The following is an 85,267-nucleotide window of genomic DNA, read 5'->3' as shown; positions in this document are numbered from 1 at the left end:
GAAACCAATCGCCAATCTCATCCGGCGAGGTCAGCAGAATATCGTCCGGATCGCCGCCAAGTTTCATGTAAACCTTGCCATCCGGATAGCGGATCGGCGGCAACAAATAGTGACGCTCGGGCGTTCCGATTACCAGCGATGGCAAATAAGCCAACCGCGTGGCTTCCAGCTCGGACACCTCAAACAGCGCCACGGTCCTTCCACACACGCGATACGATAGCGGACGCCCAAGCACGTGATCCGTCATGCCACCGGCCGCCACAAGAACCTGGTCGAACACCTGCACACCTGCGCCGGTATGGACTTGAACCCCAGTGGATGTTTCGTCCAAGCCAGTGACCGCGACATCCAGAAGAGTAGCCCCCGCAGCTTCGGCCAGTTTCGACTGTGCAGCGACCAAGCGCCGGGGCGAGATATGCCCACTTTCGCCCGGCTCCCACAAAGCACTCCAGCCATCAGGAAGCGTCAGGTCCGGGAAGGTGTGCGTAAGGGTCTTTCCCTTAAGATCTTGATGTGAAACAGAAAGCACTTTCGCAACCGCGCGCGTCTCACCAAGAAAATCGCCGTCCTCTGCCCCGGCTGTCAAAGCGCCAACGGGTGAGAAAAACGTGATGCCGGACGCAACTTCGATCTCGGCGTATCGCTTGATTGACGCAATCGAAGCCTCGGCCCAATAGCGGTCGGTTGCGTTTTTGCGCGTTATGCGACCCTCGTCATAGTGACTGGCAAAGACCCCGCGATGACTGAGTTTATCCACCGGCTCGGTCGGTCCGATCAAAGCCGGTGCGAGGCCCTCATTGGCCAAATGGCGCGCCGCAGCGCTGCCAATCAGACCGCGACCGATGACAGCGATGGATGGAAGCTCAGACACCCAGGCCCCTCAATCCGGGCGAAGCGCATCGATAAGCGGCAACATCGCGTCCTTGTTTGGCTGAATGCCGCTATAAGCCTCGAAAGACCCAAGGATCATATGTCGAAACAGATCGAACCCCGAGATTGTCGTCAGCCCGCGCGATCCAGCCGCCCGCAAAAACGTCGTGTTCGTCGGCGTGTAAACGGCATCAAACGCCCAGGTTTGCGACCCGATCGCTTCAATGGAAAAGGCGGATCGTCGATCATCCCCCATGCCAAGCGCCGAAGCGTTCACCAATCCGTCGGCGTCTTCAATGACAGAGCGACTATCCCCGGTTGAAACGGCCCGTACAGGACCGCCCACCAACTTGGCAAGCCTGGCCGCAACACCCGGTGCGGGGTCCCAAACAGCGACATCGCTCGCCCCAAGCACCACCAGTGCGGGGACAATCGCCCCTGCCACACCGCCCGCGCCCGCCACGGCCACGCGGCCAGGGTTCGTGTTGCCCATTATCCCATCCCACGCGCCGACGAAGCCCGTATAGTCTGTGTTAAAGCCCTTCATCTTGGGGCGAAACGTCAACAAGTTGGATGCCGGAAGATGCGCGGCCTGCGCAATCATCCCATCCCCCGCCCGCGTTCGTGCGGCGGTCTTGTGGGGATGCGTAATCGTTACGCCAGTCCAATCGTCCGCAATCAACTGTTCGATCTTGGCATCGAAATTAAAATCTGGAAACTCGCCGGTATCAATCGGCGTGAAATCAAGCGTCAGCCCATGTGCGCGGCACAGCAAGTCCATCGCGGCCGAAAACCGTGACCGACCAATGTGGTCTCCGATCAGACCAAGGCGAAGGACGTTTGCATCACTCACATCACGGCGCCGATCTGCCAGGGTACAAACTCATAATCGCCAAGGCCCTGCGCTTCGGACTTGGTCACCTCGCCAGACGCGACCCGCAGAAAAGCCTCATAAATCTCCCGACCCTTCGCCTCAATAGATACCCCGCCATCCAGGATATCCCCGGCATTGATGTCCATATCGTCGGTCATCTTCTCATACATCCGGGTGTTCGTCGCGACCTTGATCGTTGGCGATGGCTTCGAGCCAAACGCCGATCCACGCCCCGTGGTAAAGCACACAAGATTGCAGCCGCCCGCGATCTGGCCCGTCACACTTGCCGGGTCATAGCCGGGACTATCCATAAAGGTGAACCCGCGCGCGCGCACCGTGTCTGCGTATTTGTAAACGCCCATCAAAGGTGACGTTCCGCCCTTGGCGGCGGCCCCCAAAGACTTCTCCAAAATCGTTGTCAGACCACCCTTTTTGTTGCCGGGTGATGGGTTGTTGTCCATCACGCCCTTGTTGCGCGCAGTATAATCTTCCCACCAGCGGATGCGCTCGATCAATTGCTCGCCGATGGCTTTTGTAGCAGAGCGCGCTGTCAGCAAGTGTTCGGCGCCGTAAATCTCCGGAGTTTCCGCCAAAACACCTGTGCCGCCTTGCGCGACCAGCAAGTCACAGGCATGACCAAGCGCCGGGTTTGCGGTAATCCCGGACCACGCGTCCGAGCCACCACACTGCAATGCAACCATCAATTCCGACGCCGGACAGGCCTCACGCCGCACGTTATTCGCCAAAGGCAGCATCGCCTCGATCTTGGCGATGCCGGCGGAAACCGTCCGCCCAAGCCCGCCCACGTCCTGAATATTCATCGCCTGAAACAGCGGCCCCGGCGTCAGCCCAAAGGCCTCCATCAACCAGTCGATCTGCATCGTCTCACAGCCCAAACCCGCCATCAGAACACCGGCCACATTGGGATTGCGCGCATATCCCCACATCACACGCTGCAAGGCTTCAAAACCATCGCCCGCGTCCGCCATTCCACAGCCCGTGCCATGCACAAAAGCCGTCACGTCATCCACGTTGGGGTAGGGGGCAAGGCGCTCCGGCGTGAAATGCTCAGCAATACGGCGCGCCGCCGTCGCCGAACAGTTCACCGAAGTCAGAACCGCGATGTAATTTCGCGTCCCAACCTTACCGTTCTCACGGCGATACCCCATGAACGTATCAACGCTTTCTGGGCGTGGCATCTGGCGCAAATTCGTCGCAAACTCGTAGGCTCGATTGACGTTTCGGTACTCTAGATTGTGTGTGTGAACCAACGCCCCCGCCGCAATGTCCTCGGCAGCATAGCCGATCAACGTCGCGTATTTTCGGACCTCCACGCCCTTCGCGATCGCTTCAAGAGCCATCTTCTGCCCACGCGGTATCAACTCGCGCGCGCCCTCGGCACCGATTTCCAAAGGACGGATCGCCGTGGCAACATTGTCCGTGGGATCAAGGCGAATTAAAGCACTCATGCGCAGGCCGGGCTGTCAGATTGCCACCGATGGATGGCGATATGCGGCATGGCCGCCAATCGTGCGCGCGCGTCTTCCCACATGTTTTTCCACTCCTGCCAATCGCTCAATTCAGTGTCGGGGTTTTGTCGACTGCGCGCGACGAACTCGGGGAAATGACTGCGCCCCGACGGCTGCCCAGTCACATGGAAGCGAAGGTCAAATGACCAGCGAAACCCGTCCGTCTTGTTCACCAATGATGCATGCGGTGTCAGGGGGTGAAACAGCACAACGCCCCCCGCCCGAACAGGCAACGGCACCGCTTTATCTTCGGCCACGTACCCCGGCGCAATCGCGGTCTGACGCTGAGGGCAATGCGGTAGTATTGCTTGCGTGTCCTCCTTCGGCAAAACCTGCAAGCAGCCGTTTTCCACCGTCGCATCCGTAATCGCCAGCCAACACGTCACCATATCCGTCTGATCCGCCTCGCCCAAGGCAACCGCGCGATCCTGATGCCAATCCGTCGACGTGATATGCGCGCGAATTTCATCACTGGCCAACGCGGTGGCTGGTGGCTTAATTCGCACATGCTGGATCGGGTTCGAGGTGATTTCACCCCCGATCAACTGCTCGACAATATCTAAAAGCCCCGGGGCACGCACCATATCAAAGACCGCAGGACCGAAGTGCATCGGCGTATCAGTCGCAATCTTGTCGCCCGGAAGCGAGATGTCCATCGGCTGAAACCAATCACAGTCCGCCTCGTATGCGGTCACAAGCTTGCCCCAGAAGTCGTCACGAGCGGGCGCGCCAACCCGCCCTTCACTCTGCCATCCAGCATAAAGCAGATCCAGCAGGCCCGCATATTCTTGCCGCACCGCATCCAGAATCCTCACGTCGATGACGTCTTCAACCACCAGAAACCCATGGGTTTCGTAAGCTTCTCTCTGCGACGCGCTTAGCATTCACTAATCCAGACCTATTTCAGTAGGATTTCAACGATCGGCGGCCAGGCCAGCAGCACTGACAAGGCACAGAGCTGGATAGCGATAAAGGGCAGGAAGCCTTTGAAGATGTCGGTCAGCGAGATATGCGGTGGAGCCACGGATTTCAGGTAGAACGCAGCCGGGCCAAAGGGCGGTGACAGGAAACTGACCTGCATGTTCATACAGAATAGCACACCAAACCAAACCGCGAGGTTCTTGGGCTCTAGCTCCCCGAAGAGACCTATTTCCTCGATCGGAAGGCGCTGCACGATGGGCAGGAACACCGGAATGATCAACAGAACGATCCCAACCCAGTCCATGAACGCCCCCATGAACAGCAAAATCACCATCATTGCTAAGATAATGCCCATCGTTGGCAGATCACTTCCAACGATGAACTCGGCCACATAAGTCGGGCCGCCTGCAATCGTGTAAGCCCCAGCAAGCGCTGCAGCCCCGATGGTCACCCAGATGATGGTACCGGTCGATTTCAGCGTCCGCATCAAACTGTCCCAAAGCCCATCAAGAACGGCAGGGATGCGCAGCGTCAGCAGCAGTAAGATCAGCAGGGTGACCATCGTTTGCGTGATGCCAAGGCTTTCACTCTCGATTAAGAATTGCGGTGCGATCAGAACAATCGCGATATATAGGGCTATCCAAACCGCGTTTTTCACCACAAGACTTACCCAGCCAGAGAAGTCTTTTTGGTACAAAGTCATCAGCAAATAAACAGCCAATGCGCCCATACCAGCCGCCTCGGTGATGCCCGTTATCCCGCCGTAGATGGACCCCATGACAACGCCGATTACGACAATCGGGGCGACAAGACCTTTACCCAATAGCCAGCCGCGTGTCGTCCGTTTCAGGCCGAAGGCGAAGTAGATTAACCCGAGGCAGATCGAGACGATGCCACCAAACCACGGCACATAATCGGCAGTCCCCCAAAAGATCTGTTCGACCCCATCTCCAAGATCGATGTTCTGGCCTGTGATCGTGAAGAACAGAGCGCGCAGGAACAAGACCGTGCAGATGCCCGATATCAGAACCGCAAGGAATGCCGTGAACAAGCCCAACTTCTCTAGACCAAGCGGCTCGCCGGGTAGCGGATCTGGTAAAGGTGCATCTTGAGGGCGCAATTGCGTCCTAACAATAATGTATAGGATGAAGAACGAGGCCAGCATGAAGCCCGGCAAGAAGGCCGCCGTGAAGAGCGCCTTGATCGACGTTTCGGTGATTAGACCGTAGATGATCAACACGATCGACGGTGGGATCATCGTCCCCAACGAGCCCGACGCGCAGATCGTCCCGATGGCGAGGTTCTGATTATAGCCGAGCCGCAACATCTGCGGCAAAGCGATCAGGCCTAGCAAAACCACTTCGCCCCCGATAATGCCCGACATCGCGGCCATGATTACAGCCATGATCGACGTGACGATCGCGATGCCGCCCCGCGTCCGGTTGAGCCAGACACTGAGCGAGGAATACATGTCCTTTGCAATTCCGGAACGTTCCAGCAGCGACGCCATGAAAATGAACAGAGGAATAGATATGAGCACATAGTCCGTTAAGAGACCGTATATTTTCTGGGCGAGAATATTCAAAGGCCCACTCCCCGGCCTCCCCGTCAAAATACCGTCTCCAAACAAAAGCGGATTAAACAGCGTGTCTGGCTCGAACTTCATGAACAGCACAAGAACGGCCAAAATGGCCGAGGCAAGACCAAGCGGCATGCCTATGGCGAGCAGCACCAAAAGGCCCAGCATAAGGACCAGTGAAATGGTTCCGATATCCATTATTTGTTTGCCTTCGTCTGATAAGATTGGTGGGTGACGTCCAGTGTATCTGGCTCATCTGCACCGACCGCGGCGCGCAACCGCTCCAGCTCGTCTTCGTCAATGTCGTCGGCTGCCGTGTGGATCACCGGCTCTGCATTCCAGTCCGAGATCAGATTGATAAGGGCCTGGATCGCCACCATCGCCACAATGAACAGCACCGAGACTTTCAGCGTCGCCGGAATAGGTGGATCAAAGGCAGTACCAAACGTCTCCCAACGCCCAAATTTCTGGAAGGCCTCGCCATAGCCACCATAAATAAGTGCAGCGGCGAAGACGACAATCAGCAGCGTCGAGATGCAGTCAAACAGCCGCTGCAACCAGCGCGGCGCCATGTCGTAAAGTAAAAAAATCCGGATATGGCTACGCTGCTGCATCGCGTAAAGCCCAGCGGTCAAAAATACGAAGCCAGCAAGCCATAGCGAAAGTTCGTTCGCCCACAATGTCGGCGCCTCGAATACGTAGCGCAGAGCAACCTCATAGAGCATCACCATGGTCAGCAAGGTTATTAGCATCATGGTCACACGCCCGATGAATACGGACAAACGATCCAGTGGCCCCCAAGACTCAAACTCCATCGGCGCGCGGCGTACAGTCAAAACGCCCAGAACAACAAAGATCGGCATGCAAATCAGTGCGAAAAGATCAATAATATCAATATGGGTGCCCATTACGATGGGGACGTTCGGGGTTACATCGATGCGGCCATAAAGGGCTGCCAGCTGATCAGCGTGCCCGCCCCAATCTAGGATAAAGGCCGGCATATGCCAGATCAGCCACCCAGCACAAAAGATAAACCCAAGTGGCACCAGCCATTCGACCGCGGTGCCGTGCTTTTCGTGCTGCATGGAAACCTCCCCGTCAGGGCGCCACAAATGGGTGCCCTTTGTCCCTTTTTACCCCAGCAACCGCCAAAATCTGCCGCGGTTGGATCAACCTGGCGTGTCGCCCTGCAAGATCTCATTGAGAGGGGCGGTGCAAACGGCCCCGCCCCTCCTGTCAGACCTTACTCAGAAACAAGGCCCAGTTGGGCTAGGTAAGCCATGTGCGAATCAACCAGCGCCTTTGCTTCGGGCGTGGTCGCAAATTCAGGCCATGTGGCCTGAGCTGCAGCACGGAATTTCGCCAGCTCTTCAGGTGCCCACTGCGACAGTGTCACACCTTCGGAACGCAGCTTCGCGGCTGCCTCGGCATTGGCCTTTTCGAAGGTTAATGCTGTGCGCAGCGCCAGCGCCTCCATTCCGACCTTCATGATCCTCTGTTGATACGCAGGCATCGCATCGAAGACTTCCTTGTTACATGCCAGGTGATCGGAAGGCATCGAATGGAAACCAGGGAAGTTAGCGTATTTGACGATGTCATACAGACCTAGACCAACATTGTTGGCCAGACCAGATGCGTCGGCTCCGTCAATGATGCCTGTTTCCAGCGCGGTAAAAATCTCAGTGAAGTCCATCACGATCGGCGAAGCGCCGAGCTTTTCAAAGATCTTTGTTTCCATGCCTGGAGGAGAGCGGAATTTCCAATTTTGGAAGTCTGCAACTTTCTCGATTGGCTTGGACGAGGCAAAGCTTTCCTGCCCATAAATCCACCAGCCGATGAGCTCCATGCCGTATTTGTTGTAAAGCGGTTTGGCAGCTTCAAGCCCGCCACCGTAATACAACCACGAAAGCTGCTGGTAAGGGGTGTCATAGCCGCCCATGATGTCTCCAACAAACTGGAACGCTGGGTTTTTACCAGTCTGGTAGCCACCACCAGTAAAGTCGCAGTCCAGAATGCCGGATGCGGCTGCGTCGAATGTTTCCACCGACTTCACAACCGAAGAGCTCCAGAATACTTCGACCTGGATTGCGCCGTTCGACATATCGGTGATGTCTTGGATGTATTGAGCTGCAAGCTTTCCCGACACTGTTTCAGGCGCGTAGTGGCTCTGTATGCGCAGGTTCGTCGTTTGCGCAAAGGCGGTGGATGCACCGACGATCGCAAGTGTACTGACCGCAGCGGCGGCTAGTTTGATAAGTTTCATTTAGGGTCCTCCCAATTTTCAGTTACAGCCAACACGATCTCCGTCGTGTTCGATAGTGGCCCGGACGACCCTAGCTGTGCATTTCCCGGCTGCCAACAAAATTCTGGAAAATTTCAAAATTTCAAAATTTTTCCCTATTTTCAGAAAGCTTCTGCTAGACATGAGTCGCGAAAGGCGGCCCATGAAGACGGACTCACCGGCGATTTACGCCGACCTCAAAAATAAACTGATGAACGCCCGCTTCGGCCCCGGCGAGAAGCTTAAGCCTGCGTCGCTTCAGGGTGAATACGGCTGCTCGGCGAATACCGTGCGGGACGTTCTTTTGCGTCTGACCAAAGTCGGGCTTGTAGAATTTGAAATGCAACGCGGCTTTCGCGCGCAATACACATCGCCCGAAAAACGCAACGATGTCACGCGCTTCCGCTCAATGTTAGAACAGGAAGGCGTAACCCTTTCGATGAAATTGGGCGGCATAAGCTGGGAAGCGGAGTTGACTGCCGCGCACCATAGGCTCAGCCATCTCGAAAGCGAATTCGAGCGCTCTGGAGACCTTGCTGATAATCCAGACAACATGAAACTTTGGACAAACGCTGAATGGAGCTTCCACGACACGCTCATCTCGCGCTGCGGATCGCCCATGCTGCGCGATACCTACGAGAATGTTTACGGCCAGTTCCGCCAACAAATGGTCGCACAGGAAAGCGGCTTCGGCCGCAGTTACTTTAGCGCGATTATCCACGAGCATCAGGCAATCCTCGACGCAGCCCTTTCGCGCGATGTCACTGCATGCCGCGCGGCAATCAACGACCATCTCAAGCGCAATTACACCCAAGCAGTTGCGCTTGAAGCCGCGGTCTGACCCCGTGCCTTACGTGTCCAACCCGTTCCGCGCTTTAAGCTCAAGGTAAAGCCCTGAATGGTCCAGATCCGCACCCTCCATTTCCGAAACGAAATACGCAAACCTATCCCGCACCGACTGTGTCGACGGCAAGCTCAGCCCAAGTGCGCCCGCCTCGGCCAAAGTATTGTCGAGGTCCTTCAACTGAAACTTGGACAAGCCGCCGGGAACAAAATCACCGTTGGTCATGCGGGCCCCGTGCTGCTGCAAAATCGTGGAATCGGCGAAACCACCTCGCAAAGCCTGACGCACCGCCGCAGGATCTGCGCCGCCCTTTTCCAAAAGCAACATCGCTTCCGCAACCGCACCAATCGTCACCGCAACGATCGTCTGGTTGGCCAATTTCGCCAATTGCCCAGCCCCGCTTGCGCCCACATGCACCGGACGACCAAGATCATTCAAAACCGGCAAAGACCGTTCGAAAACATCAGCGCGCCCACCGACCATAATTGCAAGATTGGCGCCCTCGGCTCCCTTGGTGCCGCCCGAAACAGGCGCATCCAGATGGACGCATCCCAAGCCCTCCAGCAACGTTGCCTGCGCCCGGGCGTGCTCTGGCTTGGCGCTCGACATATCGAGCCACAATGTGCCGGGCCGCAGTGCCGCGCGAAGACTGGCGTCATCCAGCAGCGCGCCCGTCGCAACGCCATCCGACAGCATCGTCAGCACGACATCGGCGCTTCCAACGGCCTCTGCTGCGGTTTCAGCGATTATCGCGCCATCGGCTTCCAAACCTTCGGCCCGCGCGCGCGTCCGGTTCCAGACAACCACCTCATGCCCGGCACGCGCCAAATTCCGCGCCATAGGAAATCCCATCAATCCGGTGCCGATCACCGCAATTTTCTGCCTGTCACTCATTGTCACACCTCAGTCTTGACCGTGGCGGACCCTAAGCCTATCCGCGAATAGATGACCACCGAAAGCGGCGCTCTCACAACCTGAATGCTTGCAAGACCAGATAAAACGCCAAAACGGCATACACAATTCGAGCCTCATTTAGGCTTGAGCGAACGGGAGGAAAAACATGAGCCACCAAAGGCTTGAGGGCAAACGCGCCCTGATCACAGCAGCCGGCCAGGGCATCGGCCGCGCCAGCGCTATCGCCATGGCCAACGACGGCGCGCATGTCGTTGCCACCGACATCAGCCAAGAGGCTCTTGACGATCTGACGGCCGCGAATCACGCTAACATCGAAACGCGACTGGTCGATGCGCGCGACGCCGACAGCATCAACAGCGCTGTAGAGCACGCCAGACCTGACGTCCTTTTCAACTGCGCAGGCTTCGTCCACCACGGCACCATCCTGGACGCCACAGACGACGAATGGGACTTTGCGTTCGACCTAAACGTCCAATCCATGTTCCGCACAATACGTGCAGCCCTTCCCGGCATGCTGGAGCGCGGCAACGGCTCGATCATCAATATGGCATCGGCCTGTTCGTCAATCATCGGCGCACCCAACCGCTTCATCTATGGCACAACCAAAGCCGCCGTCATTGGCCTAACGAAATCCGTCGCTATCGACTTCATCACCAAAGGCATTCGCTGCAACTGCATCTGCCCCGGCACTGTGCAAAGCCCCTCGCTTGAACAGCGTCTCCATACCCTCGGCGAACAGGTCGGCGGCTACGACGAAGCCCGCAAACAATTCATCGCCCGCCAACCTATGGGTCGCATCGCCTCGGCCGAGGAAATCGCCGCCCTGACGGTCTATCTCGCAAGCGACGAGAGCGCCTTTATCACCGGACAACCCCACATCATCGACGGCGGCTGGTCGGGTTAACCCCAGCCCAACGCAAAACAAGGAAAAGCATATGAAACTCGTTCGTTACGGCAAAACCGGAGCCGAAAAACCCGGACTTATGGATGGCGAAACCCTGCGTGATCTCAGCGGTCACGTCGATGACATCACCGGTGCCACGCTTGACGACGCGACCCTCGCACGCCTTGCCGCCATCGACCCCGCATCCCTTCCAAAAGTGGCAGGCTCCCCCCGCATTGGACCTTGCGTCGGCAATATCGGAAAATTCCTGTGTATCGGCCTGAATTACTCAGATCACGCGGCAGAAACCGGCGCGGCAATCCCTGAACACCCGATCCTGTTTTTCAAAGCGAACTCCGCGATCGTTGGCCCCAACGACAACGTCATGATGCCACGTGGCTCCACCCACACCGACTGGGAAGTTGAGTTGGGCGTCGTCATCGGCAAGGCGGCAAAATACGTCTCAAAAGAAGACGCTCTGGATTACGTGGCGGGCTATTGCATCGTGAACGACGTCTCCGAACGCCACTTCCAGACGCAACTCACCGGCCAATGGACCAAGGGCAAAAGCCCTGACACGTTCGGCCCAACCGGCCCCTGGCTGGTCACCAAAGACGAAGTCCCCGACCCACAAGCGCTTGCCATGTCCTGCGACGTGAACGGAAAACGCATGCAGACCGGCACAACCAACACGATGATTTTCACTGTCGCCGAAATCATCGAACACCTCAGCCACCTGTTCACGCTGCATCCGGGCGACGTGATCTCGACGGGAACACCTCCGGGCGTTGGAATGGGGATGAAGCCGCCAACCTACCTCAAAGTGGGCGACGTCATGGAGCTAGACATCGAAGGCCTCGGCCACCAGCGGCAGGAGGTCGGCGAGGATGCCTGATCTCCTTCAAATCGGCGGCGCGACCGAGGAAATGTCGGCGCGCGTCTCGGCCGCATTCACCATCCACAAAGCAAGCGATCAAGCGGACCTGACTGGGTGGCTGGCCGAACATGGGGACAAAATCACCCACGTTCAGACCAACGGCCACGACGGCGTAAAGCCCGACGTCATGGCAGCGTTAACGAACCTTAAGATGATTTCCTGCTACGGTGTCGGATATGACAATATTGATGCCAACGAGGCCGTGCGACGCGGCATCATGGTCACGCACACCCCCAACGTCCTGAACGAGGAAGTTGCGACCACGGCCGTGCTTCTCATGCTTGCCTGTTACCGCGAACTTCTGCGCGATGACGCATGGGTGCGCGCAGGCGATTGGGAGGCCAAGGGCAACAGCCCGCTCACACGTTCTGCAGACAATCAAACCATCGGCATTCTGGGTATGGGTCGCATCGGTCAGGCGATTGCCGCAAAACTGGCCCCGTGGAATCCGACGATTCTCTATCACACACGCAGCGAAAAAGACGTTCCTTACCAGTACGTTGGCGATCTTGCGAAGATGGCCGAGGCGTGCGACGTCCTAATCATCATCACGCCGGGGGGCGCTGCCACTCACCATCTGGTGAACGGCGAAGTGATGAACGCTCTTGGCCCGAACGGCACGTTGATCAACGTCGCGCGTGGCACTGTGATTGACGAACAAGCCATGATCGTAGCCCTTTCCGAAGGCCGTCTCGGCTGGGCCGGGCTCGACGTGTTCGAACACGAACCCGAAGTCCCGCAAGCCTTGCGCGATCTGCCCAACGCCACGCTTCTGCCCCACGTGGGCAGTGCAACGCATGAAACCCGTGCGGCCATGGGCAAACTCACCGTCGACAACTTGTTAAGTCATCTTAACGACGGCACGGTCATCAGCCCGGTGCCCGAATGCCAATGACCAAAATCACCTCGATCGAGCCACGGCTTTTTGCCGTGCCGCTCGACGAGGTGCTCGTCGACGCCAAACATGGCGCGCACAGCCACTTCCACCTGATCACTGCGACAGTTACCCTCGAAGATGGTCGCACCGGCACCGGCTATACCTACAACGGCGGGCGCGGCGGTCACGCCACCCACGCCATGATCGCCCACGATCTCGCGCCATTCCTCGTCGGCGAAGATGGCACCAACGTTGAAGCCCTCACCGACGCGATGGACGCCTACATGCACTACGTCGGGCGCGGCGGCATCCTCAGCTTCGCCATTTCCGCCATCGACATCGCCCTCTGGGACATCCGCGCCAAGGCCGCCGAAAAACCGCTCTGGCAATTGGCCGGAGGTGCGGGGCAAACCTGCAAAGCCTACGGCGGCGGCATCGACCTTGCTTTCCCGTTGGAAAAACTGAAAGCCCACGTCCAAGGCTACCTCGATGCCGGACTAGACGCCGTCAAAATCAAGATCGGCCAACCAACGGCCGCCGAAGACATCGCCCGCATCCGCGCCATCCGTGACCTTCTCGGTCCCGACCGCGCTTTCATGATCGACGCAAACTACTCAATGTCGCGCAACGAAGCGGTTTCGCTGGCCCGCGCGGTCCAGGACCAAAACATCCTCTGGTTTGAAGAACCGATTATCCCCGACGACTACCCCGGCTACGCCCATGTGGCGCGGGAAGGCGGCATTGAGGTCGCCCAAGGTGAAAACCTCCACACGATCTTTGAATTCGAAATGGCGCTGGCCCAAGGCGGCCTCGGCTTCATCCAACCCGATGCCTCCAACTGCCTTGGCATCACCGGATGGCTTAGGGTCGCGGCGCTCGCAAAAGAACACAACGTCCCCGTCTGCTCGCACGGCATGCAGGAATTGCACGTCAGCCTCGTATCATCGCAGCCCCACGGCGGCTGGCTCGAAGTTCACAGCTTCCCGATTGACCGCTACACAAAACGCCCGCTGGTGATTGAACAGGGCAGGGCGGTCGCGCCCCAAAGCCCCGGTATCGGCGTCGATTTCGATTGGGACAAACTCAGCCCCTTCGAGGTCCGCTAAAGTGATGCGGTAATCCCGCCATCCACAAAAAGCGTATGCCCATTCACGAAACTTGATGCAGCCGACGACAAAAATATCGCCGCACCCTGAAGCTCGTCCACGCTCCCCCAACGGCCCGCAGGTGTGCGCTTTTCAAGCCATGCACTGAACTCCGGATCCGCCACCAAAGCCGCATTCAACGGCGTGTCAAAATACCCCGGCGCAATCGCATTGCACTGCAATCCGTACTTCGCCCAATCCGTCGCCATGCCCTTCGTCAGGTTCGTCACCGCGCCTTTTGTGGCGGTATAAGGCGCGATCCCGGGACGGGCCAAGGCCGACTGCACGCTTGCAATATTGATAATCTTACCCGCTTTGCGCCCAATCATGTGCCGCGCAACCGCCTGGCCCACATGAAACACGCTCGCGATATTCGTCTGCAAAAGCTTCTCGAAGGCATCCGCCGGAAAGTCCTGCAATTCGGTCCGGTATTGCATGCCCGCATTGTTGATTAGAATATCAAACGCCATGCCGCCGGCTTCCGCCGCATCCACTGCCGCGCGCACCCCTTCATGGTCCGTCACATCAAACGCTAGGGTATCGACACCTCCCAAAGCCGCCGACGCCTCCGCCAACTTACCCTTGTCGCGTCCGTTCAACACAACTTTCGCGCCCGCTTCGATCAATCCTTGCGCCAAGGCAAAACCAATCCCCTGACTAGATCCGGTAATCAGCGCGCGACGGCCAGAAAGATCAAAAAGTTTCGACGACATGGCATTTCCTCCGATGAATTCTGCGGCTACCTTCCGGGGCAACGCGGGGAACCGCAAGGGGGGAATATGAAAGCCATCGTCATTCACGCAGCCCACGACCTTCGCCTTGAAGACCGCGACCCACGCGCGCCGATGCCCGGCGAAGTCCGCGTCGCCATCAAAGCCGGTGGCATCTGCGGCTCAGACCTTCATTACTACCACCAAGGTGGCTTCGGACCGATCCGCATTAAGGAACCAATGATCCTTGGCCACGAAGTTTCCGGCCTCGTCACCGACCTCGGAAGCGGTGTTGCAGGTCTCAGCATCGGGCAGCTTGTCGCCGTATCGCCCTCGCGTCCGTGCCAAGCCTGCCAATATTGCCTAAAGGGAATGCAAAACCACTGCGAAAACATGGCCTTCTACGGAAGCGCCATGCCATTCCCCCACATTCAGGGCGCCTTCCGCCAAGACTTGATCGCCCTTCCACATCAATGCGTCCCCGCCGACGGTCTCACATCGGGCGAAGCCGCAATGGCCGAACCGCTCGCGGTCTGCCTCCATGCGGTCCACCACGCCGGTGACCTCGTCGGCAAATCCGTCCTTGTCTCAGGCTGCGGCCCTATCGGCTTGCTGTCGGTCCTCGCAGCACGCCGCGCCGGAGCTTCGGAAATCATCGCGACAGATCTCACCGATTTCACGCTCGCAAAAGCGCTTGAAATCGGCGCGGATCACGCCCTGAATCTTGCCACTGACCCCGACGCCCTGACGCCCTGGCAAAGCGGTAAAGGCCAGATCGACGTGCAATTTGAATGCTCCGGAGCTGCCCAGGCCGTCGCCGCCGGTGTCAAAGCCCTACGCCCGCAAGGCATCCTTGTGCAGCTTGGATTGGGCGGTGACATGACCCTGCCGATGCAAGCCATGACCGCCAAAGAGATCGTCCTGAAAGGCTCGTTCCGCTTCCACGACGAATTCACCACCGCCGTGCAGCTCATGCAAAAAGGTCTGATCGACGTGGCCCCTCTTATCACGCAAACCTTCTGTCTGGCCGACGCCGTCAAAGCTTTCGACACCGCCGGAGACCGCACCCAGGCCGTCAAAGCTCAGATCGACTTCACCTAGCCCAGCTTCACTGCAATGTTCTTGGTCTGCACGTAATTCCAAAGCGCCTCGCGGCCCTTTTCGCGCCCGTATCCAGACTTGCCGAACCCGCCAAACGGCGTTTCGATACCGCCCGCGTACCATTCGTTCACGAATACCTGACCGGCCCGCATACGCTGTGCGACCCGCGTCGCACGGTTCAGATCGCGGGTGAAGACACCGCCAACAAGCCCGTACTCCGTCGAATTGGCGATCTCAATTGCCTCCGCATCGTCGCGAAACGACATTACGGATAGAACTGGCCCGAAGACCTCTTCTTGCGCAATCGTCATGTCAGACGTCACACCATCCAACACGGTTGGCTCCAAGAACGCGCCGGGACGGTTCAACTTGCGCCCTCCCGAAACAACTCGCGCGCCTTGCGCTTCGGCTTCTTGAACCATGCCAGCCGCGCGATCCCGCTGCGCTTCAGACACCATCGCGCCCATATTGGCCCCTGCTTCCGTCCGCTCAATCCCCGGACCCACAGACAAAGACTGCGCAACATTTTTGGCCCGCTCGACCAATTCATCCCGACGGCTTTCGTGCACGATGACACGGCTCATCGCCGAACAAACCTGCCCTGCGTTGAAGTATATTCCCCAACGGATGTCGTTCTCAAACGCCTCCAGATCGGCATCGTCATGCACAATCGCCGCCGATTTCCCGCCAAGCTCCAAAACGCAAGGCACCACATTCTGCGCCGCCGCCGTTGCAATTGCGATGCCTGTGCGAACCGATCCGGTAAACACAATCTGACGAACGCCCGGATGCGAGACCATTGCCGCACCCGCATCTTGCCCCAACCCACACAACACGTTCACAGTGCCCGCCGGAAACCCTGCGGCCTCGGCGGCTTTCGCAATATAGCCGTTGGTCAAAGGCGCAAGTTCGGGCGACTTGATCGCGCAGGCATTGCCCGTCGCCAAAGCCGCCGCGACGCCGCGCGCCGTCATCTCAAGCGGGTAATTCCACGGGATAATTTGTGCCGAAACACCAAACGGCTCGTTCACTGTCCAATCGAAATACCCGGCTCCAAGCGGGATCGATTTTCCCTCAACGGTCGAGGCCTGATTGCCGTAATACTCAAAATAAAGCGCGGCCCCTTTAACCTCGATCTCCGCCTCCCAAAGCGGCTTGCCTTGCTCGCGGGTTAAAACTTCGGCGATCTCATCAAGATGCGCCAAAAGCCAACGCCCCATCTCCTGCACCATCCGCCCGCGTTCCATCGGACGCATGTCGACCAACACCCGCGATGCATGCACCCGTTCGGCCGCCCGAACCGCACGATCTACGTCCGCCGTATCGGCCAAAGCATGCACAGCCAAGACCGTACCATTGCCGGGATCGATCACGTCAATCCGACCGGCTCCACCGTCACACCAAGCCCCGTCGATGTAATTTTGCCAAAACTCTCGCATGTCCGTCCTCCACCCCAAGTCGTTTCCACACCAATCGACCGGTTCAAAGCGCCAGCTTGCAGCCCTCGGCGGCCGACCGATATACCGCCTCTTCAATCGCGATGACCGTCAGGTAATCGGCCGCGAGATTCTCAAACGGCGCGCCATCCAGAACTCCGGCCACCACGTGTTCCTGCAACGCATAAACGCAATCACCTGCGAACCCTTGAGGGGTCGGCGTGAACACACAAGTACGCTCCAAAGACCCAAAGTCCCGCTTCCAAACCGTGCCGTCCCCTCGCAATTCCAGCACGCCCTTGGTGCCTTCAACCAAAGCTTCGCCCATTGTCCAGCGGGTGTTTGTCGCCACATGGTCAATGTGGCGATTGCCATCAAACAGCGACCGAACTCCGTTTGGATGATCCATGATGAAGAACCCAGCGTCCTCGCCCACAATCACCGGGTTAAGCCGCCGCAAATCGGCGTAAACCGCCTCTGGATCACCCAAAAGGTACCGATAAGTGTCGATGAAATGCACGGCTGTCTCGTGGATCAACAACCGTTCCATTTTCTGAAAATACGGCTGGCGATCCAGATAGGCGCGCGGCCCCTGTCCATCGCCGGGGCGCAGACGAAACGATACTTGCTGCAACTCGCCAAGCGCTCCAGCATCAATCACGCCCTTGATAAACCGGAACCACGGCTGAAACCGGAAATTCTCATGCACGACCAAGGTCACACCTGCCGCCTCGGCCTCGGCGACAATCTTGCGCGCTTCTTCCAACGTCTGGCAAAACGGCTTCTGGCAAATGATGTGCGACACCCCGGCTTGAAACGCGATCCGCAACGTCTCGGCATGGGCGACAGGCGGCACCACAACATCAAGAATATCGGGCTTCACCGCCGCAAGCATTGCTTCCAGATCGTCATATGCCGTAGCACCCGTCGCTTTTGCCGTCTCAAGATTGCGATCACAGACACCCGCCAATTGCGCACGCGGCATCCGCCCCCAGGCATCCATATGGAACTGACTGAAGTACCCCGCGCCGACCATGGCCACACGCACTGTTGTCTCGTCGGTATGCGCCATGTCGAGATCCCCCTCAAAATGATCCGCTAAAAGTCCCGCTCGCCCGGCGGACTGTCAACACAACAGCCCTCAATTCCCAATGTTTTTCTTGCTGCGCCGAACAGGGCTGACATGATCCTTCCGAAAGCAGCCGGGCAAAGGAGACAACGCAATGGCGGAATGGGAGGTCTTTTCGATCAAATACGCGGATCGCGGTAAACGCACCCGTGGTGACAGTTTCATCTTCGACGACAATCATGACGCCCCCCATGACATGGACTACTTCATGTGGCTCCTGCGATCCGGTGACCACGTGATCCTTGTCGACAGTGGCTACGACGACGCCGAAGCCAAAGCGCGCGACCGCCCGATCCGCCGGGACCCCGGCGTGGCCCTGGCCCCGTTTGGCTTAAAACCCGAAGACATCACCGAACTGGTTGTCACTCACCTGCACTACGATCACGCCGGGGGCCTGCATCTGTTTCCCAACGCGCGCCTTCACCTGCAAGCGGCAGAAATGGCCTATGCGACAGGCCCCTGCATGTGCCACGACACGCTGAAACTCCCCTTTACGGCGGGCCACGTCTGCGAGGCGATCATGCGGCTCTATGCCGGCAAGGTCATATTCCACGACGGCGACGGGATGATCGCAGACGGCGTCACTGTCCACAAAATCGGAGGCCATAGCCGGGGCCTGCAATGCGTACGGGTCAAAACGCGGGCAGGGTGGATGGTCCTTGCGTCAGATGCCTCGCATTTTTACGAAAACCTCTGGGCGCGCAAACCTTTCCCGATTGTTGTCGATATCGAAGACATGCTGATCGGCTTTGACACGCTTCAGTCCCTGGCCTCGGCACCCGAGTTGATCATACCGGGCCACGACCCGCTGGTGCGCGACTATTTCCCAAGCGAGTTGGACGACTTCATCCACCGACTTGATGCTGGCCCCATCCAAGACGTGATCCGCTAACGAAAAAGGGCGGCGCAAAATGCACCGCCCTCAAATCATCAAAGCAACAGGGAAGATTACTCTTCGCCGCCCTCTGCTGCTTCGTCCGTTGTCGGAACGTCATCGGCATCAACGCCGTCTTCGTCCTCATCATCGGCTTGCGAAGCAAGACCCGAAGGTGCCTGAATGTTGGCAATCACGAAGTCGCGGTCAATCGTTGATTTCGAGCCTTTTGGCAGGTCTACCATTGAAATCGTTGCGGTATCGCCGATCTCCATTTCAGCCACCGATATGGTGATCTTCTCAGGAATATCGCCAGCCGTCACGATAAGCTCGACCTCGGGGCGTACCATCGTCAGAACGCCACCCTTCTTGATGCCGGGCGCTTCATCTTCGCCCACGATCTCGACAGGGATATAAAGCGCGATCTTTGAAGTCCGCTTCAAACGCATCAGGTCAAGGTGTGTGGGGAGATCCTTCACAACATCGCGCTGAACGTTCCGGCAGATAACGCGCACGTCGTCGTGGCCTTCCACTACCAGATTATAAAGCGTCGCAAGGAAACGGCCCTGCTTCAGATTCTTGTACAGAACGTTGTAAGGGATATTGATCGCTACGGGGTCTATGCCGCCGCCGTATACGATGCCTGGTACGAGCCCGTCTCTTCGAGCTTGACGAGCGGCCCCCTTGCCTGTCCCCGTCCGTACCGCGGCGTTAAGATTAGGAATCTCACCAGCCATGGTTTTCTCCAAATTTTTCAAGTTGAAAGCGGCCTCCAAGGGTGTCCGCTCATGAACGGCGGCGTATAGCGGGCGATTCCTTATTTGGAAAGCACAAAAGATGACTCCAACCGGGCAGCGCGCGGCCTAACTGACGGGATCAAATGCCGTAAAGTTCGAATCGATCTCACCATAAGCGCAGTTCGCATCCAAAAGTGCTGCATGCGTGGCACCGGGATGAGTTTTCGACAGTAGCTTCAGGTCAACATAGTTCACCACCAGCTGGTCGATCTGAGGCTCATCAGGATCGGTCAAATCCCAGGCGACATAGCCGCAGACAAGACCACGATTGCGGTCATAAGTTCCCATGAAATCCACAGCCCCCAAAAGGCGATCCATCGGATACCAATTGATCCGATAGCCAGTCAAATGGTGCACAGGCCCACGTTCGACTGGAAAAGCCTGCATAATTCCCGGGCCAGGCGCAGCGCTTGCCGGGATGGCCAGGCCATCAATCCTGATCTGAAGTCCATCGTTCGAAGGTGTGCCTTCAACAGTCTGGAAAAGCGCAGTCGTTGCGGCAACAAGCGCTTCGGTCTGTTCTGGGAATTCAACGTCGCCCTGCCCGGCGAACGCGCCAAAAGTTGCGACGACCAAAGCCATCAGAGGCAAGACAACAGCCTTCTTCAAAAACACAGGGAACGCAAAACTCGTCATGACGCCAAATTACAGCGCAGAACGAATTGCGGCAAGAACATGTCAAAAAATCGACCTATTTTTGGGTCAGGCACGCGGCATCCATGCTTCAATACTGTGGTTTAGCTAGCTTTGTATCCAAAGTCGAAACGTCAAAGCACTACGACCAATCCCCCGCGAAATTCTTCGGCACCAGCAGAATATCGCGATCCACGTCGTGAATATCGCGCTTTCCACACAGCGCCATTGAAGTATCCAGCTCCTTGTGAATGACCTCCAAAGCGGTGGTCACACCCTTCTCGCCCATCGCGCCAAGACCATAGACCCAAGCCCGCCCGATCATCACACCCTTCGCACCCAAAGCGATCGCTTTCAGCACGTCCTGACCGCTGCGAATACCGCTATCAAGCCAGACCTCGGTCTTGTCGCCGACCTCTTTCACGATCTCTTCCAACATCCGGATCGAACTTAGTGCGCCGTCCAACTGCCGGCCGCCGTGGTTGGACACAACAATCGCATCCGCCCCGACCTCGACCGCCTTTTTGGCGTCTTCAACATCCAGAATACCCTTCAGGATCACCTTGCCGCCCCACATATCCATTAGCGTCTTGATCCGATCCCAATCAAGCGAGGGATCAAACGCCTCGGCCGTCCATGACGACAGCGATGACGGATCCGAAACCCCCTCGGCGTGTCCCACGATATTGCCAAAGAAGCGCCGCTTCGTCCGCAACATTTCCAAGCCCCACGTGACCTTCGTCATCATGTTGGCAATCGACGCAGGCGTCAGTTTCGGCGGGGCCGATAGCCCGTTCTTAATGTCCTTGTGCCGCTGACCCATAACCTGAAGATCAACCGTAATGACAATTGCTGAACACTTCGCAGCTTGCGCACGCTCAAACAAACGCCGCATGAAATCGTCGTCCTTCAGCGTATAGACCTGAAACCAGAATGGCTTGGTCGTATGCTCGGCCACGTCCTCGATCGAACAGATCGACATCGTCGAAAGACAAAAAGGTACGCCAAACTTTTCGGCAGCCTTCGCGGCTTTGATCTCGCCATCCGCGCTTTGCATTCCCGTCAAGCCAACTGGTGCCAAAGCCACTGGCATCGAAACGTCTTCGCCCACCAACTGGCTTTTGGTCGACCGGTCATTCATATCCATCGCAATCCGCTGACGCAGGCGAATTTTGTCAAAATCGCTGGTGTTCTCGCGGAATGTTTGCTCGGACCAACTGCCACTTTCGGCGTAGTCATAAAACATCTTCGGCACGCGACGCTTATAAATGCGTTTCAAGTCAGCAATTTCTGTGATGATGGGCATGAATTCAGTCCAATACGTTTTGGTAATTTTCAATTACCAATAAATCAAAGCCCTGTCCCGCGCCAAGTCGCAAACCCCCGCTGATCGAGGGGGCAAAGCCCCTAAATCTCACGCGTGAATGGCCCCGTCACCACAGGCGAGTGCCGCTTCGCGCACCGCTTCCGAATAGGTCGGATGTGCATGACACGTCCGCGCCAAATCCTCGGCCGCCGCCCCAAATTCCATAGCGACACAAATCTCGTGGATAAGATCCCCGGCCATTGGCCCGATGATATGCGCGCCCAAAATCCGGTCAGTGTCCTTGTCGGCCAGAATTTTCACAAAGCCATCGGCCGCAAAATTCGCCTTCGCGCGCCCATTCCCCATGAAGGAAAACTTACCAACCTTGTAAGCGTGACCCGCCTCCTTCAGCTGTTCTTCGGTCTGGCCGACATTCGCGACCTCAGGGTGCGTATAGATCACGCCCGGAATGACCCCGTAATTCACATGGCCCGCTTGCCCCGCGATGGTCTCGGCCACGCCCATGCCTTCGTCCTCAGCCTTATGCGCCAGCATCGGCCCCGCAATCGCATCCCCGATGGCATAGATGCCCTTCACATTCGTCGCCCAATGTACGTCCGTTTTGATCTGCCCGCGCTCGGACATCTCGACGCCAAGCTCGCCCAGACCAAGCCCGTCGGTAAACGGCTTGCGACCAGTCGCAACCAGCACGGTATCGGCTTCAATCGTCACCTCGGTGTCGTTTTTCTTGAGCTTATAAGTGACCTTTGCTTTGGTCTTGGTGGCCGCGACACGTTGTACAGCCGCTCCCATCACAAACTTCAGACCCTGCTTCTTCAGCGTTCGCTGGAAGGTCTTCTGGATTTCTGCGTCCATCCCCGGGGTAATGACCTCCAGATACTCGACCACCGTCACATCCGTGCCAAGCCGTGCGTAAACCGACCCCAATTCAAGCCCGATCACGCCTGCGCCAATCACCACCATCGTCTTTGGGATCTTGCTCAACTCCAAAGCGCCGGTGGACGACACAACAACTTTCTCATCCACCTCAACACCCGGCAACGTCGCCACATCAGACCCTGTCGCGATCACAATGTGCTTGGCGTCGTGAACCTCGTCGCCAATTTTCACCTTGCCTGCTTGCGGGATCGATCCCCAGCCCTTCAGCCAATCGATCTTGTTCTTCTTGAACAGGAATTCGATGCCCTTGGTGTTGGTATCAATCGTGTCCTGCTTATAGGCCAGCATGGCTTTCCAATCGACCTTCGGCTTTGGTACACCCAGACCCATCTTCGAAAAATTGTGCTCGGCCTCGTGCAGCATTTCCGTGGCATGCAGCATCGCTTTCGACGGGATGCACCCGACGTTCAGGCAGGTTCCGCCCAGCGTTTCGCGCCCCTCTACACAGGCCGTCTTCAACCCAAGCTGCGCGCAGCGAATTGCGCAAACATAGCCACCGGGGCCGCTGCCGATTACGATCACATCATAACTTGCCATAGGTCTGGTCCTTTTCCTGTCGGGGACGTCCGTGGGGCGTTGCCCCTTTTTGGTTTCTACCATGAGTAAACATCATGTGCGCGAGCATCTAAGCGGGGCCACAAGCATCGTCTCGGTGAAGCGGTCGCCTTGTGTCGCGGTTGCCTCGACCAGAACTGCGTCAGGGGCATCTACCCAGGCGCAGCTTGGCTCAAGCGCAATTGTGCGTCTTGCAATTGCTTTGCGGTCAAAAAGACTGCGCGGCTCGTTCGGATCAAAGATGAACAAATGCATCCGCGCGCCGTCGTCGCCGTAAACCACGTTGGAAGGCACATGGCGCGCCGACGCGGTGATATCGGCCAAAGGCGCCGCGCAACCGGCCAATGTCAGGGCGCCCAACAGTGTGGCCGTGGCTACGCGCTGTCCTACCATCACCAACCCGCCGCCCATGCGCTGGGCAGGGTGGTGACGACGATCAGCGTCAGAACGGTTACGACGATGAAGGCGATCGGCACATGAAACAGCATGTGCCCATGCACCGCGTAAAACCCTAGCATGCCAAGCACCGCTGCAATCGCCGCTTTCCGTGATTGCCGGTTCCAAGCGCCCCAGACCACATAGGCAAAGATGATCGTCACCGGCCATTCCAGCAACCCGATGCCCAGTGGCAGATCGAACAGATCAAACGTGGAATACGCAAACATCGTCGCATAAACCGCCAATAGCCCGGCCAGTAAAGCCGCACAGGCATATCTGGTGCCGGGCCAGGCCATTTTGTCAGAGATCCATCAACAAGCGTCGTGGATCCTCAAGCGCTTCCTTCACGCGCACAAGGAAGGTGACCGCGCCTTTGCCGTCAACAACCCGGTGATCATATGACAGGGCCAGATACATCATCGGACGGATCACGATCTCGCCGTTGACGACCATTGGGCGCTCCTGAATTTTGTGCATGCCCAAGATGCCCGACTGTGGTGGGTTCAAAATCGGCGACGACATCAGCGAGCCATAGACACCGCCGTTCGAGATCGTAAACGTGCCGCCCTGCATCTCGGCCATCGTCAGTTTCCCGTCGCGCCCGCGTGCTCCCAACTCGTTGATTCTCTTCTCAATCTCAGCGAACGACATCTTATCGGCGTCGCGTACCACCGGCACCACAAGGCCGCTAGGCGTGCCAACAGCTATGCCCATATGGACGAAGTTCTTGTAGACAATGTCCGTTCCGTCGATCTCGGCGTTGACCTCGGGCACTTCCTGCAAAGCATGCGCGCAAGCCTTGGTGAAGAATGACATAAACCCAAGCTTCACACCGTGCTTCTTCTCAAACAGCTCCTTGTACTCTTTGCGAAGCGCCATCGTCGCCGACATGTCGACTTCGTTGTAGGTGGTCAGCATAGCCGCCGTGTTTTGTGCATCCTTCAGACGCCGTGCAATGGTCTGGCGCAGACGCGTCATCTTCACGCGCTCTTCGCGACCCGCATCTTGCGCCGCAACCGGACCGCGTGGCGCGGCCGGGCCAGCAAGGGGCGCTGCTTTTGGCGCCGGGTTTGCCAGCGCCTTTTGCACGTCTTCTTTCATGATCCGATCATCGCGACCCGAACCGGTCACAGCGTCGGACGACAGGTTGTTCTCTGCCATCAGCTTCTTCGCCGACGGTGCATCTTCGACATCACGACCCGTGCTGGCCGCCGCTGGAGCAGCGTCCGCCGGAGCCGCCGCCGGAGCCGCAACAGCCCCTTCGCCCGCCGACATCACAGCCAACTTGCCACCGGCCTCAACCGTTGCACCTTCCGCAGCCAATATTTCGGACAGAACCCCGGACGCAGGCGCTGGCACTTCAACCGACACTTTGTCGGTCTCCAACTCACACAGCATCTCGTCCTGGGTGACGCTGTCCCCGACCTTCTTGAACCAACTCGACACGGTCGCCTCGGTCACACTTTCGCCAAGGGTTGGGACCATTACATCCACCGATTGCGCGCCGCCGCCAGACGCTGCTGCGGGGGCCGAAGCTGCCGCCTTTGCCGGTGCAGGCGCTGCCCCGGCACCTTCAGTCAGGGTCGCCAGCAAAGCATCCACACCAACGGTCGTGCCCTCAGCAGCGACAATCTCGCCCAAGGTCCCCGCCGAAGGCGATGGCACTTCAACCGTCACTTTGTCGGTCTCAAGCTCGCACAACATTTCGTCCACCGCGACTGTATCGCCCGGTTTCTTGAACCACGTGGCGACGGTGGCCTCGGTGACGCTTTCTCCAAGCGTCGGCACACGAATTTCAGTTGCCATGTCGGATTACCCTTCCAGTGTCAGCGCGTCGTTCACGAGCGCTTGTTGTTGTGACTTATGCGCCGATGCAAGACCCGTCGCAGGCGAGGCCGCCGCTGCACGCCCCGCATATTTAGGCCGTGTGATCTTCGCTTTGATACGCGTGAGAACCCACTCGATATTGGGCTCCATAAAGGTCCAGCCGCCCTGATTCTTCGGCTCTTCCTGACACCAGACATAATCGGCATTCGGGAACCGCTTCAGTTCGTTCACAAACGACTGCGCCGGGAACGGATAGAACTGCTCCACCCGCATCAGATAAACATCATCAGCGCCCCGCGCGTCGCGTTCTTCCAGCAAGTCAAAGTAGACCTTGCCCGAACACATCACGACCCGTCTGATCTTCTCATCGGCCTTCAGCGCGGTGTCTGAATTGCCAAGCTGCGCGTCATCCCACAGCACCCGGTGGAAGCTGGAGCCGGTGACGAACTCTTCGGTTTTCGAGATCGCCATCTTGTGGCGTAAAAGCGACTTCGGCGTCATGATCACCAGGGGCTTACGATAGCTGCGGTGAATCTGGCGTCGTAGCAGGTGGAAATAATTCGCAGGTGTCGTGCAGTTCGCCACGATCCAGTTGTCCTCCGCGCACATCTGCAAGAACCGCTCCAGACGCGCGGACGAATGCTCCGGCCCCTGACCTTCGTACCCATGCGGCAGGAGCATCACCAGACCAGACATCCGCAGCCACTTGCGTTCGCCCGACGAGATAAACTGATCGAACATGATCTGCGCACCATTGGCGAAGTCGCCAAATTGCGCTTCCCAAAGAACCAGCGAGTTCGGCTCGGCCAGCGTGTAGCCGTATTCGAACCCAAGCACTGCGTATTCCGACAACATCGAGTCGATGACTTCGTAGTGCGCCTGACCCTGGCGGATATGGTTGAGGGGAAAATACCGCTCTTCCGTCTCCTGGTTCACGATGCCCGAATGACGCTGCGAGAACGTCCCCCGCGTGGAATCCTGACCGGAAAGCCGTACCGGATAGCCCTCAGTCAACAGTGACCCAAATGCCAAAGCCTCGGCGGTGGCCCAGTCAAAACCCTCGCCACTGTCGAACATCTTGGCTTTGTTTTCGAACAGACGCTCGACCGTCTTGTGGATTGGCAAGCCATCCGGCACCGTGCTCAAAACCTTGCCGATCTGCTCAAACGTCGCCTTTGGAATCGCAGTCTTGCCGCGCTGATACTTCGCGCCCTGGCGATCCATATGCGACCAACGCCCGTCTAGCCAGTCCGCCTTGTTCGGCTTGTACTCTTTACCGGCCTCAAATTCTTCGCTCAGATAGGCCTGAAACCTGGCCTTCATATCTTCGATTTCGCCTTCAGGGATCAGACCATCTCGCACAAGTCGCTCAGTATACAGGCTAAGCGTCGTCTTTTGCTTTTTGATCTTCTTGTACATGATCGGATTTGTGAACATGGGCTCGTCGCCCTCGTTGTGACCAAATCGGCGGTAGCAGAAAATATCAAGCACGACGTCCTTGCCGAACTTCTGGCGGAACTCGGTGGCAACTTTGGCTGCATGGACCACAGCCTCGGGATCATCGCCGTTCACGTGGAAAATCGGAGCTTCCACCATCAGCGCAATATCGGTCGGGTAGGGGCTTGATCGCGACAGGTGCGGCGCCGTCGTAAAGCCGATCTGATTGTTCACAATGATATGGATCGTACCGCCGGTCTTATGACCTTTCAAACCAGACAGACCAAAACACTCAGCCACGACACCTTGGCCCGCAAAGGCCGCATCACCGTGCAGCAAAAGCGGCAACACGCTGGTGCGCTCGGCGTCATTGCGTTGATCCTGCTTGGCGCGGGCCTTTCCAATCACGACCGGGTTCACCGCCTCGAGGTGCGACGGGTTCGCCGTCAGACTTAGGTGCACGGAGTTACCATCAAATTCACGGTCCGAAGACGCGCCAAGGTGATACTTCACATCGCCCGAGCCATCGACGTCCTCGGGCTTGAAAGACCCCCCCTGAAATTCGTTAAAAATCGCCTTGTATGGCTTGGCCATCACGTTCGCCAAAACGCTCAGGCGACCTCGATGCGGCATGCCGACAATGATGTCTTTCACGCCCAAAGCACCACCGCGCTTGATAATCTGTTCCATCGCCGGGATCAGACTTTCGCCGCCATCCAGACCAAATCGCTTTGTGCCCATGTATTTGACGTGAAGGAACTTCTCAAAGCCCTCGGCCTCGACCAGCTTTTTCAGGATCGCCTTGCGTCCGTTCCGCGTGAAGGAAATCTCCTTGCCAAACCCTTCGATCCGTTCCTTTAGCCAACCGGCCTGCTCAGGGTTCGAAATATGCATGTACTGAAGCGCAAAAGTCCCACAATACGTCCGCTTTACGATCGCGATAATCTCGCGCATCGACGCCATCTGAAGGCCCAGAACATTATCGATAAAAATAGGGCGATCCATGTCGCTTTCCGCAAAGCCATAAGACGTCGGGTTAAGCTCGGGATGCGGAGTTTTGTCCTGCATACCCAGAGGATCAAGGTCCGCCACCAGATGCCCCCGGATACGATAGGCGCGAATAATCATCAGCGCACGGATCGAATCCAGAACCGCCCGCTTGATCGCGTCCTCGCTCACTGCAACGCCCGTCTCAGCCGCTTTGGCCCCAATCTTCGCCGCAGCGCCCGACGCCGCTTTTGGCCCCAGATCGCCCCATTGCCCATCAAGTGCTGCCGTAAGCTCGTCGTTTGGCTGCGGAGGCCAGTCGGCCCGCGCCCAGCTTGGCCCCGCGGCCTCGGCCTGCGCGTCCGCACCGTCATCGCCAAGCTCGGCAAAAAACGCAGCCCACGCCTCGTCGACCGCATTCGGGTCTTCGGCATAGCGTGCATAAAGCTGCTCAATGTACTCGGCGTTGTGCCCTTGCAAAAAGGACGATGCCTTGAAGAGATCGTTTGGGGATTGTTCGGTCATCTGACTACCTCGTCGCTTCCGCGATCATCGTTTTGACAACTGCGCTTTGCAGTGTGCCGTTCCAGTGATTTGCGCCGCTGGTCTTTACAAACCGGGCAGGGGTGCCTGCAGATTTTACGTTGGCGACATAAGCTTCGGCCAGCCCGGGCCACATATTGTCATCCTCCGCGCCGGTTAAGGCGATCACCCGCATGCCTTGCCCGATGGTGCCGGCAAATTTGATCGGCGATTGTTTCTCGCGACCTGAAAAGAGGCTGTATTTGGCGCGCCAAATTTTAATATCGCAGGGACAAGACTGAAGCATGGCACTGTTCACCAGCCCAGGATATCTCTCGATGATTGCCCCAAGTTGCGCCGCGCCGTCCGTATGGCCCGCCAGCCCCAAACGCTCGCCCGGATTGGCGTCTTTGACGGCGCTCCATGACTTTGCCACAAGATCGTTGTTCGCTTTGGTGTCTTGATCACGGCGCTCGTGGGGGGCACCTGCGCTGGTTTGGATCGCGTCGTCGTCCCCTGGGCGCAACAAAACAATAGCTGTCACGCCCTCTTGCGCCCTCTGTCTCATCAAGGCGCAGTGATAGGTTGCTGGCCCACCGCGTGAGGCGTCGCCCGGCAGAAACACGACGACTGATTTCCCACCCGAACCACACTTCGCGCCTTTCAGAGGCCCAAAGTCATCAGCAAATGCGCCAGCACCAAGCGTGCAGGCAACCAGTACCGCTGCAATGAGCTTGAGTGAACCAATCATGACATGATCTCTTTGACACTACCTCGTTTGACTAAGTTTTACCCAATCGCTTCCAGAACAGCTTCGCCCAGACCCGCCGGGCTTTCCGCCACAACGATCCCGGCAATCTTCATCGCTTCGATCTTGTCGTCCGCGCCACCTTTGCCGCCGGCAACAATCGCGCCCGCGTGGCCCATCCGACGCCCCGGTGGCGCTGTGCGACCGGCAATAAAACCAGCCGTCGGCTTCCAACGGCCCTTCTTTTTCTCATCGGCCAGGAACTGCGCGGCCTCTTCTTCTGCCGAGCCGCCGATTTCGCCAATCATGATGATCGATTGCGTCTCATCATCAGCGAGGAACCACTCCAGCACGTCGATATGCTCGGTTCCTTTAATCGGATCACCACCAATACCAACGCAGGTCGACTGGCCAAGGCCCACATCAGACGTCTGCTTCACGGCCTCGTAAGTCAAAGTGCCGGACCTCGACACAACTCCGACCGAACCCCGGCGATGGATGTGACCGGGCATAATGCCGATCTTGCAGGCATCTGGCGTGATAACACCGGGGCAGTTCGGCCCGATCAATGTCGAGGACGACGTCTCAAGCGCACGTTTCACCCGCATCATGTCTAGAACCGGGATGCCTTCCGTAATCGCAATGATCAGCGGAATTTCCGCATCAATCGCTTCCAGAATCGAATCTGCTGCAAACGGTGGCGGCACATAGATCACCGACGCGTTCGCCCCCGTCATCGCCACCGCTTCGTGGCACGAGTTGTACACCGGCAGATCGAGGTGCGTCTGACCACCTTTGCCCGGTGTGACGCCTCCGACCATTTTGGTGCCGTAAGCAATCGCCTGCTCGGAGTGAAATGTACCCTGCGAGCCGGTGAAGCCCTGACAGATGACCTTGGTGTTTTCGTTGACGAGGACAGCCATGTGCAGTTCCCTATTTTTGCGGCCGAAGCCGTTCTACATTCATAAAAGTTTCGATACCGTTTGGTCCGGGGCGTGTGCCCACATGAACCACGGCAATACGTCTTGGATTTAGCTGGCGTGCAGCCAGCAATGCGGTGCCCGACGTGCGGGCACCGCGATGTGTACTTTGAAGAGCGGCATCGGTCAGGATGCCTTCACGGGTCAGTGCCGCTACAGCCACATCTGCGGCCACACCAGCATGATCTCCGTCAAAAGCAACCTCGCACCGACGATCGGTTCCGGGGGTAACCCGCCCTGTCGCTTTGGACACGTCAGCCTTGGAAAACGGGTCGAGATCATAGAAATCAACCCGCACGTCGTTCGATGCAAACCGCTCCGACACCCGCGCAGCCGTCATAAACGGAGAAAAGCAGTTGTCGGAAAACGCGCCCATGGCGCGCTCCGCCGTGGTGTCATCCGCCGCCGCAGCACCGGCCATAAAGGCCAGTGTCGCCACAGTCGTCCCGCGCGTCATATGTGCCGAAGCGGTCAAAGGATTACCCCTTAACCGCCTTCACAATCTTCTCGGCCCCGTCTTTCAGATTGTCCGCCGCGATGACGTTCAGCCCGGAATTGCGGATGATCTCTTTGCCCTTCTCGACGTTCGTGCCTTCAAGGCGCACGACCAATGGCACCTCAAGGCCAACCTCTTTCACCGCCGATACAACGCCTTCCGCGATCACATCGCAGCGCATGATCCCGCCGAAAATGTTCACAAGGATGCCCTTCACCTGCGGGTCCGAGGTAATGATCTTGAACGCCTCGGTGACCTTCTCTTTCGTGGCGCTGCCTCCGACATCAAGGAAGTTCGCCGGCTCGGCGCCATAAAGCTTGATGATGTCCATCGTCGCCATGGCAAGGCCTGCTCCGTTCACCATGCAGCCGATCTCGCCATCCAAAGCGATGTAGTTCAGATCGAACTTCGAGGCGGCCAATTCTTTAGGATCTTCCTCGGTCTCGTCGCGCAAAGCGGCGATATCGGGATGACGGTAAATCGCGTTGCTATCAAAACCCATTTTCGCATCAAGGCATTTCAGATCGCCCTTGTCGGTCACGATCAGCGGGTTGATCTCAAGCATCTCCATGTCTTTTTCGACGAACATTTTATAAAGCTGGCCCATCAAAATGACGCATTGTTTGATCTGTGGCCCTTTAAGGCCAAGCTCGAACGCGATGCGGCGGCCGTGGAACGCCTGATACCCGGTCGCGGGATCAACGCTGAACGACAGAATTTTGTCGGGTGTGTTGTGGGCCACCTCTTCGATGTCCATGCCGCCTTCGGTCGATGCCACAAAGCTGACCCGGCTTGTCTGACGATCAACCAGCAACGCAAGATACATCTCGGTCTCAATGCCGGCCCCGTCTTCGATATAAATGCGGTTCACCTGCTTGCCCGCAGGACCGGTTTGCTTAGTGACCAACGTACGTCCCAGCATCCGCTTGGCTTCCGATGCGGCTTCCTCAACGGACCGCGCAAGACGCACACCGCCCATGTCGCCAGCGTCGGCCTCTTTAAAGCTGCCTTTGCCGCGTCCACCTGCGTGGATCTGCGCCTTCACAACCCAAAGCGGGCCGTCCAATTCGCCAGCGGCAGTCTTTGCATCTTCCGATCGCATGACGGGTCGACCGTCCGAAACCGGAGCGCCGTAGCTCTGCAAAAGTGCTTTCGCCTGATATTCGTGGATGTTCACCGGAGGCCTCCTTCGTTCCCTTTTCCCCTGCATGACACAGAAAAATTAGCAAAAGAAACGGGAAACGGGCAATTCGGGGCAATTGGGGGCAATTATTGCGTCATTCCTGCTTTTTGTGATCACACGTTTTTGCGTGTGATCACAAAATTACGAAAAATCGCCGAATTGCCGCGACTCACAAGACCACAATCACGTTCGCAGGGGTCTGAAGGGTGAATTCTTCGTACTATTCTTCCAATTCGCCGGGCAAATCCTCAAAGCGGATAGCCTGATATTTGGTCCCCCAAAAGTCGCAACCATCCTAAAACACCATCGAGGAAGGACCGCGCCCGCGGGTAACCACCAACCCGGATCGATGGCCCGACTACATCCTATTTGAACACCCACCACTGACCTCTGGCCAATGCCTGCCGAACAGGTTTTTTTCGGTCGATGTCTATCAGGTGGCCGAAGTCTTCCCGGCGAACGCGCTTTTTAAACCAAAAAGCCGCGCCGCCCCCTAGGACCGCGCGGCTTCCTTGAATAGTTTGGGCGCGCGCCTCAGCTCAACCCGTCGTCAATCGCCTTGCAGGCATCGACCAGACCCTTAACGGCCTCCACCGACTTGTCGAACATCGCTTGCTCTTCGCTTGACAGCTGAATGTCGACCACACGCTCGACGCCACCCTTACCGATGACTGTCGGCACACCGACATACATGCCCTTAAGACCAAGCGCACCGTCCACATAAGCCGCACAGGGCAACAGACGCTTCTGGTCCTTTAAAAAGGCTTCCGCCATTTCAATGGCGCTTGTCGCAGGCGCGTAATAAGCCGAGCCATTGCCCAGAAGGCCCACGATCTCAGCACCGCCATCACGGGTCCGCTGAACAATCGCGTCCAGCTTCTCTTGCGTGGTCCAGCCCATCTTCACCAGATCAGGCAAAGGAATGCCGCCAACGGCCGAATACCGCACCGATGGCACCATCGTGTCACCGTGACCGCCAAGAACAAACGCGGTGACGTCCTTCATCGACACGTCGAACTCAAGACTAAGGAAGTGACGGAAGCGCGCAGAATCAAGCACACCTGCCATGCCACAAACTTTATTGTGCGGCAGGCCGGAATATTCGCGCAGCGCCCAAACCATCGCATCAAGCGGGTTGGTGATACAGATCACAAACGCATCCGGCGCATTCGCCTTGATGCCTTCGCCAACCGATTTCATCACTTTAAGGTTAATACCAAGAAGGTCATCGCGGCTCATGCCGGGCTTGCGCGCAACACCGGCCGTAACGATGCAAACGTCTGCACCCGCAATGTCAGCGTAATCCGTGGTGCCCTTCAAAGTGGCGTCAAAGCCCTCTGATGGACCGGCTTCCGAGATATCAAGGGCTTTGCCCTGCGGCGTACCGTCAGCAATATCGAACAAGACGACGTCGCCAAGTTCTTTCATGGCAGCAAGGTGAGCAAGTGTGCCACCGATCTGGCCTGCGCCGATAAGCGCGATCTTTGGTCTGGACATGAGGATGAGTCTCCGATCCGCAGGAATTGATTGCTATTCAGTCGGGGTAGCCACAGTCGCGCCAAGGTGCAAGGCCGAAGCGGGCAGATGTGATCCTTCCCATGCCCCACCCAGCGCGCTATGAGCCGCGCATCCCGTCTGCACGAAAGCCTTTCATGACGCTTGACCTTACCTTCTTCCTGGTTGCGATTCCGGCGGTGATTTTCGCTGGAATTTCAAAAGGAGGCTTCGGCTCGGGTGCGGCATTCGTCGCGGCCCCCTGTTGGCGCTTATCGTTGATCCGGCACTGGCCGTCGGCCTTATGTTGCCGCTTTTGATGCTGATCGATGCTGCGACACTTAAACCCTATTGGAAGCGGTGGAGCTGGCCGGATGCGCGACTTCTGATCTTAGGAGCCGCCCCGGGTGTTGCCATCGGCGCATTGTTCTGGAGCGCTGCAGACGCAGACGTATTGCGCGTCTTTCTTGGGGTGATCTCGCTGGCGTTCGTCGCGTTCCAACTGGCCCGTGCGCAAAACTGGATCCGTATACCCGACCGTTCCTTCCCCCCCGGCGCGGGGATTTTTGCAGGCGCCGTTGGTGGCTTCACAAGCTTTGTCAGCCATGCAGGCGGCCCGCCTGTTGCTGTCTATCTTCTGGCGCGCGGCATGACGAAAACCACCTATCAGGCGACCACAGTGATCACCTTCTGGGCCGTGAACATCTTCAAGGCCATTCCTTACGCAATATTAGGTATTTTTACGTCGCAAACATTGATCGCCGGGCTTTATCTTGCCCCCGCCGCACTGTTTGGAGCCTGGCTGGGCGTGTGGGCGCACAGTGTAATCCCGGAGCGCCTGTTCTTCATCGTGACCTATGTCCTTTTGACCGCCACCGGCGCAAAGCTGATCTTCGACGCGCTGACCTGACTTGTCGGGCCGCCGGGGCCGGGCGTTTTGGCCAGGACCGCAAGAGCCTCGCCCGAAGCGACACGGCAGGTCGTCCCGTTAGGCAACGCAACAGCGATCGTCCCTGTCCCGGTCTCAACCGACGCGAACACCTCAACCACGCAGCCGCTCTTGTCGCTGCAATGCGGCGAAAGCGCTTGCGGAATGCTGCGCAAAACTGCAGTTTCCGCGCAACTTTATTGCTTGCAGGGTCGAATCATGAGCGCAGCGGCGGCACTTTACCGGTCAGTACTTTACATTCCCGCCTCAAAAGAGCGCGCCCTCGACAAAGCACGTGGCTTGAATTGCGATGCAATCATCTTCGATCTCGAAGACGCCGTAACACCCGAAGAAAAAACCTCCGCCCGTGAAATACTGGCCCGCGAGTTGAAAAACGGCGGCTACGGCCACCGCCAGCGCATCGTCCGCATCAACGCGCTGGACACGGAATGGGGCAGGGACGACGCCCGCGCCGTCGCGAATATGGAATGCGACGCCGTCCTTTTGCCCAAAGTCGACGGCCCCGACGACACCGAAGCCCTCGCCGCGATCACCGGCGGGCTTGCCATCTGGTGCATGCTTGAAACCCCACGTGGCGTCCTGAACGCGCTTTCCATCGCGGACTATGTCACCGTCAAAGGCTTCATCCTCGGCACCAACGACCTCGCCAAAGACATTGGGTGCGCCACGGGCAGCGACCGATTGCCGTTGATGACGGCCCTTCAAATCTGCCTGATGGCCGCGCGCGCCGCCGGGATCGTATGCGTCGATGGCGTCTACAACGCTTTCAAAGACGATGCAGGCCTGGAAGCCGAATGCGAACACGGCCGCGCGCTAGGCATGGACGGCAAAACGCTTATCCACCCGGCACAACTGGCCATCGCAAACCGCGTCTTCGCCCCGACGCCTCAACAGATCGACCTCGCCCGCCGTCAGATCGAAGCGTTTGACGCCGCCCGCGTACAAGGCGAAGGTGTCGCCGTGGTGGACGGCAAAATCGTCGAAAACCTGCATATCGAAACCGCGCGCACGGCTCTTGCCCGTGCCGACGCCATCGCCGCACGGACCCTAAAAACATGACCCTTCTTATTACCGGCCTTTTCATCTGGACTGCCGCCCACTTCTTCAAACGCTTCGCTCCCGCACAGCGCGGCGCACTGCAGGAAAAAATGGGAGACGCCTCGAAAGGCATCATCGCCATCCTTCTCGTCGTCTCGATCGTGTTGATGGTCATCGGTTATCGCGGCGCCGAGATGAACTTTCTCTGGGGCCGCTCTGCCGCCACAACCGGGATCAACAACCTCCTGATGCTGGCCGCCGTCGCGCTATTGGGTCTCGGCTCCTCCAAAAGCCGCCTGCGCAAAAAGATGCGCCACCCCATGCTGACCGGCGTTGTGGTCTGGGCCGCCTCGCACCTTCTGGTCAATGGCGACACGGCCTCGATCGTGCTATTCGGTGGCCTCGCAATCTGGGCGCTGGCGCAAATGGTAATCATCAACCGCGCCGTCCCGGATTATACCCCTTACGAGGGCGGATCAGCCGCCGGAGATGTGAAGCTCTTGGTCATCTCGCTGGTGATTTACGGCATTATCGCAGGCATTCACACTTGGCTCGGCTATTTCCCATTCGGCGGCTAATCCCATGAAAACAAACCTCGGGCGCTTCTTCGAGGACTACCGCGTCGGCGAGACCATCGCCCACGCCGTTCCAAGAACGATCACGATGGGTGAGCGCGCCCTGTACCACATGCTGTATCCCGCCCGACACGCGCTTTATTCCTCGGATCAATTCGCACAAAGCTGCGGCCTGCCGTTCAGTCCGTTCGACGATATGGTGGTCTTCCATGTGGTGTTTGGAAAAACCGTTCCTGATATTTCCCTGAACGCCGTGGCCAATCTTGGCTACGCCGAAGGGCGCTGGCTGGCGCCGGTCTGGCCGGGCGACACGATCCGATCGCAGTCCGAAGTGATCGGCCTGAAACAAAACTCCAACGGCAAAACAGGTGTCGTCTGGGTCCGCACGACCGGCTTCAACCAACGTGACGAAGCGGTCATGAGCTATGTGCGCTGGGTGATGGTCAAAAAGCGCGATGGGGACGCGGATGCGCCCGAAACGGTGCTTCCTGAACTTGCGGCGACGGTTGCGCCCGACACGTTGGTTCTGCCCAAGGGCCTTGATTTCACAGCCTATGACTTTGCGCTGGCCGGCGAACCGCACCGCTGGGGCGACTACGCAATCGGTGAGAAAATCGACCATGTCGACCGCGTGACCATCGAAGAAGCCGAACACATGCTGGCCACGCGGCTTTGGCAAAACACCGCCAAAGTCCACTTCGACGCGACCAACCGCGAAGACGGTAAACGGCTGATCTACGGCGGCCATGTGATTTCCATGGCGCGCGCGCTTAGCTTCAATGGCCTTGCCAACGCACAGATGGTTGTCGCCCTGAATGGCGGCAGTCACGTCGCGCCTTGCTTTGCAGGCGATACAATCGCGGCATGGTCAGAAGTGCTCGACAGAGCCGAAACCCCAGCCCCCGGCGTCGGGGCTATTCGTTTGCGGCTTGTGGCCCACCGCGCTGAAACAGCGCCCTTCATTTTGAAGGGCGCCGATGGCAAATACGCGCCCGGCGTTCTTCTTGACTTGGATATCTGGGCGCTTATCGCGATCTGATCCAAGCCGCCGCCCCAACAGGACAAAACGACATTTGTGCTCGGCGCGCGCCCCGTCGCAGTGCCTCCGGCGGAGGAATTTAGCAAAGGGTGAAATATGTGATCACACCAGATTTTTCTGTGATCACTAATTTGAGAAACTTGCAGGATTTCTGCGCAAATTGCCGCGCTGCGGCTTTGGCACACGTGACATTGGCGATTAATCTGATAACCATCGGCAAAATATGAAACGTGGGAGCCGAAAATGGCTGATGTGAACCGGGGGAAACGTCCCCTGTCTCCGCACTTGACGATCTACCGTCCGCAAATGACGTCCATAACCTCGATCTTTACACGGATCACCGGCAACGCCTTGCTTGTCGCCGCGCTTTTGATTGTCTGGTGGTTTCTTGCCGCAGCGACATCGCCGAACTATTTCGCGCTCGCCGATGGCGTTATCACATCGTGGTTCGGCGATCTGGTGATGACATTGTCCGTCTGGGCGCTTTGGTATCACACGCTTGCCGGGGTCCGGCACCTTATCTGGGATGCAGGGTATGGCCTTGAGATCGAAACCGCGGAAAAGATGGGCCTTGCCGTGATCGCTGGGTCGCTGATCCTCACCATCATCACACTTTTGGCTGTCTGAGGGGGAACACGCACATGGATTACATGACCGATCTCAAACGCGCCGTTGGAATGGGGTCTGCCCGCGAGGGCACCAAGCGCCACTGGTCGATGACCAAATCCTCAGTCGCGCTGTTGATCCTGACACCATTCTTCGTCTTCACTTTTGGTCCGATGACGGGCGAGCCACACGACGCGGTTCTGGCCTATTTCCAGCGTCCATTCCCTGCGATCATTGCGGCTCTCATGGTTGTGACGACGTTCATGCACTTCAAGACCGGCGTGCAAATGCTGATCGAGGATTACATGCATGGCCTCGCCCGCGAGATCACCATCATTCTTCTGACCTGCCTCAGCTACGGCGCGGCGGCGACCGGCGTTTTCGCCATCGCTAAAATCGCGCTCTAAGGAATTCACATGGCTGCTTACGAATACGAAACACACGACTACGACTGCATCGTGATCGGCGCTGGTGGCGCCGGGCTGCGCGCGACCCTCGGTATGGCTGAACAGGGCCTGCGCACTGCCTGCATCACCAAAGTATTCCCGACACGCTCGCACACCGTTGCCGCGCAGGGTGGCATTGCCGCCAGCTTGGGCAACATGGGGCCCGACAGCTGGCAGTGGCATATGTACGACACCGTCAAAGGCTCGGACTGGCTGGGCGACACGGATGCGATGGAATACCTCGCCCGTGAAGCGCCAAAAGCTGTCTATGAACTTGACCACTATGGCGTGCCCTTCTCGCGCACCGAAGAAGGCAAGATTTACCAGCGCCCCTTCGGTGGCCACACAACCGAATACGGTGAAGGCCCGCCCGTGCAACGCACCTGCGCTGCCGCCGACCGCACGGGTCACGCCATCCTGCACACGCTTTATGGCCAAAGCCTTAAGAACAATGCAGAATTTTATATCGAATACTTCGCAACTGATCTGATCATGGCCGAAGACGGCACCTGTCAGGGCGTCGTCGCTTGGAATCTCGAAGACGGCACGATCCACGTCTTCAACGCCAAGATGACCGTGCTTGCCACGGGCGGCTATGGCCGCGCCTACTTCTCGGCCACATCCGCGCACACCTGCACCGGTGACGGCGGCGGCATGGTCGCGCGTCAAGGTCTGCCGCTTCAGGACATGGAATTCGTCCAGTTCCACCCAACCGGCATCTACGGCGCAGGCTGCCTCATCACCGAAGGCGCGCGCGGCGAAGGCGGCTACCTTACGAACTCCGAAGGCGAACGCTTCATGGAGCGCTACGCTCCGACCTACAAAGACCTCGCCTCGCGCGACGTGGTCAGCCGTTGCATGACAATGGAAATCCGCGAAGGTCGCGGCGTAGGCGCCGATGGCGATCACATCCACCTGAACCTAAGCCACCTGCCGCCCGAGACGCTGGCCCTGCGCCTGCCGGGCATTTCCGAAAGCGCGCGCATCTTTGCCGGGGTGGATCTGAACAAGGAGCCGATCCCGGTTCTGCCGACGGTTCACTACAACATGGGCGGCATTCCGACGAACTACTGGGGCGAAGTGCTAAACCCGACGGCCGACAATCCCGACCGCATCACGCCGGGCCTCATGGCTGTTGGCGAAGCCGGCTGCGCATCAGTGCACGGCGCAAACCGCTTGGGCTCGAACAGCCTCATCGACCTGGTGGTCTTCGGCCGTGCCGCTGCCATAAAGGCCGGCCAGGTTGTCGATCCGGACACCAGCAACCCAACGCTCAACCAGGCAAGCGTCGACGCCGCCCTTGAACGCTTCGATGGTCTACGACACGCGGACGGCGCCACGCCGACGGCAGAGCTGCGCCTTGAGATGCAAAAGACCATGCAAGCCGACGCCGCCGTCTTCCGCACCGATAAAACCCTCGCCGAAGGTGTTGAGAAAATGTACGATGTCGCAGGCAAATTAGCCGACATCAAAGTGACCGACCGCTCGCTGATCTGGAACTCCGACCTGATGGAAACTCTGGAGTTGTCGAACCTCCTGCCGAACGCTTTGGCCACCGTCGTCAGCGCTGAAGCCCGCAAAGAAAGCCGTGGCGCTCATGCTCACGAAGACTATCCAGATCGCGACGACAAAGTATGGCGCAAGCACACGCTCGCGCGGGTGAACGGCAAGGTCGAGCTCGATTACCGCCCTGTGCATCTCGACCCGCTCACCACCGAAGCGGAAGGCGGCATCGACCTCAAAAAGATCGCCCCTAAGGCGCGCTTATATTGATCCGCACGCTCCTCATATCGCTCATTCTGGCTGGCACCCTTGCCGCCTGTGGCCCCATTTCCCCGGAACTGGCGGCCAAGCAATGCGAGGAACAGGCACGCAGTGCCGCTGGCCCCACCGGTCAGATCGGCATCGGCGTCAATAGTGATGGCCGCGTGACAAACAGCATTGAAATTGGCATCTCGTCTGACTTCCTTATCGGCAAAGACCCGCAGCAAGTCTACGAAAGCTGCGTGCGCCGTAAAACTGGCGAAGCCCCCATTCGCCCGCTGGAGCTTTGATGAAACGCCTCGTCCTTTTCGCCACGCTCGCCCTCGCTGCTTGCTCGTCCGCGCAGCAGGACTTTCTTGCACGCGACGCCGCCAAACAGGCTGTGCGTCCCGTGCTGGCCGACCGCTTCCCCGGTATCCCGTTGGAACCGGCCTCGGATTGCATCATCGACAATGCAACGGCACAGGAAATCTTCGCCCTTGCCGCCGACAGCGTCACCGGCCCGACTGCCTCAACCGCCGAGATCGTCACCCGTATCGTCTCGCGCCCCGAAACCATTCAATGCCTAGCGACCGAAGGACTACCCGTCCTTCTGGATCGTCTTTAAAGGAGAGACACAATGGTCCAACTGACCCTCCCCAAGAACTCGACCATCCGCACAGGCAAGACCTGGCCCAAGCCCGAAGGTGCCACCAACTTGCGCAAAGTGCAGGTCTATCGCTGGAACCCTGATGACGGTCAAAACCCAAGCGTCGACACCTACCACGTCGACATGGATACCTGCGGCCCGATGGTTCTGGATGCGCTCATCAAGATCAAGAACGAGATCGACCCGACCCTGACCTTCCGCCGCTCGTGCCGCGAGGGCATCTGCGGGTCCTGCGCGATGAACATCGACGGCATCAACACGCTTGCCTGCATCTACGGCATGGACGAAGTGAAGGCCGACATCAAAATCTACCCGCTGCCGCACATGCCGGTGATCAAGGACCTGATCCCTGACCTCACACACTTCTACGCACAGCACGCCTCGATCATGCCGTGGCTCGAAACCAAAACGAACCGCCCGCAAAAAGAGTGGCGCCAGTCGATTGATGACCGCGAAAAACTCGATGGTCTGTATGAATGCGTCATGTGCGCCTGCTGTTCGACGTCCTGCCCAAGCTACTGGTGGAACGGCGACCGCTACCTCGGCCCAGCCGCCTTGTTGCACGCCTACCGCTGGATCATCGACAGCCGCGACGAGGCCACAGGCGAGCGTCTCGACGAGTTGGAAGACCCGTTCAAGCTGTATCGCTGCCACACAATCATGAACTGCGCCAAAGCCTGCCCCAAGGGTCTGAACCCGGCCAAAGCCATCGCGGAGATCAAGAAAATGATGGTCGAACGGGTCGTCTGAACGCCAAGTCGCGTGAGGCAAACGAGCTTTTCAATTGCCCATCCTCCTCCTCACCCTCCTTTTCGGCACGCTCGCCTACCTCTTGTGGAAGCGCATGGCCACCACGCTGACCCGAAACTGCCGTTGGCGAGAAGACCGCGCGGCGGGCGAATGGGCATGCAGTTACTGCAACGCCCGCCTTAAAGCCGAGCGATCCCCAACCACCTGCGAAAACCCAGATCGTTAAGCCTGCGCATCAACGCCAGGCCTGAACTCTTTGTTTATCGGACCACAGGCCTGCACTGATGCCATGCCGAGTTTACACGGCCGTGATAGAAAAAAACCGTACTTCCACACAAATCCATCGACGTACTGGCGAACTGGGGCGCTTTTACACCGACGCCCCACAACGTGCCGCAAAGTCGTGCACTCCCCTCCGCACTCCCTGCACAAGCGGTCCTGAACCACGCCAGACAACCTGCAATCGACTTTGCCAAGACTGTCCCCATCACCTAAAAACAAGGGACAAACCATGTTTCGATCTGCAGGCTTCCGCTTCATCGCCGTTGGGCTTCTCGCACTGTTAATGTTCATACCTCTTAACCTCGTCTCCTCGATCATCGACGACCGCGCCACCTACGCTCGCCAAACCGTCACAGATATCAGTCTCGAATGGGGGGGCGCCCAACAAATTAGCGGCCCCGTTCTGATCATCCCCGTCACTGAAGACGTCACCTACGACCGCCGCCGCGAAGCCGTTGACGGCTCCACCGGCCTCACCCTGCAGGACGAGAACGGCAAACCGATTTTCGAGCGTTTCGAGGAAACCGTGACCGAAACGCGGCCCCCCGTTCACCTCTTCGCAGACACCCTCGACATCACCGTTGACACCACGTCGGAAAGGCGAAACCGCGGCATTTTCGACGTGCCAGTCTACACCGCACAGGTCGAGATCGCCTTCGATTTTAACGCTCTATCTGCAACCGACGCACTTGGTGGGAAAGAAACCCTTCACTGGAAAGACGCGCGCATTGACGTCTACCTCACATCCAACCGGGCGCTGCGCGGCGAAGCGCAACTCACTTCCGACGGCGCCGCCATGACGCTAGAACCCATCGCCGCCGTCAACCGAAAATCTGGTGGCGGACTTACCGCAACTCCGGGTGATCCGCGCGGGTCCGGACCCTACCGGCTGACCCTGAAACTGAATGGAGCGCAACACATCGCTGCCACTGCCACAGGCCGCACCAGCCACCTCGCGATTACCAGCGATTGGCCCGACCCAAGCTTCTTCGGAAGTTTCCTCCCTGACGCGCGAAGCGTTAACGAAGATGGCTTCACAGCCACGTGGAGCGTCCCGCATCTGGCCCGCCCCCTTCCGCAGCTAAGCCGCGAACCGCTCGACCCGACTGCGCGGTCCATCGCATCAATGGGCGTGCGGTTTATCACCCCGAACGACTTCTACCAAAAGGCCTACCGCTCCGCCCGTTATGGCATCCTTTTCATCGGCTTAACCTTCCTCACGGTCTTGCTTCTCGACCGTGTCGGCGCGAAGCCCGCGCATCCCGTTCAGTACTTGATGATTGGCCTGGCGCAGTCCGTTTTCGTCCTGCTCATGGCATCTTTCGCCGAGCAAATCGGCTTCGCAGCCGCCTACCTTCTCGCGGCATCAGCCACGATCGGTCTGCTAACCCTATTTGGAGCCACAGCGCTTAAACTCGCCAAACGCACCACAACGCTCGCCGCGATGTTAATCATCGTTTACGCCGTCCTCTATCTGATCCTGCAAAGCGCAGATTATGCCCTCCTTGCAGGTTCCACATTGGCCTTTCTCGCTCTTGCCGGAACGATGTGGCTGACCCGCGATGAAGACTGGCACGGCCCCGACCGTGAACCCCGTAAATGGTTCCTCAAAAAGGCGGAAAAAGACGCGCCCTCCGCCTCTTAATCGTCTTTGTGAAATCTAAAACTCGTTGCCCGGTCATATCTCGGGTGACGAGTTTCTGTGGATATAGAATATTTCAAGCCACTGATTAAAAATGCTTTTCACTAAGCCGGCCTGCGATATCTCATAGACAAACTCGTCAGGCATAGCCCAGGGGCTCGATATCACGCAAAGGCAGCTTCCAAAGCAATTTCAACCATGTCCCCAAAGCTTTTCTCACGCTGGTCGCTTGGCAAGGCTTCCCCGGTAATCAGGTGGTCCGACACGGTCAGGACAGCCAAGGCCCGGCGTCCATAGCGTGCCGCCAGAGTGTAAAGTTCAGCGGCCTCCATTTCGACGCCAAGAATGCCGTGCCGCATCATTTGCTCATTCAGATCTGGCCGCTCGTCATAGAAAGTATCCGACGAATAAATCCCTCCGACATGCGTGGAAACGCCTTTGGTTTTGGCAGCATCAGCGGCTGCGCGCAGAAGGCCGTAGTCGGCACAAGGCGCGAACTGAAACTCTTTGAAGATACCCCGCGACGGTGTTGAAAGCGACGATGCTGTCATCGCCAATATAACATCGCGTACCTTAACCCCGTCCTGCATTCCGCCGCACGACCCGATCCGGATCAGCGTTTGCACGCCGTAATCCCTGATCAATTCGGTCGCGTAAATTGACAGACTTGGCATTCCCATTCCGGAACCGTGAATGGTCACCGGATTACCGCGCCACGTGCCCGTGAACCCAAGCATGCCACGGACTTCGTTGACCAGCCGTGCGTTGTCCAGAAATGCGTCGGCGGCCCATTTCGCACGATACGGGTCTCCAGGCAGCAACACGGTTTCAGCAATATCGCCTTCTTTGGCACCAATGTGAATCGTCATGTCAGGACCCCTCTCGTGAATGATATCATGGCTTTTAAAGTGCTACTTCGGAAACGGAAGGTTGCCAATGGTCCGCTGCTTTGTCGTAAGCCTTGTGTTTATACTCGGCACCAGTTCTGCATGCGCTGACCCAGAGGCCGATCTTGCCCGATCCGTCTTGGGCAACCTCCAGGCCCAGTCATTTCGCGACAATGTCGAATAGTGCGGCGACCTCGGGTTTGACGGAGGCGGCAGTTTGGTTGCGACCCCGGCCGCAAAAGGCGGTCCCGACTGGTGCGAGATCGACACGCCAGAAGGCATTGAAATCGACGCACCCTACCACTCGCACCCGGAATATGACGCAAACGCGTGGTCGGAGGTTCCGAGCCGGGAAGATATGGAGACGCACGAAGATCAGGGGATTGATGGCTGTGTCAGCACGGCGGGCGGGCGGTTGTGGTATATCGACACCGAAGACATGATTGCGACCCAGATTTGAGGCATTTGTTGCCTGCCGCTCGATCCGAGATTTCAACCGCCCCCCCGAAGGCAATATCCGACAAAGCAACAGCCGCGACGAGCCTGTTCAGAAGATCAACCGTTAACCTTTATCAACGGGTCGCTTCCTCAGTGGCAACACCTGCCGGGTCAGCAAGCGCCACGATGTCAAACATAATCCGGTTAAGGTCGAAATCCTTCGGCGTATAAACCCGGGCTACTCCCATCGTGCGCAGCCGTTCCGCGTCAACGTCGGGAATAATCCCGCCGACGACGACCGGCGTTTGACCCAGTCCGGCGCCCCGCAGTTCACTCAACAGCTCCTCGATCAACGGCATATGACTGCCGGAAAGAATAGACAATCCAATGACATGCGCACCTTGCTTTTGGGCAGCAGCGACAATTTCAGACGGCGTCAGGCGAATACCTTCATATGTGATGTCCATGCCTGCATCGCGCGCGCGCGTCGCAATTTGCTCGGCCCCATTCGAGTGTCCGTCAAGACCCGGCTTGCCCACAAGAAACTTCAGCCGCTCTCCAAGCTTGGCTGAAACCGCGTCCACTTCAGCGCGCAACTCATCAAGACCTTCCGTCTTGTTCGACGGCGCCTGCGACACCCCGGTCGGCGCACGGTACTGTCCGAAAACACCGCGAACGATATCGCCCCATTCGCCCGTTGTAACACCCGCTTTCGCCGCAGCGACCGATGCTGGCATGATGTTGGTCCCATCCCGAGCGGCTGCTTCTAAATCCGCGAGGGCTGCGCGAACCGCGTCTTGGTCACGCGCTGCGCGCCAGGCTTCAAGCCGCGCAATCTGATCCGCCTCGGCCTTTGGGTCAGCGAGCATGATGGCCTCGGGGCCGCTGGTTAACGGCGAAGGCTCCCCGGATTCATACTTGTTAACGCCGACAACAATGGTCTCACCACGCTCAATACGCTGAATACGGTCTGCGTTTGCTTCGACCAGACGCATCTTCATATGTTCGATCGCTTCGACCGCGCCGCCCATCGCATCAATATGTGCAAGCTCGGCGCGCGCTCCTGCTTTCAGGGCCTCAACCTTCGATGCAATCACCCGATTGCCGTCGAACAGATCGCCGTATTCAAGAAGGTCGGTTTCAAATGCCAGAATTTGCTGCATCCGCAAGGACCACTGCTGATCCCAGGGCCGTGGCAGGCCAAGCGCCTCGTTCCAGGCGGGAAGCTGAACTGCCCGCGCGCGCGCATTCTTTGACAAGGTCACAGCCAACATTTCCAATAGGATACGGTAAACGTTGTTTTCGGGCTGCTGTTCGGTAAGCCCCAGAGAATTCACCTGTACTCCGTACCGAAAACGTCGAAACTTCTCCTCTTCGACCCCATAGCGTTCCCGACAAATCTCGTCCCAAAGCTCGGCGAACGCGCGCATTTTGCATAGTTCCGTGACAAACCGGATACCGGCATTCACGAAGAAACTGATACGGCCAACCATTGCGGGAAAATGCTCAGGCGGAACCTTTTTCTTCAGGTCGTCAAGAACGGCCTGCGCCGTCGCCAACGCATAGGCGAGCTCTTGTTGCGGCGTCGCTCCGGCTTCTTGCAAATGGTAGGAACACACGTTCATCGGGTTCCATTTTGGAAGATGTTCTCGCGTCCAGGCGGCAACGTCGGTAATCATTCTTAACGATGGGTGCGGTGGGCAAACATAGGTCCCGCGTGAAAGGTATTCCTTAATAATGTCGTTTTGCACGGTCCCTTGAAGCTTCGAGACATCGGCGCCCTGTTCTTCTGCCGCGGCCACATAGAGCGCCAAAAGCCAAGGTGCAGTGGCATTGATGGTCATCGACGTATTCATCTGATCCAATGGGATTGCGTCAAAAAGTGCGCGCATATCGCCTAGATGCGCAACCGGCACGCCAACTTTTCCGACCTCGCCCTGCGCCAAGCGGTGATCGCTGTCATAGCCCGTTTGCGTGGGCAGATCGAACGCGACAGACAGGCCGGTCTGACCCTTCGCAAGGTTACCGCGATACAGCGCGTTAGACGCCTTTGCGGTCGAATGTCCGGCATATGTGCGAAACAACCAGGGATCATCGGCACTCTTTCGAGCGGTTTCATTCTGCACTTGCGACATGCGCGCATCCTTCCAAGATCGGCTGAAATAATCTTTCGCCAAAGGGTGATTTAAAGTCATTTTGTATCTCTGTCAATTCGCTGCGGCGCGGCATGACGGGATTGTCCTTCCTAGCGCACGCTGTCACTGTCTGGGCATGACACAATCGGTCACCTTGCCGCTTTGGCTTCTCGTCCTTGTTCTGGTGTTCGCGGCTGTGACTGCGTCCACTCATCTGCTGTTTCCATCGGTGCGTTGGTATTTCCGTCGCCGCGCCGAGCGGTTCGTTAGCGAACTGAACAAGCGCCTTGAACGCCCGATACAACCCTTCAAACTCCTGCGTCGCCAAGACATGATCCAGCGAGTCATCTATGACCCCGAAGTCGTGCGCGCTGTCACCGAATACGCCAAAAGCGAAGGTGTCCGCGAGGACGTCGCCTTTGAGAAAGCGCACCGATACGCCCGCGAGATCGTCCCGTCGTTTAGCGCCACGGCCTATTTCCGTATTGCAATTCGCGGGACCCGTTGGCTGTCGCACAAGCTATTCGATGTGCGACTGCACCGTGTCGACGACGAGGCTCTTTCAGCAGTCGATCATAACGCCACACTGGTTTTCGTGATCAACCATCGCTCAAACTTTGACTACGTGCTGGTGACCTATCTTGCGGGCGACAAGTCGGCTCTTAGCTACGCGGCGGGGGACTGGGCGCATGTCTGGCCATTAAGCCGGATCGTGCGGGCCATGGGGGCTTATTTTATCCGGCGTCGATCCCACACGGAATTGTACCGCAAGGTTCTGGCATCTTACGTGAAAAAGGCGACCGAAGCTGGCGTCACTCAAGCGGTGTTCCCCGAAGGCGGGCTAAGCCGGAATGGGCTGGTTGGCCCCCCCAAATTAGGCATCCTCAGCTACATCGTGCAGGGCTGGCGTTCCGATGGTCCTGACGTTGTGTTTGTCCCTGTTTCGCTGAACTATGATCGCGTTGTCGAGGACCGTATTCTTGTGGCTGCCGGCCGGTCCGGAACGCGCCGCTTTAGGGCTTCGGCGCCTGAAGGCGTGCAATTTACGCTGCGATATATCTGGCGTCGACTCCGAGGGCTTGAATCCCGGTTCGGCGTTGCTGGCGTAACTTTCGGCAGGCCAATATCGCTTAGTGAACTCGCGGCTGGAGCGCCGCAAACCGCAGACCTCGTCCATCTTCTTGGCGAGCGATTGAAAGAGGATATTCGCACGTCCGTGCCAGTCGTGACGGTGCCACTGATTATGACAGCTTTGTTCAAGCGCGACGGTCACGCAACGATGCAAGACATCAGCGCAGAGATCGAGAAATTGCGTGCGGCCTTTGTTGGAACGCCTCCAGATTTCGCAGCGCCCGAGGGCGACAACGAGGCTCTTGCAGGTGTTCTTGAGGGCTTGGTCGTACGTCATATCCTGTCTCGCGAAGACGAGATTTACAGGATTATCGCCACCGACTTGGCGATCTTTTATGCCAATTCCATTCGACAATACCTTGCTGCAGATGCAGCCATTGCGATCCCGGCTTTTTCAACCGAGAGCAATTCCCTTAAGACATAAAATTACAAAAACCATAAAAAATCGTTTGCATAATTACTTTATGAGCGCTAATTCCACCAGAGGCGCAACGCGATTCTGCGGTGCAGCGTGATAGTGTTAAGGAGCCGACAGATGGCGTTGGACGCGAAGGCAGCAACAGTCACCCAGACATCCCCGATCAAGGATCTCTATGCCGTGGGCGAAATGCCACCGATGGGCCATGTTCCGGCACAGATGCATGCTTGGGCGATCCGCCGCGAACGTCACGGCGATCCTGACACCGCCATGCAGGTCGAAGTCGTAGACACGCCAGAAATTGACAGCAATGAAGTGCTCGTTTTGGTGATGGCCGCTGGCGTTAACTACAATGGTGTTTGGGCGGCCCTCGGACAGCCGATCAGCCCGTTTGACGGCCATAATCAGTCCTATCATATCGCAGGCTCGGATGCCTCGGGCATCGTCTGGGCGGTTGGTGATAAGGTAAAGCGTTGGAAGGTCGGCGACGAAGTCGTGATCCACTGCAACCAGGATGATGGCGACGACGAAGAATGCAACGGCGGCGATCCGATGTTCTCAAACTCGCAACGCATTTGGGGTTACGAGACGCCGGACGGGTCATTCTCTCAGTTTACACGGGTGCAAGCCCAGCAATTGATGGAGCGCCACAAGCACCTCACTTGGGAAGAAAGCGCCTGCTACACGTTAACCTTGGCAACGGCTTACCGGATGCTGTTTGGACACGAGCCTCACGACCTGAAACCGGGCCAGAATGTTCTGGTTTGGGGGGCTTCTGGCGGTCTTGGGTCTTACGCGATCCAGCTGATCAATACGGCGGGCGCGAACGCAATCGGCGTGATCTCGGATGAAGACAAACGCGATTTTGTCATGAGCCTTGGGGCCAAGGGCGTTTTGAACCGTCGTGACTTCAAATGTTGGGGGCAATTGCCCACCGTTAACACGCCGGAATATGCGGAGTGGTTCCAGGAAGCGCGCAAGTTCGGTAAGGCAATCTGGGAAATCACCGGCAAAGGCAACAACGTCGATATGGTGTTCGAACATCCCGGCGAAGCTACGTTCCCGGTATCCACATTCGTGGTTAAGAAGGGCGGAATGGTTGTGATCTGCGCCGGGACATCCGGGTTCAATTGCACCTTTGACGTTCGCTATATGTGGATGCATCAAAAGCGTCTTCAGGGCAGCCACTTTGCCCACCTGAAGCAGGCAAGTGCTGCCAACAAGCTGATGGTCGAGCGGCGCCTGGATCCTTGCATGTCGGAGGTCTTTACTTGGGCGGATTTGCCCGCAGCGCACATGAAGATGCTGCGCAACGAACACAAGCCCGGCAACATGGCCGTTCTCGTCCAATCCCCGCGTACGGGATTGCGAACATTGGAAGACACTTTGGACACCGACGTTTCCATATAAGAAGCAGGCTGTATTAGTGCTGCATGACTCTTTGAAAAAGAGAGTCGAAGATGGCGAACGAATGGAGAATAGATGTCTTAGCGGATCTGGTGACCTTTGCGGAAAAGAACAATCTGCCGGCCCTTGATCCTGGCGAAATAGGGGGCACAGATAGATCCAGGCGCGAACCACGGCATGTCGATTCACTCGGCGGGACAGGGTATTGGACATGTTGGACTCCTATATCGAGCAACTGCAGAAGGTCGAAACGCTTGAGGAGTTGAACGATGAGGGTGTCGCTCTGCGCGACACAGTCGACTTGGAACATGTTGTCTAGCATTCGGTTAAGTCCACCGGCGAACAATGCGCCGCTTTGACCAATTCGACCGAGGGGGTTCAGCACGATCTCGACAGGGTCTGCGCACGCTCCGAACCGCTCGTGCAGGCTTGCTTTCAGCGCTTTCCCCCAATTGCTTGGAAACCGAGACCAGGCCGCCCCACCTTCGTCACCGAAGAAATGTGCGGCCATTGGCACGACCGCAACTTTGGCGCTCCAACTTCGATGTCAAAGGCGGCGATTTCGGCCCGATCACGCTGGTGCAGACATGGGCGGGACGCTAGGGTCCGCCCATGTCCGTGCCGCTCATTCAATTCTCCGAAGATCAGGCCGAAGCGTTCGATCGCGTCGCTGAAGTTTTGCGCTCGGCGGGTGTCGATATCGAAGAAAGCACGACGACGCCGCGTGCCGATGGCGGCGACAACGCCCTTGCGATTATCGGCAAGGCGGGATCGGGCAAAACCATGCTGCTTGCGCGTCTTGCCGAAGCGATTTCGGAAGCGGGCGTCCACACAGTGTCGGGCGATTACGAAAGCCGACGTCGCAAAGACCGGCGCACAATCGCCATCCTTGCCCCGACCAACAAAGCCGCCAGCGTTCTTCGCAATCGCGGCGTCGCGGCGACAACGATCCACCGTATTCTCTACACACCGCTTTACGATCCTGAGTACGAAAAAATCGCTGAATGGTTGGTGGGCAACGCCGATCGCCCCGACGTCGAAGGCCTGACCGATCTGGCTCTTGATCGCGCGATGGCGTTCTACCAGCAAGTCCGTTCGGTGCCCGGCGCACTTGCGACGGCTGGTCTTAAAGGGTCCGACTTCATCTTGGGATGGACGCGCCGCGAAGACCCACTCGACATTGGATTTGTCGACGAGTCTTCAATGCTCGACAAACGCCAATTCGAGGATCTAAAGGAAATTTTCCCCACCTTGGTGCTGTTTGGGGACCCCGCGCAGCTTGCGCCGGTGAACCAGTCCGGCTCGATGGTTTTTCAAGACTTGCCCGAACCTCGTAAAATGACGCTTAGCCGCATTCACCGTCAGGACAAAGATAACCCAATCCTTGATCTCGCCCATGCGCTAGCTGACGAGACCCTCACCTTCGAGGCCTTCGAGCGCCAAATCGAAGAGGCTGCCGCGTCGGATGACCGCGTGGTTGTGGCCGAGCGCGTTGATGCCGATATGATGGCGCGATCGCCGGTTCTGGTCTGGCGAAACGCAACCCGCATCCGCCTGATCCACGCTTTCCGAGCAGCCTTCGAGGCGCCGGCCGAAGGCCTCCTTCCCGGCGAACCCCTTGTCTGTGATGGCATTGAACTTCCCCTGAAACACCGAAAAAAACGCCTCGATCTTGAGGCGCGCGGTCTGATTAAAGGCGCGCAGGTCATCTACCTCGGCCCCGGCAAACGCGCAGGGTTTTCGCGCCTGCACGTGATTGGTGCGCCTGAACCGCAGGTCTCTGCCGCGTCGATCGTCAAGATCGAAATACCGGGCGAGGAAGAACCCTCAATCCCGTTTGCTGCGAACATGGGGGCGGCGTTCCTGCACGGCGCGGCCGTCACCATCCACAAAGCGCAGGGCTCGCAATGGCCCGACGTGCAGGTCTTTGCGCCCGACCTCTACGCCGCCAGCCGCGCCGGTCGCATTGAAGCCGGTATTCCCCTTTGGAAACGTCTCGCTTACGTTGCGATCACCCGTGCTGAAACGCGTCTGCTTTGGATCACGCGCTACCGGCTTGGGCGTCCGACGCATCCGCTGACCACCGCCGACCTCAGCCAACCCGCCGCCCCATTTGAACTTTCATCCGAGGAGATAGCATGACAAAATCCATCCTGATCACCGGAGCATCCTCCGGCATTGGCTACGCAACTGCGCTTGAATTTCTGAACGCAGGCTGGACCGTGGGCCTTCTAGCCCGCCGTGGCGATGTCCTCGAGGACATGGCAAATACCTTCGACACGGCCGTGCCCCTGCCCGCCGACGTGACGAACGAAGCAGACGTGGACGCCGCCGTTGCAGCCTTCGTCGAGAAAACTGGACGACTGGATGCGATGTTCAACAACGCCGGCATCTCGGGGCCCCAGGCGACCATAGACGAAGTCTCGTTGGAACAGTTCCAAAACGTTGTCGACGTCAACCTGACAGGTATGTTTCTGGCCGCGCGCGCCGCGTTTCGCCAGATGCGCGCGCAATCTCCACAAGGCGGGCGGATCATCAACAACGGCTCAATCTCGGCCCATACGCCCAGGCCGCAAATGGTTTGCTACACGACAACGAAGCACGCAATCACCGGGATGACACGACAGATCAGCCTTGATGGCCGCCCCTTCGATATCGCCTGTGGTCAGATCGACATCGGCAATGCTGGCACGGCAATGGTTACGGAAATGAACGATATCCTGGTCGCCCGTGGGGATGAGCCAAACCCTGTCATGGATGTGAAAGATGCCGCGCGCGCGGTCCTCCACATGGCCGAGCTGCCGCTTGAAACCAACGTGCAGTTTATGACGATCATCGCAACGAAAATGCCCTATATAGGGCGGGGCTAGGCCGCACGTTCCAGCGCGCTCGTCGCTCGGTCCTAGAGGCGAATGTAACGGAAAACGGCCGACGCGGCCCATCCTGCGAAAATGGCAATCGCCAATGACATCAGACCGTAAATCAGCGGCTGCTGGCGCGACAGGTTGAACAAAAACTGCTCCATGCCGACCTTGCTCACATCAATACTGGTCTCGTGCACGTCCAGAACCTCGCCACCCCGCGTCAGGTAAAACCGCGCGGTGTAATCCCCTTCGGTCAGGTTCGCGGGCAGCTTGATCGATGTCTTGAAAAGCGTCTCTTCGCTTATCTCTACTGAGCCAAAGGCGTTCAAATAGGCGTTCTGCGATTCCTTTATACGGATCAGCGCCTCGATGAAGTCCGCGCCATCTTCGCGCTCTAGCCCGACGGCACGAATGGCGCGGTCAATCGAAACCCGATGACGCAAATCTTCGATATCAAGGATAACGTCGTCCCAAGGGGCCGACGTGGCAACAGCGTAATAGGATGGCGCTTCATCGACTTCGACAGCCGCGTTGTTCACCCAGATGCCAAACCGCTTATCCTTGCGCCGTATGGTGATCGGCGCGGTCGGACCCTCAACCGTAACAATGACCTGAAGCGGCGGACCATCTGGAAGCGGGGCTGCCCGTTTAACTGCCCCAAAGATCAAAATCTCCGAACCGTCAAAATTCGTGGTGATCTGCACAGAATCCTGGCTTAGACCCGCAACCACTTCTTCGCCCTGAGCCGGCAAAGCCAGCAGCAAAAGAAGGCATAAAAGGCGGAACATCAGTGCCCCCCCGCCTTGCCAAGCGAGTAAAGCTCGGACGGCATGACCAGCAAATCAAAGGCCAGCTTACCGCAGACCAAAAGCACCATACCCGCCAGCAGGATGCGCAATTGCTCCGCCGGAAGCTTCGCGCCGATCCGTGTGCCAATTTGCGCGCCAATCACACCGCCAACCAAAAGCAGCACCGCAAGAACCACATCCACGGTGAAGTTCGTCGTCGCGTGCAAAAGCGTGGTGAAACCGGTCACAAAGATAATCTGGAAAAGCGAGGTTCCTATAACAACCTTTGTTGGCATACCAAGCAGGTAAATCATCGCCGGAACCATGATGAAGCCACCGCCGACGCCCATGATTGCCGCGAGAATACCGACAAATAGGCCGACAATAACCGGTGGGATGACCGAGATATAAAGACCCGACGTGCGGAACTTTATCTTAAAGGGCAGGTTGTGGATCCAGTTGTGCCGCTTGCGGGCAGGGGGCTTGCCACTGCGCGTCTTGATGATCGCGTTCAGGCTTTCGAGAAACATCAATCCACCGATGATGCCCAGGAAAACAACGTAACAAAGCTTAACAAGAAGATCGACCTGGCCCATGGCCTTCAGCGTATTGAACAGCTGAACACCAAGTGCCGCGCCCACAAGACCGCCAATCAGCAGCACTGTCCCCATCCGGAGGTCGACGGATTTTCGCCTCAGATGAGCAAGCACGCCCGAAAACGACGACGCGACGATCTGGTTGGCTTCGGTTGCTACGGCGACAGCGGGCGGAATGCCGATGAAGAACAACAGCGGGGTCATCAAAAAACCGCCGCCGACACCGAACATACCCGAAAGTACGCCCACCATTCCGCCAAGTCCTAAAAGGAGAAAGGCGTTGACCGAGACCTCGGCAATGGGAAGGTAGATTTGCATAACTTTCTTTACGCCTGCCTTGGACCACTTTTCAACGCCCAAATCGGAGAACCTGATAAGGCCAGCTCCGATAATTTGGAACGATTGGCCGTCAGGCCGTCTTAACGTTCCTTAACGTAGGGCTCGCCACCGGCACGCGGGGGAATTGCTTTGCCCACAAATCCGGCCAGAATGACCACGGTCAGGATGTAAGGAAGCGCATCCAGAAGTTGTCCGGGGATGTCTATCTGCACCAACCGCTCAACCGCATCCGGGCGCAGAGCAAGGGCTTGCAGGAAACCAAACAGAAGACAGGCCCAAAGCGCATACCAAGGCCGCCACTTCGCAAAAATCAACGCCGCCAACGCGATAAAGCCGCGTCCCGAGGACATGTCTTTTACGAAACCCGCCTGGAGAGCAGTTGCCAGATAGGCGCCCGCCATCCCGCAAAGGATGCCACAGATCGCAACAGCTGCATATCTCAGACCCACAACAGAAACACCTGCCGTGTCAACGGCCGCCGGGTTTTCACCCACAGCGCGAAGACGCAGACCGAAACGGGTGCGAAACAAAATGTACCATGTCAGCGGAACCATCAGGAAACCGACATAGACTAGGATGGAATGCCCCGAAATCAGCTCGGAATAGACCAAGCCAAGGGCGCCTGCGTCCTCCATCTGATCCGCATAGGGCAGGGTGATCGAGGTAAACCGTGCGTTGGGTCCAAAGTCGGAAAGCGAGGGTGTGCGGCCTCCCTGCTTGAACCAGGCCTGCGCGATGAGAACGGTCAAACCCGCCGCCAAAAAGTTAATCGCCACGCCCGAAATAAGCTGATTGCCCCGAAACGTGATCGAGGCAAGCCCGTGGATAATCGACAACGCCAAAGACGCCCCGATCCCCGCCAATAGCCCGATCCAGACGTTGCCGGTCAAAGCCGCGATAGCCGCCGAGAAAAACGCAGCCGCCAGCATCTTGCCTTCAAGACCAATGTCGAAAATGCCAGCACGTTCGGAAAAGAGACCTGCAAGACAGGCAAACAACAGCGGGATCGCAAAGCGTACTGCTGTGTCAGAAATTTGGAGGAAAGTCAGGAAATCCATATCCGCTTACTCCGCCGGCTTTGGCGAAGTGGTCGCCGGTTCAGGTTGCTTGCGTCTAAACAACAAGAACAACTTCTCAAGCGGCATCCGCACCATGTTGTCTAGCGCGCCTGTGAACAGGATTACCAAGGCCTGAATAACCACGATCAATTCTCGCGGCACGTTGGTCCAAAGACTCAACTCCGCGCCACCCTGATAGAGAAACCCAAACAAAAGAGCAGCCAAAAGCACGCCAAGCGGATGCGATCGACCCATCAAGGCCACCGCAATCCCGATAAACCCGGCCCCTTCGACCGAGTTTAAAACCAGTCGCTCGGCCTCGCCCATCACCGTGTTGATCGCCATCATGCCGGACAATCCGCCCGAAATTAACATCGCAATCATGATGATCCGCGTCGGCGAAATACCGGCATACAATGCGGCAGGTTCGCTGTGTCCGTAAGCTCGGATTGCGTACCCTAAGCGCGTGCGCCAGATCAAAAGCCAGACGGCGAAACACGAAACCAAAGCGAAGAAGAATGTCACATTGGCAGGGGCGCCGCGGAACGCGGGTTTCTCGCCAAAGCTGAACATGTCCTGAAACGTCGGCAGGTGCGTACTCGCCGCAAACTTAGCTGTCGCCGGGTCCATAGCGCCGGGAGGCTTCAGAACCTCAACCAGCAGATAGACAAGCAAAGATCCCGCAATAAAGTTGAACATGATCGTCGTGATTACGATGTGGCTGCCGCGCTTGGCCTGCAGATACGCCGGGATTGCAGCCCATGCCGCACCGAACAATGCCCCGCCAATCAAGGCAACCGGAAGGGCCACACTCCAGTGAGGGAACGGGATAAATAGACAAACAAGTGCCACCCCGACACCACCAAGCATCGCCTGGCCCTCGCCGCCAATATTGAACATTCGCGCGTGAAAGGCGACCGACACCGCAAGACCGGTGAAGATGAAGTTCGTGGTATAATAAAGGGTATAGCCCCAGCCATACGACGAGCCCAACGCGCCCGTGACCATCGTATTCAGTGCGGCCATCGGGTCTTCCCCAATGGCAACGATCACGCCGGCCGAGATCAGAAACGCAATCGCAATAGAGATCAGCGGAATCAGGAGGGCATCCGCCCACTTTGGCATCACGTCCATCGATCTACCTTCCCTGTCCGGGGTTGCCGACGCGCATCGCGCCGGCAGGAGACTGCGCCAAAGGCGACGTCCCGGTATCCGTCACGCCTGCCATCAAAAGTCCAAGCTCGCGCTCGTCGGTCTGGCCCGCAATCCGTTCACCCATGATCTGACCGTCGAACATCACGATGATCCGGTCGGCCAGCGACATGATCTCATCAAGCTCAACCGACACCAGCAAAATTGCTTTGCCGCGATCGCGCAAAGCGACAAGCTGCTGGTGAATGAATTCGATCGCACCAATATCGACACCGCGCGTTGGCTGCCCGACAAGCAGCAACTCAGGGTTGCGTTCAATTTCGCGCGCCAGCACAATCTTCTGCTGGTTCCCGCCCGAGAAATTCTTCGCCGTCAGAGAAGGTATAGGCGGGCGCACGTCAAAACGCTCCATCTTGCCCACCGTGTCCTTACGGATCGCGCGGTTATCCATAAGCCAGCGGTTTTTCTGATATTCAGGCGCGTTGTGATAGCCAAATGCGACGTTTTCCCAAGCATGGAAATCAAGGATCAATCCCTCGCGCTGGCGATCCTCCGGCACATGAGCAATTCCCTTTTCGCGCCGCGATTGTCCATCCGACTTGCGCCCCGTCAGGTCAATCGGCTCACCGTTGAGATGCACCTTGCCCTTGGCACGCCGATAGCCGCCAAGGACTTCCAAAAGCTCGGACTGTCCATTGCCTGCGACGCCTGCAATACCGACAATCTCGCCGCCGCAGACGCTAAGCGAAACGCCCTTTAGCCGCTCAACGCCGCTGTCGTCCTTCACGCGCAGGTTCTCGACTTCCAAGACCTTTGCATAGGGCGTCGCTGGCAATTTTACAACGTTTAACAATACCTTACGACCGACCATCAGTTCGGCCAGTTCCTCGGGCGATGTATTTCTCGTCTTAACCGTCGCCGTCATTTCACCGCGTCGCATCACGCTGACCGTATCGGTCACATTCATGATCTCGCGCAGCTTGTGTGTGATCAGGATGATCGTCTTACCTTCGTCCTTCAGACCCTTCAGGATCCGGAACAAATGGTCGGCCTCAGACGGTGTCAAAACCCCGGTGGGCTCGTCCAAAATCAAAATCTCAGCCTTGCGGTAAAGCGCCTTCAGGATCTCAACACGCTGCTGCATGCCAACCCCAATATCCTCGATCTTCTTATCGGGATCGACGTTCAATTCGTATTCGGCGGCCAGTTCCGTCAAAAGCTTCCGCGCCTTCGACAAGGACGGCATCAATCGCGCGCCTTCTTCCGCGCCAAGAACCACGTTCTCCAGCACGGTAAAATTCTCAACCAGCTTGAAATGCTGGAACACCATCCCGATGCCAGCACCAATCGCGGCCTGACTGTCAGGGATTGTCGTTTCTTTTCCGTTTATGAAAATCTGACCCGAGTCAGCTTTGTAAAACCCATAAAGGATCGACATCAATGTGGACTTGCCCGCACCGTTTTCGCCAATGATCCCGTGGATTGTTCCGGGCATCACCCGGATCGCAATATCTTTATTGGCCTGCACAGGCCCAAAGGCTTTCGAGATACCTTTGAGTTCAATGGCAGGGGCGGCCACGCTGGCCGCCCCCCCGTTTGATGTCGTTTCCGACATCAGAATTCAAGCGCCGGGCAGCTGTCGTCCGACATGTAGTCGTGAACCATCATTTCGCCCGAAACGATCTTATCGGCAGCGGCGTAAACTTGAGCCAGCATGTCGTAAGACACGATTGCTTCGTTGTTCTCGTCCAAAGCGACGCCCACGCCGTAATTCGCAAGACCCATCACGTTGAAGCCGGTCTCAAGGTCAGTCCCTTGGGTCAGTGCATCGTAAACCGCAACGTCCACGCGCTTCAGCATCGATGTCAGAACCGATCCCGGGTGCAGATAGTTCTGGTTGCTGTCGACACCGATTGAGAAGATGCCCTCATCGGCTGCGACCTGAAGAACACCAACGCCGGTACCACCAGCGGCTGCGTACACGATGTCAGCGCCCTGGCTGATCTGTGCTTTCGTCAGTTCGCCGCCCTTAACCGGGTCGTTCCAAGCCGCAGGCGTGGTGCCCGTCATGTTCGCCACGACGTTCGCATCGGGGTTCGCCGCCAAAACGCCCTGGGCATAGCCGCAGGCGAATTTGCGGATCAGCGGAATATCCATGCCGCCGATGAAGCCGACAGTGTTCGTCTCGGTTTTCAGACCAGCCATCATGCCAACAAGAAACGAGCCTTCATGCTCGTTAAAGACCACCGAACGTACGTTTGGTTGATCAACGACCATATCGATGATCGCAAACTTCGTGTCCGGATAGTCAGGTGCGACTTCGCCCAGAACCGAACCAAAGGCAAAGCCAGTCATGATGACAGGGTTCGCACCAGCTTCTGCGAAACGACGAAGCGCCTGCTCGCGCTGTGCTTCCGACGTCAGTTCGATCTCGCGGAACGAGTCGCCTGTTTCTGCAGCCCAGCGCTGCGCGCCTGCGAAAGCTGCTTCGTTAAAGGATTTGTCGAACTTGCCGCCAAGGTCGAAAATAAGTGCAGGCTCGGCTGCTGCAGTGCCGGCGGACAACGCTAAGACGGCGCTTGCGCCAAGAAGTCTCTGCATAACGGTCATAAGGTATCTCCCAAGTTAGTCGTTTTATAAACGCCAAAGGCGGGCAAACCGCCCTTCACGTCCGAATTCGTCTGATCATTGTCAGATCATTTCCGATTAAGGCCGCAGACGCTTGGGAGGGTCAATAGGAGTCTTGGGGGTTCCTATGCGACCAGCCCCCCGAAATGACGCAAAGTCATGCGGGTAGAAGCGTTTTGCTCATCACAGCGGCATCAATCGCATCACCGTCAGGAATGACATAGTAGCCACGTCGCACGCGGTCCTCGGCGTATCCTGCCGATGCATACAAGGCGCGCGCGGCCGCATTGGTTGCGGCCACTTCCAGAAAGGCGCGCGCCGCACCTTTTTGGACCGCTTGAGCTTCAAACGCTGCAAGGCAGGCGCGCGCGTGCCCACGGCGCCGTGCCTCCGGGTCCACGGCAAGCGTCAAAAGTTCTGCCTCATCAACGATGACCCGTCCCAGGGCGAAACCCGCCCCACTTAGCGCAAGCACAGATCCAGGATCCGACAGGAAGCCTTTGAAGGTCTCTGCAGACCAGGGGCGCGGCACGAGCATCGCACGGGCGTGGATGCGGGCAAGGCCGTCGGGCGTCATGGCAAAATGACAGGCTGCGGATCCGAGGCTGGTGCTGCATCCGCTGCGCGGACGTAGAGCGGGGCAGGAGCAGCGATATCGCCTCCACGGCTCAGTTTTTCCAGAGCAATGCGGGCGATGATTTCGGGCGCGCGCGGCCAGTCGATTTCTGATGTGTTGAACGGGTAGGGACCGGGGACGCCATCACCGAAGCCCAGCGACAGGTGCTCGGCGTAAGGGCCCAGGAATTCAGATCCAGGCGGCGGCGCGGGAAAGTCCAGGTCACTCCAAAGATGATCGCCGCCAAGGACACGCGGGTTTCCCACCGGATGCCCGCCCGAAAAAGATTGAACGTAAAATGTGTCACGTGGACCGCCCAATGTGACAATTTGCTGACGAGGGCCGGGACGAGACGCCGGGCCGCGCATGATTTCAAAGGCAGAAACACCAATTGTCGGTACGCCCAAAGATAAGGCCAATCCGCGCGCCGCACTCACACCGATGCGGATGCCGGTAAAGTTTCCGGGACCGACGCCGACGCCGATCACGTCAAGTTCTTCCCAAACCGCCCCCTCATCCGACAACACTTCCTCCAGCATTGGTATCAGCCGTTCAGCTTGCCCTCTCGCCATTTCTTCATACCGCGATGCAACGACACGCTCGCCAAACAGCAAAGCGGCCGCGCAATGCGCGGCCGATGTATCAAATGCCAGTGTGGTTTTGTCAGGCGGCAACCGGACGAACCTCGACCACCTCTGGGATATAGTGCCGCAGCAAGTTCTCAATGCCCATCTTCAGCGTCAAAGTGGAAGATGGGCAACCCGCACAGGCCCCTTGCATGTGAAGGTAAACAATACCGCGATCAAAGCCATGGAACACGATATCGCCCCCATCCTGAGCCACCGCAGGGCGCACGCGTGTATCCAGCAACTCTTTGATTTGATCAACGATATCGCCATCTTCACCGGTATGTTCTGCATGGCCCGATGCCGGGCCGGCGTCGCCTGAAATGACGGGATGGCCCGACTGGAAATGCTCCATAATCGCGCCAAGGATCGCAGGCTTAACGTGATCCCATTCGGTCGCGTCTGTCTTGGTCACGGTGATAAAATCAAGGCCGAAAAAGACACCTGAGACACCGTCGATCCCAAACAAACGGGTCGCAAGTGGAGACGATCCAGCTGCCTCAGAGTTCGGAAAATCGGCCGTTCCGACCTCAAGCACACTCTGCCCCGGCAGAAACTTCAGCGTGGCAGGGTTTGGCGTCGATTCCGTTTGAATAAACATGGTGTGCGTCCTCTCGAATAGAGTTTAGATATGCGACCGCTTTGACGAACTGTCAAGAGTTTGGAATCATTCTAAATCCAAGCCTGCGTTCCCAGGTCACCCTTTCTGAAATCCCTCGGGGGTAAGCCCATCAGGGCGACGGGCAGCGCCCCTGCATCAGGTGATCGCTTCCAGCTTCTCTTTTGACAAATCCCCCGGCACAATCGTCACCGGAATAGGCAAATCGCCGAAATTCCGCGCCAACTCGGCAATGATCGGACCCGGTCCGCGGTTTTCACTCGATGCCCCAAGAACCAAAACGCCCACCTCACGGTCCTCGGCAACCTGAGCCATGATCTCCTGAACCGGCTCGCCTTCGCGGATCACCAGTTCGGGATCAACGTTCTGCTTGTCCCGCATCCACTTGGCGAACACCTCGAAATGCGCGTGAATACGCTCGCGCGCTTCCTCCCGCATAATATTCCCGACACCGATCCAGTGATTGAACTCATCGGGCGGGATAACCGACAGAATCTGAACGCCCCCACCGGTATGGGCCGCTCGCATGGCGGCAAACCGCATTGCGTTCAGACATTCCCGACTGTCATCCAGTACGACCAGAAACTTGCGCATAGCTTCGTCCTCTTTTAGCACCAATCATGAGACTATCGCGCGGCCTTTGTCTATGGTCCCGGAACAATCCGTTGCCCGGCCCCTGATGCCTCGGCACGCCGCATCGCAAGTGTCGCCGCGGCATAATCGCCAAGCGCCAGCCCCCGAAACACAAAGGCCGAAGCCGCATCGCCGCTGCGCACGAAAGGCGCCCCCGTTGCGAGACCCAGCAGGTCACCGGTGATCATTGATGCGGGAACCATCGGTTTTTCACTGGCGCGCTCCTGCTCAAGATCATCCACGAAAATCGAGGCAAATGCCCCAGCCGTCTCGTCTTTCCACGGGATGAAAAGGTCCGTGATCGCCGCAAAGGCTCCGGGCTTCATCCATCCCGCATCCAAAAATGGCACCACGTCGTAGTTCAGTGTGATTGAGCTTACCACGATATCCGCCGCGCGTATCGCGGCCTCTGCCTCGCTGGCTTCAGCCTCTAATCCAAGCCCGCGCGCTTCGTTGACAAACCGATCCACATTCGCGCGCCCACGTCCGACCGCAAACACCTTTTTTAAAGGGAACAACGCGCGAAACGCCTCCAGATGGCTCGACGCCTGCACCCCGCAGCCAATAAACGCGATGCTTTGCGATCCGGGGTCTGCCATCTTCCGGGCCGCCACGGCAGACAACGCCGCCGTGCGAACCGCAGTGACCCATGCTGCGCCCAAAAGCGCGCGCAATACGCCGGTTTCTGCATCCAGGATCAAGATCGCACCGGTTGTCGTGGGCAATCCACGGCCTGCGTTGTCTGGATAGACGCCAACCGTTTTCAGAACCGTCAAACCATCATCGCCCACCGCCAGTGTGGACATCATGTATCTGCCGTCCCCCGGCAAAATAACCGATTTTGGCGTCGTTTGAAGCCGCCCTTGCGCCTTTGCAACCAAGGCTACCTCAATCGCGTCGGCAATATCGCCGGGCGCAATCCCAAGCGCTTCCAGCTCTGTATCCGGCAAATAAAGATGATCCGGTCCCAAATGCATCACACCGCCTCCGACAAAGCCCAATCCCAATACATCTCGCGCACGCGGCGCGTGATTGGGCCGACCTGATACTGTGTTCCGTCAAACTCACTGACCGGGGTTACTTTCGACATATTACCCGACATGAACACCTCGTCGGCATCGGCGAAATCCGCAAAGCACAAAACCGCCTCCCGCACGGCAACACCATCCGCCGCCAAATTCGTCATATGCCGCGCCCGGGTAATTCCGGCCAAAAATGTACCGTTGGGGATGGGGGTAAAAACCTCACCGTCCTTCACCATAAAGATATTCGCAGTGGCCGTTTCGGCGACATTGCCCATCGCGTCAGCCACCAATGCATTGTCAAAACCACGACTGCGCGCCTCGACCAGCATCCGCGCATTGTTCGGATAAAGGCAGCCGGCCTTGGCGTTCACCACGGCGTCTTCCAACACCGGACGCCGGAATTTCGTGCGGGTCAGACGCACGGTTTTCGCAGCCGGAGCCATGCCGATTTCTTCCAGACAGATCGCAAACCCTGTCGCCTCAAGGCTGGGGACGATGGCCGTCGGATCGCCGTCAATGCCCCAATACATCGGTCTAATATACACCGCGCTGGTGGCCTCAAATGCGGCCAAACCTTCGCGCACAATCGCAACCATATCTTGCGTTGAAACGGTGGGGGTGATCATCAAAGCCTCAGCCGACCGGTTCACCCGCGCGCAATGCGCCTCCAAATCAGGCATCACGCCGTCAAAAAACCGTGCGCCATCGAACACCGTGGACCCAAGCCAAGACCCATGATCCGCCGCCCGCATGACCGCCACATTGCCGTCGTGCCAGGCCCCGTTGAAATACGTCCGAATATTGCTGCCAACCGCCATGAACGATCCTCCCAACGGCAAACCCTAGGGGTTCGATCCACGCGCGTCCAGTGATCGCAGCGCGACGGATGGCCCTTAAGCCGTGCGCCCGTCTGAAATCAACGCATCAATATCAAGCGGCGAATTCACCATCTCGATGACACCATCGCTGTCGACGTTCCAAAGTGTTGGATCACGGTCCCAGTAAAGCTCAATCCCATTGCCGTCAGGATCGTCAAAATACACCGCCTGGCTCACCCCGTGATCCGCCGCCCCGTAAATGTTGACGCCAGACGCGCGCACCTGTCCGACCGCCGCGCCAAGCGCTGCGCGGTCCGGGTAAACAAAAGCCGCGTGATAAAGACCTGCGTTTTTCTTCGGCGAGGGCGCACCGCCAAGGCTCTCCCATGTGTTCAGGCCAAGATGATGGTGATAGCTGCCCGCCGCCATGAACGCCGCGTTCTCGCCGTAGCGAAGCGTCACATGAAACCCAAGCACATCCCTGTAGAATGCAATGGACCGCTCAAGATCGGACACTTTCAGATGGACGTGACCGACACGGGTTTCGGCAGGTGCGGTATAGCTCATGGACGTCTCCTCAATCTGACTCAGTCTAGACCAGCGATCTGTGGCGCAAAACCCCTGAAACCCCGCGAAAAGAAACAGCCCCCCGCGCTGGGCCTCAGGTGAAAACCCGAAGCAGTCCGCACCTCGCAACCCCGATCTAGCACGTCAGTTTACCCCGCAAGCGACAGCGACCGCGCGTTCCTCAATAATGCGGAGGACGCTCGTTTCCGATCACCACGCCGCCCGAACCATCCGCCTCGCGCATCGCCTCCCGCTCCATCAGCATCGCCACGCGCCGCGTCATCACGGCGATCTCCTCGGCCTGCCGAGCCACCACATCGTTCAGCTCATCAACAACGCGCTCCAGATGCGCCAGTTGTTCCTCGATTTCCACACTCATCGCTGTCCTCCTTGCCCCCTCGCGGGCCACGGGCTAAACCCCGCGCGACATTGCATAAGGCCCAGGCCGGTAAACACCATGGCAAAGACCAAAAAACCCCAACGCCCAAAGGCCGAAACGCCCAAAGGCTTCAGCGACTACTTCGGTGCTGACGTGACCGAACGCAAGGCGATGCTGGATGCCATCGCAAAGGTCTACCACGCCCATGGCTTTGACCCGCTCGAAAGCGCGGCCGTCGAAACGGTTGAGGCGCTGGGCAAGTTCCTCCCCGACGTTGACCGCCCCAACGAAGGCGTCTTCGCCTGGCAGGAAGACGACGGCACCGACAAGCCGGGTGATTGGCTTGCGCTCCGCTACGACCTGACAGCACCGCTCGCCCGCGTCTTCGCCCAACACCGCAACGACCTGCCGACGCCTTACCGCCGCTACGCGATGGGGCCGGTCTGGCGCAATGAAAAGCCGGGACCGGGCCGATTTCGTCAGTTCTATCAATGCGATGCGGACACCGTTGGCACGGCCTCCGTCGCTGCCGACGCCGAAGTCTGCATGATGCTGGCAGACGCCCTTGAAGCCGTCGGGATCGAGCGCGGCGACTACGTCATCCGCATCAACAACCGTAAAGTTCTGGATGGGATTTTGGCAAAGGCCGCCTGGGATGGCGACAGCGATCGCGCCTTTGTAATGCGAACCCTCGACAAATTCGACCGCCTCGGCGAGAGCGGTGTCCGGGACTTGCTGACCGGTGGCCGCGAGGATGACAGCGGTGCGTATGTTCTGGGGATTGATTCTGATCAATGGCAAGTGGACCTCGCGATTGACTTCCTAAAAGCCCGTCGTGATGACGCGGAAGGAACCTGCGCGCGTTTGGACGAAATCGTTGGTGATACCTCTGCGGGGGCCGAAGGTGTCACCGAGCTTGCCCAAATCGCCAACCTCTGCGCTGCCGCAGGCTACGGCCCCGACCGCATCGTTATCGACCCATCCGTCGTGCGCGGCCTCGGCTACTATACCGGCCCCGTCTTCGAGGCCGAACTCACCTTCGAGATCAAAGACGAAAAAGGCCGCCCGCGCCAGTTCGGGTCCGTCGCAGGCGGAGGCCGATACGACGACCTTGTCAAACGCTTTACCGGCCAAGCCGTCCCCGCAACGGGTATCTCCATCGGCGTCGACCGCCTTCTTGCGGCTCTTCGCATGAAAGGCCAGTCCGAAGCCGACGCCGCCGGACCTGTCGTCGTCACCGTCATGGACCGCGACCGCATGGCGGACTACCAGAAAATGGCGTCCGACCTGCGCGCCAGTGGCATTCGCGCTGAAGTCTACCTAGGAAACCCGAAAAACTTTGGGAACCAGTTGAAATACGCTGATAAACGCGACTCACCCGTCGCAATCATCCAAGGCTCGGACGAAGCAGATCGCGGCGTTGTCCAGGTCAAAGACCTCGTCCTAGGGGCGAAAATCGCCGAAACGGCGACGCTTGAAGAATGGAAAGACCAACCGGCCCAATTTGAATGTGACCGCGCCGACATGGTGGCCCGCGTCCGCGCAATTCTCGACCGGTAATGAGCGTCAAATCCGATATCCGCGTTGAAGCCAACCGCCTGCGGACCTCGTTCGAGGGCAAAGGCGCCGAAAGTTTTGAGCCTGCAATTCTGCAACCCGCTGGCACGCTTCTGAACCTTTACGGCGAAGACATCCGCGCCCGTGCCTTTGTCACCCAAGACCCCCTTCGCGGCGAAATGATGCTGCGCCCGGACTTCACCGTGCCGCTGGTGCAAACGCACATCGCAACTGCGCGCGGCGAAACGCGTTACACCTACGCCGGTGAAATCTTCCGCCGTCAGGAAGACGACGACACGCGGCCCACCGAATACATGCAGGTCGGCTTTGAAATCATCGGCCATCCCCCCGGTATCGCGGACGAAACCAACGCCGACGCAGAGGTCTTCGCCACGGTCTCCGATGCCCTCGACGACTTGCCCGTATCCGGGACGATCGGCAACTTCGGCGTACTGACGGCCGCAATCCTTGGCCTTGATACGCCCCAACGGCGCAAAGACGCGCTGATGCGCCACATCTGGCGCCCCGTGCGCTTCGAAGCCCTGCTCGACAGGTTCTCTAAAAAGGCCCCGCCGGTGCCCGCGCCCGCCGATCTGACCGTCCCGCATGTAGGCCTCAGAAGCCCGGAAGAAATCGAAGCGCGCCTTGCCCTGCTTGCGGAAGAGGCGAAAACGCCCGCGTTGAAACTCTCGGAAGTCGACCGCCTGATGGCCTTGATGGCGATCCGCACCACCGCACCCGCTGCCGTCGACAACATCAAACGTATCGCCGATGGCGATAAAGATATCGTCAACGCGGCAAAGGTGGTCGAAGGTCTTCTCGACGCGCTTTCAGATCAGAATATCGACCCGACCAAACTTCAGTTCGAGGCAAGCTACGGCCTCACCTCGCTGGAATACTACACCGGTTTTGTTTTCGGGTTTTCAGCCTCCGGCGTCCCCGTCGTCGCCACTGGAGGCCGCTATGATCTTCTCACCGCAAACCTGTCCGGCGGACGACGCATCCCGGCGGTTGGCGGTGTGATCCGCCCCGATGCTGTCCTCGCCCTTAGGCAAGCCCGCGCATGACTCTTAAGCTTGGCATCCCCTCAAAAGGCCGCTTGATGGCCGATACCTTTGACTGGTTCGCAGCCCGCGGTGTCACCATCACCCGCACCGGCACAGACCGCGAATATGCAGGTCGGGTCGATGGCGTGGACGGTGTTGAACTGGTTCTTCTCGCTGCCGGAGAAATCCCGCGAGAACTTGCGTCGGGACGCATCCACCTTGGCGTCACCGGCTCTGACGTTGTGCAGGAAAAGATCGCACGCTGGGACAGCAAAATTGTCCCCCTGGCCAAACTTGGCTTCGGCCACGCCCGATTGATCATCGCCGTTCCCAAGACCTGGACCGACGTGCGTGACCTCAACGATCTCGACGCCGCCGCCGATGCCTTTCGTCGCACGCACGGCTTCCGCCTTCGTATCGCCACGAAATACCACCGCCTTGTGCGTGCTCACCTGAAAGCCGCCGGCGTAGCCAGTTATCAGCTAGTCGACAGTCAGGGCGCGACGGAGGGCACAGTTGTAAACCTTACCGCCGAGGCTATCGCCGATATCACCTCCACCGGAGCCACGCTTGACGCCAATCACCTCAAAGAGATCGGCGATGTCATTCACGTCAGTCAGGCGACGCTTTTTCGGTCGCTGACAGCGGAATTGTCGAGCGATGACGAGGCATCACTGAGTGATCTTCGCGCAAAAATTGGAATTTTGTCCACAGGCACGCCAAAAGTGACCAAGACGTAAACTCGGCGAACGCCTGCACTGACACAATTCCGACGCTACGCAGGCGTTGTGGCGACGTCCCGAAAATGGCTCTAGCGGACCCCGATATCGGCCAAAGCAGCCATCAACGTGGGCGGCAAATCCTCGTTTGCACGGTCCAAAGAAAGGTCGCGCGGCGCATCAGTCCCGGGAAGATACCGCCAGCCCTGAAAGGGACGTTTCGGCACACTCTCTGTCCGGTAAACAATTGGATCCATTACGATACCGCACCGCTTTTTCCCGTCGCCCCGATCGACCTCGTCAAGACGAACAATCCGCTGACGCGCCAAAACCAGCCCCTTAATCACCCAGTAAAGCGAGCCCCCGTCCAACAGGTCGTCTGCTCGCTTCGGCCACATCCTTGTCACATGACGCGGCAACCCGTCTGGCCCCTTGGCCCGAGCACTCGCCTGCCACTCAATCAGGTCCTCGACCTTCTCGGCGCCGACGCAAAGCTTGATGAGATGTAGCGACTTATCCACAGAATCTTCCCCAGTTGCACTTTATATGGTATATCACTGTTCTCCACCTTCAACCCGTTGTGGAATTCGTGCGAATCTGTATGCTGGGGAACCTGCACGCTACCGCCAGAGGATTGTTTCATGACCCGTTTTGCCGCCCCTATTTCAGAACAGATCTGGGATATGAAGTACCGCCTGAAAGAAGCGGACGGCGTTGCACTCGACACGACGGTTGAAGACACATGGCGCCGCATCGCGCGGGCTTTGGCATCCGTAGAAAAAGACTCCGATCACTGGGAAGGCGTTTTTTATGACGCTTTGGAGGACTTCAAATACCTCCCTGCTGGCCGCATCACTGCCGGCGCGGGAACCGCGCGCTCGGTGACTTTATTCAACTGCTTCGTCATGGGCACTATCCCCGACAGCATGGGTGGCATTTTTGACATGTTGAAAGAAGCCGCCCTCACCATGCAGCAGGGCGGCGGTATTGGGTACGATTTTTCAACGATCCGCCCCAAAGGCGCAGGCGTCAAAGGTGTGGCAGCTGACGCATCCGGCCCGTTAAGCTTTATGGACGTCTGGGACGCAATGTGCCGCACGATTATGTCCGCAGGCTCACGGCGTGGCGCGATGATGGCAACGATGCGCTGCGACCATCCTGATATCGAAGACTTCATCACGGCGAAATCCGACCCTACGCGGCTTAGAAACTTCAACGTTTCAGTCCTCATTACAGATGCCTTCATGGCCGCTGTGAAGGCCGATGCGTCATGGGACTTGTCCTTTGAAGGAACGGTTTGCAAGACAGTAGACGCGCGGGAGCTGTGGAACCGCATCATGCGCTCGACTTACGATTACGCCGAACCTGGCGTGATCTTTATCGACCGTATCAACGCGATGAATAACCTTGCCTACTGCGAAACTATCAGTGCGACCAATCCGTGCGGGGAACAGCCGCTGCCCCCCTATGGGGCCTGTCTGCTTGGATCAGTGAACCTCGCGCGGCTTGTGAACGAACCTTTCAGCGAAACCGCCCATCTTGACGAAGACGCACTGGACCATTTGGTCGCGATCGCAGTGCGCATGATGGACAATGTTGTCGACACCTCGCGCTTTCCGCTTGAGGCACAGCGACAAGAAGCGCTGAGCAAGCGTCGGATTGGTTTGGGTGTCACGGGTCTGGCCGATGCGCTTTTGATGGTGGGGCAACGCTATGGGTCTGACGCGGCGGCGCGCCTGACCGGGCAATGGCTTAAGCAGATTGCCCGCGCCGCATATCTGGCCTCGGCCCAACTCGCTAAGGAAAAGGGCGCCTTTCCGCTCTTTGACGCGGATAAATTCCTTTCGAGCGGCGCCATGCAAGCGATGGACGACGATGTGTGTGCCGAAATTCGAAAAAACGGCATTCGTAACGCTTTGTTAACCTCGATCGCTCCGACCGGGACAATCAGTCTTTATGCAGGCAATGTTTCCAGCGGGATTGAGCCCGTCTTTGCCTATGCCTACACGCGCAAAGTTCTGCAAAAAGACGGCACGCGTACCGAAGAAGAGGTTGTTGATTACGCCGTGCAGATGTGGCGCGACCGCTTTGGCGATGCCGACTTGCCAGACTATTTCGTGAACGCTCAAACGCTGCCTCCGGGCGATCACGTAAAGATGCAGGCTGCTGCACAAGAATGGATCGACAGCTCGATCTCAAAGACGATTAATGTGCCCGAGGATATTGATTTCGAGGCGTTTAAGAACGTCTATCTGCAGGCCTACGAGACCGGCTGCAAAGGCTGCACAACCTATCGTCCGAATGCGGTCACGGGATCGGTGTTGAGCGTTTCCGAAGAAAAACCCGCCGCGCCAGACGTCATTTCGAAAGGTGACGGCACGCCCGCAATGCCGCACGGCGACGTCGTCTATATTGCAGAACCACTTGACCGGCCGCAGTCGCTTGAAGGGGCAACTTACAAGCTGAAATGGCCCGATAGCGAGCACGCAATTTACATCACCATCAACGACATCATTCACGGCGGCCGACGCCAACCCTTTGAAGTCTTTATTAATTCCAAGAATATGGAGCACTTCGCCTGGACCGTCGCCCTGACGCGAATGATCTCGGCTGTATTCCGTCGTGGTGGGGACGTGTCTTTTGTTGTCGAGGAATTGAAGGCCGTCTTTGATCCGCGCGGCGGGGCTTGGATGCAGGGCAAATACGTCCCATCAATCCTCGCTGCCATCGGCAGCGTGATCGAGCGCCATCTGGTTTCGATCGGTTTTATCGCAGGCGAGGGCATGGGGCTTAAAGAAGACCCAAGGGCACAGGTTGTGAACCTGAACGAGAACCGCGGGCCGGCCTGCCCAAGCTGTGGGCAGTTTGGCATGCGTATGATCGAGGGCTGCATGACTTGCCCAAGCTGCGGCCACTCGAAATGCGGCTAGACTGAGCGGTTGGATTGTTAAAATGTGAAACGCCAACCATAAATTCACCATTTTAGTCGGGAAGAAAACTGACCGTAATTCACGTCATATGCGCTTCGACTGATATCTCCGATAGCCTTTCGCTCTCGGAGTTTTGAGCAACAGCAGTTTTCAACTCCGCAATGGTCAATTATTGGTTGCAGCAACAAATGGGGCCCAGGTAGCAGCGTGCAAATCCGGTCTGGGACGCCATTCACACGCAGTGTTTCCGAAAAAAAATAGGCGCAACGCGCGCGAAATTATGCTATAACTCAGCCAGTTAGTCCTTTTGGGGAAGGAAAAACGCGATGGGACGCATATTCATTTTAGCAGTCGCCTTGGCCGCAGCGGGCTTCGCATTCAATCAGTATACTGGCCGAAATCCGGTTCAAAGCTTGCAGGGTTTTGTCTCCGGTGGCGGGGGCGGCGGCTTTGCGGGAGGCTATGGATTGGCCGTCGATAGCAGCCGGTCAATTGGCGGTTCGGCGAAAGGCCTGGCCAGCGGTGCCACTGCAGCCTTCGGCGCGTTTGGGAAGTAGTCTGCGCGCCGTGTTCAGGGGCCAGACCTGAGAATTTTCATGACTTTTCATGCAAAATTTGGCGCCACTTAAAGCTGCTGCTCGAAATTTTACCCACAACGTGCTAGAATCACAGGGTTATTAAGACGGCTTGGCGGGCTATTGTGAGCCTTCGTTTGATAACCGTCGCCGTCGTTTTATTAGCTATTTACATAGGGTTTGGTGACTTTTTGACCGCCAGCGCTTTATCAACTCCCCAGTTGTTTGTTTCTGAAGTTGGGCGTGGGATTGGCGGAGCGATCACTGGGGTTACCACAAGCATCGGGAATTTCTTCACTAGGCGACGCTTTGAGAATCCGAGGAGAGAGGTCGATTTGGAACTGTTGTTTCGCGGGTTGCGGGAGGCCAATGATCGTTCTGTCTTAAGATCAGGCGTTCAGAAATGCAGACACAGCGGCTTCGAACTCGCGCGGTTTCTCGGCATGCAACCAATGACCGGCGCCAGGGATTTTCGCAAATCTCGCCATTGGGAATAACTGCCGGATAGTCGCGCGGTGGGCCGGTTGAACGTAGTCACTGTTTGCCCCGGACAAAAAAAGAGTGGGGCCATCGAACGTCCCGCTGACGTGGGGAAAGCCAATGATACTGTCCATCTCGTCGGCCAAGACATCTAAGTTCAGCCGCCAACGACGGGCCTTCACATCAAGTGATTGCAGCAAAAAGGCGCGCACACCGGCATCGTCAATATGTGCCTGCAATTGGCGATCCGCATCACCGCGTGTTTCGACCTGATCCAGATCGAGGTCACGCATAGCGTCGATCAGCGGCGTCTGGGTGTGGGAGTACGCCACCGGCGCGATGTCGGCCACAATCAATTTACGGACCTTCTCCTGATGGGCCAGCGCCAGCACCATGGCTGCCTTACCCCCCATCGAATGCCCCAGAACGTCAGCTTGCTCAGGGATCACCTTTGCAAGATCATCAGCCATCTGGGGGTAGCGGTGGGCGTCGAACCAGGGGCTTTCGCCGTGGTTTCGCATATCCACCGCGCGGACCGTGCGGTCTTCCGACAATCGCTTAGCCACGACGCCCCAGTTGCGCGCAGAGCCAAAAAGACCGTGTGCAATCAATAGGGGCGTCGTCTCAGAAGGGCCGTCGTAGGTATTGGCTTCCAGCATGCCTGACGATCAAAGCCCGGGATAAATCGGGAAACGATTGCAAAGGGCTTTGACGTCGGCCTTCACGCGCGCTTCGATCTCACCATTGCCGTCCTCGCCATTTGCCGCAAGACCTTCGACCACTTCGGTGATCCAACGCCCGATTTGGCGGAACTCGCCTTCGGCGAAGCCTCGCGTGGTGGCCGCCGGCGAGCCCAATCGCACGCCCGAAGTAATCATTGGTTTTTCAGTGTCAAATGGGATGCCATTCTTATTGCAGGTAATATGCGCACGCCCCAAAGCCGCTTCTGTCGCTTTCCCGGTGACGCCTTTTGGTCGCAGATCGACAAGCAGAACGTGCGTGTCTGTCCCGCCTGTTACGATATCAATACCGCTTGTCATCAATTCCTCTGCCAAGGCCTGCGCGTTCTTGATGACTTGTTGTTGGTAGACTTTGAATTCAGGCCGTAGGGCTTCGCCGAATGCAACGGCTTTGGCTGCGATGACGTGCATCAGGGGGCCGCCCTGAATGCCAGGGAAAATCGCCGAGTTGAACTTCTTGGCCAAAGCCTCGTCGTTGGTCAGGATCATCCCGCCGCGAGGGCCCCGAAGGGTCTTATGCGTTGTGGTCGTCGCGACATGTGCGTGGGGGAAGGGCGAAGGATGCTCGCCAGCGGCCACCAGACCCGCGAAATGTGCCATATCCACGTGGAGAAATGCCCCAACGCTGTCGGCGATCTCGCGCATTTTGGCAAAGTCGATTTGGCGTGGGATGGCTGAGCCACCAGCAATAATTAGTTTCGGCTGATGTTCTGCGGCAAGTTTAGCGACCTGATCGTAGTCAAGCCGAAGGTCTTCCTTTCGCACACCGTACTGGATGGCATTGAACCATTTTCCAGATTGGTTTGGCTTGGCGCCGTGCGTAAGGTGTCCGCCGGCATCAAGGCTCATTCCGAGGATCGTATCGCCGGGCTGGAGAAGTGCTGTAAACACTCCCTGGTTCGCCTGACTGCCCGAGTTTGGCTGAACGTTGGCAAATTCACATCCGAACAATTCTTTCGCGCGATCGATGGCCAGAGTTTCTGCGATATCAACGAATTGGCATCCGCCATAGTACCGACGGCCCGGGTAGCCTTCGGCGTATTTGTTCGTCATGACAGAGCCTTGCGCCTCCATCACGGCAGCAGAAACGATGTTTTCTGACGCAATAAGCTCGATCTCGTCTTGCTGGCGGCCAAGTTCGGAGCGAATGGCGCTGTACAGTTCGGGATCACGGTCAGAAAGGCTTTCGGTGAAGAATCCTGAATCGCGGTGGATGACGTTCATGGGCTTTCCCCCTTCGGGTCGCTACTATGTCTGGGATGCTTCATACGCGCAAAGTCTGTGCCGGAAAAGCAAGGAAACCGGCGGTTCGATGCGCGAAGTCGTCACGTCCTGCAGCTATCCGCACTTGTGTTTCGGATGCCCCCGGGTAATCGTCACGCCACCAGGGGGCAGCCGGGACGCGATGAGCATCAAAATATCCTTTCGCGCCAGTGATATGGCAGTTGCGCAGGCAGCGCTGACGGCGCTGACCGACCGCTATGGTCAGGTTGCTGTTGAAGAGGCGGATGTTGTTGTTGCTCTTGGAGGCGACGGCTTCATGCTGGAAACCCTGAGCGAGATGCGTCGCTTCGACAAACCGGTCTATGGAATGAACCGTGGCACTGTCGGCTTTTTGATGAATACGTTCAGCGAAGACAATCTGCCGGCGCGCGTGGAAGAGGCCGAGGAAGCCACATTGAACCCTCTGGCCATGCGGGCAGAAGGCGTTGACGGCATGGTCACTGAAGCGCTCGCAATCAACGAGGTGTCGCTTTTGCGTGCCGGGCCGCAGGCCGCGCGCCTTCGGATTTCCGTGGACGGAAAGACCCGTATGGAAGAATTGGTCTGTGACGGTGCGCTGGTCGCGACACCAGCCGGATCAACCGCTTACAACTATTCAGCGCATGGGCCGATTTTACCTATCGGGGCCGATGTCCTTGCCTTAACCGCAGTGGCAGCCTTTCGACCAAGACGGTGGCGCGGTGCGCTTTTGCCGAAATCGGTCACGGTCCGGTTTGATGTGCTGAACCCAGAAAAACGCCCTGTGCGGGCAGACGCCGACAGTCGCACTGTTCCTGATGTGCGCTGGGTGGAAGTGCGCAGCGAAACCAGCATCACTCACAGGTTGATGTTCGATCCCGGTCACGGATTGGAAGAACGCCTGATCCGCGAGCAGTTCTCCTAAATCGCGCGACGCCTCGGAGACCGCTAAATCCAAATCGCTGAGGCCCGAGAAGAGGCAGTCGATGAAATCAGTATTCAGGTCGCGCCCCGGCACAGCCCTGGCGGAGCCGTCACCCTATTTCAGCGACCGTCACTGATCGTTCGTTTCACCACGATTGCTTCCAGCCGGATTGAAACAGCCGAAGAGATCACGCATCGGATGAAACAGGTTCTCCAGCTTGCTTGGCAAGACAGGCTCGTTGCCACCCCGGATTGCGATCTTGGGTTTCTTGGGCCCGAACAGCAACGGCAAAGCTTCGTGCCCTTTGAAAGGCCGTCAGGAAAGCCTGCCCGCACGGCGCAAGCGTGGCTTCCCTGCCGCGCATCGGATCCGGTCGCTTTCGGGCTCTTGAGCGAGACCTTTCCAACTGGCAATGTACATGAAACATAAACTGAGGCACCGGGATAACCCGGGCCCGAGGCAACGAGTGAGGCATCAGCCATGAGCGACCCGGCACCCCTGGCCGAGGATTTACGTGCGCGTATCCTGAACGAACCCGATATGATCCTAAGCGATCCTGCCGTTATGCGTGCTTTGATCACAGCGAACGAGCAGGCGATGGGCGCGAATATCGTGGACCTGCGCGGGGTCGCGATGGAGCGGCTTGAAGATCGGCTGACCCGTCTCGAGGACACGCATAATTCCGTGATTGCAGCGGCTTACGAGAATCTCGCGGGGACCAATCAAATCCATCGCGCTATTCTTGCTTTTCTTGAGCCGCTTGAATTTGAGGCGTTTATCCGCTGCTTGGGCGAAGATGTCACCGACATCTTGCGCGTCGGTAAAGTGAGGCTCTTGCTGGAAAGTCACGAAAGCGCAATGGACCCGACACTGGTCGAGATCAGTGACGTCCTTTCGATCGCTGAACCTGGCTTTTGCGAAGATTATGCAGGGCACGGGAAAGCCCCGCGTCAGGTGACCTTGCGGGGTGTGACGCCGGGCGAGGGGACAATTTATGGCGCCTCTAACGCCTGGGTGAAATCCGAGGCCTGTATCCTTCTCGACTTTGGCGAGCAGCGACTGCCAGGCATGCTGGCCTTTGCGTCAGACGATCCACATCAGTTCTCGGCCAATCACGGCACCGATCTTTTGAGTTTTATGGGCAGTGTTTTTGAACGCGCGATGCGGCGCTGGCTGGGGTGATTTCTTCAGGGCTCAGGGAGGCGCTTCAACGCTGGCTCGCGGAGCTTTCCGCCGTCGGCGGCCGAGCGCCAAAGACGGTTGACGCCTACAGGACCGACGTCTCGGGTTTCCTAGCGTTTCTTCAGGCGCACCTCGGCGACGCCGCTGGAATAGTGGTTTTGGGGAAGCTGGCGACACGGGCTATGAGAGCCTGGATGGCGCACGAACGTGGACGTGGGGTCAGTGCACGGTCTCTGGCCCGGTCTCTGTCAGCAGTGAAAAACTTCGTCGGTTGGGTGGCCGAGCGGGAGGGTTTCGATCCGAGCACGGTTCTAATGACACGCTCGCCTCGGTTTCAGAACAAGCTCCCGCGCCCGTTGGATGTCTCTGCTGCACGCGCAATGATTGATACTGTCGAATTGCAGGCGACCACCGATTGGGTTGCGCGGCGCGACGCGGCCGTCGTGACGCTGCTTTATGGGTGCGGATTGCGGATTTCGGAAGCTTTGGCGCTGACCGGAGATGCTCTGCCGCTGGGCGATGTAATGAGGATTGTCGGCAAGGGTGGCAAGGAGCGTATCGTGCCCGTGATCCCCGCGGCGCGTCGGACCATCGATATCTATGCTGAATCTTGTCCGTTTGATCTCGACGGGGCTGCCCCGCTGTTTCGAGGCGTTCGAGGTGGCACTCTCAACCCGCGTTTGGTCCAGAAAGTGATGGAAAAAGCGCGCGCGCAACTTGGTTTGCCAGCAACGGCAACACCCCATGCAATGCGCCACAGCTTCGCGACACATTTGCTGAACGCCGGTGGTGATTTGCGCTCGATCCAAGAGCTTTTGGGTCACGCGTCGCTGTCGACGACTCAAGCCTACACAGCGGTTGATGCGGCGCGCCTTATGGAAGTCTACAAAGCCGCCCACCCAAGAGCACAATGAGCGAAATGCGAAATACTGAGATTTGCTGGTGTTCCAAAGGCATTTCCGGCATGAGAGCCGAATGAATATCCAGACCAAAGCCTATCTTGTTCACCTTCTGACGGCCACCGGCGCAGTGCTGGCGATGTTGGCGATGCTCGAAGCAGTTCAAGAGGACTGGGCGATGATGTTCTTTTGGCTAGTGGTTGCCTTCGGCGTTGACGGGATCGACGGGCCTTTGGCGCGGGCGACCAATATCAAGGTCAACGCTCCCCGGATCGATGGCGTCTTGTTGGACCTGATCATCGACTATCTGACCTATGTCTTTATTCCGGCGTTTGCGCTCTTTACGTCGGGGTTGCTGCCGGGGTGGACCGGGTGGTTTGCGATCATAGTGATCACCTTCACATCGGCGCTTTATTTCTCAGACACACGCATGAAAACAGCGGATTACTCGTTTGCTGGCTTCCCGGGCTGTTGGAACATGGTGGTTTTGGTGTTGTTTGCCGTGCAACCAAACTTCTGGGTAAGTCTTGGGATCGTTGTACTTTTGGCAGTTGCGATGTTTGTCCCTCTCAAATTCGTCCACCCGGTTCGCACCGAGCGCTGGAGGATGATCACCTTGCCGATGGCGCTTGGATGGACCTTTTTCGCGGGTTGGGCCGCGTGGGTTTCTTTCCACTCTGACAGTTGGGCGCTTTGGGGGCTGGTGGTGACGTCGCTTTGGCTGACGTTTGCGGGTGTGGCGCAGCAAGCGATCTACCGTGAACAAATCTAAAGCCTTGTGGCTGCAACCCCGGTGACAATGGCCGCAGCTGCCGCGGCCTTGAGACGGTCCACACGCTCTCCAAACAAAAGCCAGCCGATCAAAATTGCAAACAAGATCGAGGTTTCCCGAAGGGCCGCGACAAGGGCAATTGGGGCGATGGTCATCGCCCAAACTGCAATCGCATAGGCCCCGTACGATCCGGCAGCCGCAATGCCGCCGATGATCCAAGCTCGGATAGGCGCGCGGATTATGCCTGTGCCGCGCAAAACCATAAGCACTGGGGAAAACAGCAAAGCATCCAGAAGAAAAAGCCACGCCACATATTGCACCGCATCCCCCGAAGCGCGTGCGCCTATGCCGTCGACAATCGAGTAACCTGCCGTTGCAACAGCCGAACCAAGTGCGAAAGGCACCAACTTGCGGGACTCGCCTGATAGGAAAGCCCCGCGGCTCATCATGGATATGCCAAGCCCAAGCACGAGGATTCCCGCGACTTCGGTGGTGGTAAGTTGATCCGCCAGGAACAAAGCGCTGATCGCTAGGACGATCATCGGGGCGGTGCCGCGTGCAATAGGGTAGACGCGGCTTAAGTCGCCTTGCTCATAGGCATAGGCGAGGAAGATTTTGTAGGCTGCGTGGAGCACGCCGGAGGCCGCCAACCAGGGCCAAACGCTTGCGTCCGGCCATTCCCGCGTAAGCGCTATGACCAGACCCGCACCGCCTTGTAGCAAAGTCATAATCAGCATGGCGGTCACTTTGGACTCGCCAAACTTGATGAGGCCATTCCAAGACGCGTGAAGCAGTGCAGCACCCAGTACCGCAAGAAAAACCGTCAGCGACATGACTTATCGCGCTCCCTATGACCGGCATAGGTCTACGCCCTAGCCGCCGCAAGCAATCATAACGTGACGCATGGCTACCTGTGGCGCGACGCGGGATGGAGCGAGGCGGCAAGGATATGATCGGCTGCGTGGACGACATGGCTGGCCTCGCCGACAATCTTCGCATCGGGAAGCTTCGCGACACTAAGATTTTTATCCGGATAGTCGAACTGCGACAGGAAGTGACGCATGCAATTCAGGCGCGCGCGTTTCTTGTCATCGGATTTAAGGACTGTCCAAGGTGCGTCGGCGGTGTCGGTGTAAAAGAACATGGCTTCTTTAGCCTCGGTGTAATCCTCCCACTTGTCGAGACTGGCGCGATCAACAGGTGAAAGCTTCCATCGCTTAAGGGGATCGGTTTCACGGGCCTTGAAGCGGCGATGCTGCTCGCCCTGTGTGACCGAAAACCAGTATTTTATCAGCTTGACCCCACTGCGCGTGAGCATCCGTTCCAATTCGGGCGTTTCGCGCATGAACTCAAGGTACTCGCCGGGTTCACAAAACCCCATCACGCGCTCAACCCCGGCGCGATTGTACCATGATCGGTCATAAAAAACGATCTCGCCAGCGGTCGGCAGATGCTTGATATAGCGCTGGTAGAACCATTGCCCGCGTTCTTCGTCGGTGGGTTTATTCAGGGCTACCACGCGGGCTGTGCGCGGGTTGAGATGCTCGGTGAACCGCTTGATTGTGCCACCCTTTCCGGCAGCGTCCCGGCCTTCAAAAAGCACCACCACCTTTTGCCCGGTGTCCTGTATCCAAAGCTGGACTTTCAGGAGTTCGGACTGAAGCGCTGCCTTTTCATCTTCGTAGTTCGAGCGGCTCATTTTTTCCGAGTAAGGATAGGTCCCGGTCTCGAATGCCAAAATGGCGCTGCTGTCGTGTTCCGGTTCTTCTTTGGTTTCATCAGTTCGCATCATACACTGTCTCCCTCATCGCGTTGACGCCAGTTTGGCAGAGTTCTGGGATCACTGCGCTGATACAGGTCAAAAAAAGGGGCGTCCGCGAACGGACGCCCAGAATGACCAAGACCGAGGGGACGAGTCTTAGCCGTCGTCCAGTGTCAAAGCGACAAATCGAGGATCCCCATCACGGCGCACCAAAAGGACAAGCGATTTGCGACCAGCCTCGCGGGCGGCCTCAACCCGGCCGTTCAGGTCCGCTATACTGGCAACGCTTTCTTGAGCCGCTTCAGTGATGATGTCGCCAACACGCAACCCCTTTTCAAAAGCCTCGCTGTCTTCAGCAACGGAGGTCACGACAAGACCTTCGGCGTCTTTTGCCAGACCAAGTTGGTCACGAAGCTCATCCGTCATGCCCGAAATGGTCAGGCCAAGAAGGTCTGCGGTTGCCGGCGCTTCCTCGCGGTTCACCGATGCTGGCACGGCACTTTCGCCTTCTTCGCGACGCCCCAGCGTAACCCGCAATGTCTCTGTTTCACCGTCGCGGAAAACCAGAACCCGGACTTCGGCGCCAACCGCCGTATTGGCCACTTGCTGCACAAGGCCGCGCGTATCATCGACCTCGACCCCGTCAAAGCTGAGGATGACATCACCGGATTCCATGCCCGCTTCACGCGCCGGACCTTCTGGAACGTCGGTCACCAAAGCGCCGCGTGCCTCTTCCAGTCCAAGGCCGTCGGCCAGATCATCGGTGACGTCCTGAATTCGCACGCCCAACCAGCCGCGCCGCGTTTCGCCAAATTCCTGCAATTGCTCGATCACGTTCTCCGCCACCCGGCTCGACATTGCAAATCCGATGCCGATGGACCCACCATTGGGACTAAGAATCGCTGTGTTTACTCCGACGACTTCGCCTTCCATGTTGAAAAGCGGACCGCCCGAGTTTCCCCGGTTAATTGCCGCGTCGGTTTGGATGTAATCGTCATAGGTTCCAGAGAGAGAGCGGCCACGAGCCGACACGATACCGGCCGACACCGAAAAGCCCTGACCAAGTGGGTTGCCCATCGCCATGACCCAATCACCGACGCGGGAGAGTTCACTGTCTCCCCACGGCACGAAGGACAACGGCTTGTCGCTTATGACTTTCAGCAATGCGAGGTCGGTGTTTGGGTCTGTGCCAATAAGTTCGGCTTCCAGCTCGAAACCCTCAAAGAATTCGATCAGGATTTCATCAGCCCCTTGAATCACATGATTGTTGGTAACGATGAAGCCATCCTCAGAGATCACGAATCCTGATCCAAGCGCCTGACTGCGGCGCGGCGACTGGCCATTCGGGCCGTTGCGATCACGAAAGTCGTCAAAGAACTCCTCGAACGGCGATCCCTCTGGGACGATCGGACCCGGTTCGGTGCTGGTCGCGACTGTTGTTGTTGTTGTGATGTTCACAACCGCGGGGCTTACTTGCTCGGCGAGATCGGCAAAGGTCGCTGGGCGAGATTGCGCCGCTGCTGCGATTGTTTGTGTGATCAGCAATGCTGCTGTCAGCATCGTCAACCAAAACGCGCGAAGCATCATGGTCGACTGTGATGCTGTTCGTGCTGCAGATGTCTGCATGGGGAGTTCCTCCAAAGGTCTGCTCGGGGTGCCGAATGACTGACACCGTATCATTCATAGGTTCAAGATAGGCTCGCAGATACGCAAGCCAACCTTTGCTCGCGAGTCTTCACTTGGATGTGACAATGGCGTTGGGCAGTTTACCGTCAGGAAATTGTGTGTTGCGCAGATGGACACAGGAGCCCCGAGCTGCGCAACATATCAGCCTTGGTGGCTTAGAGGATCGACTGACCCGTCGCTGCCCAGTCCTTCAGAAAGGTCTCAAGCCCCTTATCTGTAAGGGGATGTAGTGCCATTTTCTTGATGACGTCCGGCGGCGCGGTTGCCACGTCAGCACCAATTTTGGCGGCGTCGCTCATGTGATTTGCGGACCGGATTGACGCGGCAAGAATTTGCGTCTCGAAACCGTAGTTGTCATAAATTTCTCGAATATCTGCAATCAAATCCATGCCATCAAGGTTTAGATCGTCAAGGCGACCGATGAACGGTGAGATGAATGTCGCCCCGGCTTTTGCCGCAAGAAGCGCCTGATTGGCCGAAAAGCAGAGCGTAACATTTACCATATGGCCCTCTTCCGAAAGCGTCTTACACGCCCGCAAGCCGTTCCACGTCAACGGCACTTTGATGGCAATATTGTCACCAAGCTTTGCGACTTCATGACCCTCTGTGATCATGCCTTCATAGTCCGTGGCAACGGTTTCTGCGCTTACCGGACCGTCCGTCATCTTTGAGATCTGGGCAATGACTTCCTTAATATCACGGCCGCTTTTGTGGATCAGGGATGGGTTGGTGGTCACGCCATCAACCATCCCAAGCTCGATCAACTCGGCGATTGCTTCAGTGTCTGCGGTGTCGACGAAAAATTTCATAGGCTCGCCCCTCTGGTGCATAGGTTCCGTTTCGTGGCACTGATAGCGGATCAGACGCGGGGGCTGAACCCCCAAACCCTTTCCCTTCCGACAAACCGGGGCACGCGTGATCGAGCATTTCCATGAAGGCGACCTGATTTCGGTGCTGACAGCGCAGCCGATTGACCGTGCTTTGGACTACAAAGCACCCGAAGGCGGCTGCCTGACAGGCGCGTTCGTTGAGGTGCCGTTGGGGCCGCGCAAAGTCTTGGGCATTGTTTGGGGCCGCGGTGAAGGCGGGTATGATATTGCCAAGGTGCGTTCTGTCATCCGCGTTCTGGATGCTGTGCCCATGCGAAGTGAAATGCGGGAATTTTTGGTGCGCGCCGGAGCTTACACGCTTACGCCGATGTCTGCCATGGTGCGACTTGCGACGCGCTCTCCCGGGCTTGGGGACCCGCCGTCAATGCGGACGATTTATCGGCGCGGAACGGGGGAACCCGATCGCTGGACAGATGCGCGCCGCCGTGTCGTTGAGACGCTGGATAGTTATGGAAACCTTGCCTTTACCTTGAGAGAGCTGGCAGAGATGGCCGGCGTTTCTGCAAGCGTTGTCAAAGGCTTGGTGAAGCAAGGTGTGGTTGCTGAGGAAGCAAGCCCGCGCGATGTTGCCTACCCCCGGCTTGATCCCGGCGAGAGCCCTTATGAACTGACAACTGAGCAGTCGGTTGCTGCCGAAACGCTGAAATCTGGCGTCGCGGCGCGAAATTACGGCACGACCTTGCTGAAGGGCGTGACCGGCTCGGGCAAGACGGAAGTCTATCTTGAGGCGGTCGGCGCTTGTCTTGCCGCGGGACGGCAAGCCCTTGTTCTTTTACCTGAGATTGCGTTGACAGCGGAGTTTCTGACGCGGGTCGATGCACGATTTGGCGCGAAACCAGCCGAATGGCATTCAGGCGTCACGATGACCGAGCGGCGACGCGCGTGGCGCATGGTTGGGGAAGGGGGCGCGCAGCTTGTCGTTGGCGCGCGCTCGGCGTTGTTTCTGCCATTTCGCGATCTTGGTCTGATCGTGGTCGATGAAGAACATGACACGTCCTACAAGCAAGAAGATGGTGTGCTTTATAACGCGCGGGACATGGCGGTGTTGCGGGCTTCGATCAACGGCGCGCAAGTCGTTTTGGCGTCCGCGACTCCATCGCTTGAAAGCTGGGCAAACGCGGAAGCTGGCAAGTATAAGCGTGTGACCTTGACCGCGCGCTTCGGGGCTGCATCTATGCCGCAAATGCATGCGATAGATATGCGAGATGAGGGTTTGCCTGCAGATCGCTGGATTTCACAAACCCTTGTGAATGAGGTAAAAAAGCGCACAGAAGTCGGCGAGCAATCGTTGTTGTTCCTGAATCGACGCGGCTATGCGCCTGTTACGATTTGTCGTGCTTGCGGGCACCAGATCGGGTGCGATCACTGCGATGCGCGGATGGTCGAGCACCGGTTCCTCAAGCGCCTTGTGTGCCACCAATGCGGCGAGTCAAAGCCGATGCCGGACGCGTGCCCCTCCTGCAAGGTCGAGGGGCGGATGGCGCCGGTCGGACCGGGCGTCGAACGATTGGCAGAGGAAGTCGAGGCCCTTTTTCCCGAGGCACAGACATCGGTGCTGTCGTCTGACGTGTTCGGGTCGGCGCGCGCCTTGAAAGCCGAGATCGTGCGGATTGCCGAGGGCGACGCCGACATCATCATCGGCACACAGATTGTCGCCAAAGGACATAATTTTCCGAATCTGACGCTGGTCGGCGTGATTGATGCGGACCTTGGCCTTCAAGGCTCTGACCTGCGCGCAGCTGAGCGGACGTTTCAACTGATGCGACAAGTTGCGGGCCGGGCCGGTCGCGCCGAGAAGCCGGGCGTGGCCCTTATGCAGACCTACCAACCGGCCCATCCGGTAATCGGCGCGATCTTGAGCGGCGATGAGGAGGAGTTCTGGAAAGCAGAGGCGGCAGAACGAAGGGCTGCGGGTGTCCCGCCCTACGGCCGTATGGCAGGCATTGTTCTGTCCTCGCCCAATGTGCAGGAAGCCTTTGATATTGGGCGACTTCTGGCATCTAGGCGCGAACCATTGTTGCGCATCGGTGCGCAAGTCTTCGGACCTGCAGCCGCACCAATTGCACGTATCAGAGGGCGCCACCGCGTGCGTCTTTTGGTGAAGGCTGACAAGGCGGCCCCGTTGCAAGAAGCATTGGCAGCTTGGGTTGAGCAGATCAAAATGCCGAACAGCCTGAGGTTATCGATCGATATAGATCCACAGACGTTTTACTAGGCGCTAGGTCGCGGTTGAGGGTCGATGCAGCCACGCTCTAGGTTCACGAAACGCCCGCCACGCGGAAACATGCATTGAGTGTCAAAACCAGCAGACCCATGTCGTGTAAGGGGCCGGTCTCAGTCGTCTCCGCGAACGGAGATCACAAGCCCGGATAAAACAAAAAAAGACAATGACGCCGTCAGTCCCGAAGTCGTGCCTGTCGAGCCATAGCCAACGCTCGTCGGTAAATGCTCAAAGGCAAAATAATGGAAAAAGACTGCCATCGCCGCGCGTAGGCGAAAAAAATCGAGACAGAGAAAAAGCTCGGTTCATCTGGCGATCCGAATGGCCGTCATGAGCCTGTACATAAAATCGTCAACAAAACGTTAAATTTCCAAAAACATCACCGCAATTCATGACGAATCGCACAATGCTGGCACAAATTAGGTCGCCATACCGGTTTAGAGCAAATCAACGATCCTGAGAGTGTGTCACCTGGCGGGACATCGGGTCGTGACCGACAGACTTACCGGAGCCATTTGATCGGCGTCGTGCATCTAAATGCGGATTGTTCAGCTTGCTGAAGCGCGAGAGTTTCCCTTTTGGCGTAGACCGACGACGTTTTTTTGATGGCCGTGGCGATGCCTTTGGCTACGTGGTCAGCGCTTTTAAACAACTTTGTGATTGAGCGTGCAGGTGTCACCGGCGTCGACATAGGCTGGCTGCACACTGTGCGCGAGATCCCGGGATTTCTGGCCGTCGGTGTCATAGCGATCATCATATTGATGCGCGAGCAAGTGCTTGGCCTGAGTTCACTTGCTTTGCTGGGCGTGGCAACGGCGGTGACGGCGTGGTTTCCGAGTTTTGACGGGATACTGTTTGTCACGCTGTTGTCGTCAATCGCATTCCACTACTACGAAACTGTCAATCAATCGCTCCAATTACAGTGGCTCCCGAAAGAATGCGCACCGCAGATCTTGGGATGGATCGTCGCTGTTGGATCAGGTGCCTCCTTGTTGAGCTATGGGCTTTTGGTGATCACCTGGGACTACTTCGATCTGAGCTACAACACGGTCTATTTGCTGTCCGGCGGTGCCTGTGCGGCGATTGCGATTTATTGCATGGTCGCTTTCCCTCAATTTGAGGCGCCCGAACCGCAGGTGAAAAAGATGATCCTGCGCAAGCGCTATTGGCTCTACTACGCGCTGCAATTCATGTCGGGCGCGCGCTTTGGATTTCAGGTCCATGAAGTCACTGCTTTGTTCCTGTACAGCTTTCTGGCAAATATGCTTATCGCGCCGGTTTTGGGGCAGGCGGTGGCCTATTTCGGCGAAAAACGGGCGTTGGCGTTCGAATATGTCGGGCTGATTTTCGTATTTTTGGCTTATGCCTGCGTCTATTATTTTGATTGGCGGAAAGCCGTGACGAGGACGCTGATTGTCGTGCACCACGTGTTTTTTTCTCTGGCGTTCGCGTTGAAGACGTACTTCCAGACGGTCGTCGATCCGGGCGACATTGCACCCACGGCAGCGG

The 85,267-nt window shown here is 57.7% G+C and carries 79 protein-coding genes and 3 pseudogenes; 35 read left to right on the top strand and 47 right to left on the bottom strand.

From position 1 onward, the window contains the following. The 7 genes from AC221Y_RS01405 to AC221Y_RS01375 all read right to left on the bottom strand — a co-directional run. The coding region (locus AC221Y_RS01405; protein WP_486706672.1) for an FAD-dependent oxidoreductase at positions 1–871 on the bottom strand (871 nt) is incomplete at its 3' end. Positions 872–880: 9 nt separating this feature from the next. Then, complete coding sequence (locus AC221Y_RS01400; RefSeq protein WP_299749211.1) at positions 881–1,723, bottom strand: shikimate dehydrogenase family protein; 843 nt, start codon at positions 1,721–1,723, stop codon at positions 881–883. After that, on the bottom strand, positions 1,720–3,213 hold the full coding sequence (locus AC221Y_RS01395) for a UxaA family hydrolase (RefSeq protein ID WP_486706671.1): 1,494 nt from the start codon (positions 3,211–3,213) through the stop codon (positions 1,720–1,722). Before AC221Y_RS01395 ends, AC221Y_RS01400 begins: the two co-directional genes overlap by 4 nt. After that, positions 3,210–4,157: a phytanoyl-CoA dioxygenase family protein gene (locus tag AC221Y_RS01390; protein ID WP_299749205.1), complete on the bottom strand. Its 948-nt coding sequence runs from the start codon at positions 4,155–4,157 to the stop codon at positions 3,210–3,212. The genes AC221Y_RS01395 and AC221Y_RS01390 overlap by 4 nt, the downstream gene beginning before the upstream one ends. A 14-nt stretch (positions 4,158–4,171) precedes the next feature. Further along, the gene (locus tag AC221Y_RS01385; protein WP_299749201.1) at positions 4,172–5,971 is read right to left on the bottom strand and encodes a TRAP transporter large permease; all 1,800 of its coding nucleotides are present in this window, start codon (positions 5,969–5,971) and stop codon (positions 4,172–4,174) included. Next, positions 5,971–6,858 (bottom strand): TRAP transporter small permease subunit, encoded by an 888-nt coding sequence (locus AC221Y_RS01380; protein ID WP_486706670.1) that lies wholly within the window; start codon positions 6,856–6,858, stop codon positions 5,971–5,973. Before AC221Y_RS01380 ends, AC221Y_RS01385 begins: the two co-directional genes overlap by 1 nt. A 158-nt stretch (positions 6,859–7,016) precedes the next feature. After that, the gene (locus tag AC221Y_RS01375; RefSeq protein WP_299749195.1) at positions 7,017–8,036 is read right to left on the bottom strand and encodes a TRAP transporter substrate-binding protein; all 1,020 of its coding nucleotides are present in this window, start codon (positions 8,034–8,036) and stop codon (positions 7,017–7,019) included. A 181-nt stretch (positions 8,037–8,217) separates the two neighbouring features. Here AC221Y_RS01375 and AC221Y_RS01370 point away from each other — a divergent pair, with 181 nt between their 5' ends. Then, a complete protein-coding gene (locus tag AC221Y_RS01370; RefSeq protein ID WP_299749192.1) occupies positions 8,218–8,895 on the top strand; it encodes a GntR family transcriptional regulator in 678 nt (225 codons plus the stop codon). 9 nt (positions 8,896–8,904) lie between these two features. Here AC221Y_RS01370 and AC221Y_RS01365 read toward each other — a convergent pair whose 3' ends face one another. Then, a complete protein-coding gene (locus AC221Y_RS01365; protein WP_486706669.1) occupies positions 8,905–9,792 on the bottom strand; it encodes an NAD(P)-dependent oxidoreductase in 888 nt (295 codons plus the stop codon). Between the two features lie 166 nt (positions 9,793–9,958). Between AC221Y_RS01365 and AC221Y_RS01360 the strand changes: the two genes are divergently transcribed. From AC221Y_RS01360 to AC221Y_RS01345, 4 genes are read left to right on the top strand one after another with little or no spacing between them, the layout of a single operon-like run. After that, a complete protein-coding gene (locus tag AC221Y_RS01360; RefSeq protein WP_299749186.1) occupies positions 9,959–10,717 on the top strand; it encodes an SDR family oxidoreductase in 759 nt (252 codons plus the stop codon). Positions 10,718–10,748: 31 nt separating this feature from the next. Next, positions 10,749–11,591: a fumarylacetoacetate hydrolase family protein gene (locus tag AC221Y_RS01355; protein WP_299749183.1), complete on the top strand. Its 843-nt coding sequence runs from the start codon at positions 10,749–10,751 to the stop codon at positions 11,589–11,591. Beyond that, a complete protein-coding gene (locus AC221Y_RS01350; protein WP_486706668.1) occupies positions 11,584–12,528 on the top strand; it encodes a 2-hydroxyacid dehydrogenase in 945 nt (314 codons plus the stop codon). Before AC221Y_RS01355 ends, AC221Y_RS01350 begins: the two co-directional genes overlap by 8 nt. Further along, positions 12,525–13,616, top strand: a complete 1,092-nt coding sequence (locus AC221Y_RS01345) for a mandelate racemase/muconate lactonizing enzyme family protein (protein ID WP_486706667.1) — start codon at positions 12,525–12,527, stop codon at positions 13,614–13,616. The genes AC221Y_RS01350 and AC221Y_RS01345 overlap by 4 nt, the downstream gene beginning before the upstream one ends. On the opposite strand, the gene AC221Y_RS01340 is transcribed toward AC221Y_RS01345, so the two are convergent. Further along, entirely contained in the window at positions 13,613–14,368 is a 756-nt protein-coding gene (locus AC221Y_RS01340) for an SDR family oxidoreductase (protein WP_486706666.1), read from the bottom strand. The two genes, AC221Y_RS01345 and AC221Y_RS01340, sit on opposite strands and share 4 nt — an antisense overlap. A gap of 66 nt (positions 14,369–14,434) precedes the next feature. Here AC221Y_RS01340 and AC221Y_RS01335 point away from each other — a divergent pair, with 66 nt between their 5' ends. Continuing rightward, positions 14,435–15,466, top strand: coding sequence for an L-idonate 5-dehydrogenase (locus AC221Y_RS01335; protein ID WP_299749171.1), 1,032 nt, complete (start codon positions 14,435–14,437; stop codon positions 15,464–15,466). Here AC221Y_RS01335 and AC221Y_RS01330 read toward each other — a convergent pair. After that, entirely contained in the window at positions 15,463–16,905 is a 1,443-nt protein-coding gene (locus AC221Y_RS01330) for an aldehyde dehydrogenase family protein (RefSeq protein ID WP_486706665.1), read from the bottom strand. The two genes, AC221Y_RS01335 and AC221Y_RS01330, sit on opposite strands and share 4 nt — an antisense overlap. Positions 16,906–16,948: 43 nt before the next feature. After that, a complete protein-coding gene (locus AC221Y_RS01325) occupies positions 16,949–17,974 on the bottom strand; it encodes a Gfo/Idh/MocA family protein (RefSeq protein ID WP_486706664.1) in 1,026 nt (341 codons plus the stop codon). A gap of 151 nt (positions 17,975–18,125) precedes the next feature. On the opposite strand from AC221Y_RS01325, the gene AC221Y_RS01320 reads away from it, so the two are divergent. Beyond that, positions 18,126–18,923, top strand: coding sequence for an N-acyl homoserine lactonase family protein (locus AC221Y_RS01320; RefSeq protein WP_299749161.1), 798 nt, complete (start codon positions 18,126–18,128; stop codon positions 18,921–18,923). A 56-nt stretch (positions 18,924–18,979) separates the two neighbouring features. Here AC221Y_RS01320 and AC221Y_RS01315 read toward each other — a convergent pair whose 3' ends face one another. The 13 genes from AC221Y_RS01315 to mdh form a co-directional block, all read right to left on the bottom strand. Further along, positions 18,980–19,642 (bottom strand): 50S ribosomal protein L25/general stress protein Ctc, encoded by a 663-nt coding sequence (locus tag AC221Y_RS01315; protein WP_299749159.1) that lies wholly within the window; start codon positions 19,640–19,642, stop codon positions 18,980–18,982. A 126-nt stretch (positions 19,643–19,768) separates the two neighbouring features. After that, entirely contained in the window at positions 19,769–20,338 is a 570-nt protein-coding gene (locus tag AC221Y_RS01310) for a hypothetical protein (RefSeq protein WP_486706663.1), read from the bottom strand. A 139-nt stretch (positions 20,339–20,477) separates the two neighbouring features. Continuing rightward, positions 20,478–21,641: an alpha-hydroxy acid oxidase gene (locus AC221Y_RS01305; RefSeq protein ID WP_299749155.1), complete on the bottom strand. Its 1,164-nt coding sequence runs from the start codon at positions 21,639–21,641 to the stop codon at positions 20,478–20,480. A 108-nt stretch (positions 21,642–21,749) separates the two neighbouring features. Beyond that, entirely contained in the window at positions 21,750–23,138 is a 1,389-nt protein-coding gene (lpdA, locus tag AC221Y_RS01300; protein WP_486706662.1) for a dihydrolipoyl dehydrogenase, read from the bottom strand. Positions 23,139–23,210: 72 nt separating this feature from the next. Next, positions 23,211–23,549 carry a hypothetical protein gene (locus AC221Y_RS01295; protein WP_486706661.1) on the bottom strand — a complete coding sequence of 113 codons (339 nt, stop codon included), beginning with the start codon at positions 23,547–23,549 and terminating at the stop codon, positions 23,211–23,213. Next, positions 23,549–23,890 (bottom strand): hypothetical protein, encoded by a 342-nt coding sequence (locus tag AC221Y_RS01290; RefSeq protein WP_486706660.1) that lies wholly within the window; start codon positions 23,888–23,890, stop codon positions 23,549–23,551. The genes AC221Y_RS01295 and AC221Y_RS01290 overlap by 1 nt, the downstream gene beginning before the upstream one ends. Before the next feature lie 4 nt (positions 23,891–23,894). Continuing rightward, entirely contained in the window at positions 23,895–25,400 is a 1,506-nt protein-coding gene (odhB, locus tag AC221Y_RS01285) for a 2-oxoglutarate dehydrogenase complex dihydrolipoyllysine-residue succinyltransferase (protein ID WP_486706659.1), read from the bottom strand. 6 nt (positions 25,401–25,406) lie between these two features. Continuing rightward, the gene (locus AC221Y_RS01280; RefSeq protein WP_486706658.1) at positions 25,407–28,370 is read right to left on the bottom strand and encodes a 2-oxoglutarate dehydrogenase E1 component; all 2,964 of its coding nucleotides are present in this window, start codon (positions 28,368–28,370) and stop codon (positions 25,407–25,409) included. Between the two features lie 4 nt (positions 28,371–28,374). Beyond that, positions 28,375–29,118: an alpha/beta hydrolase family protein gene (locus AC221Y_RS01275; RefSeq protein WP_299753210.1), complete on the bottom strand. Its 744-nt coding sequence runs from the start codon at positions 29,116–29,118 to the stop codon at positions 28,375–28,377. A 38-nt stretch (positions 29,119–29,156) separates the two neighbouring features. After that, entirely contained in the window at positions 29,157–30,038 is an 882-nt protein-coding gene (gene sucD, locus AC221Y_RS01270; protein ID WP_299753208.1) for a succinate--CoA ligase subunit alpha, read from the bottom strand. 10 nt (positions 30,039–30,048) lie between these two features. Beyond that, complete coding sequence (locus tag AC221Y_RS01265; protein WP_486706657.1) at positions 30,049–30,570, bottom strand: succinyl-CoA synthetase subunit beta; 522 nt, start codon at positions 30,568–30,570, stop codon at positions 30,049–30,051. Between the two features lie 4 nt (positions 30,571–30,574). Further along, positions 30,575–31,768: an ADP-forming succinate--CoA ligase subunit beta gene (gene sucC / locus AC221Y_RS01260; protein WP_299753204.1), complete on the bottom strand. Its 1,194-nt coding sequence runs from the start codon at positions 31,766–31,768 to the stop codon at positions 30,575–30,577. Between the two features lie 540 nt (positions 31,769–32,308). Further along, positions 32,309–33,271: a malate dehydrogenase gene (gene mdh / locus AC221Y_RS01255; protein WP_299753202.1), complete on the bottom strand. Its 963-nt coding sequence runs from the start codon at positions 33,269–33,271 to the stop codon at positions 32,309–32,311. A gap of 155 nt (positions 33,272–33,426) precedes the next feature. Between mdh and AC221Y_RS01250 the strand changes: the two are divergent. The 11 genes and pseudogenes from AC221Y_RS01250 to creD all read left to right on the top strand — a co-directional run bounded on the left by AC221Y_RS01250 (position 33,427) and on the right by creD (position 43,011). Beyond that, a pseudogene (locus AC221Y_RS01250) lies at positions 33,427–34,178 on the top strand (sulfite exporter TauE/SafE family protein). A gap of 237 nt (positions 34,179–34,415) precedes the next feature. Further along, complete coding sequence (locus AC221Y_RS01245; RefSeq protein ID WP_486706656.1) at positions 34,416–35,276, top strand: HpcH/HpaI aldolase/citrate lyase family protein; 861 nt, start codon at positions 34,416–34,418, stop codon at positions 35,274–35,276. Further along, positions 35,273–35,833 (top strand): NnrU family protein, encoded by a 561-nt coding sequence (locus AC221Y_RS01240; RefSeq protein ID WP_299753963.1) that lies wholly within the window; start codon positions 35,273–35,275, stop codon positions 35,831–35,833. Before AC221Y_RS01245 ends, AC221Y_RS01240 begins: the two co-directional genes overlap by 4 nt. Before the next feature lie 4 nt (positions 35,834–35,837). Next, positions 35,838–36,869: a MaoC family dehydratase gene (locus AC221Y_RS01235; protein WP_299753964.1), complete on the top strand. Its 1,032-nt coding sequence runs from the start codon at positions 35,838–35,840 to the stop codon at positions 36,867–36,869. Between the two features lie 243 nt (positions 36,870–37,112). After that, a complete protein-coding gene (gene sdhC, locus AC221Y_RS01230; RefSeq protein WP_299753965.1) occupies positions 37,113–37,496 on the top strand; it encodes a succinate dehydrogenase, cytochrome b556 subunit in 384 nt (127 codons plus the stop codon). Positions 37,497–37,510: 14 nt separating this feature from the next. Continuing rightward, a complete protein-coding gene (gene sdhD, locus AC221Y_RS01225) occupies positions 37,511–37,882 on the top strand; it encodes a succinate dehydrogenase, hydrophobic membrane anchor protein (RefSeq protein ID WP_299753966.1) in 372 nt (123 codons plus the stop codon). Between the two features lie 9 nt (positions 37,883–37,891). Beyond that, entirely contained in the window at positions 37,892–39,694 is a 1,803-nt protein-coding gene (gene sdhA, locus AC221Y_RS01220; protein ID WP_299753967.1) for a succinate dehydrogenase flavoprotein subunit, read from the top strand. Further along, positions 39,691–39,975, top strand: coding sequence for a hypothetical protein (locus AC221Y_RS01215; protein WP_299753968.1), 285 nt, complete (start codon positions 39,691–39,693; stop codon positions 39,973–39,975). The genes sdhA and AC221Y_RS01215 overlap by 4 nt, the downstream gene beginning before the upstream one ends. Further along, entirely contained in the window at positions 39,975–40,292 is a 318-nt protein-coding gene (locus AC221Y_RS01210) for a hypothetical protein (RefSeq protein ID WP_299753969.1), read from the top strand. Before AC221Y_RS01215 ends, AC221Y_RS01210 begins: the two co-directional genes overlap by 1 nt. A gap of 12 nt (positions 40,293–40,304) precedes the next feature. After that, positions 40,305–41,084 carry a succinate dehydrogenase iron-sulfur subunit gene (locus tag AC221Y_RS01205; protein WP_299753970.1) on the top strand — a complete coding sequence of 260 codons (780 nt, stop codon included), beginning with the start codon at positions 40,305–40,307 and terminating at the stop codon, positions 41,082–41,084. A gap of 511 nt (positions 41,085–41,595) precedes the next feature. Then, positions 41,596–43,011: a cell envelope integrity protein CreD gene (gene creD, locus AC221Y_RS01200; protein ID WP_486706655.1), complete on the top strand. Its 1,416-nt coding sequence runs from the start codon at positions 41,596–41,598 to the stop codon at positions 43,009–43,011. Positions 43,012–43,172: 161 nt separating this feature from the next. Here the strand turns inward: creD and deoD are convergent, their stop codons facing one another. Next, a complete protein-coding gene (deoD, locus tag AC221Y_RS01195) occupies positions 43,173–43,877 on the bottom strand; it encodes a purine-nucleoside phosphorylase (RefSeq protein ID WP_299754472.1) in 705 nt (234 codons plus the stop codon). Between the two features lie 214 nt (positions 43,878–44,091). Between deoD and AC221Y_RS01190 the strand changes: the two are divergent. Beyond that, positions 44,092–44,355: pseudogene (locus tag AC221Y_RS01190) on the top strand (DUF4329 domain-containing protein); the annotation flags it as partial. A 112-nt stretch (positions 44,356–44,467) separates the two neighbouring features. Here the strand turns inward: AC221Y_RS01190 and AC221Y_RS01185 are convergent. Beyond that, positions 44,468–46,468 (bottom strand): protein meaA, encoded by a 2,001-nt coding sequence (locus AC221Y_RS01185; protein ID WP_299754474.1) that lies wholly within the window; start codon positions 46,466–46,468, stop codon positions 44,468–44,470. 136 nt (positions 46,469–46,604) lie between these two features. Between AC221Y_RS01185 and AC221Y_RS01180 the strand changes: the two genes are divergently transcribed. From AC221Y_RS01180 to AC221Y_RS01165, 4 genes are all read left to right on the top strand, one after another. After that, positions 46,605–48,023 carry a 1-acyl-sn-glycerol-3-phosphate acyltransferase gene (locus tag AC221Y_RS01180; protein WP_299754476.1) on the top strand — a complete coding sequence of 473 codons (1,419 nt, stop codon included), beginning with the start codon at positions 46,605–46,607 and terminating at the stop codon, positions 48,021–48,023. A gap of 111 nt (positions 48,024–48,134) precedes the next feature. After that, complete coding sequence (gene ccrA, locus AC221Y_RS01175) at positions 48,135–49,427, top strand: crotonyl-CoA carboxylase/reductase (protein ID WP_486706654.1); 1,293 nt, start codon at positions 48,135–48,137, stop codon at positions 49,425–49,427. A gap of 609 nt (positions 49,428–50,036) precedes the next feature. Beyond that, positions 50,037–51,566, top strand: coding sequence for an ATP-dependent DNA helicase (locus tag AC221Y_RS01170; RefSeq protein ID WP_299750365.1), 1,530 nt, complete (start codon positions 50,037–50,039; stop codon positions 51,564–51,566). Further along, positions 51,563–52,294 (top strand): SDR family oxidoreductase, encoded by a 732-nt coding sequence (locus AC221Y_RS01165; protein WP_299750367.1) that lies wholly within the window; start codon positions 51,563–51,565, stop codon positions 52,292–52,294. Before AC221Y_RS01170 ends, AC221Y_RS01165 begins: the two co-directional genes overlap by 4 nt. 32 nt (positions 52,295–52,326) lie before the next feature. Here the strand turns inward: AC221Y_RS01165 and AC221Y_RS01160 are convergent, their stop codons facing one another. The 14 genes from AC221Y_RS01160 to AC221Y_RS01095 form a co-directional block, all read right to left on the bottom strand. Continuing rightward, positions 52,327–53,076, bottom strand: a complete 750-nt coding sequence (locus AC221Y_RS01160; RefSeq protein ID WP_299750369.1) for a TIGR02186 family protein — start codon at positions 53,074–53,076, stop codon at positions 52,327–52,329. After that, entirely contained in the window at positions 53,076–53,990 is a 915-nt protein-coding gene (locus AC221Y_RS01155) for a sulfite exporter TauE/SafE family protein (RefSeq protein ID WP_299750372.1), read from the bottom strand. Before AC221Y_RS01155 ends, AC221Y_RS01160 begins: the two co-directional genes overlap by 1 nt. Positions 53,991–54,091: 101 nt before the next feature. After that, positions 54,092–55,069 (bottom strand): ABC transporter permease, encoded by a 978-nt coding sequence (locus AC221Y_RS01150; RefSeq protein WP_299750375.1) that lies wholly within the window; start codon positions 55,067–55,069, stop codon positions 54,092–54,094. A 6-nt stretch (positions 55,070–55,075) separates the two neighbouring features. After that, complete coding sequence (locus AC221Y_RS01145; protein ID WP_299750378.1) at positions 55,076–56,203, bottom strand: ABC transporter permease; 1,128 nt, start codon at positions 56,201–56,203, stop codon at positions 55,076–55,078. Between the two features lie 4 nt (positions 56,204–56,207). Next, positions 56,208–57,836 carry an ABC transporter ATP-binding protein gene (locus AC221Y_RS01140; protein WP_299750381.1) on the bottom strand — a complete coding sequence of 543 codons (1,629 nt, stop codon included), beginning with the start codon at positions 57,834–57,836 and terminating at the stop codon, positions 56,208–56,210. Continuing rightward, a complete protein-coding gene (locus AC221Y_RS01135; RefSeq protein WP_299750383.1) occupies positions 57,836–58,831 on the bottom strand; it encodes a BMP family lipoprotein in 996 nt (331 codons plus the stop codon). The genes AC221Y_RS01140 and AC221Y_RS01135 overlap by 1 nt, the downstream gene beginning before the upstream one ends. Before the next feature lie 175 nt (positions 58,832–59,006). Continuing rightward, on the bottom strand, positions 59,007–59,426 hold the full coding sequence (locus AC221Y_RS01130; protein WP_299750386.1) for a GNAT family N-acetyltransferase: 420 nt from the start codon (positions 59,424–59,426) through the stop codon (positions 59,007–59,009). After that, complete coding sequence (gene tsaB / locus AC221Y_RS01125; RefSeq protein ID WP_486706653.1) at positions 59,423–60,139, bottom strand: tRNA (adenosine(37)-N6)-threonylcarbamoyltransferase complex dimerization subunit type 1 TsaB; 717 nt, start codon at positions 60,137–60,139, stop codon at positions 59,423–59,425. The genes AC221Y_RS01130 and tsaB overlap by 4 nt, the downstream gene beginning before the upstream one ends. Then, positions 60,129–60,692, bottom strand: coding sequence for a NifU family protein (locus AC221Y_RS01120; protein WP_299754100.1), 564 nt, complete (start codon positions 60,690–60,692; stop codon positions 60,129–60,131). Before AC221Y_RS01120 ends, tsaB begins: the two co-directional genes overlap by 11 nt. Positions 60,693–60,848: 156 nt before the next feature. Beyond that, positions 60,849–61,304: a universal stress protein gene (locus AC221Y_RS01115; protein WP_299754101.1), complete on the bottom strand. Its 456-nt coding sequence runs from the start codon at positions 61,302–61,304 to the stop codon at positions 60,849–60,851. 50 nt (positions 61,305–61,354) lie between these two features. Beyond that, entirely contained in the window at positions 61,355–62,320 is a 966-nt protein-coding gene (locus AC221Y_RS01110; protein WP_299754103.1) for an ornithine cyclodeaminase family protein, read from the bottom strand. After that, positions 62,320–63,186 (bottom strand): branched-chain amino acid aminotransferase, encoded by an 867-nt coding sequence (locus AC221Y_RS01105; protein WP_299754105.1) that lies wholly within the window; start codon positions 63,184–63,186, stop codon positions 62,320–62,322. The genes AC221Y_RS01110 and AC221Y_RS01105 overlap by 1 nt, the downstream gene beginning before the upstream one ends. Before the next feature lie 75 nt (positions 63,187–63,261). Next, the gene (locus AC221Y_RS01100; RefSeq protein ID WP_299754107.1) at positions 63,262–63,753 is read right to left on the bottom strand and encodes a VOC family protein; all 492 of its coding nucleotides are present in this window, start codon (positions 63,751–63,753) and stop codon (positions 63,262–63,264) included. A 181-nt stretch (positions 63,754–63,934) separates the two neighbouring features. Continuing rightward, on the bottom strand, positions 63,935–64,132 hold the full coding sequence (locus AC221Y_RS01095; protein ID WP_299754109.1) for a SlyX family protein: 198 nt from the start codon (positions 64,130–64,132) through the stop codon (positions 63,935–63,937). A gap of 78 nt (positions 64,133–64,210) precedes the next feature. On the opposite strand from AC221Y_RS01095, the gene hisS reads away from it, so the two are divergent. From hisS to hisG, 3 genes are read left to right on the top strand one after another with little or no spacing between them, the layout of a single operon-like run. After that, positions 64,211–65,692 (top strand): histidine--tRNA ligase, encoded by a 1,482-nt coding sequence (gene hisS / locus AC221Y_RS01090; RefSeq protein ID WP_486706652.1) that lies wholly within the window; start codon positions 64,211–64,213, stop codon positions 65,690–65,692. Continuing rightward, positions 65,692–66,756: an ATP phosphoribosyltransferase regulatory subunit gene (locus AC221Y_RS01085; RefSeq protein WP_486706651.1), complete on the top strand. Its 1,065-nt coding sequence runs from the start codon at positions 65,692–65,694 to the stop codon at positions 66,754–66,756. Before hisS ends, AC221Y_RS01085 begins: the two co-directional genes overlap by 1 nt. Next, entirely contained in the window at positions 66,753–67,475 is a 723-nt protein-coding gene (gene hisG / locus AC221Y_RS01080; protein WP_299754115.1) for an ATP phosphoribosyltransferase, read from the top strand. The genes AC221Y_RS01085 and hisG overlap by 4 nt, the downstream gene beginning before the upstream one ends. Positions 67,476–67,546: 71 nt before the next feature. On the opposite strand, the gene AC221Y_RS01075 is transcribed toward hisG, so the two are convergent. Then, on the bottom strand, positions 67,547–67,975 hold the full coding sequence (locus AC221Y_RS01075; RefSeq protein ID WP_299754117.1) for a DUF1489 family protein: 429 nt from the start codon (positions 67,973–67,975) through the stop codon (positions 67,547–67,549). Between the two features lie 120 nt (positions 67,976–68,095). Between AC221Y_RS01075 and AC221Y_RS01070 the strand changes: the two genes are divergently transcribed. Both AC221Y_RS01070 and AC221Y_RS01065 read left to right on the top strand, forming a co-directional pair. Beyond that, positions 68,096–70,384, top strand: coding sequence for an adenosylcobalamin-dependent ribonucleoside-diphosphate reductase (locus AC221Y_RS01070; RefSeq protein ID WP_486706650.1), 2,289 nt, complete (start codon positions 68,096–68,098; stop codon positions 70,382–70,384). 326 nt (positions 70,385–70,710) lie between these two features. Continuing rightward, the gene (locus AC221Y_RS01065; protein ID WP_299748325.1) at positions 70,711–70,941 is read left to right on the top strand and encodes a hypothetical protein; all 231 of its coding nucleotides are present in this window, start codon (positions 70,711–70,713) and stop codon (positions 70,939–70,941) included. A 407-nt stretch (positions 70,942–71,348) separates the two neighbouring features. Here the strand turns inward: AC221Y_RS01065 and AC221Y_RS01060 are convergent, their stop codons facing one another. Next, positions 71,349–72,098: an alpha/beta fold hydrolase gene (locus AC221Y_RS01060; protein WP_299748328.1), complete on the bottom strand. Its 750-nt coding sequence runs from the start codon at positions 72,096–72,098 to the stop codon at positions 71,349–71,351. Between the two features lie 9 nt (positions 72,099–72,107). After that, complete coding sequence (glyA, locus tag AC221Y_RS01055) at positions 72,108–73,403, bottom strand: serine hydroxymethyltransferase (RefSeq protein ID WP_299748330.1); 1,296 nt, start codon at positions 73,401–73,403, stop codon at positions 72,108–72,110. 181 nt (positions 73,404–73,584) lie between these two features. Between glyA and AC221Y_RS01050 the strand changes: the two genes are divergently transcribed. The 5 genes from AC221Y_RS01050 to AC221Y_RS01030 all read left to right on the top strand — a co-directional run bounded on the left by AC221Y_RS01050 (position 73,585) and on the right by AC221Y_RS01030 (position 77,199). After that, positions 73,585–74,346 carry an NAD kinase gene (locus AC221Y_RS01050; RefSeq protein WP_299748354.1) on the top strand — a complete coding sequence of 254 codons (762 nt, stop codon included), beginning with the start codon at positions 73,585–73,587 and terminating at the stop codon, positions 74,344–74,346. A gap of 27 nt (positions 74,347–74,373) precedes the next feature. Further along, entirely contained in the window at positions 74,374–74,775 is a 402-nt protein-coding gene (locus AC221Y_RS01045; protein WP_486706673.1) for a hypothetical protein, read from the top strand. A gap of 51 nt (positions 74,776–74,826) precedes the next feature. Then, complete coding sequence (locus AC221Y_RS01040; RefSeq protein ID WP_299748333.1) at positions 74,827–75,528, top strand: DUF484 family protein; 702 nt, start codon at positions 74,827–74,829, stop codon at positions 75,526–75,528. Continuing rightward, on the top strand, positions 75,525–76,442 hold the full coding sequence (locus AC221Y_RS01035; protein ID WP_486706649.1) for a tyrosine recombinase XerC: 918 nt from the start codon (positions 75,525–75,527) through the stop codon (positions 76,440–76,442). Before AC221Y_RS01040 ends, AC221Y_RS01035 begins: the two co-directional genes overlap by 4 nt. A gap of 61 nt (positions 76,443–76,503) precedes the next feature. Then, on the top strand, positions 76,504–77,199 hold the full coding sequence (locus AC221Y_RS01030; protein WP_299748339.1) for a CDP-alcohol phosphatidyltransferase family protein: 696 nt from the start codon (positions 76,504–76,506) through the stop codon (positions 77,197–77,199). Here AC221Y_RS01030 and AC221Y_RS01025 read toward each other — a convergent pair. The 4 genes from AC221Y_RS01025 to fsa all read right to left on the bottom strand — a co-directional run bounded on the left by AC221Y_RS01025 (position 77,196) and on the right by fsa (position 81,456). Beyond that, a complete protein-coding gene (locus AC221Y_RS01025) occupies positions 77,196–78,032 on the bottom strand; it encodes a DMT family transporter (RefSeq protein WP_299748342.1) in 837 nt (278 codons plus the stop codon). The two genes, AC221Y_RS01030 and AC221Y_RS01025, sit on opposite strands and share 4 nt — an antisense overlap. A gap of 74 nt (positions 78,033–78,106) precedes the next feature. Next, complete coding sequence (ppk2, locus tag AC221Y_RS01020) at positions 78,107–78,991, bottom strand: polyphosphate kinase 2 (protein WP_486706648.1); 885 nt, start codon at positions 78,989–78,991, stop codon at positions 78,107–78,109. 126 nt (positions 78,992–79,117) lie between these two features. Next, positions 79,118–80,587, bottom strand: coding sequence for a Do family serine endopeptidase (locus AC221Y_RS01015; protein WP_486706647.1), 1,470 nt, complete (start codon positions 80,585–80,587; stop codon positions 79,118–79,120). Positions 80,588–80,802: 215 nt separating this feature from the next. After that, positions 80,803–81,456: a fructose-6-phosphate aldolase gene (gene fsa, locus AC221Y_RS01010; protein WP_299748348.1), complete on the bottom strand. Its 654-nt coding sequence runs from the start codon at positions 81,454–81,456 to the stop codon at positions 80,803–80,805. A gap of 106 nt (positions 81,457–81,562) precedes the next feature. Between fsa and AC221Y_RS01005 the strand changes: the two genes are divergently transcribed. Both AC221Y_RS01005 and AC221Y_RS01000 read left to right on the top strand, forming a co-directional pair. Next, the gene (locus AC221Y_RS01005) at positions 81,563–83,752 is read left to right on the top strand and encodes a primosomal protein N' (RefSeq protein ID WP_299748351.1); all 2,190 of its coding nucleotides are present in this window, start codon (positions 81,563–81,565) and stop codon (positions 83,750–83,752) included. Between the two features lie 543 nt (positions 83,753–84,295). After that, positions 84,296–85,267 (top strand): annotated as a pseudogene (locus tag AC221Y_RS01000) (MFS transporter); the annotation flags it as partial.

It is taken from the genome of Boseongicola sp. (assembly GCF_057460485.1).
Note: the sequence above shows the minus strand (reverse complement) of the source record. Positions and strands in the feature narration are given on the sequence as shown.

What these genes read in the sequence shown, in the direction of transcription:
- AC221Y_RS01305 (WP_299749155.1), bottom strand. Translation starts at nt 21,641, where the DNA reads ATGCCCATCATCACAGAAATTGCTGACTTGAAACGCATTTATAAGCGT.
- mdh (WP_299753202.1), bottom strand. Translation starts at nt 33,271, where the DNA reads ATGTCCAGACCAAAGATCGCGCTTATCGGCGCAGGCCAGATCGGTGGC.
- AC221Y_RS01170 (WP_299750365.1), top strand. Translation starts at nt 50,037, where the DNA reads ATGTCCGTGCCGCTCATTCAATTCTCCGAAGATCAGGCCGAAGCGTTC.
- AC221Y_RS01390 (WP_299749205.1), bottom strand. Translation starts at nt 4,157, where the DNA reads ATGCTAAGCGCGTCGCAGAGAGAAGCTTACGAAACCCATGGGTTTCTG.
- sdhC (WP_299753965.1), top strand. Translation starts at nt 37,113, where the DNA reads ATGGCTGATGTGAACCGGGGGAAACGTCCCCTGTCTCCGCACTTGACG.
- AC221Y_RS01105 (WP_299754105.1), bottom strand. Translation starts at nt 63,186, where the DNA reads ATGGCGGTTGGCAGCAATATTCGGACGTATTTCAACGGGGCCTGGCAC.
- AC221Y_RS01235 (WP_299753964.1), top strand. Translation starts at nt 35,838, where the DNA reads ATGAAAACAAACCTCGGGCGCTTCTTCGAGGACTACCGCGTCGGCGAG.
- AC221Y_RS01345 (WP_486706667.1), top strand. Translation starts at nt 12,525, where the DNA reads ATGACCAAAATCACCTCGATCGAGCCACGGCTTTTTGCCGTGCCGCTC.
- AC221Y_RS01360 (WP_299749186.1), top strand. Translation starts at nt 9,959, where the DNA reads ATGAGCCACCAAAGGCTTGAGGGCAAACGCGCCCTGATCACAGCAGCC.
- lpdA (WP_486706662.1), bottom strand. Translation starts at nt 23,138, where the DNA reads ATGGCAAGTTATGATGTGATCGTAATCGGCAGCGGCCCCGGTGGCTAT.
- AC221Y_RS01150 (WP_299750375.1), bottom strand. Translation starts at nt 55,069, where the DNA reads ATGGATTTCCTGACTTTCCTCCAAATTTCTGACACAGCAGTACGCTTT.
- deoD (WP_299754472.1), bottom strand. Translation starts at nt 43,877, where the DNA reads ATGACGATTCACATTGGTGCCAAAGAAGGCGATATTGCTGAAACCGTG.
- AC221Y_RS01365 (WP_486706669.1), bottom strand. Translation starts at nt 9,792, where the DNA reads ATGAGTGACAGGCAGAAAATTGCGGTGATCGGCACCGGATTGATGGGA.
- fsa (WP_299748348.1), bottom strand. Translation starts at nt 81,456, where the DNA reads ATGAAATTTTTCGTCGACACCGCAGACACTGAAGCAATCGCCGAGTTG.
- sucD (WP_299753208.1), bottom strand. Translation starts at nt 30,038, where the DNA reads ATGGCTGTCCTCGTCAACGAAAACACCAAGGTCATCTGTCAGGGCTTC.
- AC221Y_RS01110 (WP_299754103.1), bottom strand. Translation starts at nt 62,320, where the DNA reads ATGCATTTGGGACCGGATCATCTTTATTTGCCGGATACAGAGCTGGAA.
- AC221Y_RS01100 (WP_299754107.1), bottom strand. Translation starts at nt 63,753, where the DNA reads ATGAGCTATACCGCACCTGCCGAAACCCGTGTCGGTCACGTCCATCTG.
- AC221Y_RS01290 (WP_486706660.1), bottom strand. Translation starts at nt 23,890, where the DNA reads ATGGCCTGGCCCGGCACCAGATATGCCTGTGCGGCTTTACTGGCCGGG.
- creD (WP_486706655.1), top strand. Translation starts at nt 41,596, where the DNA reads ATGTTTCGATCTGCAGGCTTCCGCTTCATCGCCGTTGGGCTTCTCGCA.
- AC221Y_RS01025 (WP_299748342.1), bottom strand. Translation starts at nt 78,032, where the DNA reads ATGTCGCTGACGGTTTTTCTTGCGGTACTGGGTGCTGCACTGCTTCAC.
- AC221Y_RS01330 (WP_486706665.1), bottom strand. Translation starts at nt 16,905, where the DNA reads ATGCGAGAGTTTTGGCAAAATTACATCGACGGGGCTTGGTGTGACGGT.
- AC221Y_RS01385 (WP_299749201.1), bottom strand. Translation starts at nt 5,971, where the DNA reads ATGGATATCGGAACCATTTCACTGGTCCTTATGCTGGGCCTTTTGGTG.
- AC221Y_RS01325 (WP_486706664.1), bottom strand. Translation starts at nt 17,974, where the DNA reads ATGGCGCATACCGACGAGACAACAGTGCGTGTGGCCATGGTCGGCGCG.
- AC221Y_RS01245 (WP_486706656.1), top strand. Translation starts at nt 34,416, where the DNA reads ATGAGCGCAGCGGCGGCACTTTACCGGTCAGTACTTTACATTCCCGCC.
- AC221Y_RS01395 (WP_486706671.1), bottom strand. Translation starts at nt 3,213, where the DNA reads ATGAGTGCTTTAATTCGCCTTGATCCCACGGACAATGTTGCCACGGCG.
- AC221Y_RS01060 (WP_299748328.1), bottom strand. Translation starts at nt 72,098, where the DNA reads ATGCTGGAAGCCAATACCTACGACGGCCCTTCTGAGACGACGCCCCTA.
- AC221Y_RS01320 (WP_299749161.1), top strand. Translation starts at nt 18,126, where the DNA reads ATGGCGGAATGGGAGGTCTTTTCGATCAAATACGCGGATCGCGGTAAA.
- hisG (WP_299754115.1), top strand. Translation starts at nt 66,753, where the DNA reads ATGACTCTTAAGCTTGGCATCCCCTCAAAAGGCCGCTTGATGGCCGAT.
- AC221Y_RS01135 (WP_299750383.1), bottom strand. Translation starts at nt 58,831, where the DNA reads ATGACCGTTATGCAGAGACTTCTTGGCGCAAGCGCCGTCTTAGCGTTG.
- AC221Y_RS01185 (WP_299754474.1), bottom strand. Translation starts at nt 46,468, where the DNA reads ATGTCGCAAGTGCAGAATGAAACCGCTCGAAAGAGTGCCGATGATCCC.
- AC221Y_RS01085 (WP_486706651.1), top strand. Translation starts at nt 65,692, where the DNA reads ATGAGCGTCAAATCCGATATCCGCGTTGAAGCCAACCGCCTGCGGACC.
- glyA (WP_299748330.1), bottom strand. Translation starts at nt 73,403, where the DNA reads ATGAACGTCATCCACCGCGATTCAGGATTCTTCACCGAAAGCCTTTCT.
- AC221Y_RS01275 (WP_299753210.1), bottom strand. Translation starts at nt 29,118, where the DNA reads ATGATTGGTTCACTCAAGCTCATTGCAGCGGTACTGGTTGCCTGCACG.
- AC221Y_RS01040 (WP_299748333.1), top strand. Translation starts at nt 74,827, where the DNA reads ATGAGCGACCCGGCACCCCTGGCCGAGGATTTACGTGCGCGTATCCTG.
- AC221Y_RS01095 (WP_299754109.1), bottom strand. Translation starts at nt 64,132, where the DNA reads ATGAGTGTGGAAATCGAGGAACAACTGGCGCATCTGGAGCGCGTTGTT.
- AC221Y_RS01380 (WP_486706670.1), bottom strand. Translation starts at nt 6,858, where the DNA reads ATGCAGCACGAAAAGCACGGCACCGCGGTCGAATGGCTGGTGCCACTT.
- AC221Y_RS01070 (WP_486706650.1), top strand. Translation starts at nt 68,096, where the DNA reads ATGACCCGTTTTGCCGCCCCTATTTCAGAACAGATCTGGGATATGAAG.
- AC221Y_RS01340 (WP_486706666.1), bottom strand. Translation starts at nt 14,368, where the DNA reads ATGTCGTCGAAACTTTTTGATCTTTCTGGCCGTCGCGCGCTGATTACC.
- AC221Y_RS01145 (WP_299750378.1), bottom strand. Translation starts at nt 56,203, where the DNA reads ATGGACGTGATGCCAAAGTGGGCGGATGCCCTCCTGATTCCGCTGATC.
- AC221Y_RS01130 (WP_299750386.1), bottom strand. Translation starts at nt 59,426, where the DNA reads ATGACGCCCGACGGCCTTGCCCGCATCCACGCCCGTGCGATGCTCGTG.
- AC221Y_RS01050 (WP_299748354.1), top strand. Translation starts at nt 73,585, where the DNA reads ATGAGCATCAAAATATCCTTTCGCGCCAGTGATATGGCAGTTGCGCAG.
- AC221Y_RS01240 (WP_299753963.1), top strand. Translation starts at nt 35,273, where the DNA reads ATGACCCTTCTTATTACCGGCCTTTTCATCTGGACTGCCGCCCACTTC.
- sdhD (WP_299753966.1), top strand. Translation starts at nt 37,511, where the DNA reads ATGGATTACATGACCGATCTCAAACGCGCCGTTGGAATGGGGTCTGCC.
- sdhA (WP_299753967.1), top strand. Translation starts at nt 37,892, where the DNA reads ATGGCTGCTTACGAATACGAAACACACGACTACGACTGCATCGTGATC.
- AC221Y_RS01205 (WP_299753970.1), top strand. Translation starts at nt 40,305, where the DNA reads ATGGTCCAACTGACCCTCCCCAAGAACTCGACCATCCGCACAGGCAAG.
- AC221Y_RS01140 (WP_299750381.1), bottom strand. Translation starts at nt 57,836, where the DNA reads ATGTCGGAAACGACATCAAACGGGGGGGCGGCCAGCGTGGCCGCCCCT.
- odhB (WP_486706659.1), bottom strand. Translation starts at nt 25,400, where the DNA reads ATGGCAACTGAAATTCGTGTGCCGACGCTTGGAGAAAGCGTCACCGAG.
- AC221Y_RS01165 (WP_299750367.1), top strand. Translation starts at nt 51,563, where the DNA reads ATGACAAAATCCATCCTGATCACCGGAGCATCCTCCGGCATTGGCTAC.
- AC221Y_RS01015 (WP_486706647.1), bottom strand. Translation starts at nt 80,587, where the DNA reads ATGCAGACATCTGCAGCACGAACAGCATCACAGTCGACCATGATGCTT.
- AC221Y_RS01335 (WP_299749171.1), top strand. Translation starts at nt 14,435, where the DNA reads ATGAAAGCCATCGTCATTCACGCAGCCCACGACCTTCGCCTTGAAGAC.
- AC221Y_RS01310 (WP_486706663.1), bottom strand. Translation starts at nt 20,338, where the DNA reads ATGACGAGTTTTGCGTTCCCTGTGTTTTTGAAGAAGGCTGTTGTCTTG.
- AC221Y_RS01120 (WP_299754100.1), bottom strand. Translation starts at nt 60,692, where the DNA reads ATGTTTATTCAAACGGAATCGACGCCAAACCCTGCCACGCTGAAGTTT.
- hisS (WP_486706652.1), top strand. Translation starts at nt 64,211, where the DNA reads ATGGCAAAGACCAAAAAACCCCAACGCCCAAAGGCCGAAACGCCCAAA.
- AC221Y_RS01210 (WP_299753969.1), top strand. Translation starts at nt 39,975, where the DNA reads ATGAAACGCCTCGTCCTTTTCGCCACGCTCGCCCTCGCTGCTTGCTCG.
- AC221Y_RS01375 (WP_299749195.1), bottom strand. Translation starts at nt 8,036, where the DNA reads ATGAAACTTATCAAACTAGCCGCCGCTGCGGTCAGTACACTTGCGATC.
- ccrA (WP_486706654.1), top strand. Translation starts at nt 48,135, where the DNA reads ATGGCGTTGGACGCGAAGGCAGCAACAGTCACCCAGACATCCCCGATC.
- AC221Y_RS01115 (WP_299754101.1), bottom strand. Translation starts at nt 61,304, where the DNA reads ATGCGCAAGTTTCTGGTCGTACTGGATGACAGTCGGGAATGTCTGAAC.
- AC221Y_RS01160 (WP_299750369.1), bottom strand. Translation starts at nt 53,076, where the DNA reads ATGTTCCGCCTTTTATGCCTTCTTTTGCTGCTGGCTTTGCCGGCTCAG.
- ppk2 (WP_486706648.1), bottom strand. Translation starts at nt 78,991, where the DNA reads ATGATGCGAACTGATGAAACCAAAGAAGAACCGGAACACGACAGCAGC.
- AC221Y_RS01370 (WP_299749192.1), top strand. Translation starts at nt 8,218, where the DNA reads ATGAAGACGGACTCACCGGCGATTTACGCCGACCTCAAAAATAAACTG.
- AC221Y_RS01030 (WP_299748339.1), top strand. Translation starts at nt 76,504, where the DNA reads ATGAATATCCAGACCAAAGCCTATCTTGTTCACCTTCTGACGGCCACC.
- AC221Y_RS01155 (WP_299750372.1), bottom strand. Translation starts at nt 53,990, where the DNA reads ATGCAAATCTACCTTCCCATTGCCGAGGTCTCGGTCAACGCCTTTCTC.
- AC221Y_RS01180 (WP_299754476.1), top strand. Translation starts at nt 46,605, where the DNA reads ATGACACAATCGGTCACCTTGCCGCTTTGGCTTCTCGTCCTTGTTCTG.
- AC221Y_RS01355 (WP_299749183.1), top strand. Translation starts at nt 10,749, where the DNA reads ATGAAACTCGTTCGTTACGGCAAAACCGGAGCCGAAAAACCCGGACTT.
- AC221Y_RS01295 (WP_486706661.1), bottom strand. Translation starts at nt 23,549, where the DNA reads ATGGTAGGACAGCGCGTAGCCACGGCCACACTGTTGGGCGCCCTGACA.
- AC221Y_RS01280 (WP_486706658.1), bottom strand. Translation starts at nt 28,370, where the DNA reads ATGACCGAACAATCCCCAAACGATCTCTTCAAGGCATCGTCCTTTTTG.
- AC221Y_RS01065 (WP_299748325.1), top strand. Translation starts at nt 70,711, where the DNA reads ATGGGACGCATATTCATTTTAGCAGTCGCCTTGGCCGCAGCGGGCTTC.
- AC221Y_RS01350 (WP_486706668.1), top strand. Translation starts at nt 11,584, where the DNA reads ATGCCTGATCTCCTTCAAATCGGCGGCGCGACCGAGGAAATGTCGGCG.
- AC221Y_RS01315 (WP_299749159.1), bottom strand. Translation starts at nt 19,642, where the DNA reads ATGGCTGGTGAGATTCCTAATCTTAACGCCGCGGTACGGACGGGGACA.